Raw genomic sequence first — 115,343 nt, 5'->3', positions numbered from 1 at the left:
TTGATGGCGACGTTGTATGCTGCATTCTCTTTCGAATAAGTACAAGATATTTCCATGACTGTCGGCCATGATTTGAATTTCTATATGACGAGGTGATCCCACATATTTCTCAATAAAAACAGCACCATCACCAAAAGCATTTATTGCTTCACTGATTGCTCTTTTCATTTGGGATTCAAACTCTTCTTCATTCTCGACAACGCGCATCCCTTTTCCACCACCACCGGCAGAAGCTTTAATTAAAATAGGAAAGCCTATTTCTCGAGCAACTCCTTTTGCTTTTTCAATATCGGTGATAGCCTCGTCTAAACCAGGAACCATTGGAATATTATAAGCCTTAACTGCTTCTTTAGCAGCCAACTTACTCCCCATTATGTGTATGGCTTTTGACTTAGGCCCAATAAAAATGATATTATTTTGTTCTGCTTTCTCTGCAAAATCAGCGTTTTCACTCAAAAACCCATACCCTGGGTGAATAGCATCCACGCCCAAGGATTTGGCCACTTCAATAATTTTATCGCCTAACAAATAAGACTGGTTTGAAGGTGATTCGCCTATCCAAACCGCTTCATCTGCAAATTTGACATGTGGGGCGTTTCTATCAACTGTTGAGTAAACAGCCACTGTTTTAATACCCATTTTCTGGGCGGTCTTCATTACTCTAATGGCAATTTCTCCCCTATTGGCAACTAATATTTTTTTCATTATTTTCGTAGATAAAATTGCATATTGATAGAAAGTCTTTTCTCTATATTCTTAGTTCTTTATTCTATTTCTTTTCTCTTACTTTCTTATTCAAACTCAATTAAAAGCTGTCCTTTGTCCACAGCATCTCCTAGCAGTACCGAAATCGATTTGATAATTCCGTCACGTGGAGAAAGAAAACTGTTTTCCATTTTCATAGCTTCCAAAATCAACAGGCTATCGTTTTCTTTTACTGTTTGTCCCACTATCACACTAATTTCCAAAATCAATCCCGGCATAGGTGCTTTGATAGCATTGATTTGTTTAGTCAACCCTACCTCAAATCCCAATTCATGGATAAGTTGGTCTAAATCATTGGAAATAGCAACAGTATAACTGTTATTATTCACTTTGACAGTGTATGTTTTATGATTGAAATCAGCCGAGAGAATCTCCGCTTTGTACGGTTTGTTTTCGTGTAATATATGGAATGTATTAGTATCCATATTTACAGCGTCGAGCCGTGAAACTTGTTCCTTATCAAAATCAAATTGAAAAGAATCATTTACTTTTACTTTATAACTATCACTCATTAAATGGAATTTTTATAGTCGTAAAAATAAGTAAAAGAAAACGTTTTCGTAAGATAAAAAGATAGTTTTATGCTACAAAGATATAGTTGTACCTCGGACACAGCGATATCGAAAAGTATAAATTTGATTCATTCCTTTAAAATTTCGAATTATATCACCACCGCTTTTATATAAGAAGTTAGCATAGTCGTTAAAGAACTAACAACCCAAATTCCCTTAAAGTATTAATTGGTTTTGAGTGCCAAAACAATTCAAAGTCTTCCAAATTACTCTCGAAATCCGACTTAATTTCCTGAAACGTAAAAATCTTAGTGCTGGCGACTGCTATTTTATCAAGTATTGCCACCACCCATTCTCCTTCTTGTTTGTTTGTTTGAATGGTAAAACTATCTTTTTTATCGTGGAAAGTCAAGCTCACCATATCCCAGGAGTTTCCTTTCTTAGATTTTGTAAAATAGTCCACCGATGGCTTTCCGCCTAACCAAACAATTTTAGCCGCCGGTTTTATATTGAAATCATCCGCCACTTCCAAGGCGTTAAAGATATATTCTCTAGAAATTTTAGTCTTCGGAATCTTAAATTCAAACCAGTCTTGCAATTCATAGTCGAAACAGATTCCGTGCATGAAATTAAATAAAGATTTCTTGAGGCCAAAACTAAACTTCTCATGGTCGATTCCTGTCGAATCAATATAGTTAATATCGTTGTTTGCAAAAGTTCCAATGATTTCAGTTTCTTTGACAACACCAAATTTCTCTGGGTGCATTCCTACTGGACTGTGCGCTGTCATAGCAAATTGATGCCAAAATCCCGACTGCAATACTCCTGCTTCAAATAATTGACGCACCATTTCCAGACTGTCCACTGTTTCTTGAACCGTTTGTGTTGGATAGCCGTACATTAAATAAGAATGCACCATAATCCCTGCTTCGGTAAAATTGCGGGTCACTTTGGCTACTTGCTCCACCGTTACTCCCTTGTCTATCAATTTCAACAAACGATCTGAGGCTACTTCGAGACCACCGGAAACAGCAATACAGCCGGAAGCCTTTAATAATAAGCATAGATCTCTAGAGAAACTTTTTTCGAACCGAATATTAGTCCACCACGTTACTGATAATTTTCTTCTCAGTATTTCGAGTGCCAACGCTCGCATCAATGCCGGAGGTGCCGCTTCATCGACATAATGAAACCCATTTTCACCCGTTTGCTCCATCATTTGCTCCATGCGATCACAAAGCAAACTGGCTGCAACCGGTTCATAAATTTTGATGTAATCCAATGATATATCACAAAAGGTGCATTTCCCCCAATAGCACCCGTGAGCCATCGTGAGTTTGTTCCAGCGACCATCACTCCACATACGGTGCATCGGATTCACGATTTCGATAACCGAAATGTATTTGTCCAAAAGCAAATCAGAATAATCGGGTGTTCCAAGTTGCGATTGCTTGTAATCCTGTTTTACCGAATTATTCTTGTACACCACTTTACCATCTTCCAGCAGAAAGGTGCGTTTATAGGAATTGTAATTTGCGTTTTCGATATTGGCAATCAATTCCTCTAAAGGAACTTCACCATCATCCAAAGTGATAAAATCAAAAAACTCAAAAACTCGGGCATCCGAAAGCGAACGTAGTTCCGTATTGGGGAAACCACCTCCCGCTGCAATTTTAATTTCAGGATGGTACTCTTTTATCCATTGGGCCGAACGAAAAGCACTATATAAATTTCCCGGAAAGGGAATCGAAATCAGAAATACTGTAGGCTGAATGGTTTCTATTCGTTCTTTTAGAATCGAAAGAAGAGCATCATCAATATAAGTTGGCTCTTGCTGCAAAGCCTCGTACAGTTCGTCGAAAGAATTGGCCGATCTACCCAAACGTTCCGCATAACGGCTAAAACCAAAGTTGTAATCCACGCATTCCACAATAAAATCAGAGATATCTTCGAGGTACAAAGTAGCTAAATGCTTTCCCTTGTCCTGCGTTCCCATAGTCCCAAAAGCCCAATCCAATTCTTCCAGCTGCGCAAAACGCGAAGCCTCAGGCAAATAACCCTCCTGACAAATTTGCAAAGCCAAGGTTGGGTTTTTCCCCTGTAGAAAACGGATTACCGCATCAATCGTTTTGATATATTCCTCTTGTAAAGCATAAATTCGTTTCGAATTATCTGAAATCGTATTTTTTGAATCTTGAAACTTTAAACCTGAAACTTTAAACAAATTTAAAAGCCCTTCTTTCGAAAATAATTTCAAAATCACTTCAATCCCCAAATCCGCCTGGACGGAATCAATTCCTTTGGTATTCAGAAAACCCTTTATGTAAGCGGTTGCCGGATAAGGTGTATTCAGTTGCGTAAAAGGAGGCGTGATGAGGAATAATTTGGTTTTCAAAAGAAATAAGTTTTGTGCAAAAATAAGGGTTATTTTCACAAATTCCTTTAAAACATCAACTAGAAGTCATAATCCAATTTAGAAATTATTTTTTATTATAAAAAAACTAAAACTTATGTTCCTTTTTACTAATTACCAACAACGAAAACAAAGAGATACAAGCTGCGAAAGTCAAATAAAAGCCTACATAAGTCAAACTATAATGTGTTGCCAACCAAATCGCAATCATAGGTGCAAATGCGGCTCCGATAATTCCTGCCATGTTAAATGCTAACGAAGTCCCTGAATAACGAACATTAGTAGGAAACAATTCAGATAAAAAAGTACCTAATGGCCCATAAGTAAAACCCATTAAAGTCATTCCCACACATAAAAATAGAGTTACTAGAATGGTACTCCCTGAATTCATGAAAAATGAAAATGCAAAACCAAAAATAGCTATAGCAATTGTAGCATAAATAAGTATTTGTCTACGCCCAATACGATCAGCAATTAAAGCTGAAACTGGAATGAAAAACGCAAAAAACAACACCGAAAACAACTGCATTAACAAAAAATCTCTTTTGGAATAACCCAAATCTGATGTTGCCCAGCTCAATGTAAAAACCGTCATTAGATAAAAAACTAAGAAAGTTGTAATGGCAGCAAATGTTCCAAAAATCAACTGGTTTTTATAAAATTTTAGTAAAGTAAAAAACGGAATTTTCACTTCTTCCTGTTCTTTTTTGGAATTTTCAAAAGCGGGAGTTTCAGTAATTTTTAATCGGATATAGAAACCTACCACTACTAATAACGAACTTGCTATAAATGGAATTCTCCATCCATAATCAAGAAAATCTTGGGAACTCATCGTATCTGTTAAAATCAAGAAAGTTCCACCAGAAAGCAACAAACCTATTGGTGCACCTAATTGCGGAAACATTCCGTACCATGCCCGTTTATTTGGAGGAGCATTCTCGATAGCTAACAACACGGCTCCACCCCATTCACCGCCTAAACCAACACCTTGACCAAAGCGACATAGCATTAATAATAAAGGAGCAGCGATTCCGATGCTCGCATAAGTAGGTAAAAAACCAATAGAAACTGTTGAAATACCCATGGTCAACAAAGCGATTACCAACGTAGTTTTACGCCCTAACTTATCACCATAATGGCCAAATACTGCTGAGCCCAAAGGTCGCGACAGAAAGGCAATCGAAAAAGTAGCTAAGGAGAGTAAAACCGAATTGGTACTGTCTGCTGAAGGAAAAAACAATTGAGGAAATACCAACACTGCCGCATTAGCATAAATATAGAAATCAAAAAACTCAATCGTTGTACCAATTAAACTACCAAAAAGAACATGTTTTAATGAATTTTCTTTTTTCGGATTTGAACTCTCTTTCATAGGGAAGGTAAAATATTTCTGTAAAATTGATACAATTTCCCGGAACTAACAAATGTATTTAGTTCCAGTAATTTTTACTATTATTAGATCAAGTAAATTCTCTTCTATCCAATAACTGTATCAGTAATCAAACTTGTTTTAAATCATACCTGTACCTTTAATTCTTTAAATTTAATATAAGAATAGATTACCGGTACAAGTGTAATTATGGCAAGGGTACCTATAAAAATATAAATAAAAACACTTTTATCTATAGTCAAACTTCCCAATACAATTAACAGCCCGCCAATAATCCAGAGTTTCCCAGCCAGTATATGGGTTAATTTCCAAACTTCTTTATTCTCCATAGTCCAAGGTGTTTTGATTCCAATAAAATAATTAGGTTGGATTACTTTGAAATAATTTCCCAGTGCTATCAATAAGACACCAACTGCAATAAAAATCAAATTTGGACTTGATGTGGATTGATTTACCGATATATACAAAATAATAAAAGCCAATGTCGACATGAACAAAACCAATATCTATTTCAATTGATAATACTTCCCTCCCATCTGTTCGATTTTCTTTTTCGGATCAATTTTAGGAATCACTAGCATTAATACATAAGTCAAAACAGGCAATAAAAACAATAGGGCTATCAAGGAGTATTTATCTCCCCATTGATCAACTTCTCCCTTGTAATTCCAATGTGTCGGCACTTTCTCCGGTAACGTATTCCAAATAATCGCCAAATAGACGAAAGGAGCCAATAGAACTCCAATTAAAGGCAGTTCTTTTTTCAAAGTTAATTTCATGATTTTATTTTTTAAAAGTTAATATCCATTGCAATACATCCTCCATTACCGTCGCGTTAAGGGAATAAATGATGAATTGCCCGTTTTTTTCGAAAATGATTAAATCCGCACGTTTCAAAATATCTAAATGATGTGAAATACTCGGTTTTGAAATATTGAAATGGTCTGCAATTTCACCTGCCGATAAATCTTTAACTTTTAAAAGCTCCAGTATCTCCCTCCGTGTCACATCATTTAATGCCTTAAAAATAGCATTCATTTTTTCTTGTATTTATATATTTAGACAAATGTCTAAATATTATTTCAAATGACAAAATTAAATTTGAATTTAGTACATTTACACAAATTAGTAAACTATGCCTACCGACTGTATCAGCTATCAAAATTCAGGGTATTTCTCCTTGTTGATGAATGATTATTTAGACCAAAAAAACGATTTACAATCTTTATACAACCGCTTCCCCACAATTGAAAATTTTGAAGGACAAGTCCTTGAAAAACAAGCCAATTATGATGATTCTAACAGAATCGCTTTAGTTTCTGTATTGCAAAAACAATATGCTGCTATTGAAACGTCTCACTTGACGCAACAAAATATTGAAGCGTTAAAAGTGACCAATACATTTACCGTGACTACGGGACATCAATTAAATTTATTTACGGGTCCTTTATATTTCTTATATAAAATCATCTCCACTATTAATCTTACTAAGGAGTTAAAAGCAAAATACCCTGCCTACAACTTTGTCCCTATTTATTGGATGGCGACGGAAGACCATGATTTTGAAGAAATCAATTATTTCAATTTCAAGGGAAAAAAATTCAGATGGAACAAAGAAAGCACCGGACCTGTCGGGAGATTGTCTACCGAAGGATTGTCCGATGTTTTTGAATTGTATGCTCAAGAACTGGGTTCAAGCACAAATGCCGAAACCTTGAAAGATTTATTTGAGGACGCCTATCTCAAGCACGACAATCTAGCGGACGCCACACGCCATTTAGCAAATTCGCTTTTTGGAACATACGGTCTGGTAATTCTTGATGCTGATGATGCCGATCTGAAACGCGCTTTTATTCCTTTTGCAAAAGAAGAACTACTACACCAAACTTCCCATAAAGCAGTCCTTGAAACAACCGAAAAGTTTAAAAAGTACAACGTACAGGTAAACCCTCGCGAAATCAATTTGTTTTATATCGAAGATAAAATACGGGAACGCATCATTCTGGAAGAGGGGAAGTACAAAATAAACAATACTAAAATTGAATTTTCCGAGGAGGAAATCTTAGTATTATTGGAGAGTAATCCCGAAATGTTTAGCCCTAACGTGATCATGCGTCCTTTATATCAGGAAGTAATTTTACCTAATCTATCTTACATCGGTGGAGGCGGGGAAATCGCCTATTGGTTGGAATTAAAATCTTTTTTTGATGCAGTAAATATTACTTTTCCAATACTTTTAGTTCGGAACTCCGTGCTATTGGCTACTGAAAAGCAGGGTAAAAAAGCAGACAAGTTAGAGTTAAACTGGAATGATTTGTTTTCAAAACAAGCTGATTTAGTGAATACTAAAACAACTCAATTATCGGAATTTCCAATCGATATGTCCACTTTAAAAAATAAGTTGCAGGAACAATTCAAAGCATTATACGAGATTACGGAGCTAACTGACAAGTCATTCGTTGGAGCGGTAAAAGCGCAGGAAGCTAAACAAACGAAAGGATTAGACAATCTCGAAAAACGTTTATTAAAAGCACAGAAAAGAAAGTTGAGTGATATCTTGGAACGCATCACCGATTTACAAAACGAATTATTTCCTAACAAAAGTCTGCAGGAACGTCAAGCTAACTTTTCAGAATTTTATTTAGAAAATGGAAGCAATTTGATTCCGACAATAATGAATACTTTGAAACCTTTAGCACAGAATTTCAACATACTTACACTTTCATAAAAGAACAAAGGCATAAAAAAAAAGCTCGTACTTTTTACTATACTCAGACGAAAATAAATGGCAAAAGAACGCTTAATTTCATTGGATGTATTTAGAGGAGGTACTGTTTTATTAATGACAATAGTCAATAATCCGGGTAACTGGTCCACCATTTATCCACCATTAGAACATGCTGATTGGAATGGTTGTACGCCAACTGATCTGGTTTTCCCATTTTTTATTTTCATCATGGGAGTAGCAATCCCATTTGCATTATATTCCAAAACCTTTGATGGAGCTACTTTCACTAAAATACTAGCGCGCTCGCTTCGGATAATTTGTTTGGGGATTTTTTTCAATTATTTTGGCAAAATCCAACTTTTTGATTTAGAGGGGATCCCTCTACTGACAGGAAGACTGGTCATAACCTTTGGCGTAGGCTACGCCCTTTTGGGTAATTTCAATTCGACAATCAAATTATACCTTGCACTTACCATTCTGGCAGCTTGTCTCTTTTTAGCTTTCGGTGGTATTGAGGCCTATAGGGAAGTACGACTTCCAGGCGTACTGCAGCGCATCGGGATTGTCTATTTTTTCATTTCAATTCTGTATCTGAAATCAAATCAAAAAACACAAATCATAACAGCTATAGCTTTATTGGTAGGCTATTGGACGTTGATGACATTGGTACCCGTCCCTACAATTGGCGAAGCAAACCTTGAAAAAGGAACCAATTTAGCAGCCTGGCTGGACAATATCCTGTTAAAGGACCATCTGTGGGTATATTCAAAAACGTGGGATCCTGAAGGAATTCTCAGTACCCTGCCGGCGATCGCCACTGGCATAATAGGAATACTGATTGGACAATTACTGAGCAGCGACAACAGCAAACTTGCCATTATAAAAAAAATGCTACTCACCGGTGGCGCACTGGTCCTAATTGGATTGGTCTGGAATACCGTTTTCCCAATAAACAAATCGCTTTGGACTAGTTCTTATGTTTTGTTCACCGCTGGTCTGGCCATACTGGTTTTTACCTTGTTTTATTGTATAATTGATATTTTAAACATCAGGAAAGGATTCAAACTATTCTTGATGTGGGGTGTAAACCCCATGATTGTCTTTTCATTTTCCCAGATAATACCACAGGGATTACGAATCATTCAATTTCAAAATCCGAACATTCCATCGGAACAGATTAACCTCCAGCAATATCTTTATAGTTTTTGGATTCTTCCCTATTTCGACAACCCCATGTCGGCATCCTTAGTAGGAGCTCTAATTTACTCGTATATATGGACGTTTATTTTATGGCTATTTTATAAAAACAGTTTGATTTTTAAAGTTTAGGATCAACGAAACAGCCTAATTGGTAAATAAAGCAACCTAAACTGCTGAGTTCCTAATTTAAATTCAAAAAAAAGTCTACTTTTGCACAAAATTTACTAAATACAAAACAAAATGGCTACAAATAGAACATTTACAATGATTAAGCCTGATGCTGTTGCTAACGGACACATCGGAAACATACTTGCAATGATTACAAATGCAGGTTTCAAAATTGTTTCTTTGAAATTAACTCAACTTACTGTAGCAGATGCTCAAGCATTTTACTCAGTACACGCTGCAAGACCTTTCTACGGTGAATTAGTGGAATTTATGTCAAGAGGAGCTATTGTTGCTGCTATTTTAGAAAAAGATAACGCTGTTGAAGATTTTAGAACACTAATCGGTGCTACTAATCCAGCTGATGCTGCTGAAGGTACTATCCGTAAAGCATATGCTACTTCTATTGGAGAAAATGCCGTTCACGGTTCTGACAGTGATGAAAATGCAGCTATCGAAGGTGCTTTTCATTTTGCAGGAAGAGAGCAGTTTTAATTTTCGATTGAAGATTGCTGATTTTTGATTTAAAATTTAAAAATCATCCAAATAAAGAAATCCCGTCCGCTGAAAGCGAGACGGGATTTTCATTTATGCTTGCATTCCAGTTCTGTCTCTCCCGATTCCTATCTGGAGGTGGGGGCTGGAGGGAGGAATTTATCTCAGCACTACATCTTTCACCACATCGCGACGCAGTTCTTCATTTATCATAGTCACAATTTTAGTTTTGCCGTGGCTTAGCTCTTCACGCAATACAGAAGAGCTTAACTCAACATATAGCGTACTTCCTTTTAACACAACATTTTTAGTATAACTGTTCACCCCATTTCCCATCAAGTTGCTCCATGCATCTTTAACGTCTATTTGATCCATTCCAGGTTGCAACTTGTTTACCTGGATAATTTGTTTTAAAACATCTCCTACTGTACTTTGATTATTTAGTCTCTTTGCCATCGCCTGTTAAATTTATTGCTCCTGTTTTCTTGTAATGGTATTCCTTTTTCTCTTCATTTCGCACCACAAGCTCCGTATCTGACAGAGCGAGTACTTCTTCACTCCATTTTGCATAAGGAGTGGAATAATCCAAGAATGCTTTACCTTCCTTAAATCGTAAGGCCACATCCTCGTAAGCGTCATTCACTAGAAAAGTACCATCTAATTGCGGCATTACTTTCTTCCGAATTCCCTTATTATTCTTAGCAATCTCAAAATAATCATAACTTACATTAATACTATAATCCTTGTCATCTCCTTTGTCAAAAACTACTTTTTCTATTTCCCAATAACCATTTAATTTCGCAATATCAGTAGGTTCAATTTTTTGCTGACAACCCACAAAAAATAAAGAAAGCAATAAAATTCTAAATGTATTTTTCATATAATTATTTGTTTGTTTTTTAGGAACCTTATCTTTTTTTTTACTAAAATCTACTTATTTAAAAAACACTAACCAAAAGGATTTTCACCACACATCGAGAAAATCGGCCTACGAATTTTTTATAAACAAGCTCAATTATTTTATACTACAAAGCTAAGCTTATTAAATTCAAAGAAAACAAAAATAGCAAATCACATTAAACTATTTTGATTATTTTCCATCAAAGAAAGACTAATCCCTACAAGATGCCAAAATCCGTACAATGTCTACTAATTCTAATATTATGCCTTGGGCGCATTACAGAGAAAACGGAACCAAGGCCCACATCTTCTGAAGCCAACTACTTCCCCCCATTAACAGGAACGCGATGGGAAACAAATTCTTTTGCCAGTTTGAATTGGAACCAAAGCGCTGTTCAATCCTTATTGGATTATTTAGAACTCAAAAACTCTAAGTCTTTTATCATTTTAATCAATGGTAGAATTGTAATGGAGAACTATTTTAATGGTCATTCAGCAACGACTAATTGATATTGGGCAAGTGCAGCAAAAACACTCACAGCAACAATGATTGGAATTGCAGAACAAGAAGGGTATCTAAACATAAATTATAAAGTTTCAGATTATATTGGTACTGTGTGTACTAACCGAGCTTTGGCAAAAGAAAACTTGATCACCAATAACATTTATTGACTATGACATCCGGTATTGAGGATATCAAAAATGGTGACGTTGTCACTCCTACAAGTTTACAATATAAAGCAGACGCAGGAACACGTTGGGCATATCATAATGCATATGTAAAACTCCAAGAAGTCGTGGCTAAAACAACGAATCAAACCTAGAGCAACTATTTCAACACTAGATTAAGAGACAAAATTACTATGGATGGTGCTTGGTTTGATTCTGGTAATAATTCTGTTTATGGTAGCACGACAGGAAGCATGGCCCTTTTTGGACTGTTAATGCTAAATAAAGGAAGATGGGAGGACAATGTGATTCTAAATAAAAACTATTGTAATGCGGCCACTACAACATCTCAAAATATAAATTTGGGATACGATTATTTATGGTGGTTAAATGGAAAAAATAGCTACCACTTACCGCAATCACAATTGCAATTTTCAGGGATTATCATCACATCCGCGCCTAACTATATGTAAATGGCTTTAGAAAAAATGACCAAAAAATCTATATTATTCCAAGCAAAAAGATGGTCGTGATTAGAATGGGTGAAGCCGCCGATGATACAAATTTAGCGCTATCCGAGTTTGACGCAATGCTATGGAATAAAATAAACAATCTCTATCAGTAAAATTTATTATTTAATTTTTCTTTTGGCGATAAGGCCTATAACAAACAAAACTAAACCAAGTACCAGTAATAGGTAATACAGCCCCATGTTTTCATCCCTAACCAAATTTGCCAAAACAAAGCAAATCACGCTGATTAAATAGAACACGATCGGATTCAAATTCTTGATTGAAAAGAAATTCATAAGGTGGTTTTATTTAAAGAAGGAATCCACAAATTCGAGTTTGTTAAAGACTTGAAGGTCTTCAATTCCTTCGCCTACACCAATATATTTTACGGGGATTTTAAACTGATCTGAAATTCCGATGACAACACCGCCTTTTGCAGTACCGTCTAATTTGGTTACGGCAAGGGAAGTTACCTCAGTGGCTGCTGTAAACTGTTTAGCTTGCTCAAAAGCGTTTTGACCAGTTGAACCATCCAAAACTAATAACACATCGTGAGGAGCGTCAGAAATGACTTTTTGCATCACGCGTTTTACTTTTGTCAACTCGTTCATCAGGTTGACTTTGTTATGCAAACGTCCCGCTGTATCAATAATTACGATATCGGCATCTTGGGCTACCGCTGATTGTAAAGTATCAAATGCCACAGAAGCGGGATCAGACCCCATATTTTGCCTAACAATGGGAACACCTACTCTGTCTGCCCAAATTTGTAATTGATCTATTGCAGCGGCACGAAAGGTATCCCCTGCACCTAAAACTACCTTATAACCCGCTTTTTTAAATTGGAACGCAAGTTTTCCTATGGTAGTCGTTTTACCGACACCATTTACACCCACTACCATTACAACGTATGGTTTTTTATCTTTTGGAATTACAAATTCTGTTGCTTCACCTGCGCCTGTATTGGTTTCAGAAAGCAGCGCTGAAATTTCTTCTTGCAGAATTTTATTGAGTTCTTCAATACCGAGATATTTATCAGCCGCAACACGACTTTCAATGCGGGTAATAATCTTAAGAGTGGTATTAACCCCTACATCGGAGGCAACAAGAATTTCCTCTAAATTATCTAAAACAGCATCGTCAACTTTAGACTTTCCTGCAACAGCTTTACTTAACTTAGAAAAGAAAGTTGTTTTTGATTTTTCAAGACCTTTATCTAAAGTCTCTTTTTTTTCCGATGAAAATATTCTTTTGAAAAAACTCATTGTATTAACAGTGTTAGGAATGAAGCATTAGACACAATGAACTAATACCCTCTTCAGAACGGTAAAGATATAAAATAAAAAAGCTACTTCCGAACGAAAGTAGCTTTTCTATATAATGCTTTTCTTATTTATTTCTTTTTCAAGAACTCATCAACTAATTAGGTGCCATTATAGATTCTACGAATGTATAAGCGCCAGTTTTTGGAGATTTCACCATCTTGATGGCTTTTGATAATCTCTTAGAAGCTGTTTGTAACGATGCTACGGTTTTCTTTGCCATGATTCAAATGTTATTTAAATTTAAATATAATCTTCAAATGTTGCCACCTTAGATTTTTATTAAAATCTCTAATTATTATTTAATTTCTTTGTGAACAGTTACACGTTTCAGGACCGGATTAAATTTCTTAATCTCTAATCTGTCTGGAGTATTTTTCTTGTTCTTCGTTGTGATGTATCTTGAAGTCCCTGCAACACCACTTGTTTTGTGCTCAGTACATTCTAAAATTACCTGGATTCTATTACCTTTCTTTGCCATCTTGCTATTTTTTTTTTAGAATTTAAAGATTATTTAATAAATCCTTGCGCTTGAGCTTTTTTCAAAACTGCAGCAATTCCAAGTTTATTAATTGTTTTTACCGTAGATGCAGCTACTCTAAGAGTAATCCATCTATCTTCTTCTGGAAGATAAAAACGCTTTTTCACTAAGTTCACAGAAAATTTTCTCTTAGTTTTATTCATAGCGTGAGAAACGTTATTTCCTACCATCGCTCTTTTACCTGTAAGGTCACAAACTCTTGACATTATGCTTATCTTTTATCGTTATTCAAAATCAGGGTGCAAAGAAAAGAAAAATAAACCTATAAACCAACAAAATTATAGCACAATTTTAAAAATTTCTTTCTTCAATAATTCTAAACTTTTAATCACTGCGCTATCTATCACTTTATCACGGGGTTGGCCAAAATTATATTTTTCAACTATTACTGTATCCGGCGTAGCCAAGGCTATAAAAACAGTCCCTATTTCGGCGTTTTCATCGCCTTTAGTCGGACCTGCGTTTCCGGTGGTCGCAATCGCATAATCCGTATTCATCATTTGCTTTACACGCACAGCCATCTCCGAAGCCACTGCTGCACTTACCACAGAAAATTCTTTAATCATACCCTCAGAGACCCCTAAAACGTCTGTTTTAGCTTCTGTGGCATATGAAACGACACTTCCCTTAAAATACTCGGAAGCGCCCGGTATTGCAGTTAAAACTGCGGCGATTTTCCCTCCGGTACAACTTTCGGCGGTAGCCAGTGTTTTGTGTTGTTGTTTTAGCATTTCCCCCACCTGGAACTCGATGGTTTCCTCTTCTTCAAAACCAATAATTATATCATTTATAATCACATCTAAGGACCTGATATATTGCTCTAAAGCATTTTCCAATAGCTCTTTGTTCGTCCCTCTCGCCGAAAGACGTAAACGAACTTTTCCGGGACTCGGCAAATAAGCCAACTTCAAAAAATCAGGAAGGCTATTTTCCCAGTCTTCAATCCGTTCCGCAACCAGACTCTCTCCTTGTCCATAAGTAAGAATTGTCTTGTGCAAAATATAAGGACGACTGTACTCTCGTACTACTTTGGGTATTATTTCACTTTCGACCAGATACTTCATTTCGTAAGGAACTCCTGGAAGAGAAATAAAGACAGTGTCTTCTTTTTTCATCCACATTCCCGGAGCGGTTCCTACCGCATTGTACAGCACGGTACATTTTGAAGGAACAAGCGCCTGATCTTTGTTAATTTGCGTAATCGTCCGCTTATAAAAACCTTCTATCATCTCAGTTACATGCACCAAAACAGATTGATTCACAACCAATTCATCTTCGAAATAATCACAAAAAGTCTTTTTAGTTACATCATCTTTTGTTGGCCCAAGACCACCAGTAATAATCACTAAATCGACGGTGTTTTGAAGCTTTTCAAACGTATCTAGTATATGTTGTTTGTCGTCACTAATCGAAATCATTTCGTTGATTTCAACTCCAATTCTATCTAGTGACTTTGCTATAAAAGCCGAATTTGTATCAACAATTTGACCAATTAAAATTTCATCCCCTATAGTAACTATGGTTGCTTTCATTCTTCTGTTATGGATTTAGGATTTGATTTATACACTAAATTCAACATTCAAATAGTTTGAATGTTGAATTTAGTGTATAAAAAATAAGGATTGATCGTGATTTACAAATCAAAATCTTTTTTAATTTCTTTGATCGCATCTTTTACCTGAGTTTTTATACTCTTAAAAGTATGATCGATATCTTTTCTTTTTCCTTCAACTTTTGTCCATGCTTCCACCTGAAGAATTTCTTCAAAAGCAACATTCAACCCAAGCAAGTCCAAGGTTGGTTTTATTTTATGAGCATAAGCATAGGCATGCTTATGATCTTTCTTTTTAATTCCTTCTTTGATTTGCATCAAATCCTCTGGAACTTCAGTAACGAACAACGTTAGAATTTCCTTTACAAATTCCGGGTCATTATCAGAAAGCGCGTACACTTTCGCAAGGTTGTAGTTTAAAGCCATTATTTTACTTGTATTCTAAATAGTTTTTGTCCCTCTAAAAATCCCTCCAATACGTCGTCCGGTTTCACGGCAGCAACCCCTTCAGGAGTTCCCGTAAAAACAATGTCCCCTATTTTCAATGTAAAAAACTGAGATACATACGAAATAAGTTCATCAATTTTCCACAACATATAGCTGGAATCACTGATTTGAACCGTTTTACCGTTATTGGTTAACTCAAATGTAAGATTTTCTAACGAACTAAATTGCTCTTTTGGCAAAAAATCTCCAATTACGGCAGAACCGTCAAATGCTTTGGCTTTTTCCCAAGGTAATCCTTTGGCTTTTAACTTCGCTTGCAAGTCTCTGGCGGTAAAATCGATTCCTACGCTGATTTCCTCATAATATTTATGGGCAAACTTAGGTTCTATGTATTTCCCTACCTTACTTATCTTGACGATAATTTCAATTTCATGATGAATATCTTCCGAAAATTCAGGAATAACAAAGGGATGTTGCTTTAATAAAATCGCCGAATCGGGCTTCATAAAAATAACAGGCTCAGTAGGCCGCTCGTTTTGCAATTCTTCTATGTGGTTAACATAATTTCTACCAATACAGATTATTTTCATTTTTTCATTTTTAGTCCTTAGTTTTTAGTCCTTGGTACCTCGTCCTAGTTTTTAGCGATTCAATACGCTAAGGACTATTTACTTAAGACTAAGTACTAATTTTTAGTATTTAACTTCCTAAGTTTAATCGCCGTTAATACTTTTTTAGTATACAAAGGAAAATCTGCATTTTGTATCCAACTAAAATATCCCGGTTCTGTCTCTAAAATTTTATCGACTTTTACTCCTTTGTGTTTTCCAAAAGAAAAAATCTCTTCTCCGTCTTTGTCAAAAGCAATCATTCCTGCAAAATCAGCAATTTTCTTTCTTGTCGAAAATTCCGATAATGATTTCATGTCATTTTGTAAATCTGGATATCGTTCTAACTGCGCTTTCAATATTTCATAAGTCGCCATAGTATCTGCTTCCGCTGAGTGCGCATTTTCTAAACTTTGCCCACAATAGAATTTTAAAGCAGCACTTAACGTTCGCTCTTCTTTTTTATGAAAAATAGTTTGAACATCTACAGAAACACTGTTTTTCATATCAAAGTCAACTCCTGCACGAAGTAATTCTTCTGCCAACAAAGGAATATCAAAACGATCGGAGTTAAATCCGGCTAAATCACAGTCTTTTATCATAGCATGAACCTGCGAAGCCAACTCGTTAAAAGTGGGTTCATTCGCTACTTTTTCATCCGTGATTCCATGTACCGCCGTTGTTTGCGCCGGAATTGGAATCGTAGGATTCACTAACCATGTTTTACTTTCTTTGTTTCCGTTTGGAAAAACTTTGAATATTGATATTTCTACAATCCTGTCTTTTCCAACATCAATTCCAGTGGTTTCAAGGTCAAAAAAGCAGATTGGTTTATTAAGTTTAAGTTCCATTTTATGTTTTTGTTATCATACAAATGTAAATTTTAAACCTGAATTTTACCAATTATCAGGCATTAATTTCGTCCAAAAAGACAAAGCTTTTTGATACGGCAACCTATTTAAAAAAAAGAAAACCCAACAAATTTAAAAAATCTGTTGGGTTCTTTTAAATGTTTCTCTAAATACTATAAATCTCTGTTCACATCAAATGATTCCAGGTATTCAGCAACTCGTTTTACAAAACCACCTCCCAGCGCTCCATCTACAACACGATGGTCGTAACTGTGAGAAAGGAACATTTTTTGACGAATTCCGATAAAATCACCTTCTGGTGTTTCTATAACTGCTGGCACTTTTCTAATAGCTCCCAGGGCTAAAATCCCAACTTGCGGTTGATTCAATATTGGTGTTCCAAAAACACTTCCAAACGTCCCTACATTGGTAACTGTATACGTCCCGCCTTGTGTATCATCCGGTCTTAACTTTCCTGCCTTCGCACGTCCTCCGAGGTCATTTACGGCTTTTGCCATTCCTACTAAGTTCAGTTGATCTGCATTTTTAATAACGGGTACAATTAAATTACCGTTAGGCAATGATGCAGCCATACCCAAATTAATATTTTTCTTTTTGATGATATAATCACCGTCTACAGAAATATTCAAACCTGGAAAATCTTTTAGTGCTTTAGCCACTGCTTCCATGAATATTGGAGTATAGGTCAATTTCTCCCCTTCTCTCTTTTCGAAAGCATTTTTATTTTTCTCTCTCCATTTCACAATATTAGTCACATCTACCTCGATAAAAGACTGAACGTGTGCTGAAGTTTGTACTGAAGCAACCATATAACCCGCAATAAGCTTACGCATTCTGTCCATTTCAATAATCTCATCACCACCGCTTACCGAAACAGGTGCTGCTTTTTGCGCTACTGGAGGTGCTGCTTGTGCAGCTTCAACAGTTTTTGCCGGAGTGGAAACTGCTTGACTTCCTCTATTTTTAACGTATTCTAAAATATCATTTTTAGTAACTCTACCGTCTTTTCCCGTACCATTAATCTGTTCCAATTCAGCAACAGAAATGCCCTCTGCTGAAGCAATATTTTTCACCAATGGAGAAAAGAATTTATCAGAATCTGAAAAATCAACCAGTCCCGAAGTTGCGAGCGCAACGCTATCTTTAGCGGCATCAACCGTTTTTGTTACTTCTGCAATAGCCTCTGGTGTTGCAGCTGCTTTAACAACCGGAACCATCTCCCCACCTTCGGTTTCAATAATAGCAATGGTTTGCCCCACTTGAACTAAATCATCTTTACCAAATAATTGCTCTACCAAAATACCTGAAACTTCACTTGGCACTTCACTATCAACCTTATCAGTTGCAATTTCAAGTACTGCTTCATCCGCTTCAATTTTGTCACCAACCTCTTTTAACCAATTTGTAATGGTTGCTTCTGCGACGCTTTCTCCCATTTTTGGAAGTTTTAATTCAAATTTTGCCATATTGTTAACCTAAAAGGTGATTTTTGTTTTCAGTTTGCGAAATTACTAAATATTTTATATATAAATTACATTTAATGCAATTTATCATTCTGTTTTTATAATCGCTCCTCTTTCATTAGAGTTATCACTGCCAATAAAAAAAGAAGTGTTTTTGGGTAACACTTTAAAAGTTAACTCCCTGTTTTTAAACAATTTTATAAAACTTATAATTTCTTTAAAAGATATATAATGACTATCCAACAACATTTCTGTCTTGGTTCCGGATAAAATCTTTGACGAAATTACCATTTTTTCTGTTTTCAAATCGTGAAAAAATATTTTTTTTTGAAGTTTTAACGCCATTTTGTTAATCAACTCGTCATTAGAAGAATATAAAATATAGGACTGAGCTGCCTTTTTTTCTTTGGCTTGACCTTGAAACATTTTAACAAAAGAAAAAAACAGGATTCCTGTTTTCATAAAAAACGAAAAGAACAACGAAACCTTAAAGTGCTTTTTATAGAAAAACTGCATGGCCTCCTGAAACCGTTTCATATAAACACTATCCTTGACAGTGCTTTCTCCTTTGTAATGAATCACTGTTGTTTCGTGATAATAATAGTTCGACTTTCCTTTAAGCAGGGCTCTATAGGACAAATCTATATCGTCTGAATACATGAAACAGTTCTCATCAAATCCGCCTAATTCTTGATATAAATCCCGTTTAATTAGCATAAAAGCGCCAACTAGAATATCGACTTTCCCCGTTTCGTTTTCCGATAGCTGTTGCGCATAGTATTTCCCCAGTCCTTGTACTTTTGGAAACAGCTTGTACAACCCCGTCATTTTTGTAAAGGCGACAAAAGGCGTAGGAACCCCCCTTTTGCTTTCAGGAAGGAAATTCCCTGCTCCGTCAATCAGTTTTACCCCCACAATTCCTAAGTTTTTTTGCCTTTCGGCGAAATCCAACACTTTCGTAAAAGTATCCTCGGCAACCACGGTATCAGGGTTTAGAATGCAAACATATTCGCCTTGTGCAATCGCTACACCTGTATTATTACCTTTCGGGAAACCGGAATTATCCTTGTTTTCAATGAGCTTTACATTTGGAAAACGTTGTTTCATCATTTCGACGCTGTCATCTTGCGAATTGTTATCGACAACGATTATTTCGCCATCAATATGTTCTAAAGCACTTTGTACACTTAAAACACATAGTTCTAAGAAATAGCGGACGTTATAGTTGAGAATGATTACAGATAGTTGCAAAGTTGATTTTTTGATTTTTTTATGACGCTGATTTGTATTCTATTTCTGGTCTGCAGAAAGACTACTTCTGATTAACAATAATATCAAGGTATATTTCTCGATCCATATTTCCAAAAACTAATCGCACCGAAAAACATTGTATACCCCAAAAGATTTCGTTAATAAACTAATGTTTGGATTGCGTGCGGCAGAATTATAATTTCAGTCGCTTTTGTTCCAATACACAAATTATATTTTATTGCAGCATCGCTTTCGTTCATAACTACCGTTACCACTTTACCGTCTTCATTTAAAAAAGAGGTGGTCAGCAACTGACTTCTGCTCGCTACACTACTAATTCTTTTGGCACTTTTGCCAATAAATTTAGAGAAATGACCTATGTAATAATAAGAAGGCGTGTAAATTAACCCTCCAGTTCTGGTGTCTCCGTGTATCGGTGAAAAACAAAAGTTCCCTACATGGTTAGGACCTCCATTTTCATCCAAAAGAATATTCCAATCCGTCCAGCCCACCGTTCCGTTATTAAAATCGTGAATCATTGATTTTCCATAACGCTCCCCGTTTGCCCAACGCTGCAATTTGGAATAATCAAATTTCTCTACGCATCCTTCGGTAAAAAGCAAATTTTTATCAGGATACATTTCATGTACTTTCCCAACATTTTCAAACATTGGATCTCCTCCACTCCAACTTTCATACCAGTGAAATCCAATTCCCCAAACATATTTACTGGCTTCCAGATCATCCAGAATTGTGCTTGCTCTCTGAGATAACAAATCTCTGTTATGATCCCAAATGGTAATTTTCTTGTCTCCAAGTCCAGCATTTTTTAGTGTTGGTCCTAAGTAATTTTTTACAAAGTCACGCTCTTCCTCTGCTGTATAAATACACGATTCCCATGTTTGTTTTGCCATTGGTTCATTTTGAACCGTTAACCCCCAAACAGGAATCCCTTCTTTTTCATAACCCTTAATAAACTTCACATAATAATTTGCCCACGCTTGATAGAACTCAGGCAGTAATCTCCCACCATTCAACATGTTTTTGGTATCCTTCATAAATGCGGGTGGGCTCCAAGGACTCACATATAAAGTTGCTTTTCCGCCTGCGGCTGCGATTGCTTTTTTGATTAATGGAATCCTAAATTCTTTATCATGATCAATATTAAACGTTTTTAATGCCGTATCCCCTTCCTCAACATAGGTATAACTTCCTGAACTAAAATCACAGCTATGAATAGTAGTTCTGATTATGGAGTAACCAATTCCTTTTTCTTTACCATAATAAGCATTGAGGAGTTCTTGTTGACTTTCTTTAGTTAATTTTGCAAAAACGGTAGCACTTGCATCCGTGATAGCGCCGCCAATCCCCAAATAGGTTTGAAATGTTTTGCTAGGATTAACAAATACGCATGTTTGAGTCTCAAGAGGCTGCTTTAAATCTGTGAATCGTAAGTTGGTATCTGTTTTTGTCAATCTCAAATCCGTAGTACTTGCCGAGGTATAAACGGTAACAGTTCTGTCTTTTACCGAAAAACTTTTTGCTCTTGCTTCCGCTTTATCTTTTTGCTGTGAAAAAGCAAAAAGAGTAACTAGTAAAAGTGTAGCTGTCGTGATTTTTTTCATTCTACTTCTATTTTTTTTTTATAAATTCCTTGCTAAATACTTATTAATAAAAACTGCAACCGCCTAACTGATGATCACTTTTATATTTTTAAAAGGACATCCTAAAACAACTGATGGACAGTTGACGATACCCACTACTTTTCCTAATCCTCAATATTACAAAAAAAATAGCTAAAATCAGGAACATGTAAAATTGCAGAGTTCCATTAGCTACTATGGTCGTGTAAAAAAACGATACTTTATAAAAATTCAAACGGTTCCCCAAAAAGATCTTTAACCATTAAAGATATAATTGAGTAACACCTGCAAATCCGACGGACGGCGATTGCTCGTTTTTAATCAGAATCCATTACTTTTGGAAAACAAGAAGTCGTAACTAATCTATTCTAAGTCATTGAAAAAAGCATTTTTATTAGTATTACTCTCTTTTATCAGTCAGATTCATTCTCAAATATCGGGATGTACAGACCCGCTGTCGAAAAACTTCAAGCCGTCAGCAACTATAAATGATGGCAGTTGTGCATATCGTAGGGCAAAAGTAAAACCGAAGTACTCGATACAATTGCCTGACGTGCTGCGCGAAACATCTGGTTTAGTATTCAGCGACAATCTGCTGTGGACGACGAACGACGATACAGACACCACTGTTTACGGTGTGGATACAAGCGGTGTAATTCAAAAAGAAATGGCCCTTGAAAAAGTATCCAACAAAGACTGGGAGGAGATTGCACAGGACAGCAGCTATTTTTATATTGGCGATTTTGGAAATAATGCCTCGGGAAACAGAAAAGACCTCCATATTTTAAGGGTTAAAAAAAAATCGCTTGTAGGGAACATTCCTGAAATTGACACCATTTCATTCTCATATTCAAACCAGACTGACTTTACGGCAATGAAATCCAACAGAACTAATTTTGATTGTGAAGCCTTTATTGTCGCAAATGACAGCATATACTTATTTACAAAACAATGGAAACAAAAAGAAACGGCTGTATACGTCATCCCCAAAACCCCTGGGGATTATAGCGCAAGATTGAAAGATACTTTTAACGTAAAAGGCCTGATTACCTCTGCTACGATTGTACCGCATAAAAAATTGCTTGTCCTTAGTGGCTATAGTAAATCGCTGTCTCCATTCGTTTATCTGTTTTATGATTACGACCGTTTGGCTTTCTTTTCCGGCAATAAACGAAAAATAAAAATAGCACTTCCGTTTCATCAAATTGAAGGGATAGCCACCCAAAACGGGTTGCAGTATTATCTGACTAATGAAAATTTTACAAAAAAACCACTATGGGCTGTCCCACAACAGTTACATCAGTTGGATTTGAGTTCTTTTCTGTCTCACTATTTTCAGCGATAGTCCGTGTATCGCTCTTGCCAACTTCAGTTTTATAAATAAAGAACTCCTTTCTCAAGGAAAACAATTCTGGCGAATGAAAATTGTAACCTCCTCTTCTTTATTTCTTCTTAAATTTGCTTCTGCGAAGAATAATCCACAATAATTACTTATATTTCTACAAACCCAAGCCTTTTTCAAACCAATAAAACCCATGAAAAACAACCTCGGACCAATCTCTTTACTTATTGCCTTCGGAGGCCTAGTTTTTTTTGAAGCATTGCTGCGTTTAGATATTCTCTCTCATCAAGGATGGAAAATTGTCACGGCAGGTTTTGAGGCAGCAACCATCGGAGGATTTGCTGATTGGTTCGCGGTCAGTGCTTTGTTCCACGAAATTCCAATTCCCTTTGTCCGCAAGCACACGAACATTATCGCCAAAAACAGAGAAAAACTAACTGAAGGAATAGTCGACTTAGTGACCAACAAATGGCTTTCGCCTGACATTATTGCTGAGAAACTAAACGAAGTTGACTTGGCTAAAACCATTTTGGATTTCATCCAGCAACCCAAACATCAACAGAGTGGAATCCGCTTAGTTCAAAATATAGTATTAAAATTCGTAAACGAATTGGACAACCCCAAACTTGCAGACGCATTGCAAAAAATACTAAGAGAGCAGATTGCCAGTATAGACCTGGCTTCGCCTTTAGGAACTTGGTTAGAGAAAGCCATTAAAAATGGAGACCATCATCAAATATGGCAACTGATTATTGAGGAGGGTTCTACCGCTCTTACTAATCCCGAAATAAAAACTCTGCTTCTTTCCAAGCTTGAAATTGCAGCCGAAGAATACGCCAAAAAAGGTTTTCTAAAAAAAACAGCCTTGTTTTTTGCCGAGAAAAGTGGCGGAATTGATTTAAATCTTATCGCTGATGATCTTCTCAGTAAGACAGAAGAGCTGATCTCAGAAGCCCAATCAGACCCTAATCACCCTATTCGCAATAAGTTTGACGACTGGATGCTTAATTTTGCCAAACAGCTGACTTCGGGAGATGAAAAGTCTCTCGACCTAATCCAGAATCTAAAAGAACGTGTTATGCAGCATGTGGAAGGAGAGAGAGTCATACATGATCTTTTGATACGCTACAAGGAAACCATAGCGGCGCAACTGCAAAACAATGACACGCCACTGATGCAATTCTTGATTTCCAATCTCAATCGCATGTTATCCAATTTGCAGCAAGATGCAGCGGCCCAACAAAAAATCAACCATTGGATTAGGGCAACCGTTTCGGAACTATTGGTTAAATTCCACAGTGAAATTGGGAATATGGTTCGCAACAGCATGATGAAACTCAACAATAAAGAACTGGTAGAGCAAATTGAAGAAAAAGTGGGTAGCGATTTACAATACATCCGATTGAATGGCGCCGTTGTAGGCGGTCTAGTAGGTATTATGATTGCTTTGCTTAAATTGCTTTAAGTTAAACCCCATCACACTCCCTAATAAACTCCCTCGGAGCCGAACTCTCGGGTATTTACCGTAAATTTAATCTGTATGAAAAATAGAAGCAGCGCTTCTAGGAATTAAACCCAAAGAGATTAAAAACAAAAGAAGTACTAAAAAGCTAAGTAGGAAATAAAGTCCACAGTCTACCCTAATAGATACCGGATTCCTAAAATACGTCAGATATTATCTTCGGTTATTTCTTTGGGTACCTTAAAATGGCTGAATTAGAGAAAGTTCTTCTTTCCAAAAAATTTTAACCTAAAAATAATAAACTACCTTTGCACGGTGGTTTTTTTTTGGCAGCTCACAATTAGATAATTAATTAGTTATTGCCCACTAAAGAACACCGTAATCATAACAAATACATCTAGTTACACGCATGAATTACTTATCTGTTGAAAATATCTCGAAATCTTTTGGAGAGAGAACACTTTTTGAAAATATCTCTTTTGGAATTAGCAAAGACCAAAAAATTGCCTTTATAGCCAAAAACGGCTCCGGAAAAACGACCATAATGAGTATCATTAACGGCTTGGACGAATCGGATACCGGGAAAGTAGTTTTGAGAAAAGGAATCAAAATGGCTTTCTTATCGCAAAACAATAATCTGCAGGACGAACTGACCATCGAAGAAAGTATTTTCGCTTCAGATAATGAGATTTTGAAAGTGATTAAAGCTTACGAAAAAGCATTAGAACATCCAGAAGACGAAGACACTTATCAAAAAGCTTTTGACGGAATGGACCAACACAATGCCTGGGACTTCGAAACTCAATACAGACAAATTTTGTTCAAACTGAAGTTGGAAGATTTCAAACTGAAAGTGAAAAATCTTTCGGGTGGACAGCAAAAACGTTTGTCTCTGGCTATCATATTAATCAACCGCCCTGACTTATTGATTCTGGATGAGCCTACAAATCACTTGGATTTAGAGATGATTGAATGGCTAGAAGCTTATTTTGCAAAAGAAAACATTACCTTATTTATGGTGACGCACGACCGTTTCTTCTTAGAGCGTGTTTGTAACGAAATCATCGAACTAGATAATGGTAAACTATATTCCTACAAAGGAAACTACTCTTACTATTTAGAGAAAAAAGAAGAACGCATTGCTTCCGAAAATTCAAGTGTGGACAAGGCTCAAAACCTGTTCGTAAAAGAATTGGAATGGATGCGACGTCAACCGAAAGCGAGAACGACAAAATCAAAATCGCGTCAGGAAGATTTTTACGAAATTAAGGACAAAGCACAAAGTCGCCGAAAGGAGAACAAGGTAGAACTGGAGATCAACATGGAACGTATGGGAAGCAAGATTATTGAGCTTCACAAAATCTCCAAGAAATTCAAGGACCATGTAATAATGGATAATTTCAGTTACGACTTTCAACCGGGAGAACGTATTGGAATCATCGGGAAAAATGGGACAGGAAAATCAACCTTTTTGAACTTATTAACTGGAGCTCTTCCGCTTGATGGAGGAAAAGTGGTAATTGGTGAAACGATAAAAGTTGGATATTATACCCAAAGCGGGATTAATCCGAAACCGGGACAAAGAGTGATTGATGTCATCAAGGAATACGGAGAATTTATTCCGTTGTTGAAAGGAAGAATGATTTCGGCATCGCAATTGCTGGAGCGTTTTCTTTTTGATGCGAAAAAGCAATATGATTTTGTGGATCGATTGAGCGGTGGAGAATTGAAACGTTTGTACTTGTGTACCGTTTTGATTCAGAATCCTAACTTCTTGATTCTGGATGAGCCAACAAACGATTTAGACATTGTGACCTTAAATGTTTTGGAAAGCTTCCTTTTGGACTATCCTGGATGTCTGTTAGTAGTATCGCATGACCGTTATTTTATGGATAAAATTGTTGACCACTTATTCATTTTTAGAGGAAATGGCGAGGTTGAAAATTTCCCAGGAAACTATTCTGATTTCAGAGCTTACGAAGACAGTACGGATGTGGCACAGAAAGAAGAAAACAAAGCAGAGAAGAAAGACTGGAAGCAAAACAACCCGACCGGAAATTTGACTTTTAACGAGCAAAAAGAATATCAAAAAATAGAAAAAGAAATCAAGGATTTTGAAGTTCAAAAAATTGCGCTCGAGCAATTATTCACGGACGGAAAAGTGCCGGATGAAGATATTTCAAAAAAAGCAAAAGAACTCGAAAACATCAATAATAAAATTGAGGATAGAGAAGAGCGCTGGTTTGAGCTTTCGGCTAAGATAGAGGGATAACCGTCTATCTTCCTGAAAGAGATTATAAAATATACAACCCCAATACTTTTAGCACCATTGCTTGAAGTATTGGGGTTTCTTTTTTTACTTAAATAAGAAAATCTATTTAAAAAATATATTCTTTTGATTTTTAGGAATAAAGCAGTAATATCGTGGCAGATTTTGACAACAAACATTTTATGGCTTTTATAAATGAATTGGGCAAATTCATTGAAATAAAGAAAAGTAATAATGGGATAAAGTAATTAGAAGGAGAATTTGCCTATTCTGAAATAAAAAAAGTTGAACAAAAAATGGTAGCAAGTGAAGAAAAATTCAGACAAATGGTATTTCACATGCGTGTTGGTGTGTTATTGCAAGGGCCAAAAGCTGAAATATTGCTGAGTAATCCGGCAGCATTAGAATTGCTTGGTTTAACTGAAGACCAACTTGTTGGCAAAACATCTTTTGACCCTGAATGGAAAGTTATCCATGAAGACGGCTCAACATTTCCCGGAAACACACACCCTGTCCCTACTGTACTTGCTACTTGCAAACCTGTTTATGGCGTGATCATGGGAGTTTATCGACCTGCTTCCAAAGACAATGTTTGGTTATTGGTTGATGCTACACCACAGAAAATAGTTAATAACTCAGTTCAACAAGTTGTATGTACTTTTATAGATATAACGTCAAGAAAAGAAGCTGAATTAGCCTTGGTAGAAAAAGGAAAGCAAATCAAAGAAATTAATTTAACCAAAGATAAACTCTTTTCAATAATTGCTCATGATCTTAGAAGTCCATTCAATACTATTTTGGGTTTTTCAAAACAGTTATTAAAAAAATACAAAAGCGAAAACTTTGAACAAACCGAACTCTTTATAAAAGCAATAGAATCTTCAGCAAAAAGCACCCTTGTTTTATTAGACAATTTATTGAATTGGCAAAAATCTCAAACCGGTCAATTACAGTTTAAACCGGAATTCATAAAACTCAAATCAATCAAAAAGGAAATAGATGATTTATTAAACTCGTCAGCAGTTGTTAAAAACATTTCGTTAAACTATTTCTATTCTGAAGACATAGTTATTCACGCCGATAAGAATATGTTGCTTACAATTTTGCGAAACCTTATTACTAATGCTATAAAATTCACAAATACAGGAGGTGAAATTGCTGTTTCCGCAGTAGCAAGTCCAAACCAAATTGAAATTACAATATCTGACAATGGTATAGGTATGAACGAAGATGTAAAAAGTAAAATATTTAAGATAGGTTATGAAGTAACTCAAAGTGGTACATCAGGTGAAACAGGCACAGGTCTAGGTTTAATTCTATGTAAAGAATTTGTTGAAAAACACGATGGGGAAATATGGGTCGAAAGTGAACTGGGAAAAGGTTGTCTTGTTAAATTTACACTACCTTTATAATAATAAACGTAGCAAATCTAGTGCGAACTTCTAGATCTTATTGCCAAACCAAAACTATTTACACTTAAAAAAACTATGAAACAAACCTTTAAATTGAATACGAACTGGAAAAACTTTATAGTCAAAATACTGTTATCGATGACCATAATGACTTTAGGTTTCACACTGATTTCCTTATATATTCCTCTGAAAGGATTAATCTCGGGGAAAAGTTATACGCTAGTCGAATTTCTTTCCTATTTAGAATTAAGAAAGTATCTAGCAATCATTATTGCAGTATCCATTGCGATGAGTGTTAGAGAATTGAGAAAAAAAACAACACTAATTTCTCCCAATAACGAGAACGTGTAATTAAAAGAGCGCTTGAAAACACGCATGAGGTACAAACCCACACCCTGTAAAAGCTTCTGCGCCATACCTGCAGACAATGGCAAAGCTTTTTATACTTGAAAAGAATTGAACCGAAAACACAAAAAACTAGAACAGCATGTAATAGCGTTACAATTTTTAATTTATAAAATTCCACAATTATAAAATGCCTTTGTATCTTCGTGCTTCCTTCGTGAAAATCCGTGTAATAAACGCTATGCTATTCCAAATCAAATCCTACCTGAAATTCCTTTGGCACTCTAAGAATGAGCATGCTGTACATTCCCCTTTTGTATTCACTTTGATTACTAAATGTTTTTATGACCGCAAACCAAAACCGGAATACCTAGTGTTAAAAGAATATCGACAGACGCTTTTAGAAAATAGAAACACCATTGAGGTCACTGATTTTGGAGCGGGTTCCAAAGTCTTCAAGTCCAACAAAAGAGAAATCTCCAGGATTGCCAAAACCGCTGGAATTACGCAAAACCGCGCTGAATTATTGTTCCGCGTCACCGCTTATTTTCAACCTGACACAATTTTAGAAATTGGTACGTCTTTAGGGCTGGCAACTGCTTCTTTGGCACTAGGATCCCAAAACGCCGGGAGCAAGGCACAAATAACGACACTTGAAGGCTGTCCGGAAACAACAAAAATTGCCCAAGAGCAATTAGAAAAATTTGGTTTAACCAATGTTAATTCGGTAGTAACTGAATTCAGCATTTATTTAGAAAAAGAGGATGCATCACGCAACAGGGAACACTTCTCCTTAATCTACTTCGACGGTAACCATCAAAAGCAGGCGACATTAGGCTATTTTGATCTATTATTGCCCACAATAACAAATGATAGCGTGTGGGTTTTTGATGATATTCATTGGTCTCCGGCAATGGAGGATGCTTGGGAAACGATAAAAAAACATCCCAAAGTTACGGTAACCATTGATACGTTTCAGTGGGGATTTGTTTTCTTCAGACAGGAACAACCAAAAGAACATTTTATAATCCGAGTTTAATCCATAAAAAAAAGACAGCCATCCCTGACCGTCTTTTTTTTAATATAAATTAGTGAAAATTTATTGTTTTGCTTCTTTCATTTCTTCAGATTTAGCACCCATTCTGTTAACTTTTAACATCGGACCAAATTTGAATTTTAAACCTGCAATTTCTTTGTTGTCTGATGACGAAAGACCTTCTTTTTCAACAGTGTTTTTTCTACTGTCTAATGCTTCATACATCAATTTTATTTCATCCCAATCTTCACGAGAATAGTTGTCTTTATTATCTTCAGCAGTATGAATAAATTGTCTGTATACGCTAAGGATATTATCTTTATTTACCCAGTCAAAATTCATATCATCACCAATTTTTCCTTCACCAAACAGTGAATTTCTCATTTGTTGTTTAGGATTTGGCGCTGCAGCTTGCATTCTAGCTTGCATTCTAGCTTGCAATGCAGCATATTTTGCTTTACTTGCTTCTATTTTTGCTTTAACTTCTTCACTTTCTTTTAAATCTGAAAGTGCAGTTTCAGCTTGACTACTTCTTACTTCATACGTAGCTTCTATTGAAGACCAATTTGCTTTAGCATCTTCTGGAGCTACATTTTCTAATGAGTCAACATAAACAACATAAGATTCAACTGTTTTGTTGGCTTCTTCTGTCTTTTCGTCTTTACAAGATGTAAATCCTAAGGCGATAACCGCCATTCCTAATACTAAATTTGTACTTTTCATAATTTTGATTTATTAAATATTACTAAGCAAATGTAGCAGGCATTCAACTGTATTAAATATAAATCCAATAATTATGTAAATAATCGGATTAATTATGAAATAAAATGCAAACAACTAATTTATAATGACTTATACGCCTAAAGACTGCCCATCCCCGCAGCTCCTTTTGCGGTGTCCTCCACCATTAAATTACTTTCCAGACCGCTTCCCGTAAACAGCAAGATGCAAGATAGACTACAATTGTAAGGTACAATTTACCAAACGGGCTGTGTACATTAGATCACTTTTTTAAATAACACAAAGAGGGGCATCCCAACTAAACAACAAGAGGATCACTGTATTTGTGTAACAAAAATGTATTTTAAGCAACTTACCTTTAATTCAAAAGTGTTTTGTACTTTTAAAATCCAAAAACCATAATTTATCAATTAAAATAACAATGTCAAATCCATTAATAAAAATAACCAATATCAAAAGAGATTTTGTCCTGGGTAACGAGATTATTTATGTACTGAAAGGTATTGATTTAGAAATTAATAAAGGAGAATATGTAGCTCTGATGGGACCTTCGGGCTCCGGAAAGTCTACCTTAATGAATCTTTTAGGTTGTTTGGACACACCTACATCCGGAACATATATTCTTAATGGTCAAGATGTCAGTAAGCAAAAAGATGATGAATTAGCCGAAATCCGAAATAAAGAGATTGGTTTTGTTTTTCAGACTTTTAATCTGCTGCCTCGTACCACGGCACTGGCGAATGTTGCTTTGCCTATGATTTATGCAGGATATTCAAAATCAGAAAGAACTGCGCGCGCTGCCGAAGTGTTAGAGCAAGTCAACCTTGGCGACAGAATGGACCACCAGCCTAATCAATTATCAGGTGGGCAGCGCCAGCGTGTTGCCATTGCTAGAGCCTTAGTCAACAAGCCTTCTATCATTCTCGCAGATGAACCAACAGGAAACTTAGACAGTAAAACCTCTGAAGAGATCATGAAGCTTTTTAATGACATTCACGCAGAGGGTAATACCGTTATTTTAGTGACCCATGAAGAGGAAGTTGCTGCTTACGCACATCGAATAATTCGTTTGCGCGACGGTATGGTTGAAAGCGACATCACAAAATAGTTATAGAAGGAGCTTTTTCCGGCTATCCATTACAATCTTTTTTATCCTGACTTCAGGATAAAAAAGGATTTCTATTTCTATCCGGGCTAGGAGACTCTTTTCCAAAATAAACTCTACTAATTCATTACACTTTTAAAAATGAAAATAGCCTTACTAACCTGCGAAAAACTTCCAGACTTAACCCCACAAGACCGACCTTTAATTACAGAATTGGCCAAACATGATATTACTGCAAGTGCTGTAATTTGGGATGACCCAAGCATTAACTGGAGTGATTTTGACTATTTAATTTTTCGAAATACCTGGGATTATTTCGAAAAAGAAACCGAATTCAACCTTTGGCTTGACCAAATAGAAAAATTGGGGATTAAGACACTCAATCCTATTGCCATCATAAAAAAAAATAAACACAAGTTTTATTTGCAGGAAATGGAACAGCAGGGAATCAAAATACTCCCTACCCTATTTATAGATAAAACAACTAATTTAAACCTAAAAGAATTGATGCCGTCCCATTGGAAAAAAGCGGTATTAAAACCCGCCTTTTCTGCCGGATCCTATCTGACGGAAGTTTTCGAAGCAGCCGATGTTGAAAAAACAAATACCCAATATAAAATTATAGCTTCCGAAAAAGATTTGTTATTACAACAGTTTATGCCGGCAATTCAAACAGTAGGCGAAACCTCGTTTATATTCTTTAATAAAAAATTCTCCCATGCGATCAATAAAAAACCTGTACCAGGTGATTTTAGGATTCAAGTGCAATTTGGCGGCATATATAGACTAACACACCCTGACGACGAGCTGATAGCCAAAGCACAAAAAATTGTCGATACATTTACGGGAAAATTATTATATGCCAGAGTAGACGGAATTGTAATAGACAATGAATTGCATCTAATGGAAGTGGAATGTATCGAACCTGATTTGTATTTTAACGTAAGTGAAGGTTCCTTAGAACGATTTGTTAATGCCATAGTGGAATTAATAAAGTAAATTTGTGGCTACTTGGTAAACCAAGTAAGTCAACGAACAAACAAATAAACAGCATATGAAAGTATATACTAAAACTGGCGATACAGGAACAACTTCACTTTTTGGAGGGACACGCGTTCCTAAAGACCATATTAGAATTGAAAGTTATGGAACTGTAGACGAATTAAACTCCAATATAGGCCTAGTTCGTGACCAAGATATGAATGCGCATTACAAAGATACCCTAGCGGAAATCCAAGATCGCTTATTTACCATTGGAGCCATACTGGCGACACCCCAAGAAAAAGAAGTGAAGAAAAATGGAGAACTTCGCTTAAAAAAGTTGGGAATCGTAGAGACTGATATTGAATTGTTAGAAAATGAAATTGACAGCATGGAAAGCGAACTGCCTGAGATGACTCATTTTGTCTTACCAGGAGGCCATACTACTGTGTCATATTGTCATATTGCACGATGCGTATGCCGCCGCGCAGAACGCCTTGCAGTACATTTAAGCCATAATGAGCCGGTCGCTGAAATTGCTATAAAATACTTGAACCGTCTTTCTGACTATCTTTTTGTATTGGCACGAAAATTGTCCCATGACCTGAAAGCTGAGGAAGTTAAATGGATTCCGAGGAAATAGTAATCAGTATTTAAGTCTTCAGTGCACAGTTAAAAAAATCTAACAAGACGCTATTTTTTCAGCTTAAACTGAACACTAAAAACTGGCTACTGAACACTAAAACAAAAACGTTCTTAACTTTTTTTAAAAATAAATAGATTTTTACTTGTCTTTTTCGGTAAAATTTTTATTTTTGCACAAAACTAAACCGACAAAAAATGTATTGGACATTAGAACTAGCATCCTACCTAAGTGATGCACCGTGGCCCGCTAACAAAGACGAACTTATTGACTACGCTATACGTGCAGGAGCTCCGTTAGAAGTAGTAGAAAACCTACAGTCTATTGAAGACGAAGGAGAGATATATGAGTCGATGGAAGAGATTTGGCCGGATTACCCTACAGACGAAGACTATCTTTGGAATGAGGATGAATATTAAATACATAATCAAAGAAAAAGTCTCACAAGAGGCTTTTTTTTTGGTTAAATTTACATTTTAAATTAATTAGAAATACAAACATATTATGAGTTTCATAAATAGCATAATTAAAGCCTTTGTCGGAGACAAGTCCGAAAAAGATGTTAAAGCTTTACAACCTTATCTTGAAAAAATCAAGACTTTTGAAAGCAGTCTTATCGCCCTGACAAATGATGAATTAAGAGAGCGCACCGTTTTTTTTAAGGAAAAAATAAAACTGAACCGTGCGGGAATCGACGCTAAAATTGCAGCTCTTAAAGTTGAAGTTGAAGGGATTGAAGATTTTGATAAGAGAGAGGACATATATGTTGAAATCGATACTTTAGAAAAAGATGCTTATGAGTTATCTGAAAAAACGTTATTGGAAATTCTTCCTGAAGCCTTTGCGGTAGTAAAGGAAACAGCAAGGCGTTTCAAAGACAACTCAGAAATTTCAGTAACTGCGACAGCCATGGACAGAGAGTTCTCTGGAAATAAAGCGTATGTAAGCCTTAACGGAGACCAATCAATCTGGCAAAATAAATGGAATGCTGCCGGAAAAGAAATTACTTGGGACATGATTCACTATGATGTTCAATTAATTGGTGGAATGGTACTTCATGAAGGAAAAATTGCAGAGATGCAAACGGGTGAAGGAAAAACATTAGTGGCTACTTTGCCACTATATCTCAATGCGTTAACTGGAAACGGAGTGCATTTAGTAACGGTGAATGATTATTTGGCTAAACGTGATAGCACGTGGAAAGCGCCTTTATTCGAATTTCACGGTATGACTGTTGACTGTATTGACAACCACCAACCAAGTTCTGAAGGAAGAAAAAAAGCATACAATTCTGATATCACATACGGAACAAATAACGAATTTGGTTTTGATTATCTAAGAGATAACATGACACATTCTCCAGAGGACTTAGTGCAAAGAAAACACAATTACGCCATTGTCGATGAAGTCGATTCTGTATTGATTGATGACGCAAGAACTCCTTTGATTATATCCGGTCCAGTACCACAGGGAGATCGTCATGAATTCAATGAATTGAAGCCAAAAATTGAAAATCTAGTAGCTTTACAGCGTCAATTAGCAAATGGTTTTTTATCTGAAGCAAAAAAATTACTTAAAGAAGGAAAAACTAAAGAAGGCGGAGTCCTGCTTCTAAGAGCCTACAGAAGCTTACCTAAAAACAAAGCTTTAATTAAGTTTTTAAGTGAAGAAGGAATCAGACAATTACTTCAAAAAACGGAAAACCAATACATGGCAGATAACAATCGCGAAATGCATAAGATTGATGAAGCATTGTATTTTGTAATTGAAGAAAAAAATAATCAAGTAGAATTAACAGATCACGGAATTAAATTCCTTTCAGGAGATACTGATTCTGACTTTTTTGTTCTTCCAGACATCGGGACTGAAATTGCCGCTATCGAAAAGAAAAAATTAGACAAAGACGCCGAAGCAGAAGAAAAAGAAAAATTATTCCAGGATTTTGGTGTTAAAAGTGAACGTATTCACACTTTGACTCAACTTTTGAAAGCATACAGCCTTTTTGAAAAAGATGTCGAGTATGTAATCATGGACAATAAAATCATGATTGTTGACGAGCAAACGGGTCGTATCATGGACGGACGTCGTTATTCTGATGGATTACACCAAGCGATCGAAGCCAAAGAAAATGTAAAAATCGAGGCTGCAACTCAAACTTTTGCTACCGTTACTTTACAAAATTACTTTAGAATGTACAACAAACTTGCGGGTATGACTGGTACTGCCGTTACTGAAGCAGGTGAGTTATGGACAATATACAAATTGGATGTGGTAGAAATACCTACTAACAGACCAATGGCAAGACAAGATAAAGAGGATTTTATTTATAAAACAACTCGTGAAAAGTTCAATGCCGTTATTGAAGATGTAACCCAATTATCGAATGCAGGAAGACCGGTTCTTATTGGTACTACTTCTGTTGAGATCTCTGAATTATTAAGCCGTATGCTTAAAATGAGAGGTGTTGGGCACAATGTCTTGAATGCAAAAATGCACAAACAAGAAGCGCAAATCGTAGAAGAAGCAGGGAAAGCTGGAGTGGTTACCATTGCAACTAATATGGCGGGTCGTGGAACCGATATTAAATTAAGTGCTGAAGTAAAAGCAGCTGGTGGACTTGCGATTGTAGGCACAGAGCGTCACGATTCGCGTCGTGTTGACAGACAGTTGCGAGGTCGTGCAGGTCGTCAGGGAGATCCAGGTAGTTCACAATTTTATGTTTCTCTTGAAGATAACCTAATGCGTTTGTTTGGTTCTGAAAAAGTAGCCAAAGTAATGGACAGAATGGGACTTGAAGAAGGTGAAGTGATTCAGCATTCTATGATGACAAAATCTATCGAGCGAGCACAGAAAAAAGTGGAAGAAAACAACTTTGGTGTTCGTAAACGTTTGTTGGAATATGATGATGTTATGAATGCGCAACGTGAAGTAGTATACAAACGTCGTCGTCATGCTTTATTTGGAGAACGCTTGAAACTAGATATAGCTAACATGTTATACGATACTTGTGAGTTAATTATCCAAGACACTAAAAGATCCAATGATTTCAAAAATTTTGAGTTTGACCTGATTCGTTACTTCTCTATCACTTCTCCGGTTACTGAGTCGGACTTCATTAGACTGACTGAAATGGAATTGACAGGGAAAGTATATAAAGAAGCTTTAAAATACTATCAAGAGAAAACAGAACGTAGCGCAAGAGAAGCATTCCCTATTATCAAGAATGTATACGAAGATAAAAACAACCAGTTTGAACGTATAGTAGTACCATTTACAGACGGTGTAAAATCATTGAACGTGGTTACTGATCTGAAAAAAGCATATACTTCTGAAGGGAAACAACTTATTGCAGATTTCGAGAAAAACATCACTTTATCTATCGTTGATGAAGCTTGGAAAAAGCACTTACGTAAAATGGATGAATTGAAACAATCAGTTCAACTTGCCGTTCACGAACAAAAAGATCCTTTGCTTATCTATAAATTCGAAGCCTTCAATTTATTCAACAGTATGTTGAATGGAGTTAATAAAGAAGTGATTTCCTTCTTGTTCAAAGGGGATTTGCCACAACAAAGTGCTCCAGAAATTCAAGAAGCTAGAGAAGAAGTTCGTCCAAAAGAAAATTTACAATTAAGTAAAGACGAAATTCCAAATAGTGAAAGTGCAAATCGTGAAGCCGGTGAAACGCAACAACGACAAGTTACTGAAACTATTAAGAGAGATATGCCCAAAATTAATCGTAATGATACCGTTACGATTCAAAACGTGGATAATGGCCAAACTCAAGAAATGAAATTCAAAAAAGCTGAGAGCTTAGTAGCCTCAGGTAAATGGGTTATCGTGAACTAATAATAGTTTAAATACCAACTTCTACTCCCCAATTACTTTCGTAATTGGGGAGTTTTTTTAAAGCTAATCCAATCATTCGTTTTAATCTAGTGGAGCAAAACTTGGTATTAAAGATATTGCAGTATCAAGAAAATTTATCGAATCTAATAAAGAACTACTACTAGAGTTTAAACACTATGGTATAAAAACATATGCTTATCATGTTAATTCTGAACGTGGAATTGACGAAGACCATGTAACGAAATATGAAATGGATTATATCTATATATGGAATATATGCAGATGAATGGCATTTTGAATAAACGTGCTTAACAAAGCCCCAAATGACTCTCGTTTGTCCACTCCGTTTGGTCCTTATCTGCGAGGAGTACCTACTTTAATTAGAAAATGAATTGAAACGTTAGCTCCCCCCTTATTAAACTAAAATTTACTTGCTCGTAACTTCCGACAAAAATGCTTTTTCCGAATTCTGACCTTTTACTTAATTTTAAGTTAGTTTTGTACATAAACTAAAAGTGATTCTTAATAAGAAAAGTCCTAACTTGTCCCCGAGAACAATGGGCTATAGCAACCACTCGGTACAATTGAAGTAAAGCTGGATCTCGTTAACAAAAAAATACAACACTATAGTAACCATTTCCTATGAAAAAAACAATCCTTATCTTATTATTTCTTACGCTTGCTTGTGCGCGAAAACCCCAAACTACAATAGCGCCCTGGGTTCCTTACGATGAATCCAAAGAGTTAGCAGAAACTGCAGGTAATGAGTCCATAAAATTGCGCTTCAAACTTATTCAATCAAGAGTTTTGGATAAAAACGCAATTTGGAAAAACGTTGCCGACCAGATAAGGAATTTTTCAGAAGAGGATTATCAAAAGTTAAAGCCTTTAATTCAGGAACAAAACATCCCTACTATCCAATCACATATCCAAGATGGCAGCCTTACTTACGAAACACTCACACAATGGTATTTGTACCGAATTGTAAAATACGAGAATAACAAAAATGAATACCTGAACAATATAATAGCTATTAATCCAGAAGCTGTTAATGAAGCTCGCAAAAGAGATAAGAACAAATCAAGTCAAGATCACCCTATCTATGGCATGCCAATTCTCTTAAAAGACAACATCAATTTTGAGGGATTACCCACCACAGCGGGAACTGAACTATTAAGAAATAATGAAGCTGCAGATGCATTTATAGTCAAACGGATAAAGGAAAAAGGCGGCATCATCTTAGGTAAAGCTAATCTAAGTGAATGGGCAAATTTTCTTTGCCTAGAGTGCCCTAATGGCTATAGTGCAGTGGGTGGCCAAACACTAAACCCCTATGGGCGAAAAAAATTCGACACTGGAGGATCAAGCTCTGGTAGCGCTTCTTCTATAGCTGCTAACTATGCAGCAGCAGCAGTAGGAACTGAAACTTCGGGATCCATCCTTTCTCCTTCAAGTTCAAATTCTATTGTGGGTCTGAAGCCAACAACTGGTTTGCTAAGCCGTTCCGGTATTGTACCCCTGTCTAGCACATTAGATGCCCCAGGACCAATGACAAAAAACGTTATCGACAGCGCCATATTAGTTTCAGTCATGACTGGTGAGGACAGTGCCGATATAGTCACTAAAAACAGTCCTAAAAACAATAAAAGATATTGGGAAGAACTACAAACTGGAAGTCTAAAAGGCGTAAGATTTGGTGTAAACAAAACCTTTTTAGAGGATTCCATTTATAAGCTCAATGTAGAAAAGATAGTGTCTTTAGGAGGTATTGCAATCGAATTTGAGCCTGCAAAAATAGATTTGGAAGGATTTGGCACTTTACTTAATGCTGACATGAGAATTGATCTTCCAAATTATTTAAAACAGTATTCATCTAAAGAATTGACTTTACGAACCGTCTCTGATATTGTCGCTTACAATAAGCAAGATAGTTTAAATAAAATCCCTTACGGTCAAGGTCGTTTTGAAAAAATTATTGACACTAATCTTAGCGTGAAAGAGTTAGATCAATTGAGAGTAAAATTACATGATGCAGGCGTCGCGCTTTTTGAAAAGACTATGACAGAGCACCAACTTGATATCATCTTATCTATCAATAATTGGAATGCAGGCGAGGCAGCAGCTGCTAACTATCCATGTCTAACTGTTCCAATGGGATATACCGCAACCGGGCAACCTATTGGTATTACATTCATAAGTAGACCATTTCAAGAAGAGATGCTACTGAAAATTGGATATGCATTTGAACAAGAGACTAAAGCCAGAAAGTTACCTACCGATTATAAGTAATATTAAGGTTAAACAGCATACAATAAATGCTAAAAAAGGGCTAGACGATCCTTCAAAAAAAATACTTTTTTTGAAGGATCGTTTTTAGGAATATCGCTATTAATCTCCAAGACACCAAAAGTACTTAATATGATCGCTCCCGGCACTGCGAAGAGTTTGGCCCTAGGAATCAATCCAATAAAAAAATAAATTATATTGGATTTTCTTCAAAATATCGCGCTTCAATTCGTTTGATATCTTTAATGGAATTCTTGGCCCAAGCCAAACGTTTTTCTAGCATTTCTTCTTCAGATAAATGCCAGTCAATGTTGGAGTGCCGCAATCTATTTGTTAGGTTTTGAATGATAATTGCTGCAGAAACAGAGATATTCAAACTCTCCGTAAAACCTACCATGGGAATTTTAAGAAAACCATCCGCACGCTGTAAAATTTCTTCAGACAATCCATCTCTCTCCGTCCCAAAAAATAAGGCAGTAGGTTTTGAAATATCAAAATCTTCTAATAAGCAATCATTATCATGGGGTGTTGTAGCGATGATTTGGTATCCTTTAGTTTTCAAAGTATCGACACAGTCCGTTATACTATCATAGGTATTGATATCAACCCACTTCTGAGCGCCCATGGCTATTTCCTTATCGATACTTTTCCCATAACGTTGCTCGATAACATTAAGTTCTTGGATTCCAAAAACTTCACAACTGCGCATCACCGCACTGGTATTGTGCATTTGAAAAATGTCTTCGACAGCAATAGTGAAATGATTTGTCCTGTTTTCCAATACTTTCAGGAATTTCTCTTTGCGGTTGTCAGTCAGGATATTTTCAAGGAAATTAAGGTAATCTAAATCAATCATTGAGAAATTTTTTTTGCAAAAATAGTAAAAACAAGAGGTTTTACTGGTCAAAAACTGAATCAATAATTCTCGAAAAAATAGCTTCGCCTAAAGTTTCTTTTTTAACTTCTGGGAAGACGGGATCTTTCTTAATATTCTTCATTTCGTTACCTAATAATCGCTTTGTATTGTCCATAGAATAGTAATTCCGCGAATTGATGTTGAAAACATTTAATCCAGGCATCGGATTATAAAGAGAAAACGGAGTTTCTAGTTTCGAAAAATTAAACGATATTTTATTTGCTTCAAAATGGCTGAAATTTAAATCTAAAGAATCGTCCTCAAATTTTACCCTATTCAAAGAAGAATTAGTATTTTGGGAATATGAAACCCCAGTAATTATAAATAGGAAAAGGAAATATATTTTATTCATTTAGCTTCTTTTAAAAAAGTAATTTTAATCCAAATTTAGAAAATACATTTCAACAAAATCATAAATTCGTAAATAAGAAGATAATTCAAGTAATAAAATGAAAAAGATATTAGTTGTATTGACCGGAGCGGGAATCAGTGCTGAAAGTGGTATAAAAACTTTTCGCGACAGCGATGGCCTTTGGGAAGGACATAATGTTCAAGATGTAGCCACTCCCGAGGGATGGTATAAAAACCCCGCTTTGATTCTTGATTTTTACAATCAAAGGCGAAAACAACTTAAAGAGGTTCAACCCAATTTAGCACATCAGATTTTGGTTGAATTAGAAGCTCATTTTGACGTTTTTGTGATTACACAAAATGTAGATGATTTACACGAACGCGCAGGAAGTAAAAATGTACTGCATTTGCATGGCGAATTATTGAAAGTACGTAGTACAAAAAACATCAATTATATTTTGGATTGGACAGAAGACCTGAATTTTGGTCATTTGGATAATAATCAAAATCAATTGCGTCCGCATATTGTTTGGTTTGGTGAAGAAGTTCCTGCACTAGAAGAAGCTGTTTCTATCACAGAAACTGCCGATTATTTTGCCGTTATCGGCACCTCTCTACAGGTCTATCCTGCGGCTGGATTAATCGATTTCACAAATGCTAAAACGCCCATTTACTATATTGATCCAAAGCCTATAAAAATTCCAAATTTGAGAAATCAACTCCATGTAATTCCAGAAGTCGCCTCTGAAGGAATGAAACTATTGAAAAAGGAGCTTATGGAGCTTATTTAAAAAACATATAGTTGACAAGACTAAAAATCAAACACCCATTGCACTAATTTTCACAATTTAAATTCTGTTTTAATTATTTTATGCTGGAAAAAACGCTGAGACAGTAAAGCGATAAACACTAAAACGCATCGTTTTAAATATAGCGCCAATAACGTTAATACTGACGCTGTGAATTACTGCCTAGAAAAATCACCCTTTAAATTGCAAAAAACTTCTAACTTGTAACCCCTAACTTCTAACTTCTCTTTATATTTGTGCCTTTCGAACAAACAACACTAAAATGACTACTTTAAACGAATTGAATGCTATTTCTCCAATTGACGGAAGATATAGAAACAAGACTCTTTCTTTGGCTCCTTTTTTCTCGGAAGAAGCGTTAATCAAGTACCGCGTACTAGTTGAAATTGAATATTTCATTGCTTTGTGCGAAGTGCCGTTGCCACAATTAAAAGGAGTAAATCCTACTCTTTTTGATACCTTAAGAAATATCTATAAAAACTTCTCGACTGAAGACGCACTTTGGATCAAAGAAACGGAGAAAGTGACCAACCACGATGTAAAAGCCGTAGAGTACTTTATCAAGGATGCCTTCGAAAAATTAGGCTTGTCTCAGTATAAAGAATTCATCCATTTTGGATTGACTTCCCAAGACATCAATAATACGGCAATTCCTCTTTCTACAAAAGAAGCGTTCGAGAAAGTATATATGCCTTCACTAATTACTTTGACTTCAAAATTGAAAGATTTAAGTATCGAATGGGCCGCCATTCCGATGCTGGCACGTACACACGGACAACCGGCCTCTCCTACCCGTTTGGGTAAAGAAATTGGCGTTTTTGTGGAACGTTTAGAAGAGCAAATGCGTTTGTTGTTCAATATCCCTTTCGCCGCTAAATTTGGTGGTGCAACTGGTAATTACAATGCACACCATGTAGCGTATCCACAAATCGACTGGAGAAAATTTGGCGGTACCTTTGTAGAAGAAAACCTAGGATTACACCACTCTTTCCCAACTACACAAATCGAGCATTACGATCATTTTGCAGCATTTTTTGATGCTTTAAAAAGAATCAATACCATCATCATAGATTTAGACAGAGACATATGGACTTATGTTTCTATGGAATATTTCAAACAAAAAATCAAAGCGGGAGAAATAGGATCATCGGCTATGCCACACAAGGTAAACCCGATTGACTTTGAAAACTCTGAAGGAAATTTAGGAATAGCGAATGCTATTTTCGAACATCTTTCGGCTAAACTGCCATTGTCAAGATTACAACGTGATTTGACTGACAGTACGGTGTTAAGAAACATAGGAGTTCCCATGGGCCATACTTTAATCGGTTTTGAATCTACTTTGAAAGGACTAAATAAATTGTTATTGAACGAGCCAAAATTCCACGAAGATTTAGAAAAAAATTGGGCTGTAGTTGCTGAAGCGATTCAAACAATTTTACGTCGCGAAGCCTATCCTAATCCTTATGAAGCATTAAAAGGCTTAACCAGAACGAATGAAGCGATTGATAAAAAAGCGATCCATGGTTTTATTGCCACATTAGAAGTGTCTGAAGAAGTGAGAGCAGAATTAATGCAAATCACACCCAGTAATTTCGTAGGAATTTAATAGCAATACAAGAGAATAGTAAATTCTTACTTTATATTTCTTTCAATATCATAAAAATAAATCGGCGATCTGCTATTTTAAAGCAAATAACTATAAAAAAAGCTATCTTTAACGGTAGCTTTTTTTTTGCCAATTCTTTTATTTAAACTGATTGACATGAAAAATTGGGAAAGTCTAGCCCAAACTGCAATGGAAAGCCTTGCAGGAGAAAAATTATCTTTATGGCAAATTGTAGAGCGACCAAAGGAAGCTCGTGCAAATGCTACACATAAAAAAGATTTTTAGACTACAGCTTGAAATGGAAGGCTGGAAATAGCTCCTAAAAAAATAAAATATGAGTACTGTAGCAACAGTTGCTGAAGCATCACAACATTTAGAACCCTTAATAAGTGACTTAGGATTAATTCTAATGACTGCTGGTATTGCTGTATTAATCTTTAAAAAACTAAAACAACCCTTAGTTTTAGGGTATTTGATAGCTGGTTTTCTAGCTGGAACACATTTTGATTTCTTTCCGTCCGTAAAAGACGTTAAGAGTGTTGAAGTCTGGGCAGAAATTGGGGTTATCATTTTACTATTTAGCCTCGGACTTGAATTTAGTTTTAAGAAACTGATGAAAGTGGGCGGCACCGCCTCCATAACCGCTATTACCCAGATTATCACCATGGTATTGATGGGTTTTTTAGTTGGGCAATGGATGGGCTGGAAACAAATGGACAGCATTTTTTTAGGAGTAATCCTCTCAATTTCCTCCACTACAATTATTCTTAAGACCTTTGAAGAACTGGGCGTAAAGGCTCAAAAATTTGCGGGAATAGTGATCGGTTCCCTCATTGTTCAGGATATTGTAGCCATCTTAATGATGGTTCTATTATCTACCGTGGCAGTAAGTCAGCAATTTTCAGGGACTGAGTTAGTGCTGTCCGTACTGAAACTGATTTTCTTCCTAACAATTTGGTTTGTCAGCGGGATATTTTTCATTCCTACCCTACTCAAAAAAGCTAAACATTTACTAACGGATGAGATGATGTTAATTATCTCACTTGCACTCTGTCTGATGATGGTAATTTTAGCCTCTAATGTTGGATTCTCTCCTGCCCTAGGTGCCTTTATCATGGGGTCTATCATTGCCGAAACTACGCAGGCGGAACATATTGAACATTTAATCAAGCCCGTAAAAGACTTATTTGGAGCCATCTTTTTCGTATCAGTCGGAATGTTAATCGATCCGGCCACGCTATATGAATATGCGTTTCCTGTCCTTATTTTAACTTTAATCACCATCTTCGGACAGTCCATCAGCTCCACTATTGGTGCTTTAATTTCAGGACAGCCTTTAAAACAATCCATACAAACGGGAATGAGTTTAGCGCAAATTGGAGAATTCTCCTTTATTATTGCCACTTTAGGAATGACCATGAATGTCACCAGTAATTTCCTATATCCTGTTATCGTGGCGGTATCTGCAATTACGACCTTCACCACCCCTTTCATGGTAAAAATGGCTACTCCTTTTTCAGAGTTTTTAGAACGAAAGTTACCCCGAAAATGGTTAAAAAAAATAGCACGCTACAGCACGAACACGCAAGCCATTAAATCAGCGACTACGTGGCAAGTTGTGTTACGCACCACTATGTTACAAATAGTAATACATACCATAATCATAACCGCAATTATCCTGCTGTCATCCAAATTTGTTTTGCCGTTAGTGGAAAGCTCAAAATTTGGGAATGCTACTGCAGCGCTAATTACCATTATTATTATTTCCCCGTTTTTATGGGCACTCGCCTTACGCCGTGTTGCCGTCAAAGAAGTGGAAATCCTACGTCAGGAGCGTAAATACAGAGGACCTATCATGATGATGGTTTTATTTAGAATAGGATTAGCGACATTTTATATTGGTTTCTTACTGAACATCTTCTTCTCTCCGCTGGTCGCTTTCTTCGCTTTAATTATTGCCGTTTCTGTTTATATCTTTTTCCCAAAGAAATTACACCGTCAATATATTAGAATTGAAAATCATTTTCTGCAGAATTTCAACAATCGGGAAATTCTAAAAACAAATAGAAGGTATGCAAATTTAACCCCATGGGATGGTCACATGAGTACCTTTAGTATTGCCAAAGAGTCAAACATCGCAGGTAGTACCTTGAAAGAATTGCGTTTACGGGAGGAGATGGGAATTAATATTGCCTTTATAAAAAGAGGAGAGATAATGGTGAAAATCCCTACCAAAAATGAGCGCTTGTTTCCTGGCGATGAAATTTGCGTCATCGGTACGGATGCACAGGTAAAAGAATTCAAGACCTATCTACATCAACACGAATTTGAAGCGCCTAAAAATATTGAAAAAACGGAAATTACCCTACAACAACTGGAATTAAATAAAGAAGAATTGATAGGGAAAAGCATCAGCGAATCCCGTATTAGAGAAAAAGCGAACGGTATGGTCGTGGGTATCGAAAGAAACGGGAAACGACTGTTGAACCCGGAATCTGATTTAATATTACAGAAAAATGATATTTTATGGGTGGTGGGTGATAAAAAGAGAATGAGCAAATTCTTTAAAGATTAAGTTTCGGGAAATGAGTTTCGGCAATAATGAATAGTATTCCTGACTCCTAATTCAGTTATTACCTTATACTTAATCCATGGCGCCTCAAACTTCCACTGCGTTAATGGCATAAAATTATATAGTTTTTCTATAATTACTTCGTGCTTTGCACTACTAACAATCAGCTACAGACAAATAAAGCGAACCGGGACGGTAGCCCCCTCTTTAAAATTAACAAGTAGATGTTTATAAATTGACTCTGGAAAATTAAAAAAGTTGTATATATTTGATGTTATCTACTAGTTATACAATATATTAAGAAATGAGAAGTAAAAAAGCAATATCGATTTTAACAGAACAATCAGAAAAATTAAAAACATTAGAGCTATTTACAACTCATAATTGGACAGTTGAAACTAGAACTTACTTAACAGAATTTTTCGGCAAAGAAAGTTATCAATCGGAACATTTTAGAATGAATCTAACTGATATTAAATCTGAACAAAAAAAAGAGCAAATAATTAGTTTCTTAAAAGATTGCGTTAATATTATTTCAAATAAAGGTCTGTACAAACAGCCTACCGAAAATTGGTTTTCTAAATTACCAGATTGGACAATTAATTTAGGATTACCAGCTTTATGCTTTATTTCATTTGGAGTTGGAATATTATTTACTAATAATAACAACTATGAATTAAGAAAAGAAAATAAAGAACTGACAGAAAAGTTACTTCTTATATCTTCCGACGCCCTAACCAATAATAAAAACTTGAGCAATAGCCCAAAAAAATAATATTTGTTTCATATTATAATAAATTAAAATACATTGTATAACAGCCATTTAGCAAGCTTGTGGTTTTAGTGGAATTGCCGTTTCTAAAGAACTTTTCCGTTAAACAGAAAATATAATTTTCATAACTCCACAACCTAGCTAAGTGGCAAACCGTTGTGTGTAATTTAAAGAAAAGTAAAAAATAATAATAGAAAAATGGAAAAGTGCAAAAAATGTAAAACAACTGTTTCTTCAAAATTAATTTTCAAATCCTTTTGGAAAGGATACAAAAACTTTTCCTGTTCGAATTGTCAAACACAGTATGAATTTACTGATAAGGATAGATTGATTGGTGGAGTTGTAATTGGAATTTCGATTTTCTTTTCTGGTTTAATCATGAGTTTCTCTGAATTAGAAATTGTATCGAAATTAACGTTAGGATTATTTTCAATGGCATTTGCATGTATCGCATTGAGTGCTTTGAGTATATCATTTTTTACATTTCAATTGAATAAAAAATAAACTACACACAACAAGTACTATACATGAAAAGATATTTAAAAATAGTAACTGAATCAATAACTGCACACAACCGCCATTTTGAGCTAGCTGGAATTTAGTGGGATTGACTTCTCGCTTCACGTTTTCATTCAACCTAAAAATTAGTAGTTACGAAGTTCGCCACTTCGTATAGCGCCCTAGCATTGTACAAAAAATCAAATAACAAATAACTACGTACTACCAATTACGTTTTGCTTGTCGTGAAAATTCAACCATTAAACGTACGCAAAATAAACAAAAAAAAGCTGTCTAAAGTGGTAACACTTTAGACAGCTTTTATATTCTACTCTATTCTCTTACTTATCTCGAGTAATTTGGAGATTCTTTTGTAATCGTTACGTTATGCGGGTGACTTTCGTTGATACCACTTGCAGTGATACGAACAAAACGTCCCGTTTCTTGTAAGGTTGGAATGTCTTTAGAACCACAGTATCCCATTCCTGCGCGAAGGCCTCCAATGAACTGAAGCATACTTTCGTTTAATTCTCCTTTGTAAGGCACACGTCCCACAATTCCTTCAGGAACTAGTTTCTTTACATCATCTTCTACATCTTGGAAATAACGGTCTTTAGAACCACCTTCCATTGCTTCCACAGATCCCATTCCGCGGTAGGACTTAAATTTTCTTCCTTCAAAAATAATAGTTTCTCCAGGAGATTCTTTAGTACCTGCAAGAAGCGATCCTAGCATAACACAATCAGCACCTGCAGCAATTGCTTTAGGAATGTCTCCTGTGTAGCGAATTCCTCCATCAGCAATTACCGGAACTCCAGTCCCTTTTAATGCTGCTGCAACTTCAAGAACTGCAGAAAATTGAGGGAAACCAACACCAGCAACGATACGTGTAGTACAAATTGAACCAGGTCCAATTCCTACTTTTACACCATCGGCACCGTTTTCAACAAGGAACAGTGCGGCTTCAGGAGTCGCAATATTGCCTACAATCACATCTATTTGAGGGAATTTATTTTTTACTTCTTTCAACGTATTTACCACACCTTGCGTATGCCCGTGAGCCGTATCAATAATTATAGCATCAACACCCGCATTTACTAAAGCTGTCGCTCTTTCTAATGCGTCACCCGTCACGCCTATAGCTGCTGCTACGCGCAAACGTCCGTAAACGTCTTTATTACCATTTGGTTTTTGCGTTAATTTAGTGATATCTCTGAACGTGATTAAACCCACTAATTTGCCTTCTTTATTTATAACCGGAAGTTTCTCGATTTTATGCCCTTGTAAAACTACTTCGGCCTGTTCTAATGAAGTTCCTTCGGCAACGGTAACTAAATTTACACTTGTCATCACCTCAATAATAGGTCTTGCATTGTTTTTCTCAAAACGCAAATCTCTATTGGTTACAATTCCTTTTAATCGGTGCTCTTCATCGATGATTGGAATACCGCCAATTCCGTATTCTTTCATTGCGTTTTTAGCATCCGCCACTTTAGCAGTAAGCGGCAAAGTAACAGGGTCGATAATCATACCTGACTCCGCACGTTTTACTTTACGTACTTTGGCAGCTTGTTGCTCGATTGTCATATTTTTATGCAAAACACCTATCCCACCTTCTTGAGCCATAGCAATTGCCATAGCACTTTCAGTAACGGTATCCATAGCAGCGGATACAATAGGAACGTTAAGCGTTATATTTCTTGAAAATTTTGTTTGGATACTTACCTCTCGAGGAAGCACATTGGAATAATTAGGTACTAATAATACATCATCGTACGTTAAACCTTCGCCGATAATCTTGGAGTTATGTGCTATCATGTTGCAATTGTAGTTGAATTGCGTGCAAATATAGCAAATTATTTTGATTTAAAAAAGTGAAAGACCAAGGTTGTAAAAACAGACAACAATACAAGAAAACGATCCTGCAAATTTCAACCGATCTTCCTTAAAACCAATTCCTTCTACACTATGAAAAGGCTGCATTGAATTGGCAGATTAGGCCCTGAAGAAAAAACCCGCTTAGTAGGGCGAATCACTGTCTTTGAAAATAAAGTTAAATCCAAATTGAAAGGACAAGCTGTTGGCTTTCGCCAAATCTCGGTATTCTAAAAGATTGTCTGCCATTACATATAGATTGAATTTCCCTAACGTACTTGACAGCCCTAAACCTATATTTTTATACGAATAGGAATCTACGGTATAGGTTGCCTTCATCTGTAGTTTATCGAGAATATTCCTTCTATAATATCCAGTCAATGCCATTATGGGCGCTCTGGGGGTGGTCATTACAAACAGCTGTGCCCCCACTGCATTTTTATAATCCGATTCCGTTCCGATGCAATTACAGTCTCCTCCCCCTCTTGAATCATTGAAAGAATACTGATACGAACTGTTGATTTTCATAGGCCTCCAAGTCGTATATCCGTTGTAAACGGTATCTAACGGAATTGCGTTCTTAAACTGCTCATAGGCGTTGTCTGGGGCGTCAGTACTATTAAAATTGGGGTTTATGCCCTCATATTTATAATAGCCTTTGTACGTAAATGTTTCAACATCTTTGCTGTGCTTAATAAATCCGACATCAAGGATACTGGCTGTAATCTGAATGTTCTTTTTAGGATAATAGGTTAGTCCCAAATCAAATCCAAGTCCCAAATCCCCGCCAAATAAAGCCTTCTTTCTGATATCGCCGGCTGCATCTCCTTCATAACCTTCGGCAATATATTCTGAAATTCCGGAGGTGTTCAATTGCATATCAGAATAAATGGCTTGGTCGTACACTGTAGTTGCGGCAGGAATAGTATAGACATACCCTGAGTTTTTAGTCGAAGTCGCATTAAAAGGACTCCTATAAATTTTGGCTCTGCCCCCAAGAACAAGTCTATCGGTTACATTTTTGTGGAAACCCACATGCAGTACAGAAAGCATCTCAGCCCTTAAACTCAAATCTCCTAAATTAAATGATTTGCCCAAGTAATCCCTGTTCCCGTCCAATGCAAGTATCGCTATGTCCTTAGGCATATACATCAGGAAGTCAAATTCCTGATACATTCCAAACGAAAGGTACCCTTTATTTTCCAACCAGTCCCCCAATTTAAAACCGCCACTAAATAGTTCTATTTGCTCATTGATAGCCAAATTATCCTGTCGCGAAGAGCGGTATACCACATCACGCAGTTTTGTATTAAAATCCACTCCATTATCTGCAAATAAATCATAAGCTGAAAAACTGCTCGATCCGGCACTAACAGAAATACCCGACAATAATGGAACACCAAAATAAAATTTATAACTGATATCAGCACCCGGATTAGTCATTAAAGACTGGGGTACTGCCGTGAAATTGTATAAGATTTGTTTGTTTTGGGACAGGCAACTAATCGACAGCAGCAGTAAAAATAAATATGTTTTTCTCATTCTATCACGAGATAAGCAGTTGCACTTGAGCGCAATTTTAAACTTCCGGGGTTAGTTGTGTTTAAAGCTGGACCAGCTCCCATTCTTATAACAAACATCATTCTCCTTGCTCTTTTCAACAAATCGAGATTAGTATTCTTAAAACTTTCTGTTTGCATTACTAAATCTTCAGTTCCTGAAAAAGCAGGAACATCAAAACGATTAGCGTACACCGGTTGGTCATTTACATCCAATAATCGGATATCGACAGTAAAAGACCTATTAATGGTATTATTGATTTCAAAGAAGAAGTCGGCTCGTCTTAAATTCTTTCGAAAAAAAGAATCCCGAAAAACATCAAAATCTTGCGCGTCAAAAATGACATTCTGCTCCGTTCCGTTCTCAATAAATTCATTAGCGGGGATGTCAAAATAAGTCAGATTTGCAATGAAAACGGGATCTGCTTTGATGTCGTTAACTTGATTAAAATCCAAATCACTGCTACATGAAAAAGAGAGCAGTGCAAGTAGAAGTAGTACTAAAATTTTATTTGGGTGGTATTGATTCATAATAAAATTATAAGCGTCAAAAATAAAGCATTGATTTTAATAATAACGTTGTAGCCGTAAACTTATTATCACTTTTATATAGTGATCCTGTGCTTTTATCCTTTATCGTCTTTAATGAAACTCTCCAAACAAGTTAGAAGCCTCATTGTAAGCACTTTCAAAGCTTAATGGATTTAAATTGGTGTTTTCTTTATTGGCAGTAAAATAAGACAGTAACTTTTCTGTCGGCATATTTCCAGTTAAATCATCTTTAGCCATAGGACAGCCTCCAAATCCCTGAATAGCGCCATCAAATCTTCGGCAACCCGCATGATAAGCAGCATCTATTTTCTCGAACCATTTATCTGGCGTGGTATGCAAGTGAGCTCCAAACTCAATTTCGGGGTATTGTGGAATCAAATTGGAGAACAAATAACTGATTACGTCAGGAGTAGAATTGCCGACAGTATCAGAAAGTGACAAAGTTTTCACTCCCATGTTTGATAATTTTTCGGTCCAATCTGCCACAATTTCTACATTCCAAGGATCACCATATGGATTTCCAAAGCCCATCGACAAATAAGCAACTACTTCCTTATTTGTTTTATCGGCAATTTCAAGGATTTCTTGCAAGGTAACCAGGGACTCCGCAATGGTTTTGTGGGTATTCCGCATCTGAAAATTTTCAGAAATCGAAAAAGGATATCCTAAATATTGAATTTCAGCATGCTCCGAAGCCGTTTTCGCTCCTCTGGTATTGGCAATAATAGCCAATAGTTTGCTTTTTGTTTGCGACAAATCTAATTGCGCAAGTACAGCAGCGGTATCCTGCATCTGCGGAATCGCTTTAGGCGAGACAAAACTCCCAAAATCGATGGAGTCAAAGCCTACCCTCAATAAAGATTGAATGTATGCAACTTTCCTTTCAGTTGGGATGAATGGCTTAATGCCTTGCATGGCATCACGTGGACATTCTATAATTTTTATTGGCTCCATAGATTTTCAAAGATAAGAAAACTTGCAAAGTAGCAAAGGGTATGATTATAAAATTTTATAGTAAATAAAAATGCGTAATTCTCAGTGAAGAATTACGCATTTTGATAATAATGTAAACTAATCACGATTACATGCGGCTTAGAATCTTTTGATTTATGGCTTTCACCAAAGCTGGTCCTTCATAGATGAAACCGGTATATAATTGTACCAAACTGGCACCTGCCTCGAGTTTCTCTATCGCATCATCTGCAGAATGGATTCCTCCCACACCAATAATCGGAAAAGCTTTATTGCTTTTTACAGATAGAAAACGAATCACTTCAGTAGAACGACTTGTTAATGGCTTCCCTGACAACCCACCCATTTCTGTTTTATTTTGAGACTGCAAGCCTTCACGAGAAATAGTCGTATTAGTGGCTATAACTCCTGCAATTTCTGTTTGCTTCACTATATCTATAATATCTAGTAATTGATCATCGGTCAAATCAGGAGCAATTTTAAGCAGTATAGGTTTCTGTTTTGGCTTTGCCAAATTCTTGTTTTGTAAAGTTTGCAGCAATTGAGTCAGTGGTTCTTTGTCTTGTAAAGCGCGAAGATTAGGGGTGTTAGGTGAACTCACATTCACCGCAAAATAATCGACATAATCAAACAAGGCATCAAAACAAATTTCATAATCCAAAGTGGCATCTTCGTTTGACGTCAGTTTGTTTTTACCAATATTGCCTCCAATTAAAACTCCTGTATTTTTTTTCAATCGTTCCACTACCTCCAATACACCTCCGTTATTAAAGCCCATTCGGTTAATAATAGCTGAATCTTCTTTAAGACGGAACAAGCGCTTTTTTGGATTTCCTTCTTGCCCTTTTGGCGTAAGCGTACCTATCTCAATGAACCCAAAACCAAAGTTGGACAATTCTTTATACAACTTAGCGTCTTTATCAAAACCAGCGGCAAGTCCTACCGGATTTTTAAACTTTAGCCCAAACACCTCGGTCTCTAATCTCCTGTCTTTGACCTTATAAAGCGATTTAAATATTAAAGAGACCCCTGGTATTTTGGACAAAATCCGAATCAAGGAAAAAGTAAAATAATGCACTTTTTCTGGGTCAAACCAAAAAAGGATGCGACGAATAAGTAATTTATACATAAGTGTTTTGTTGTGTACTGCAAAAATACCACTATCCCGCCGATAAATAAATATTTGGAAACTATAATTTATAAATCATTTCATTTGACAAGCCGACTATTGTAAAACCTAAATTTTATTTAAATTTGCTTTTCACACAGAAACACAAGCAACGAACTGTTCTCTTTACTTGATGCTTTAGCAAGTTTTCAATCTGACGGTCAGTTTTGACGGAATATCTTTAAATAAAAAATAATAGAATTGGGCCAATGAAGGTTAACGTTATTTACAAAACTATTTCTTATTTTTTCATCGCCGCCATAATTGTAGCTCTGTCCAGATATTGATTCACCACATCGATTTTATCATTTTTATCAAAATGAAAAACGGTATGAATCCCTTGCGTCATAGATTTCCCTCCTTTGTACTTAACCGTGGTTTTGTACCAACCCAATAAAAAATTCCCATGGTTTTTTATATTTTCCGCCTTATTTACTTTTACCGCCAACCAAATTTCATTCTCAAAAGTGATAGTTTCAAAAACGTTGGCTCTTCTATCTCTCCAATATTTATCGATAGCAGGCTTACCTACTAAGCTGTCACCACTGTTCCAATAATATATAGCATTGTCAGCAAACTCGGCCATCCATGCATCCATATCTCCCTTTCTCAAATCGTCTAAGGCTTTTTTACCTCTTTCGGCATATTTAGCATCTGCAAATTCAACATCTTGCACTTTCGCCGCAGCGGTAGTTAAAACAGAAGTACCTTCCTTCGTTTCCTCTTTCGTTTCCTCTTTCATTTCCTCTTTCTTACACCCTACAAATAGAGTAAAACACAAAGCAACTAATAATACCTTTTTCATAATCTAAAATTTTAAGTTAGAATTTATCAAGTTTTTAAAAATACACAACGCAGTAAACAATTGGAAAATTGATATTTAAATTTAATCATAATAAATGGTATCTACAAACAAGAAACATTATAGATACAGAAAAAATCATTATTTATTTATAAATTAGCCACTGCAATTAATCTACAAACACATGAAAAATCACTTCACCTTCCTCCTTCTATTTCTGACAGTTAGCCTTTTTGCACAAGCAGAACTACCAACCATGATTTATTTAGTTCGTCATGCCGAAAAAATCACGAGTGACCCAAAAGACAGTAACCCTTCACTTACAGAGAATGGAAATAAAAGAGCTATTGCTCTTGCCGAAAGATTAAAACAAAAACCATTAAACACCATTTACAGCACGAATTACAAACGCACCAGAAGTACCGCAATACCCACAGCCGAAAATCAGAAAAAGAAAGTTAACCTATATGATGCCAAAAACTTAAAGTTAGCAGCTTCAATTATACTAAAAGAAAACAAAGGAAAACAGGCCTTAGTCGTAGGCCATTCCAATACGATTTTAGAAACGATTGAAGCCTTGGGAGGCCAAAGACCAATACCTACTATTGAAGATCAAGAATACGATTATCTTTTTCTAGTCACTATCTCTACCCGCGGAAAAATAAAAGTCAAAGTCATGCATTACGGCCAAGCCAATTCCCATAAAGAGGGGGCACAAATGATGCACTAAAACAATTGCTTTTTATTACTGCAATTAAGACTCAAAGTCAGAGTTTTGAACTCTAATTTCTAAATAAACCTTATCTTTGCGCTTCATTAAAAAAGACTTTTATGCAACATATAATAGATCGTTTTATCAGTTATGTTACTGTTGATACGGAATCAGATCCCAACTCAGAAACAACACCAAGCACAGCAAAACAATGGGACTTAGCCAACCAATTGGTTGAAGAACTAAAAAAAATAGGAATGCAGGACGTGACCATAGATGACAAATCTTATATCATGGCCACATTACCGAGCAATGTAGATCATGAAGTTCCGACAATAGGCTTTGTATCACACTTTGACACCACTCCTGATTTTACAGGAGCCAATGTAAAACCTCAAATTATTCCAAATTACGACGGAAAAGACATTGTCCTAAATGCGGAGCAAAACATTATTTTATCCCCTGATTATTTCAAAGAGTTATTACAATATAAAGGACAAACCCTAATCACAACTGACGGAACTACACTTCTTGGTGCCGACGATAAAGCCGGAATTACGGAAATCGTCACAGCAATGGAGTTTCTTATTAACAATCCGGAAATAAAACACGGAAAAATCAGGGTTGGTTTCACACCTGATGAAGAAATTGGTCGCGGAGCACACCATTTTGATGTAGAAAAATTTGGGGCTGACTGGGCCTACACCATGGACGGAAGTCAAGTGGGAGAATTGGAATATGAGAATTTTAACGCGGCTGGGGCCAAAATTACTTTCAAAGGAAAAAGTGTGCATCCTGGTTATGCCAAAGGAAAGATGATTAACTCCATGTTAATTGCCAATGAGTTCATTAATGCATTGCCTTCAGATGAAACACCTGAGGAAACAAAAGGATATGAAGGCTTTTACCACGTTCATCACTTAACCGGAAGCATTGAAGAAACTGTTTTGGAATTGATAATCAGAGACCACAACAAGATTAAATTCGAAAAACGTAAAGAGCAAGTAGCAAAGATTGTCCGTAAAATCAATAAGAAATTTGCGAAACAATTTGGTGAAGATATTGCTATAGCTGAGATCAACGATCAGTATTACAACATGAAAGAAAAGGTCGTTCCTGTAAAATATATTGTTGACATTGCCGAAAAAGCGATGAAGGAAGTAAATATTAAACCGCTAATTAAGCCCATTCGTGGTGGAACTGACGGCTGTCAATTATCTTATAAAGGATTGCCTTGTCCAAATATTTTTGCGGGCGGACATAACTTTCACGGTAAATACGAGTACGTTCCTGTTGAAAGCATGCTAAAAGCAGTTAAAGTTATTGTGAAGATAGCCGAACTGACAACAATGCCGAACTTTGGATTGGATAAAAGCAAACCAAAAAAGAAAAAATAAAACCCTTTATTCGCGAAAATAAGGGTTTGAATCATCAATACTGTTAAAAAAAGATACAAATAAAAAATTCCAAACTCCAATCACTACGATTGGAATTTGGAATTTTTTTATTGGGATTTATTTAAAATTTTAGACTTTAAATATACCGTTTCTTGTAAAATTATTTTTTAGCAACTGTCGCGCTCATTTCCATAGAAATTGCAGAACGCTCCATTTTTAATTTTCCAGACATTGTTTCAATTACAACTGTAGTATCTGCAAGCTCCGAAACTTTACCGTGAAGTCCACTTTTAGTGATGATTTTATCTCCTACTTTTAAAGTGCTTTCAAATTCTTTTTCGTTCTTAGCTTTTTTCTGTTGTGGTCTAATCATAAAGAAATAGATCACTACAAACATTAATAAGAAAGGTGCAAATTGAGTTAATTGTTCCATAATTTTTAATTCTTTTTTTTTATTATTAGTGTTACATTAAACCGCGACCGGTTTTATTTAATTTTTTACTGACTTCTAGTTCTTTAACTAAGTTATCCAGAATTCCGTTGATAAAAATACTACTTTTTGGTGTAGAATACTCCTTAGCAAGTTCTAAATATTCATTTAGCGTCACTTTTACGGGAATTGAAGGGAATTTCAAAAACTCACAAATAGCCATTTTAAGGATAATAGTGTCTACCTCAGCAATCCTGTCACTATCCCAGTTTGGTGTTTTGTCAACAAACTCCTTTGCCAGCTCTGCCTCGTTCAAAATTGTTTTTCTAAATAAATCTTTAACGAAAGCTTTATCCTCACTATCTTTATATACTTTAGGCACGCTAAAATTATCATCCATGATAGGCTTCATCGCTTTTAATTGCTTAATAATTTGAGTGTTTACCAAGGGTATGTCATCAATCCAAGTCAGTTTATCGTCTTCTAGGAACTCGTACAATTTTTCATTAGGTACAATTACCTCCAAAAACAAATCTGCAATAAGCTGTCTGTCTTCTTCGAAAGAGGTTGTTGGCTCACTCATGTAATCAATGTAGAACTTGCTTGCTTTTATAGCGTTAAGCAACAACAAAATATAATCATCATTCAGAGTCCAAGCATCCACTTTACGTGTTTCCATAGCAATGCTAAGAGAGTTGTTTTCAGCAAGAATTTGAAAGATACTGTTTTTAATAAATTTTTCGTTGGGTTTACGTTCCTCAGGCGTAGCGAGATGTTTTAAGCTTGATTTATGTAAAAAGACGGTCTCTCGTTTACATATTTCCATTAAGGAAGAAATCATTGTAAGGTATAAATCTTGAATATTGTCGATACTGTGAAAAAGGAATTTTTCTTCCTTCTCCAAATTATCAGAGCCGTTTTGATGCATCGCATAAATGGATTGCATTACTTTAACGCGAATGTGTCTTCTATTTACCACCTTGTAAGAACTTTTATTAAATTAGTCTGCAAAATTAGGCATTTCCTTTTTTAAAATAAAATTAAAACATCAAATAAAGGTTTTGCTACTAATTTTGTTTCCGCTATACTAAAAAAGTCACAGCTCCCAATACTCTGATGGAAGATCTGAACCTGTCTTAAAAAATAAATTACTTTTTACCCTTCTCTACTTTTCTGTGATCAATACGGTTTTGCGCAATGGTAAGCGGCGGATGATGCGTCGTAATTCCATTAGCAACAGTATAATCGATAATTTCTAATGTTATATTGTGGGTATTCTCTGTTTTGCGCATGATTTCCTCTTTACAATAATGCGCTAATTCAGCATAAACATTAATGAAGCCACCGGCGTTGATCAAGAAATATGGAGCATATGAAATACCGCGCTCTTGCAAAATCGCGCCATATAACTCTTCATTTGCCAATTGACTGTTAGCGGCACCGGCAATTACTTTCGCTTTATTTTGTGAACCATAGCGTCATTAATACTTGCTCACATCGCGGGAGGCGCATAAATATCTAGATCTGCCGTTTATAAATCAGTTCCCTTAAAAATCACTACCTTAAATTAAGACCCTACCTAATAACCCCTATCTTCATTACTATCGGCAATGATGACAATGGCTACTTCTTTAGTCAGGTAATCCACTAAAATTTCCTCAACGTGACCTATTCCCTGAACCAATACTTTTTTACCGGTAAGCACATCACATCGTAATTTATGCTTAGAAGCTACTTTCACCCGCATATACACCCCGTACGCAGTAACTCGTGATGGAATTCCCGCTCCCCCCCCTTTTTTCCTCGGAAATTCCAGTAACGTAAGGCGTAACATCGCGCACAATAACCATATCCCTGACCTCCATCCCTAACTCTTCCGCTTAAACCATTTACAAACTCACAAAACTTGCGCATCAATTCAGGAGTTTTCTGAGATTTGGCATCACCTATAATAACCGCTTTTCCTCCTCCAATGTTCAGACCCGTAATCGCTGCTTTATAGGTCATTCCACGAGAAAGACCCGACACATCATTTAATAATTCCCACTCATTGGCATAATTATACATTCGGGCCCCTCCTTAAACTGGTCCCATAAATGAATTATGAATACCAATAATTGCTATTAAACCTGTATCTTTGCAGTTGCAAAATACAATCTGTTGGTGGTCATCAAATGATAATTGTCCAAAAACAGAATCGATTTTCTGAAGTTACTTTCCTGTTGTGAAAGTTGCATCAATAGTGTTAATTTTTATAGTGATGAAATTGCGAATTTGTCGAGAAGACAAATCGGAATTTCATCAAAAATAAATCTCTATCAATAATATTTAATGAAAATTACGAATTCGATAGTTTAGGTGTATAAAACAAGTTTTTCAATTGTTAAAAATTTAAAAATTATCACAAAAACAAAACGAATTCAATACCGACTATCTTAAAAAAAATGAAAGAATTACTTTATTTAAACAAATATTTCGTCAAATACAAATACAGTTTTTCACTGGGGATTATATTTACAATTATCGCACAAATTTTCATGCTGTTCACGCCTAAATTGATCAGCAGTTCTTTTAAGGCAATTGAAGCATTTTCTAAAGACAAAAATATTGCGGCATCCGTTATTCGGGAAGAGTTAATTTCAAACATACTATTGATCATTGCCACTACCATTATTGCCGGTTTTCTGACTTTTCTGATGAGACAAACCTTAATCGTTATGTCCCGCCATATCGAATTTGATTTAAAAAATGAAGTTTTCAGGCAGTATGAGAACTTAACCCAAAATTTCTATAAAAAGAATCGTACGGGTGATTTGATGAATCGTATCAGCGAGGATGTTTCAAAAGTGAGAATGTATGTTGGTCCCGCTGTGATGTACTCCATAAATACAGTGATCCGTTTTACAATTGTTATTGTATACATGTACAACGTCTCCCCTCGTTTGACATTATACACAATCCTTCCATTGCCTCTTCTTTCGTATGGCATCTTCAAGTTAAGTTCAGAAATAAACAAGAGAAGTACCGTTTTTCAGCAATATTTATCGAAAGTCTCCAGTTTCTCGCAGGAAATATTTTCCGGCATACGAGTAATAAAAGCTTATTCACTTGAAGATCAACATCAAAAGAACATGGTGTCCCTAGCCAAAGAAAGCAAAAATAAAAGTTTGAGTTTAGCCAAAGTGCAGTCGTTATTCGGGCCGTTAATGTTGGCTCTTATTGGAATCAGTAACCTGGTTGTAATCTACTTTGGTGGCTTGATGTACATTGAAGGTACAATTAAAAGTATCGGTACGATAGCTGAATTTATTTTGTATGTCAATATGCTCACGTGGCCCGTAGCCTCATTAGGGTGGGTTTCATCAATGGTTCAAGAAGCGGAAGCTTCCCAAAAACGTCTGAATGAATTCCTCAAAATCGAACCCGAAATAAAAAATAAAAACCCAAATAAATCAATCATAAACGGCTCGATTTCATTCGAAAATGTGAGCTACACTTATGAAGACACACATATAAAGGCACTTAAGGACATCTCTTTCACCGTGAAGAAAGGGGAGACATTAGCAATTCTCGGAAAAACAGGGTCTGGAAAATCAACCATTTTAGCCTTGATTTCACGCCTTTATGACGTGACCGACGGAAAAATCACTATCGACAATGAGGAAATAAGTACCTTAAATCTGGACGACTTGCGAAACAGCATAGGAATCGTGCCACAAGATGCTTTTCTCTTTTCTGATTCTATTAAGAACAACATCAAGTTTGGTAAAGAAGACGCCACTGATGCAGAGGTAATCGCTGCTGCAAAAAGTGCCGTGGTACATGACAATATCGTAGGATTCAATAAGCAATACGATACCGTCCTTGGTGAACGAGGGATTACACTTTCTGGAGGGCAAAAACAAAGGGTTTCCATTGCACGAGCTATAATTAAAAACCCGCCAATTTTACTTTTTGACGACTGTTTATCGGCTGTTGACACGGAAACCGAAGAAACAATCTTGAATAATCTAAACGAAATCTGTAAAGACAAAACGACCATTATTGTAAGTCACAGAGTTTCCTCTGCTAAAAATGCCCACAAGATTATTATTATAGATGATGGTAAAATCATTCAACAAGGATCTCATAACCAGTTAGTAAATCAAGAGGGGTATTATGCCTCATTATATTTAAAACAACTTTCAGAAAAAGAATTGCAGTAATTGTTGTTTAATACATATATTTTTATGATTTTTGATTGCGATTTAACAACCATAAATTGAGAGAAAGGATTATGAGAGAAAATGACATGCTAGAAAAAGAAGAGATATTTTCTAAAGTTTTACGTGCTGGAAGAAGAACCTATTTCTTTGATGTAAGAGCGACAAAAGCAGACGATTATTACATTACAATTACTGAGAGTAAAAAATTTACTGAAGAAGACGGATCGTTTCACTTCAAAAAACATAAAATATATTTGTACAAAGAAGATTTCTCTGCTTTCGCAGAAATTCTGGGAGATATGACCGCTTATGTTTTAAACCACAAAGGAGAGGAAGTAATCTCAGAAAGACATCAGAAAGATTTCAAAAAAGAATATGTTGCTGAAAAAGTAACCACAGAAGAAGCTTTGCCAAATATATCTACTTTTACAGATATTGATTTTGACGACATTTAATTTATATTTCTAAATTGAAAACTTTACTTACTTAAGCAAAAAGTCCAAAAGTCAAATGATTTTTGGACTTTTTACATATAAATAAATAAACATCTTCTCGTAACTAAAAATTATACAACACATGCAGGAAATCTTACTAAAATACACGGACAAATACGCTGAATTTATTATTCCATGGCTATTAACCAGCGGACTTAAAATAGTTTTCATCATTATCGGTTCTTTAATTCTAAACAAGGTAATTATAACCTTTATCGATAAAGCGGTTAGAATTGCAGTAAGACCTGATGGAATTTCTTCTAAAGATGCCGAAGAAAAAAGAGAAAATACGCTAATCCAAATCTTTACCACTACTTCTAAAATTGGATTACTAACCATCGCTGGTTTGATGGTACTTCAGGAATTTGGGGTAGAGATCGCCCCTATCTTAGCAGCAGCCGGAATTGTGGGGTTGGCATTTGGTTTTGGAGGTCAATATCTTATCCGAGATATTATTTCCGGTCTTTTTATCATCCTTGAAAATCAATACCGCGTTGGTGATATCGTGAAGTTTGACAACGCAGGCGGTACCGTTGAGGAGATTAGCTTAAGAAAAACAACTTTAAGAGACTTAGACGGAACCGTCCACCATATACCTCATGGCGAAATAAAGAAAGTATCAAATCTTTCCAAGGATTTCAGCCGTATAAACTTAGATATCGGAGTGGGATACGGATCTAACCTGGAACACGTTATTGGAGTTATCAACAGCGTGGGAACTGAACTGGCCACTGATCCTTTATGGGAAAATTACATCATCCTTTCCCCTCAATTTTTACGCGTTAATGATTTTGCAGATTCTTCCATTATGCTAAAAATATTAGGGGAAACATTACCAAGTAAACAATGGGAAGTAACTGGGGAGCTTCGAAAAAGGTTGAAAATTGCCTTTGACAATGAAGGAATAGAAATTCCATTCCCGCAAGTGGTTGTGCACCGACCATTAGGTATTGAAGAAGCCACAGTAAAAAAGGATACAAACGAAATTCAAAAACAGTAATCACATTCCTTGAGCGAATTAATTTATTCCATTGCAAGTATTATTTTAAAAGTCTGAAAGTCGTCTGATTTTCAGGCTTTTTATTTACATTTATAATGAATAACTTCAACCGTCCTATTTTGAAAAACATCAGTCGCACCGTCTGGATTTTGTCTTTAATAAGCTTGTTTACGGATACAGCAAGTGAGATGTTATACCCCATCATGCCCATTTATTTAAAGTCAATTGGTTTCTCCATTGTGCTTATCGGAATTCTTGAAGGGGTTGCAGAAGCTACTGCTGGATTAAGTAAAGGCTATTTCGGAAAGCGCTCGGATGTGACGGGAAAGAGAGTCCCATTTGTCCAACTGGGATATACTTTTAGTGCTATTTCAAAACCCATGATGGCGGTGTTCATTTTTCCGCTTTGGATTTTCTTTGCTCGCACCATTGACCGTTTTGGAAAAGGACTTCGAACCGGAGCAAGAGACGCCATGCTTTCTGACGAAGCAACGCCACAAACCAAAGGAAAAATATACGGTTTTCATCGTTCCATGGATACAATGGGCGCTGTATTAGGTCCGTCATTAGCCCTACTCTACCTCTACTTCTATCCTGAGGAATATACTACCTTGTTTTACATTGCGTTCATTCCCGGACTTTTTGCTATCGCTGCTACCCTTTTGTTAAAAGATAAAAAAAGAACGGTTCCAACAGAAAAGAAAGCAACTCCCTTCTTCTCGTTTTTGGGCTATTGGAAAGTAAGCCCCCCCATGTACCGCAAAGTCGTTATCGGTCTTTTAGCTTTCACTTTATTTAACAGCTCCGATGTTTTCCTACTGCTTAAAGCCAAAGAATCCGGATTAAGTGATACGCTTGTTATTGGTCTTTATATCTTTTACAATCTCGTTTATGCTTTATTTGCTTTCCCGATAGGGATATTGGCCGATAAAATCGGGCTAAAGAAAATGCTAATTTTCGGAATAGGTATTTTCTCTATTGTCTATTTCGGTATGGCGTTCAACCACAACCGCTATGTTTTCTTGGGGCTCTTTGCTCTTTACGGAATCTATGCCGCAGCAAGTGAAGGAATCTCCAAAGCATGGATAAGTAATATTTCAAAAGAAAAAGATACCGCGACCGCTATCGGCAGCTATTCCGCTTTTCAAAGCTTTTTCACCATGCTGGCCAATTCCTTAGCGGGACTTATTTGGTATCAATTTGGAGCGGATGCCACTTTTATAGTGACCGCGGTTGCCAGTCTTCTTATTGGTTTCTATTTTATATTCATGACCACTGAAAAAGCATAATTTTGATATCGACGCACTCATTATATTCTTTTGTTTCATAAACCACTGCATATCCTACTTATACTGAAACTAAAAATCTTATATTTGAGTAGCATTATTCATTCTGTAAACTATGTCAATAAAAATCAATATTCCCGAAAACATCATAGGCTTGACTGATCCAGAAGTACAGGTCTCAAGGGGAAAATTTGGTCAGAACGAACAAATTCACAAACAAAAACACAAATGGTGGTTAGCCCTTTTTGATCTGTTCAAAGAGCCCATGTTACTGTTATTGATAGCCGTAGCAATCATTTATTTTATCTTGGGGCAAAACAACGAAGCTTATTTTATGCTGGCCGCAATAGTAGCGGTCTCCGGAATTTCCTTTTATCAGGACAATCGCAGTCGGATCGCGATGGAAGGCTTAGAAAAATTAAATGAGCCTTTGAGTACCGTCTTACGAAATGGAGAACCAACAACAATTCCCACTGCAGAAATTGTTATCGATGATCTGGTAATAACTGAGGAAGGAAGCACAATTAATGCAGATGGAGAAATTGTTCACAGTAATGATTTTTCCGTTAATGAGTCCCTACTGACCGGCGAACCGTATGCTATCTTTAAATCAGAAAAAACGGAGCTGAAATCTGTTTTCAGCGGTACACTGGTTGCCTCTGGTTTAGCGGTTTATCGGGTAACAAAAATTGGCTCTGATACAGAGGTTGGTAAATTAGGTAGTTCCTTACAAAACATCAAAGACACGCCTACTCCATTACAAGTTCAGATTCAAAAATTTGTAAAAGTGATGGCCATTATGGGCATTGCTGTTTTCTTATTGGTTTGGGGCGTTTATTTTTGGAAAACACATAACGTATTAACCAGTTTATTAAAAGGATTGACCCTCGCAATGTCTATTCTTCCCGAAGAAATACCTGTAGCATTTACTACTTTCATGGCCTTGGGATCTTGGCGACTAATGAAAGAAGGTGTAATAGTCAAAAAAATCAGAACGGTAGAAACCTTAGGAAGTGCCACCATCATTTGTACCGACAAAACTGGAACGCTGACAGAAAACAGAATGAGCTTGAAATCTGTGTACGCTTTTAGCAGCGACAAATTATACGAAAGAGAGCAATGGGATACAGAAGAGGCTAGAAAAGTCATTGAAATCGCAATGTGGGCGAGCGAACCTGTACCTTTTGACCCAATGGAAAAAACCTTGCATAAGGAGTATGAGAAAATAACAACCATCGATACCCGAAGACAGTTTTCAATGGTACATGAGTACCCGCTTGACGGAACTCCCCCCATGATGACGCACGTGTTCCAAAATGAGGAAGGCAAACGAATCATTGCTGCCAAAGGCGGTCCAGAAACGATTATAAAAGTATCCAACCTCAACACGGAGCAACAGCAACAAATTAATGATACGATAATTACATTGACATCCGAGGGATATCGCATACTTGGTGTCGGCTATTCTGATTATGCAGAAACCAGTTACCCGAAAAACCAACAGGACTTACCTTTCCATTTCGTAGGATTGGTGGTGTTTTACGACCCTCCTAAACCGAACATAAACAGTGTCATTCAAAAATTCTATGAAGCGGGTATCCAAGTAAAAGTCATAACAGGAGATAACAGCTTAACCACAAAAGCCATTGCTGTAAAAGCGGGAATTAAAAATACGGAAAGTGTTATGGAAGGCGAGCAGTTCATGAAGCTGAATGAAGTCGAAAAGCTAAAAGCCATTCACGCTACAACTCTTTTGACCCGCATGTTTCCGGAAGCCAAACTGGCCGTTATGAATGCCTTAAAAAAGGACAAACAAATAGTAACTATGGTGGGCGACGGTGTAAATGACGGACCCGCATTGAAAGCTGCAAATATAGGTGTCGCCATGGGAAAAAAGGGAACTGAAATTGCAAAGGAAGCCGCAGACCTTATTTTGATAGATGATGATTTATCAAAAATGATTTTCGCGGTAGCCGCAGGACGTCGCATATATTCCAATCTTAAAAAAGCAATACGATATATCGTTTCCATTCATATTCCTATCATATTGACCGTATCCTTACCCTTATTTTTAGGTTGGATTTATCCTGATATTTTCACGCCCGTCCACGTCATTTTCTTAGAATTAGTTATGGGTCCAATGTGTTCCATCGTTTATGAAAATGAACCCGCTGAAAAAAACAGTATGCAAAAATCACCAAGACCAATAGGCAGTACCTTCCTGTCCCTAAAAGAATTAGGAATAAGCATCGTGCAAGGAATCGGGATTACCGTAGGGATTTTATTTGTATACCAATGGACCATACAAAATGGAGGTAACGAACAACTGACACGAACAATGGTGTTTACCACTTTAGTTTTTTCGAATGTGATTCTGTCATTGGTAAACCGTTCCTTTTACTATTCTGTTTTTGCCTCCTTGAAGAATAAAAATAACATGATGGTGATTGCAAATTCGTTGACCCTGCTTTTTCTAGCCCTAATTGTATACATAAGTCCAATTGCCCGTTTCTTTGATGTTCTTCCGTTACAGATGTATCAAATTGCTATTTGCCTTGCCGTGAGTGGAATTTCAGTGCTTTGGATTGAGATTTGGAAATGGAATAAGCGAAAAAATAACACACAACCCAACGAAATATAAAAATGATGAAAAATCCAATAGTATCGGTAGCCTGGCTTCATGAACATCTTCAAGACCCTGAATTAATTATTTTAGATGCTATTTTGGAAATGCCGTCTGAGGATATACAAATAAAAGGAGCCAGAACTTTTGACATTAAAAACAAGTTTAGCGATACCAATAGTCCGCTACCCAATACAGTACCAAACCCAGATGCCTTTGCTACAGCCTGTCGCAAAATAGGCATTCAAAACAGCAGTAAAATTGTGGTGTATGACACCAAAGGAATTTATTTGAGCCCAAGAGCGTGGTGGCTTTTTAAAGTCATGGGACACGAAAAGGTTTGGGTTCTCGATGGCGGTTTGCCTGCTTGGATAAAGGAAGGCTATCCCACTGAAAAAAGACAGGAACAATCGTATGAAAAAGGAAATTTTACTGCAAATTTCCAACCTCAGCTGTTTAAAACCAAAGAGCAAATTTTAGAAAATATACAGTCTGAAGAAGCCTTGCTTGTCGATGCCCGATCTGCAGACCGCTTTCTTGCCGAAACAGAAGAACCAAGAGCAGGATTGAGAAGCGGACACATTCCCGGTTCGCTAAACATCCCCTATACCCAAGTACTAAAAGACGGGAAATATTTGCCCAAAGAAGAATTAAAAAAAATTCTCCCATTGCAGGACAAACCGCTATTGTTCACTTGTGGATCTGGTGTAACGGCTTGCATAAATTTGATCGCCTACGAACTGGTTTCAGATAACCCCAAGGCAATCTATGATGGTTCTTGGACCGAATGGGGACAAGAAGAAAGTTTACCGATTGAGAAATAGAGAGTTAGAATTATGAGTAAAAAAGGCAGTAACAAATTAGACAATCCCGTTTGGCATTCGTTATCAGAAAGTCACAAAGAATATGCAATAGCCTATGATGACACTCTGTTTTATGACCCTGAGTATTGCCCTTTTGGAGCTGCACTAAATACTAAAAAGAGTTCCAACGCGATTGCACAATATTCTACTTTATCAGATAACTTTTTTATTGTTGGCGAAAAACCAGAAATCCCCACTAATTTGAAAATAGCGAATGAATTAGTTTGCCTACAAATGATTATCAGTGAACTAATAGACATTCCGATTATCGACACGATCATAAAACTGAAAGAAAGTCACAGAGAAGATCTTCTGGAATTAGTCAAAATAGTCTATCCTGAGTATTTTAAATCTAAAACAGCAACTTTAGGCAACTATTATGGTATTTACAAAGACGAGCAACTAGTTGCTGTTACTGGTGAGAGAATGCAAATGATTGATTTTATTGAGGTGAGTGCAGTAATCACACATCCCGATTACCTTGGAAAAGGATATGCAAAACAGTTGGTAGCACATACCGCAAATACAATTTTAAATCAAAATAAAACCGCTTTCTTACATGTATATGAAAAAAACTTTGGCGCTATTAAATTATACGAAAAGTTAGGGTTTAAGACGAGACGAAAAATCAGTTTTTGGAATTTTACCAAAAAGTAGTAACATAACAGATGATACTCATTAGCAATTGGTTGACCTTAACTTTATTTAAAATTACTTTTCTTTTTTTGTATTCAGTGCTCCCAAAATGTATCAATCATTAAATGCTTAGAAGTTATGAAAAGCATAAAGTACTGAACTGCAATTACAAAGGTAACTAGCCTGCATTAATAACAAAAAAAGCTGCCTTAGTAAAAGACAGCTTTTTTTGTTATTAATCAGTTTACTTTTCATACAAACCTAAAAGTTCTCCTGAGCTAATAATATTTGGTCCCATTGCTGCCATCAATTCTTTTTCATTGGTACTTGGAGGCAACGTATCCAATTTAATGTCTAGGGCATAGACCTTAAAATGATATTGATGTATCCCGCTTGGAGGGCAAGGACCTATATATTTATTTTCTCCCATGGAATTTCTGCCTTGGATGCCGGGAACGCTATCTTCTTGTATAATTCTTTCGGGAAGAATATCCCATACGAGCCAATGGCAATAACATCCAGAAGGTGCATCCGAATCATCCACAATAATAGCGAGACTTTTTGTATTTGCAGGAATATCCTCGATCGTCAATTCTGGATTAATGTTCAATCCGTTACAAGTATACATTGGAGGGATCATTTCGTTACTCTTAAAAGCTGAACTTTTTACAACTAAGGTTTTAATTGCTGTTGTTATCATAATAATTAGTTTAATATGGTTTATAGTTGGTTTTCTTATAATTGGTTTTCTATTCGCAATACTGAGCTACCTTTACAAAATTAGATTTTGCTACTCTCTATTCGCCATTTCGTGTTCATGGCACATTTCTGCACATTTACGACAGGCCTCTCCACATTTTTTGCAATGCTCCATTTGTGGATATTTTTCGCACTCAGACGCACACCTTTCACACATCACTAAAGCTGTCTTTAAAAAGATATCGGCATTATCTGATTTTCGTTCTAGTAATTGCGATGTCAAACGACATAAATCAGCACAATCTTGATTGTACATTATCACGGTACTCATATCCATTTTCTTTTCTAAATGGCAAGCATCATAACAATGTGTGCATTGTGCAGCACAAAATTGCAATACCTCAATCATTTTTTGCTTTTCCATTGTAATTGGTTTTTAGATTTATATTCTTGTTTTTATTTTATACTCCAAATGGGAACGTTTCCGGTATTTGATTTCCATCGGGCTTTATGTGAAGTGGGTGCAATGACGAAGTTTCGTCCAAATAAATGAAGGCATTATAGCGATAGGGAATCCTACTTGGAATATAATTCCCAAAATGTTCGTGTTTAGGGCGATACACAACCCCTATCGCCCGATGCCCAAATTCCTGCCCTCCCAGATGCTCTTTCATTACTTCAGTCATAAATACGACCCTATCTTTAGCGTCGAGTTTGTGCAATTCATATTCCCAACTGTACTTTACCGCTTCAGGAACCTGCATCACCTGCATTATATCACCCCACTCACGTCCAGCAATAACCGTCCCCTTATAGGAACCAAAGCCTACAGAAAATACCTCCTCCGGTTTGTGCCCTTCATTTATGATTTGCCCCACATTTACAGTTCCATCATCACACATATCCGTGGCCCGCGCATCTCCAATATGAGTATTGTGTTCCCAGATAATTCCTTTAGCATCGGCACCATGAAACTCCATTAAATTTTCTAAAGTATGAACCATATGGCGGTCCCGAATATTCCAAGATGCTGGCCCTGCTATTATCATCGCACGATAGTATCGCTCTGCGTTAACAATTACATGTGCATTTTGTCTGACGTTCATAGTATCTTCTGGATCGCTATTGCGAGTGGGAATATGCTCACTTATTTTAGTCAGCAGATTCACTACTTCATCTTCGCAGGACAACGAAACCGCTCGCGCCGCCAGTGCATACTGCTGTCCTTTTCCTCTGTTGTAGGGTTCAAAACAATTAAAGGCATCTAAGGCGGCCTTTTTAATTGTCAGATCTTTATTTTCTGAATATTTAAGAACCTCATCCAAAGACTCCCAGAGGCTGTAGACATCCAGACCGTAAAATCCAACTTTATCCTCCTTTACATGCCTATCATTATGCTCCCGAAGCCATTCTGCCAAAGCAACCGTTTCCCAGTTGGCCCACATCCAGGTCGGCCACCTGCTGAAAGAATGAAGAATGTCTAAAGCACAATCCCCTGAGTCCGGATAATTTTTCACATACCGGTTGAGTTTATAGCAATCTGGCCAGTCCCCTTCTACGGCAATAAATGAAAATCCTTTTTTCTCTATTAATTTTTTGCTGATCTTCATCCGCCAAGTATAGTATTCATGAGTCCCATGAGAGGCTTCTCCCAATAGTACATATTTAGCATCCGCAATTTTTTCAATCAGTTTATCAAGATCGCGCTCTTCGTCCAATTCTATCGAATTATCAAGAATTAACTTTCTCAAATCTAGAGTTTCAGGTGGCTTATGTTTTGAGTCAGATATTCCCATACTATTATAAATATTTAAGTCCTTAATTACGATAGTTGCAGATCAATTTCAGTAACTCAAAAAATTCTAGTTCCCCTAAACTATCAATAATCATTAATAGCAAAGTGTAAATACACTAGCTAATTAACCGCTATTCCAGTACATAGAAATGACTCCCTATCAGCTACTATTTAATAAAGCCCATAGTGAAGTTACGATAAATTTTGATTCAAAATATTGATTAATAGTATATTAACATTTTTATAATTGAAGTATTAATTATAAAACGATATAGCTCAATAGAAGAAGTAAGTACGAGGTTGGAGAGGTATTTTAAAAAAGTGTGTCTTTATTAACCGATTCGGAGTCCGTTTTCAATTTTAAAATCGGGGGCTAGTAGAACAACATCCTCTTCCTCCCCCACAGCTCCTAGTAGGAGACATTCGCTCATGAAATTAGCAATTTGCTTTTTGGGAAAATTCACGACGGCAACAATCTGCCGTTGGAGCAAATCAGCCTTAGAGTAGCGTTTGGTAATTTGTGCTGAAGTTTTTCTGATTCCAATAGTTTCTCCAAAATCTATGGTGAGTTGGTAAGCTGATTTTCGGGCCTCTAAAAAATCATTGACTTCCACAATGGTGCCCACGTGCATTGACACTCTTTCAAATTCTTGCCAAGTTAAATTATTCTCCATCTCAAATTTTGGTTTTATTCCAGTGAATTTTAAAAACTAAAATAATCATTTCGGTCTAAAAACAATCCTTTTTTCTTAACTTTAACCTGAAAGTTAAAACAAAATCATCAATGTCACGAACCCCATCAAATATGACCGCCCTGGGAACAAAAGCTCCCGAATTTCATCTGAAAGACATGAAATCCGGAACGGAATGGTTTTCTTTTACCGATTTAAAAGGAGAAAAGGGAACGTTAATCCTATTCATATGCAATCATTGCCCGTTTGTGCTTCATGTGATTGAAGAGGTCGTGATGATCGCTAATGACTATCGGATACAAGGACTTGGTGTTGTCGCCATTTCGAGTAACGATATAGTGAATTATCCACAGGATGCCCCGGAACTCATGACGGAATTTGCTTTCGAAAATAATTTTGAATTCCCTTATTTGTATGATGAAACACAGGAAGTGGCTAAAGCGTACCATGCTGCCTGTACCCCTGACTTCTTTTTATATGACAGCCAGGACAAATTAGTCTATCGCGGCCAACTTGATGATAGTAGACCCGGAAACGGTATTCACGTTAGCGGTAACGATTTACGAGGGGCGATTGACAGCATTATTTACAACCGTACGATGAATCCCAATCAGAAACCGAGTATTGGGTGTAATATCAAGTGGAAATAAGATTAGAGTAAATTAAAAAAGCAATAGTCTCTTCTACTATTTTTAGCATGAAAATTTTAAAAAAACAGATCTTATTTAGCTAAAGTAGATTGAGAAGCTTCGTCCTAAAAAATGGTTCTCAATATTTCACAACAGCGTTCTACCTCGAACCGCTGCTCAGCAAAAACTACCGAATAAAATCATTTTATTGTATAAAAAAATCCCAACTATCTAAAATGATAATTGGGATTTTATATGAAGTACAAAATTAAAAATTTAAGCTTCTAACTTCGTAAATAGTATCTTACTTAACCTCCATTAATTCTACGTCGAAAATCAAAGTGGCGTTTGGTGGAATTGCTCCTCCAGCACCGCGAGATCCGTATCCTAAATGAGATGGAATCACGAAACGTGCTTTATCCCCTACGCGCAATAAAGCGATACCTTCGTCCCATCCTTCAATTACATTTCCTTGTCCTAATGGAAATTCGATTGGTTTTTTTCTTGGATATGAACTATCAAAAACTTTTCCCGATTCTAAAGACCCTTCATAGTGTACCGAAACTGTTTTACCAGCTACAGCTTGTTTTCCTTCGCCTCTTTGGATGAATTGGTAACGCAAACCGCTTTCTGTTTTTTCAAATCCAGCAGCTAATTTTTCCATTGCTGCTTCAGCATCTGCTTTCAAAGCGATATCACGTTTGTTACGCGCTCCCTTGAAAGTGATAAAAGCTTCGATAGCATTCCACTTTTCAGCTTCTTCTCCTACTCTTACAATTTCAACACTTTCCAGAAGATCTCCTTGAGCAATAGCATCAACAACATCTTGTCCTTCTACCACATGTCCAAAAACAGTATGTTTACCGTCCAACCATGAAGTAGGAACGTGTGTAATATAAAATTGAGAACCATTTGTTCCAGGACCTGAATTAGCCATAGCTAATATTCCCGGTTTATCATGTTTTAAACTTGGGTGAAATTCATCATCAAATTTATATCCCGGATCTCCAGTTCCAGTTCCTTGTGGACATCCACCTTGGACCATAAAATCAGGAATCACTCTGTGGAATTTCAATCCGTTATAAAATTTTGTCCCTTGTGGTTTTACTTTATTTTCTAAATCTCCTTCAGCTAATCCTACGAAGTTACCAACAGTTCCTGGTGTTAATTCGTGCTCTAATTTTACTAAAACCGACCCTTTTGCGGTGTTGAATTTAGCATATATTCCATTTTCCATTGTTGTATAATTTTTATTGAAGTGCAAATTTACGAATTAATTTGTTACCCATTGATGCTTTCTACTGCTTTACGTTTGGATTTATAGGTTAAAGCATACACAGAGAAAGCTAATGCTGATAATACTAAACAACCTAAGGTCACAGATTGCCAACCGCCAAATCGCCATAAAAACAAGCCAAAGGCAGAGCCTGCAGCTGTTCCTAAAAAGCTAAAAGACATGAAAACGGTATTCATACGGTTTCTTGCATCCGGTAGTATCGAATAAACACGAGTTTGATTTGATATATGCACCCCTTGCATACCAATATCTATAAAAATTATCCCAAAAACGATTCCAATAACACTCGATCCTGAGAAATAGAAAATCATAAAACTAAAAGCGATTAACATACAGCCGTATCCCACCGCAATTCTAGAACTCCCCTTATCACTTAATTTCCCAACTAAAGGAGCTGCCAATGCACCCGAGGCACCTATGATGCCGAAAAGTCCTATTGTGGTACTAGTAAAATTGAACGGTTCTTCTGAAAGTAATAAAACCATGGTAGTCCAGAAAGCGCCAAATTGAGCAAAACTGAATACATTAATTAAAGTCGCTTCACGTAATAAAGGTTGCTCCTTGATTAAGGTGAAAAGTGATCCAATCAGTTGTTTGTAAGAGCCCTCAAAAACAGGTTTATTATAAGGAAATTGTTTTTTGATAATAAAAAACAATACCAGACATAATCCTGAGGCAATCCAAAACATAGCACGCCAACCAAAAACATCTCCTATAAAACCACTTAAGGTTCTGGACAACAGAATTCCTACTAAAAGTCCGCTCATAATTGTTCCTACCACCTTACCTCGCTCTTCTGGTGCGCTCAATGAAGCTGCCAATGGCAAAATAAGTTGAGGCACAATAGAAGTAATTCCTATTAAGAGTGAGGCAATCTCTAAGACAAAGTAACTTTGCGCAGTGGCTGCAATAATTAAAGCAATTACAGAAGCAAAAGTGGTGTACATTATCTGACTTTTACGTTCAATTTTGTCCCCTAGCGGAACCATTAAAAACAAACCAATAGCATAACCAGCTTGCGTTAGATAAGTTATTGTTCCTGCATCTGCATTAGGAATATTAAATTCCTTTGCTATCAATATAATTAACGGCTGGCAATAATATAAGTTAGCTACAATCAGTCCAGTAGCAGCTGCCATAAACAAGACGTTCTTTTTTGATAAATTCATGGCGCAAAAGTACGTCGTGTTTTTAGATTATTGTTCTAAATAAACGATAAACTTTGAGGCCAAAGTAGGAGTACGCTACTTAAAAACACAGCAAAAAAAAATTCTATTTTTGGGATGTTAAAAAATATAACCTATTATAATTTATTACTTTATTGAATCGAGAGCTGCCAAGATATCTCTAGCCTCAGCCCTATTTGTATATTCAGCATCTAAAAACGTATAGACAATTGCTCCATTTTGATCAATTACATAAGTCGCTGCTAGAGGTAGTACATCTGATTCGTCACCATTAAAACCATGTAAATCGAATCCTTTTTGATATATATCGGCCACCGCATCAGTCAATTTAAAAACGATGCCATATTGCTTCGCCACTTTGTTTCCTACATCACTCAATACTTCAAATTGTAGTTGGTGCTTTTCAGTGGTGGATATCGATTTGTCCGGCAACTCAGGTGTTAAAGCTAATAAATTAGCTCCTTTTAATTGGATATTAGGCAGCTGTTCCTGCAAGTATAGCAAAGTCATGTTGCAATAAGGACACCAACCGCCACGATACCAAGTCAAAACTACAGGTCCCTTTTTTAAGTACTCGTTCAATTGTACTTCCTTTCCTATAGCATTTGTCAGTGTGAAGTTTGGTGCATTATCCCCATTATTTTTTGCATTGACAACAACATTTTGCCGTACTACATCATCAATTCCTTCAGCGAATGTTTTCTTTATTTGCTCTGGTGCTTTCGCTTCCCAAGTCTTTTTTGCGTTATCTAAGGTAGATTGCAAACCGTTTCTTGTATTTTCTGTACTCATAATTTATTGTTTTAGTATAAGGACAAATTTACGGTTATCCCTGTAATTTTTGGCAGTCAATGGCGGTTTGTCCTGATTCAAGTTTTTTTATACAATCACAATACTTGTCAGTAAAAGTTGGTGGAGAAATATTCGATGTTCATTGTTCAAAAGATTGGATTGAAATTACTGAAAAAAGAAATATTATTTTTTTTATTACATTTTTTTTTCAGCGTGATACAAAACTTACTCAAAACATTCTGGGACTACAGCAGGTTTGGGACTAAATTAAATCCTATTTTCATATTTGCCAAATCATCCCCAATACAAAACCATTTTCCCATTAAGCCTATTGCCCACATCCGTTGTAGTAGCTGTGCTTGTTATTTACAATAATTGCTTCTAAATTTATCCTTTTTATACTCGACTATTACTTTTTTGCAATTATGGATTATTATTAGGGCATAATTAATTCCGATTTCTCGACCTCTGCAGTTGTACAGCCATTATAACTCAGGATTTTTAAAAATATTCAACAATAAAAAAATAAAATAATACCCAGATTCCTATAAAAAATAGTCCAAGGTATAGACTGTTTAAATTTTCACTTAAGTCTCTTTTAATTAAAAGGGGATACAAAATCCAACCTACAAAAACAATTGCTAAACCTATTGCCATCCATATTCCCATAATTAATTCCATTGTTTATTAAAAATCCCGTGTCACTTTTTGCATAGCCGCTAACTTGTATATAGGTCTGATAAAACCAGACCTATCACCCCACTTTAGGGCAGCTTGGCCTAACAAACGTTAGGCATTATTATTTCTTAAAGATATAGAAAAATGATTTCAGATCGTTAAATCGACTTACTATTTTAGTCCAATTTTTGTGTTACTTTAGTTGTTCAAAAACACAATATGACCAACGCATAACCCAGGTTGAAACGGCATCCTTTTCTTGCTTTCTTTAAGCAATAAAAGATACAGTAAAAGCTGGAAATTGCTCCTAAAAAAAATGGCATCCCGTACGGAATGCCATTTTAATTGGTGAATGAAAATAAGATTATTTATCAGAAAGTCCTGCATTTCTTAAATAAGGTTCGATTTCCATATCGTGCCCTATGAATTGCTTAAAAGCTTCGTTTAAATCTACGCTGTTCCCTACAGATAAAATGTATTTTCTAAAACGCTCACTATTTTTTCTTGTCAGACCACCGTTTGCTTTCATCCAGTCGTACACATTATAATCTAATGTTTTAGACCAAGTATAAGCATAGTATCCTGCAGAATAGCCTCCACTCCAAATATGTGCAAAATAAGGCGTGTGGTATCTTGTAGGCACTTCGTTTACTAAGAGTCCGTATTTTTTAAGCGCTTCGTCTTCAAAAACTAAAGTGGGTTTAAAATTAGCTTCATTCTCAACACTATGCCAGTTCATATCTAATGTTGATGCCGCCAAAAGTTCAGTTACATCATAGCCTTTATTAAATGTTTCGGCTTTTTTAATTTTATCAATTAACTCTTGAGGAATTACCTCTTTAGTTTTATAATGAATCGCATAATTTTTTAATACTTCAGGATCTAAAGCCGCGTGCTCATTGATTTGAGAAGGAAATTCTACAAAGTCACGTGGCACAGCTGTTCCAGAAAGACTAATGTAATTTTGATTTGCAAATAAACCGTGTAATGTATGACCAAATTCATGAAACATAGTGGTCACATCATCAAAACTAATCAAAGAAGGGTTGTCGTTTACTGGCTTTGCAAAATTATAAACATTTACAATTACTGGTTTTTGGTTTAAATAATGAGATTGATCCACAAAGTTGCTCATCCAAGCACCACCATTTTTATTGTCTCTCGTATAGAAATCTAAATAATAAATTGCCATTGATTTTCCGTCATTATCGAAAACCTCATACGCCACGACATCTGGGTGATACACTGGTAAATCTTTACGTTGTTTAAACGTTATTCCATACATTTTTTCAGCTGCAAAAAAGACTCCTTTTTCTAATACAGTTGTTAATTCAAAATACGGTTTTACTTGACTTTGGTCTAAATCGTATTTGGCCTTACGAACTTGTTCCGAATAAAAATTCCAATCCCACGGTTCTAATTTAAAGCCACCATTTTGACCGTCAATTAAATCTTGTATTTCTTTTGCCTCTACTTTTGCTTTTGCAACCGCTGGTCCAGCGATTTTTGCTAATAAATTCATTGCTCGCTCTGGAGTTTGCGCCATTTGGTCTTGCAATTTCCACTCAGCAAAATTCTTTTTGCCCATCAAATTGGCTTTTTGCAAACGCAACTTTGCCATTTTTTCCAATACCTCACGGGTATCGCCATCATCATTCTTTTGGGCACGCGTCCAAGACGATTTGAATATTTTTTCTCTTGTTACTCTGTTAGTAAGACTTTGCAATAAGGGTTGTTGGGTTGTATTTTGTAATCCTATTAAATACTGCCCAGCATGACCAGCTTCCGTCGCTTTTGCTTTTGCAGCAGCAAGGTCATTAGCGCTTAAACCATCTAAATCAGCTGCATTAGCAAAAATAATAGCACCGTTTTTACGGGCAGTTAGTAATTTATTTCCAAAGAGAGTCCCTAAACTAGCTAACTCCTCATTGATTTTTTTCATTTTGTCTTTATCGCCCTCGGATAAATTAGCACCAGCCAATTCGAACTCTTGCAAATAATACGTTGTTAATTTTTTATCCTCCCCCTTTAAAGTAGTAAGATCAATCGCTTTAAAACGTTTGTATAACTTACTATTTAAATAGGTTTCATCACTATGTGCTGAGAAGATCGGAGCATACTCCGCTTGTAAAGCTTGTAAAACTGGATTGGTATTAGAACCTGTTAAATTATAAAAAACGCCTGTAGCTCTTTTTAAATCAACTCCTGAAATTTCTAAAGCTAGTACCGTGTTTTTGAAAGTAGGGTTAGCAGGATTATTAGCTATTGCCATCACTTCTTTCTCGTGAACTCCCAGACCGTATTCAAAGGCAGGTTTAAAATCCTTGTCTTTTATTAAATTAAAAGGTGGCGCTTGATACTGCAACGTACTTTTTTGTAAAAGAGGGTTAGTCATTTTAACCGAATTATTTTGCGCATGAAGCACGTTCGTTGTTAGTGAAGCTGCAAAAACTAATAGTGCGCTTGCTAGATTTATTTTTAAAAAGATTTTCATAAAGTAACGTTGTTTAATTTTATTGGTATAAAAATACTGACAAAAATGATACCGCACCTATAGTTTATTATTAAAATTCAATAGTAGTCCTTGTAATAACTTCGAAAGAGTATCTAAAGGAATACCCTATATTTAATTTTCATAGAAACTATGAATCCTTCGTTTTAGGAAAAATGACGCCCGAAGGCAGGGATAGGTTGATGTGCAATCCTGTAAATCACCATTTGAAGCAAATTGGCGTCTAGTAAAAATAAGATACCGGAAAAGCACGGTAAAAAGTTTAACAAATCACCCTAGTGTCTTTCTTATTGCCTCTTGGCTCTTGTTTTGTACCTTTGCAACCTAAATCACTTATATGCGCATCGATATTGTTACCGTTTTACCTGAATTACTAAGAAGTCCGTTTGAGGCCTCAATTATGAAACGTGCTATTGAAAAAGGGTTAGTGGAGGTTCACTTTCACAATTTACGAGACTACACAACCAACAGACAGAAAAGTGTTGATGATTACCCTTATGGCGGTGGCGCCGGAATGGTAATGACAGTGCAGCCGATTGATGCTTGTATCACGCATTTAAAAAGTGAAAGAACCTACGACGAGATTATTTATATGTCACCTGACGGGGAAACTCTAAACCAGAAAATGGCAAACACCATGTCCATGTATGAGAATATTATCATCTTGTGTGGTCATTATAAAGGAGTGGATCAACGCGTGCGTGACCATTTCATCACTAAAGAAATTTCTATTGGCGATTATGTGCTATCCGGAGGGGAATTAGGTGCATTAGTGCTATCAGATGCCTTAATCCGATTGATTCCAGGTGTTTTGAGTGATGAGACTTCAGCATTGTCAGACAGTTTTCAGGATGGCTTATTGTCGGGCCCCATCTATACAAGACCTGCAGACTATAAAGGATGGAAGGTCCCTGAGGTTCTAACCAGTGGGAATTTTGCCAAAATCGACAAATGGCGTGACGATATGGCCTATGAGCACACTAAGAATCGTCGTCCGGACTTATTGGAAGAGTAGTTTTCAGTTTGCAATCTTTGAATAAATATTTGAAACAGCAATATGTATTCTGTTATTCAGTTTTAATACAATCGCAAGCCGAGACTGTTAACTGATACTAAATACACGGACTGAAAACTAAAACAAAAATTTGTAGTTTAAAACAAATAATGTATCTTCGCGCCCACTTTAGACTAACCTCTGGCGAGATCCGCGTATGTTGCTCTAATTCAAAACCATAATTAAAAATATCATGGCAGATTTAATGAAATTCGTTAAAGACGAATTCGTAACTAAAAAAGAATTTCCTGTATTCGGAGCTGGTGATACTATCACTGTGTACTACGAAATTAAAGAGGGTGAAAAAACTAGAACACAGTTTTTCAAAGGAGTTGTTATCCAAAGAAGAGGTTCTGGTAACACAGAAACTTTTACTATCCGTAAAATGTCAGGTGCTGTAGGTGTTGAGCGTATCTTCCCTGTAAACTTGCCAGCTTTACAAAAAGTTGAAATCAACAAAAAAGGTGCAGTTCGTAGAGCTAGAATTTTCTACTTCAGAGAACTTACTGGTAAAAAAGCAAAAATTAAAGACAAAAGAAGATAGTCAAATGTCTCTTTATCATAAAAGTCCCGACAATGTCGGGACTTTTTTTTGCTTTTTTCTTATCTTAAATACTATTGAACTCACTAATAAAAACAACATTTTCAGCCGCACGTGTGAGTTCTCAGGCGAATCATATATTTCTGTGTTAAACCGAGACTGTTTTTGGTCTGATTTCATTATATTTGCTTCGCTTAATTTTAAGCAGAACATACATTTGACATCCTAGTTAATAGGGATACTATTATAAAAATAAAAAAATGACACAAAAATCAAAGATTGTTTACACCATGACTGATGAGGCGCCTTTGTTGGCAACTTATTCTTTTTTACCAATTGTACAAGCATTTACTGCAACAGCAGGTATTGAAATGGAAACTAAAGACATTTCACTGGCCGCGAGGATTTTATCCAACTTCCCTGAGTTTTTAAATGAAGATCAAAAAGTGGAAGATGCTTTATCTGAACTTGGAAATCTAGCCAATTCTGCTGAAGCAAACATCATAAAATTACCAAATATTTCTGCATCAGTCCCTCAATTAAAGGAGGCAATTGCTGAATTACAAAAACATGGTTATAAAATACCTAATTTCCCTGAAGACCCGAAAAACGAAGCAGAAAAGGAAATTAAGGCTAAATATTCAAAAGTTTTAGGCTCGGCAGTAAACCCAGTTTTACGTGAAGGAAATTCTGACCGTAGAGCACCTAAAGCTGTTAAAAACTTTGCAAAAGCACATCCGCATTCGATGGGTGCCTGGTCTGCTGATTCAAAGACAAAAGTAGAGGCAATGAAAAATGGTGATTTTTACGGAAGTGAAAAATCCATAACGATTGCAGACGCTACTGATATAAAAATTGAATTCGTAGGAAAAGATGGGAATACCACTGTTTTAAAAGCAAGCACGCCGCTTAAGTCAGGCGAAATAATCGATAGTTCAGTGATGAGCTTAAAAGCGTTAAAAAGCTTTGTAGCCAAGGCAATTGAAGAGGCTAAAAAAGAAAACGTATTGCTTTCAGTACACTTGAAAGCAACCATGATGAAAATCTCAGATCCAATTATTTTTGGTGCTATCGTCGAAGTTTTCTTTGCAACTGTATTCGAAAAATATAGCACATTATTTGCTGAATTGAATATTGATACTAGAAATGGATTAGGTGACGTTTATGCAAAAATTGCAGGTCACCCTCAACAAACTGAAGTAGAAGCAGCCATTACTCAAGCAATTGAAAATGGTCCTGGTTTAGCTATGGTCAATTCAGATAAAGGAATTACAAACCTTCACGTTCCTTCGGACGTTATTGTAGATGCTTCCATGCCAGCGATGATTCGTACTTCAGGACAAATGTGGAACGCAGACAACAAACTACAAGACACGATCGCGTTGATTCCGGATCGCAGTTACTCTGGTGTTTATGAAGCTACTATTGAATTTTGTAAAAAGAATGGTGCTTTTGACCCAACAACAATGGGAAGTGTTCCAAACGTAGGTTTGATGGCACAAAAAGCAGAAGAATACGGATCACATGACAAGACCTTCCAAATGACTGCAGACGGCGTTGTTCGTGTTACAGATACTGAAGGAAACGTTTTAATGGAACAGCCCGTTGAAGAAAAAGACATTTTCAGAATGTGTCAGGCCAAAGACGCTCCAATTCAAGACTGGGTAAAACTAGCCGTAAACAGAGCGCGTGCTACAAACGTACCTACCATATTCTGGTTAGACGAAAACAGAGCACATGACAGAAAAGTAATTGAAAAAGTAACAAAATACTTAAAAGATCACGATACAACTGGATTAGACATTCGCATTTTAAATCCAATTGAAGCTACTAATTTCACTTTAGAAAGAGCGAAAGCAGGACAAGATACCATCTCTGTCACTGGAAACGTATTGCGTGATTATCTAACAGATTTATTCCCTATCCTTGAACTGGGAACTTCAGCTAAGATGTTATCCATCGTTCCATTAATGCAAGGTGGAGGTTTATTTGAAACCGGTGCTGGTGGATCTGCTCCTAAACACGTTGAACAATTTACTAATGAAGGATACTTACGTTGGGACTCCCTTGGAGAATTCTTAGCCTTGGCGGTTTCATTGGAACATTTGGGATCTGTTTATAATAATCCAAAAGCATTAGTGTTAGCAGAAGCCTTAGATCAAGCTACAGATAAGTTTTTACAAAACGATAAATCTCCAGCTCGTAGAATTGGACAAATAGACAACCGCGGTTCTCATTTCTATCTAGCGATGTACTGGGCAGAAGCTTTAGCAGCTCAAACTAAAGATAAGGGATTGCAAGCTATATTTGCTCCTATTGCAAAAGAACTGGAAGAGAACGAAGCAACAATTAATTCAGAATTAATTGCAACGCAAGGAAAATCTCAAGAGATTGGTGGTTATTACCAACCCAACTTTGAATTGACAAGCAAAGCAATGAGACCTAGCGCAACATTTAATGCTATTCTTGCTGAAATATCTTAATTAATTTGCTTTAATTATCAGGCCTTAAGAGACAACCAGAAATGGCTGTCTTTTTTTTTATTTTATTTTAACACTTGTTTAATAGAATCTTGCGCATGGTTATACCAAATTTGCAAATCTAAATATAAAGTATGTATTTCAAGAAAATTATTATCTTAATTGTTGGATTCCTATTTACACTTTCCTGCTATTCCCAAGATAAATTTACACTTAGCGGCACGATTACCGACATAAAAACTAATGAAACACTAATTGGTGTTAATGTTTATATTGCTGAAACTAAATCAATCACCAAGACAAACGAGTATGGCTTTTATTCCATAACACTCCCTAAAGCCAATTATACGTTTTTAGTAAGCTATATCGGCTTTCAAACACTATCTAAAAAAATAGAATTATCTGAAGATAAAAAAATGAACTTCAGCCTCTCCGAGAGCGGTGAAGTACTTCAGGAAGTACTTATTACAAATATTAACCCTCGTAGTGCTATTCGTTCACCGGAAATGAGCCTCAACAAGCTTTCCATTTCTGCAATCAAAAAAATGCCTGTTGTTCTAGGTGAAGTAGATGTTATCAAATCACTTTTACTGCTACCCGGAGTGACAAACGCAGGCGAAGGAGCTTCTGGCTTCAACGTTCGTGGCGGTGGTGCTGATCAAAACCTGATCCTGTTAGATGAAGCTACTATATTTAATTCCTCTCATGTTTTTGGTTTTTTCTCCATTTTCAACCCTGATGCTATAAAGGATTTAAAATTGTACAAAGGAGGTATTCCCGCTAATTTTGGAGGTCGCGTTTCTTCTGTTTTGGACATTTACCAAAAAGACGGGAGCAGCAAAGGATTCCACATGAATGGAGGTATAGGATTAATTTCCAGTAGACTACTACTGGAAGGTCCACTAGTAAAAGACAAAGGTTCCTTCCTGATAGGAGGTCGAAGCTCTTATGGTCATTTATTTTTAAAACTTTCTGAAGAGCAAAAGAACAATTCTGTCTATTTTTATGATTTGAATGCCAAACTGAGCTACAAATTGGATCCCAACAACAATTTATTTCTATCGGGATATTTCGGTAGAGATGTATTCTCATTAAACAAGAGTTTTACCAATATTTATGGTAATTCTATTTTGAATTTAAGGTGGAATCATCTTTTCTCAGACAAGTTATTTTCAAATCTCTCCCTTATCTACAGTGACTATTACTATGGGCTAGATTTAGATTTTGTTGGTTTTAAATGGGATTCCGGTATTAAAAACTACAACATCAAATATGATTTCAAAAATTATATCTCTGATAAATTTAAATTAAACTATGGCGTAAATGCTATTTACTATGATTTTAATCCAGGAACTATAAGACCTTCTAATAGCGAATCAGGTATCAATTTCGATCAATTGGATAAAAAATATGCTTTTGAACCCTCTTTATACATGAGCGCAACGCAAGAAGTTTCAAAAAGACTTTCCCTTACTTATGGATTAAGATACAGTATGTTCTATCGATTAGGCAGTTCGACGGTAAACATTTATGAAAATAATAGTCCTATCACCTTCAATACAGATTTACAGATTTACGAAAAGGCAGTACCTATAGGAACCAAATTCTATGATAAGAATGAAGTAATTCAAAGTTATAACAACCTGGAACCAAGATTCTCGGCTTCCTATCAGTTAAACGATGCGCAATCAATAAAAGCAAGTTATAACAGAATGACTCAATACTTGCAATTAATCTCAAATACAGCATCCCCTACTCCACTAGACGTATGGCTGCCAAGTGATAATTTCATAAAACCACAAATTGCAGACCAAGTGGCCTTGGGTTATTTTAGGAATTTCAAAAATGACAACTACTCTCTCGAAGTAGAAAGTTATTACAAAAAAGTAAAAAACAGATTGGATTATATTGACGGTGCTGATTTAATCGCAAATAACGCCATCGAACAAATCATTTTAAACGGACAGTTAAGATCTTACGGATTAGAAGTTATGCTTCGTAAAAACAAAGGAAAACTAAACGGATGGATATCGTATACCTTATCAAAATCAGAGCAACAAACTCCAGGACGCAATGCAGAAGAATCAGGAATAAATAGCGGCAACTGGTACAATTCTAATTTTGACAAACTACACAACGTTGCTGTTACCGGTTCGTATAACCTAAATGAGAAATGGTCTTTTGGAGCCAACTTTGCACTGCAAACAGGACAACCGACAAGCTTTCCAAATGGCCAGTATGAGTACCTAGGAATTAACGTCCCAAGTTATGGGCTACGCAATGAAAACCGACTTCCAACCTACCACCATCTTGACATCTCAGCAACCTTGACGCCGCGAAAAAATAAAGATAGAAACTGGAAAGGAGAATGGGTTTTTAGTGTTTACAATCTATACAATAGGAAAAATGCAGCTTCCATTAACTTTAGGCAAAATGCGGATTCAGGAAATAATGAGGCAATAAAAACCTCGATCTTCGGAATAGTTCCCGCAGTCAGCTACAATTTTAAATTTTAAGTCCTAAAATGGAAATTAAAACAAATAATATGAAAAAAGCAATTCAAATTACGGTTCTCTTACTTTCCTTTCTATTCGTAAGTTGTGAGGAAGTTATCGACGTAAATTTAAATACCGGACCACCAAAACTAGTTATAGAAGCCTCGATAAACTGGCTTAAAGGAACGTCAGGAAATGTGCAAAAAATAAAATTAACGACAACAACGGGGTATTTCAGTACTGTAATTCCGGCAGTATCTGGCGCAACAATATTTATTACAAACAGTTCCAACACTCAATTTAAATTTATTGAAAGCCCTAAAGCAGGAGAATACATTAGCAGCAATTTCATTCCTGTCATAAACGAAGTCTATGTATTAACGGTAGTGCACAACGGAGCCACTTATACCGCTACAGAAAGATTAAAATCAGTTTCACCGATCACTAAAATCATCCAAAATGATGAAGGAGGATTTACAGGTAAAAATATTGAGATCAAAACGTTTTATAATGACCCAGCAGACGAGTCTAATTATTATCTGTATAAATACAGTGATTCAAGTCAGCCAATAATAAGATATTACGCCGATGAAGATACTTTCTATCAAGGAAACGAATTTTTTAGTATCTCACAAAATGACGATTTGAAAATCGGAGATAATGTCACCGTGAGCCACTACGGTATTTCTAAGGAATATTATAATTATATTAATATACTAGTCAGTATTTCTGGAGGAAATGGCGGTGGTCCTTTTCAATCTCCTCCTGCTACCGTTAGAGGAAATATAATTAATACCACTAACACAGGTAATTACCCGTTAGGCTATTTCTCGTTGAGTGAAGTGGACACTAGAAGCTACATAATACAATAGTGACCTTTATCAGATTTTGATTAACTTTGCAACCTTAAATTCGTTTGTATTTCAATCAAACTTATAAGTTAAAAAAAACAATCGAAAAACATACTATCTAAAATGTCCTCACATCATATCGTTCGCGACGACCAAGAAACCGCATTAATAATAGCCAATGGCGCTTCCTGCGATCCGGAATTACTCGGGCAATTATTAGAGTGTGCACCATTAGTTATTGTACTGGACTCCGCCATGGAAAGAGTAATGAAACTGGATATCAAAGTAGATGTCTTGTTGGGTGATTTTGATCGTAATTTTGACGCTGATTATTACAAAAAGAATCAATATGCAATTGAAATAGTCCATAGACCAGACCAAAGCAAAACGGATCTAGAAAAAGCCTTTGACTACTTGTACGAGAGAAAAATCCCTGCGGTAAATGTTATTTGGGCTACCGGAAAACGTACGGATCATACAATAACAAATCTTACTAATATCGTTCGCTATCGCGAAAAGTTAAAAATTGTAATTCTAGACGACCATTCAAAAGTTTTTTTACTCTCTAAAAAATTCGAAAAATGGTATACGGCAAATACCCCTATTTCACTCATTCCCATCGGACACGTAACCGGAATTCATTCTGAAAATTTATTTTACGCTTTACAAAATGACAGTTTAACCATTGGTTATCGCTCAGGCAGTAGCAACCATGTGGTAAATGACGGGATTGTAATTATAGAACATGATGCCGGCGATTTATTGATGATGGAATGCACCGATTGATTTTAATTACAAAAAACCAAAAACAAATCTTTAGTAAATCACTAAAGCATTACTTTTTTACATAACTTGCTACAGATCTTTATTTTAAAAGAAATCTCCATAGTTGCCTTGAAAGAAAAAAAATGACACCTAAAACGAATACCGAGAAAACAAATTTACACCCAAGGAATCAACACCGATTTCGATACGATTTCAAACTTTTAATAGAAAACTGCCCTGAATTAAAAGCACATGTTTCTATAAATGAACACCGTATTGAAACAATCGATTTTAGTGACCCCGAAGCTGTAAAGTCTTTAAATAGGGCATTGTTAATTAGCTATTACGACATCCAAAATTGGGATATTCCCACAAATTATCTTTGCCCCCCCATCCCTGGAAGAGCGGACTATATTCATTATATAGCAGATTTACTGGCCAGCAGCAATAATGGCATTGTCCCACAAGGCAATGCGGTTCAAGGCTTGGATATTGGTATTGGCGCTAATTGTATTTATCCAATAATTGGAAATGCAGAATACGGCTGGAGTTTTGTAGGAACAGATATTGACGAAAAAGCGATCGAAAATTGCAGTAAGATAGTTGAATTCAACCCAAAACTAGTTGATTTTATAAGCCTGCAACAACAAACCGAAGCTCGTTTTATTTTTAAAAATATAATTACAACAGAAGATAAATTCGCCTTCACTATTTGCAACCCGCCTTTTCACAAATCGCAAGAAGAAGCGACAAAAGGCTCCTTACGTAAAATTAATAATTTGGAATCTCGGAATTTCGCGGATAAAGCAACAAAGCCCGTTTTAAATTTTGGGGGACATAATGCGGAATTATGGTGTGAAGGAGGTGAACTCGGATTCATTACTCAAATGATATTTGAAAGCGCTAAATATCCGATGCAGTGTTTTTGGTTTACAACCTTAGTATCAAAACAATCTCATCTTTCCAGCATCTATAAAACATTAAGTAAAGTCAATGCTGTAGAAATAAAAACCATTGATATGGCTCAAGGCCAAAAAACAAGCCGAATAATTGCTTGGACTTTCTTGAGCGAAACCCAACAAAAACAATGGAAGTTTGAGTAGTTAAATTATGCACATCGGATTCAAAGACAACACGGTAAAGTAAAAAAATTAGTTTAAAACGATAAAAAACCCTTTTTTGTAATTTCAAAAAAAGGGGTTTTTCTTATAAAAACATAAGAAACAATCGTAGCTCATTAAAAGTAGGCTCAAATAAATTTAATTTTAAAACAAAAATAAATCAGCATAAAAATAGCCTGAAACTGATAATTACTCAACCCACGAACATAAAAAGAACATAAAACTACATTTTTGTTATTAATTAACATTTAAATAACATCTTCTTTTTTTTAATTGTAATTTTGACGCAATAAATCAAACAAACCAAACCATGAAAAAACTATTATTTATTTTAACCTTAATTTTTTCGGCAGGATTAACTGCACAAGAGATTAAAGTTTCAGGAGTCGTAACTGACGACACAAAAGGACCTTTACCAGGCACATCAATTCTGGTTAAGGGAACCACAAAGGGAACTTCAGCCGACGCTGACGGAAAATATTCAATATTTGCTGCTGTCGGAGATGTTTTACAATTCACTTTTATAGGATTTGAAACTAAAAACATAACCGTTTCCGGTAGTACGGTAAATGCCCGCTTATCTGAAAGTGGTCAAACACTTGAAAACGTAGTTATCATTGGTTCTCGTAACCCAGCAAGAACTGTAACAGAATCTGCTGTTCCAATTGATGTGATAAGCATGAAAGATATTGCTTCACAAGGCCCACAAGTGAATTTAAATCAAATTTTGAACATGGTAGCACCATCGTTCACATCAAACACAACTACAGTTGCTGATGGAACGGATCATATTGACCCTGCACAATTAAGAGGCTTAGGACCAGACCAAGTATTGGTATTGGTAAATGGAAAAAGAAGACATACTTCTTCTTTAGTTAATATCAACGGATCCCCAGGGAGAGGATCAGTGGGAACGGATTTAAACTCCATTCCGGCTTTTGCAATCGAAAGAATTGAGGTTTTAAGAGACGGTGCTTCTGCACAGTACGGTTCTGATGCGATCGCAGGTGTTATTAATATCAACGTCAAAAAAGCTACCAATAAATTTGATATCGCGCTTTTTGCGGGTAGCAACTTTTCAAAAGGAGCGAATGACCATAGAGGCGGTAATGATGGAAATAATGCTCAAATAGACATGAACTACGGTACAAGTCTTGGTAAAGAAAAAAGTTTTATTAATGCAACTGCAAGTTTTCAATTAAGAGCACAAACAGGCAGAGCTAAAGATGTTACTGGAGGTTTATTCAGTGCTTTTAACGCGGTTGAACAGAGAGCGACTGAAGCAGCAACTAATATCAATTCTTTATGGGGAAATATCGGTAATGCCGCCAATCCTACCGCTAATGCATCTCAAATTATATCTGAAATAAAAACATATGCGCCAGGAGTTGGTTATTTCACATCAGCACAGCAATCTGCTATTGCAGGTGCAACTTCATTGTATGGAACTAATGGTTTGCAGACTATTTTAAACTTTGATGCTACAGAAGGAGAATTAGCTTATAGAAAACTAGAAAGAAGAAACTTCAATATGAAAGTGGGACAATCTTCTTTAGAAAGCGCACAATTCTTTTTGAATGGTGCTTATCCTATTACTGAAAACATTGAGATATATGCCTTTGGTGGAGGAAGTTTTAGAAATGGTCAAGCGGCAGGTTTTTATAGAAAACCAAATCAATCAAGAGCGTATACTGCTTTGTATCCAAATGGTTTCTTACCTGAAATTCACTCTACTATTAATGACATTTCTGCAGCAGCAGGGATTAGAGGAAAAATATTCGAAACTTGGAATTTTGATTTAAGTAATACGTATGGTAAAAACACATTCGATTACACTATTGAAAACACATTAAATGCTACCTTAAGAGAAAATTCTCCTACTGAGTTTGATGCTGGTGGATTAGGTTTTGCTCAAAACACTACCAATTTTGACATGAGCAAAAAATTCAACACTTTAAACGTTGCTTTTGGTGCAGAATATAGAGATGAAAACTATACGATTACTGCAGGTGTTCCTGATTCTTACAATCAGTATGACATCAATGGTAATGTTGCTTCAGGTAAACCATCAGAAGCTAATCTTTTACCGACTGACTTCTATGGTTCTACTAGACCAGGTGGAGCGCAAGTATTCCCAGGTTTCAGACCTGCTAATGCAATTGACAACGGGCGTAATAGTGTTGCTTTATATGCTGATTTAGAATATGATGTTACTGAAAAATGGTTATTAAACGGAGCTATTCGTTTTGAAAACTATTCTGATTTTGGAAACACGACTAACTACAAATTAGCTTCTCGTTATAAATTAACAGACAACGTCAATATACGTGGTGCAGTTTCTACAGGGTTTAGAGCGCCTTCATTACACCAAATTTATTTTAACTCTACTTCTACTCTATTCACAAATGGAATTCCATCAGAAGTGGGTATATTTAGTAATGATTCTCCAGTTGCAAAAATATTGGGAATTCCTCAATTGAAACAAGAAGAATCTACAAGTGCAAGTATTGGTTTCACAGCCAAAATTCCTGATGCTAAACTTACTTTAACTGCAGATGCTTACATCGTAAGAATTGATGACAGAGTGGTACTTACTGATCAGTTTATTGCAAATACGGATGAATTAAAAACTCTTTTTAACCAAGCCGGTGCCAATAAAGCAGGTTTCTTTGCTAACGCAATTGATACTGAATCAAAAGGAATTGATATTGTTATTAGCCATAAAGCTAACGTAGGAAATGGTCTTACACTTAAAACTGATTTATCTGGTACAATATCAAGTACAAAAAGAGTAGGTGATATTCATGCTTCTCAAATACTAAAAGAGGCGGGTCAAATAAACAGTTACTACTCTGAATCCAGTAGAGTATACTTACAAGAAGCTGTACCAAGAGTTAAAGCTAATTTAACGAATTCATTAACTGTAAATAAATTTGATTTCTTCTTGAGAAATGTATATTTCGGTGAAGTAACAGACCCTAACACTGGAGATGCAAACGGAGATGGAAAGGTAGACACGGCTCTTATTAATGGTCAAACAGTTAATGTTGAGCACCCGGTTTGGGGAGGAAAAGTAATCACAGATCTATCTGTTGGTTATAATTTCACTACATCAGCTAAAATCGTAGTTGGAGCCAATAACCTTTTTGATGTATATCCAGATGAAAATTTAGAGTCATTAAAAAGTTCAAACCAATTTACTTATTCAAGAAATACTTCTCAATTTGGACAAAACGGAAGATTCCTTTTTGCTCGTTTGAGCTTTAGCTTCTAAACCAAGTATTTTATTATTAGAAAAACCACCATGCTAAGCATGGTGGTTTTTTTTGCTTTTAACTTTCTATTAGAATGGTTATAAACTTTGTAACTTTGCAGTTCTAAAACAGTACCCCTTTATACAAATGAATTTCCAAGTAGTATCCGATTACCAACCCAAAGGCGACCAGCCGCAAGCCATTGAAAAATTAACTCAAGGTATCATTGATGGCGAACAATTCCAAACTTTACTAGGAGTTACTGGTTCTGGTAAAACGTTTACTGTGGCTAATGTTATCGAGGAAGTACAAAGACCTACATTAGTTCTGGCACATAATAAAACTTTGGCCGCTCAATTGTACTCTGAGTTCAAACAATTCTTTCCAAACAATGCGGTAGAATATTTTGTTTCTTATTACGATTACTATCAACCCGAAGCCTTTATGCCCGTTACGGGAGTTTTTATTGAGAAGGATTTATCCATAAATGAAGAACTAGAAAAAATGCGAATGTCAACAACTGCCTCGTTGCTTTCTGGTAGAAGAGATATTTTAGTAGTTGCATCGGTTTCTTGTTTATACGGTATTGGAAACCCTGTAGAATTTCAGAAAAATTTAATTCCAATTGAGAAAGGACAAATCATTTCCCGAACTAAATTATTGCATCAACTGGTGCAAAGTTTATATTCCAGAACAGAAGCCGATTTTAATCCTGGAAATTTCAGAATAAAAGGCGATACAGTAGATATCTATCCCAGTTATGCGGATGAAGCCTATCGCGTCCATTTCTTTGGTGATGAAATCGAGGAAATTGAAAGTTTCGACACAAAGGACTCTAAAGTCCTTGAAAAGTTCGAAAAACTGACTATCTATCCCGCCAACATGTTTGTGACATCACCTGATGTATTGCAAGGTGCCATTTGGCAAATTCAACAAGATTTAGTCAAACAAGTCGATTATTTTAAAGAAATAGGCAAACACCTGGAAGCAAAACGATTGGAAGAGCGCACCAATTTTGATTTAGAAATGATTCGGGAACTGGGTTATTGCTCCGGAATTGAAAATTATTCGCGTTATCTCGATGGACGACTAGCCGGAACAAGACCTTTTTGCTTGTTGGATTATTTCCCTAAAGATTATTTAATGGTCGTGGACGAAAGTCACGTGACACTTTCTCAAGTTAGCGCCATGTATGGCGGAGACAGAAGCCGTAAAGAAAACTTAGTAGATTATGGTTTCAGACTTCCTGCAGCGATGGACAATCGACCTTTGAAGTTTGATGAATTTGAAGCCATGCAAAATCAAGTAATTTATGTGTCAGCAACTCCTGCAGATTACGAATTACAAAAAACGGAAGGCGTTGTTGTCGAGCAAGTTATTAGACCAACAGGATTATTAGATCCCGTAATTGAAATTCGACCAAGTTTAAATCAAATAGATGATTTAATCGAGGAGATTCAAATTAGGGCAGAAATTGATGAACGCGTTTTAGTGACTACTTTAACTAAAAGAATGGCAGAGGAATTAGCAAAATACTTGACAAAAGTCAATATTCGTTGTCGTTACATTCACTCGGATATTGATACTTTAGAGCGGATTGAAATCATGCAAGACTTACGAAAAGGATTGTTTGATGTCTTGATAGGAGTAAACTTACTGCGTGAAGGGCTAGATTTACCGGAAGTATCACTTGTGGCAATCTTGGATGCCGACAAAGAGGGGTTTTTACGTAGCCATCGTTCGCTAACACAAACTATTGGTCGAGCAGCTAGAAACCTTAACGGAAAAGCGATTATGTATGCAGATAAAATCACTGGCAGCATGCAAAAAACAATTGACGAAACCGATTATCGTAGAACCAAGCAAATTAATTTTAATACGCAGAACAACCAAGTCCCTCAAGCACTGAACAAAAAAATAGAGAGCGCTTTTACTAAGAATCCTTTAGCAGATTATGAATTAGGACTTACTTTAAACGCGGCTGCGGAATCAGAAACAGAATATTTATCGAAAGCAGAAATAGAAAAGCGCATTCGTGAAAAGCGAAAATCAATGGAGAAATCGGCCAAAGAACTCGACTTTATGCAAGCGGCAAAACTTCGTGATGACATCAAAAAATTACAAGAACAGTTAACTTAGTTGCGCTCTTCTCTAAAAATATTCAATAATACGTCTGATGAAATAATTGCTTTTGGAGCTTTTTCCATTTTTATCAATACTCGTTTAGTGGCTTCTGGATTCAGACCCATACGAATCGCAATTTGTTTAATGGCTTCCGCTTCTTTTGCATGCAGAATGCCGTCGATATGCATTAATAGTGCCAACCTATAAAATTGTTGAATCCTTTGAAACTCATTTTTTATAGGTAATTTTGGTAATTCTTGATGAAACAAATCATTAAACCCTCCTTTTTCGATATTCAATTGATTGGCAATCAGAAATAAAAATTCATATTCTTTTTTATGAAGATGACCGTCAACTGTTGAAAAGGCAATCATCTCTAAAAGTAAGCTCTTTTTTTCTTCGTACATATTCATCAAATTATTTTTTTTAGCTAAAATATAGCTTTTAAAATTAAAACCCTAAAACAAGCAGTGATTCAACAATTTGCTGTAATTCTCATATTTATTGTTAAATGACAACTAAGAAAAATTTCTTTAGGATAGGTGCTGTCAAAACTAACAATCTAAACTCCCCTTTAAAAATATAAAAGTCTAAATAATAATACTAAAGTTTATTTTTGAGTTTAATGACTTGAATCCATTTTAGAACGACGATATAAAAGGAGAATGGAATAAACAAAAAAAAGAGAGCCAAAATTGGTTCTCTTTTTTTTATTTACATGAAACAGGTATTAATCATCATCCCTATCGTCATGATCTCTCCCTTCATAACTTCTTCCTTTATATTTTTTACCATCATGCCATTTACCATGATTTTTTTTCCCTTCGTACCTTCTTTCATTTTCCCATCTTTCCTCATCATAATCTCTATTGTCTACATAACTGACACGTTCCTGTTGATACTCAACAGTCCTCCTTTGTGGTTCGTATCCCCGCTCGTAGTGACCTGATATAACTATTGAGGGCAGTCCGATGTTTACAGCTACCGCTACTTGTGCATTTATTGTGCTTGACGCAAAAAAGACGATTCCTAGTATTGCGAGTAGTTTTATATTTTTCATGTTTTATAAATTTTAATTAATAACTATTATCGCTAAAGCCAATAACTGTGCCACTAAATAATCACACAACTAATGAGGTTTACTAAAACGAACAATAAAATGAACTTTAATTCATTCAATTAACTTACTATCACCTACATAATACTAAATAGAACTAAGTCCGAAAAAAAGGACCTAAATTTAGTACTGATATAAAAACACCATTCAAAGTGCGATAAACTATCAAACTGGCTATATAATGTAAATTGACTGAATTTTATTTTTAGAGTCAGGTCATTGCTTTATCAAAAAGACTCCTGAATATTATTGTATTCAAATATCAAACCACTAAAATAATCATTATTTTTAGCTACAAAATTGTTTCTAAATCAAAACACAAATTAATGATTAAACGACTCCTCCTTCTTCTTGTATTATTTTTTGTCCTAACAAATACAACAGCTCAAGAAAGTACTGCCTCAAAACAAGTTTCAACTTTTACGATTGAGGCCCCACAATTACATACCACAAAAAAAATATGGGTTTACCTTCCAAAGAATTATAAAAATTCGCAGAAGAAATATTCTGTTCTTTATATGCACGACGCCCAGAATCTATTTGATTCAAAAACTTCCTACGTAGGGGAATGGAATGTTGACGAAAAACTGGACAGTATTAATGCACAGCTAATCGTTATTGGAATCGAACATGGCAACGATAAACGCATGGAAGAATTAACGCCCTTTCAAAATGATAAATATGGTGGAGGAAATGCCAATGCCTACCTTAAGTTTATTGTCAAAACATTAAAGCCTCAGATTGACAAAAAATACAGAACTAAGGTAAAAAAGAAAAACACCCTAATAATGGGTAGCTCTCTTGGTGGATTAGTTTCGTATTACGCTATTTTGAAATACCCTCAAGTGTTCGGAAAAGCGGGAGTCTTCAGCCCTTCCTTTTGGTTCTCAGATAAAATATTCGATTTAGTAGAAAATACAAAAAAAATAAAAAGCAAAATTTATTTCTTGTGTGGCGATAATGAAAGTGAAGATATGGTGACAGACCTGAACAAAATGGAACGCCTATTAAATACAAAGCGCTGTTATTGTTTGAATTTGAATGAGAAAAAGATTGTAAAAGGGGGACAACATAATGAAAAATTATGGCGTGATGGATTTACAAATGCTATTCTTTGGTTGGGGTATTAACTTATTCATTACATTTATATATCGTTTTCACAACTGATTTACATATAATTATATAGCTACAACCAATTATGGAATTAATAATAAGAGCATACGACCTTAAGTTAAAACATACGTTCACCATTTCAAGAGAATCAATAGATTTCCAACCTTCTTTAATTGTGGAATTAAAAAGTGAAGGGGTTTCTGGTTTTGGTGAAGCAACTTCAAATCCGTATTACAATATGACTGTACCGGTAATGGCAGAAGATCTAAACAAAATTAGAAGCATCATTGAAGCTAGTGATGGCGAAACACCCGAAGATTTTTGGAAAAAGATGCATTTCTATTTAAAAGAGGATATGTTTGCGCTATGCGCTTTGGACATGGCATACAATGATTTGTATGCACGTCAAAAAGGAAAAAAGTTATATGAATATTGGAACTATACTGTAGAGAACAATCCATTAACTGATTACACAATCGGGATTGCTTCCATAGAAAAAATGGTTTCTAAAATGAAGGAATTGCCCTGGCCCATTTATAAAATTAAATTAGGAACGGACGAAGACATTGCCATCGTAACAGAACTTCGAAAACATACCGATGCTATTTTCAGAATTGATGCTAACTGCGGATGGGGAGTTGAGGAGACAATCAGCAACGCTATTGAATTGAAGAAACTAGGTGTAGAATTCCTCGAACAACCCATGAAAGCTGATAATTGGGATGGACATAAGGAAGTTTTTAAACATTCGGTTTTACCTATAATAGCAGATGAAAGTTGCATCATCGAAGAAGATGTTGCTAAATGCCATAACCATTTTCATGGAGTAAATATTAAACTAGTAAAATGTGGTGGATTAACTCCGGCTAGACGAATGATTCAAGAAGCAAAAAAACTAGGGTTAAAAACAATGGTAGGATGCATGACAGAATCGTCAGTAGGAATTTCGGCCATTGCACATTTATTGCCACAATTGGATTATGTCGACATGGACGGCGCTTTGCTATTGGCGGAAGACATAGCCAATGGAGTGACCATAAAAAATGGAAAAGTCAGCTATTCTGAACTAAACGGAACGGGAGTTGTTTTAAAATAATTACGAATGAAAATCAATCAGTTTCCAGACAGAATAATTGAGGTTAAAGGGGAAAGTTATTTATATTTTGGAGGAACAGCCTATTTGGGAATGCCAACCAACTCTGAATTTCAGCAACTGATTATAAAAAACATACTGCGTTGGGGCTCTGCATACGGAAGTTCCAGAAATTCAAACATAAAACTTACGGCATACGAAAAAGGAGAACAATTTCTGACGGATTATATTGGTGCAGATGCTGTTGTCACAGTTTCCTCGGGGATGCTTGCTGCAAAATTAGTAATAGAAGAACTCGCCCCTCATACAGATGCCTTCTTTCACTTTCCTAATACTCATGCAGCCCTAAAAGCACCTAATAGTTTACCGTTTTTTATAGAAAGCGGAATAAATCCCCGCTTGTTAGACAGCACAAATGAAAGGATAACAATTCTGACCGACGCTGTCCCCAGCTTTCACATAAAAGCCATTGATTTAACAATTATAGAGTTAATTGCATCAAACAAGGAAATTACTTTGGTTGTTGATGAATCCCATTCTTTGGGTGTTTTAGGAATTAACGGCTGCGGAATTTTCTCTGCTATCCATTATAAAAATATCAAACGAAAAATCATGGTCGCTTCGCTGGGAAAAGCAATGGGAGTTACCGGCGGTGTCGTTGCATCTGATCAATCCTTTATTAATCAAATAATGAACAATGCCTCATTTGTTTCAAGTGCGGGAATGAGTCCCGCTGTGATTGAAGCATTGGGAGAAGCAGAAGCTATTTATAAAAGCCAACACATAAAGTTAAAAAACAATCTTAAATATATTGACGGTCTATTGGCCAAAAATAAAGCATTTGCATTCAACCCTGACTATCCTGTCATCTATCCAGACATACCTATAATCAATACAGTGCTTAACGCCAATAAAATAATCGTCACTAACTTTAAATACCCTACAGGCGGTAAAGAATTAAACAGAATCATATTTACAGCTAATCATACGGAGGACGATTTAAATAAAATAATTCGTATTCTAAACCAGTACCAATTCTGAACCTAAAATTACGACCACTTACTTTTTAAACGTACCTTTGTAAAAAATTAGAATATGATGACAAATAACGATATCTTCAAAAAACTGCGCGTTGCCTTAATGTTACGTGATGACCAAATAGTTGAAATATTGGAATTAGTAGACTTTAGAATTACTAAATCAGAATTAGGTGCTTTTTTTCGCGATGAAAAACATGAAAATTATATGGAATGTGGCGACCAAGTGTTGCGTAATTTCCTGAATGCTTTAGTTATTCATTTACGTGGAACAAAAGAAAACCCAAAAAGTCCAACTGACGTTTTAGCAAAACATAAAGCACAAATACCTGCAAAGGAAGGATCTAAAGACAGACCCGAATTTAAAGCGAAGCAAAAAGATGAAGAAGGAGCTAGAGGTGATAAACCGGGTGGGAAAGCAACAGCTAAAGCGGATTACAAGAAAAAGCCTTCGTTTAAAAAAGGACCGGCCAAAACTCCAGTGGTAGAAAAAGTGAAATACAATTTCGGAAAGAACAAAAAATAATTTGATTATGAAAACTGCTTTAATTATAGGAAGTACTGGATTAATAGGTTCTCAATTATTAGAAATCCTTTTAGAAAGCGCAGCCTATGATAAAGTAATTGCTTTTGTAAAAAGAGATGCCGGAAAGACACACGCCAAATTAACACAGCATATTATAGATTTCGACAAGCCTGAAAGCTATCAGAGTTTAGTTGTTGGCGATGATTTTTTCTGCACCATTGGTACGACTATCAAAAAAGCAGGAAGTAAAGAAGCATTTAGAAAAGTCGATTTTGGCTATCCACAGCAGTTTGCCACTTTCGCTTTAAAAAATAACATAAAGCAATTTTTGATTATCTCATCTATCGGCGCCGATAAAGCAGCTGGGAGTTTCTATCTAAAAACAAAAGGAGAAATAGAAGACTTTCTAAAACAATCTAGCTTTGCAAGTATTTCTATTTTAAGACCTTCGATACTTTTAGGAAACCGAACAGAGTTCAGAATGGGAGAGAAAATAGGCGCATTTTTTATGACAATACTTTCTTTTTTACTTGTCGGAAGACTTAAAAAATACAAACCCATAGAAAGTGAAAGCGTTGCAAAAGCACTTTTTAGGATTGCTCAAAAAAATAAAAACGGTTTTAGCATATATGAATCCGATGAAGTGCAGCAAATCGGAAACTAATAAAGAATACAAAAACCTGTTCGCCACGGCGTACAGGTTTTTTTTGTACATTTAATTTATTGTAATATATGATAACTGTCCAAAAATGAAACTATTTTTATCCCTCTTATTACTATTTGTTACAACGCTGTTTTTTAGCCAAAATAGTAAAAACACACAACCAGCACTATTTCTTGATTCAGTTTCAATTTCTTCGAACACAATGAAATATATCAATCCTGACGATATAAAGTCAATAAATAGCATTAAAAAGGATACGGTAGTTAATAACAGCCTCTATTCAGTACAGATACATATCCGTTCTAAAAACCCCAAGAAATATATTTTTTTAAGCTTAGAACAAATTAAATATGTTTACACTACAGTCGAGAAAAACGCTGTCATCTATATGATAAATGGAGAATTTATTAAGGAGGATATTGACACTTTCAAATTAGACCAGAACTATATTCTTAAGGTTGAAGTTACCAATTCAAATGATTTTTATAATTTAAGAAAAAGTGAGAGCAAGTTTGATATAATTAATATCTTGGGGAAAACCAAACAAAACTTAGACCCAAAAAATAGGACTAGCTTAAAAGGCTATGAGGCAATTGGTATTAAATAGATAATGTAAAAAGAAAAAATCCTGTTCGCAATGGCAAACAGGATTTTTTTTATATCTAATACTTTTCTAATTAAGAAAGAGCCGCTTTTACTTGGTCCGCTGCTTCTTGAAATTCAACAGCAGATAATATTGGCATTCCTGAATTATCAATTAATTCTTTTGCAATCGCTGCGTTAGTACCTTGTAAACGAACAATAATCGGCACTTTAATAGCGTCTCCCATATTCTTGTAGGCATCAACAACTCCTTGTGCCACACGGTCACAACGAACAATTCCACCAAAAATATTAATCAAAATCGCTTTTACGTTTGGATCTTTTAAGATGATACGGAAAGCCGTTTCAACACGTTTTGCATCAGCAGTTCCACCTACGTCAAGGAAGTTTGCAGGCTCAAAACCAGCATACTTAATTAAATCCATAGTAGCCATTGCTAATCCAGCACCGTTAACCATACACCCAACTGTACCGTCAAGATCTACATAGTTTAATCCTACTTCTTTAGCTTCTACTTCGATTGGATTCTCTTCAAGAATATCGCGCATCTCAGCATAAGCTTTTTGTCTGTACAAAGCATTATCATCAATATTAACCTTAGCATCTACAGCTAAAATTTTATTATCAGATGTTTTTAAAACTGGGTTAATTTCAAACATTGATGCATCAGAACCGATATATGCTTTATATAAAGCATCGATGAATTTCACCATTTCTTTAAAAGCATTCCCAGAAAGACCTAAGTTAAAAGCAATTGTTCTTGCTTGAAAACCTTGAAGTCCTACAGAAGGATCAATTTCTTCGGTGAAAATTAAATGAGGTGTATGTTCTGCTACTTCTTCGATATCCATTCCACCTTCGGTAGAATACATGATCATATTGCGACCTGTCGCTCTATTCAATAAAACAGATACGTAAAATTCTGAAGTTTCACTTTCACCAGGGTAATAAACATCTTCAGCAACTAAAACTTTGTGTACTTTTTTACCTTCTGCAGAAGTTTGAGGCGTCACCAATTGCATTCCAATAATCTGACCTGCTACCTCTTCTACTTGTTGTAAGTTTTTGGCAAGTTTTACTCCTCCACCTTTTCCACGTCCACCTGCATGAACTTGCGCTTTGATTACAAACCAGCTTGTTCCTGTTTCAGTAGTTAATTGTTTTGCAGCAGCAACAGCTTCAACTGCATTATTAGCAACGATACCACGCTGAATGCGCACTCCGTAACTAGCTAAAATCTCTTTTCCTTGATATTCGTGTATGTTCATAATATAGCATTTGTCTGGATTCTGAATTTATTTCAGAATATAAGTGCCACAAAAATAGCAAAATTCATGGTAACAGAAAAATCTTTTCCCTATTTAAAATTTCTTATCTTCTAAGTTCGACAATAAATTCATAATAACAGACGATTTTAAGTCTTAACAATAGTAAACCCCCATAAAACTAGTGCTGAAATAGTCACTATATCGTTTGAAATTAAAACCATAAATTTGATAGTGTCTACTATAGAGCCCGATATATAGTAGATACTATTAAATCAGGTTGCCGATTTTGTAATTCGCGCGCGCCTAAATATGATTATCATCATTTATTAATCGTTATTCTAATTTTACTGTAAAAATATTTATTTTTAATCATTTTCGATACATTATATATAATCAAATCGCTATTTTTATATAAAAAAATTATAAAGCATGAAAGTTAAAGAACAAGGCCTTTATTTGCCTGAATTTGAACATGACAACTGTGGCGCAGGATTTATTTGTAATTTAAACGGAATTAAATCTAACGATATTATTCATAAAGCACTCGATATCTTAATAAAATTAGAGCATCGAGGTGCAGTAAGTGCTGATGGAAGAACTGGAGATGGAGCAGGAATTCTTTTTGACATTCCTCATGATTTTTTTAAAAAAGTATGCGACTTTACTATTCCTGAAACAAGAGAGTATGCAGTGGGAATGGTTTTTTTACCCAAAAAGAAAAATCAAGCTGAATTTTGCAAGACTACCCTTGAAACTGCTGTTCGCAATCAAAACCTGAATATAATCGGATGGAGAGATGTTCCTGTCGATGTTTCAAATCTTGGACAAATCGCAGCCGAAAAAGAACCAACAGTAAAACAAGTATTTATTGGTAAGAACGGATTGGAGTTAACCGAACAACAATTCAACGCCAAATTATTTGCCGCCAGAAAAATAGCAGAGCATACTATTCTGAGTTCAAAGACTTCAGAAAGTCATATGTTCTATTTCTCTAGTTTATCTACCACCACTATCATATATAAAGGGCTATTGATGCCGGAAGACATCAGCAGATACTATACGGATTTAACAGACGATGATTTAGTAACGAGACTAGCTTTGGTTCATCAACGCTTTTCTACTAATACATTCCCTTCATGGGAACTCGCTCAACCGTTCCGATACATGTGTCACAATGGCGAAATAAATACCCTTCGTGGAAATGTAAGCAGAATGCGTGCCCGTGAAGAATTAATGGAAAGTGATATATTTGGCGATGACATCAAAAAATTGTTCCCCATAATATTAGACGGAAAATCAGACTCCGCTTCTATGGATATGGTTATCGAATTGTTATTAATGACTGGACGTTCGTTACCGGAAGTTATGATGATGGTCGTACCTGAAGCATGGGAAAAACACCAAACCATGTCTGATGACAAAAAAGCATTTTACGAGTACAATGCCTGTATAATGGAGCCTTGGGATGGCCCTGCCTCTATTCCTTTTACGGATGGAAATGTGATAGGCGCACTTCTTGACAGAAATGGTTTGCGTCCGTCACGTTACACACTTACAAAAGATGGGTTTGTAATTATGGCATCTGAAATAGGTGTTCTCGACATAAAACCCGAGAATGTAATACAGCATGGCCGATTAGAGCCCGGAAAAATGTTCCTCGTTGACATGAATGAAGGGCGTATTATTGAAGATGACGAGATTAAGGATGCGATAGTAACAAAACGCCCTTATAGAAAATGGTTAGACGACAATTTATTGCACCTAGCAAAAGTACCATATACCAATAATACGACGCCAACTGAGAATATCGATTTTGAAACTCGATTGCGTTTATTTGGATATACTATTGAAGATTTAAAGACAATTATAAATCCAATGAGTACAAAGGGGACTGAAGTACTTAGTTCAATGGGTAATGACACTCCATTGGCTGTATTATCGGATAGACCGCAACTTTTGTATAATTATTTTAAACAATTATTTGCTCAAGTTACCAATCCGCCTTTAGATGGAATTCGCGAAGAAATTATTACGGATATCAGTTTAGCAATTGGTGGAGATTACAATATCTTTGATATTGTTCCAAAACATTGTAAAAAGTTGAAAATTCAGAATCCAGTAATCTCAAAAGAAGACCTGGATAAAATAAGAAATATTGACCATCCAGATTTCAAGTCACAAACTATTTCTACTTTATATGAAATAGAAAAAGGAGTAAATGGTCTGGAACGTGCATTAGAGAAATGTGTAAAAGCAACTTTTAAGGCAATACAAGGAGGATACAATATCATCATACTTTCAGATAGAGGTGTTAGTGATAAAATGGCTCCAATACCAATGTTGTTGGCTTGCTCTTACGTCCATCATTCGATGAATATTCTAAAAGTTCGTTCGAAATTTGGAATTATCATTGAATCCGCCGAACCGCGTGAACCACATCATTTTGCTTTGTTATTTGGATATGGTGCAAGTGCCATAAATCCATACTTGGTGAATGAAATCATCCGTGATCAGGTAGATAAAAGTTTTATTACCGGTATGACAGCTGATTATGCTATCACAAATTACAACAAAGCTATTGCAAAAGGGATTCTGAAAATTATGAATAAAATTGGTATCTCCACTTTACATTCGTATCGCGCAGCCCAAATTTTTGAAATTTTAGGTTTAAACAAAAATTTTACTTCTAAATATTTTCCATATACCCCTTCTAGAATAGAGGGAATCGGTTTAATAGAAGTCGAAAAAGAAATTAAAGAAAGATATCAGAAAGCATTTCCAAACTCGAGTGTCGCCAGCCTTTTATCTCTAGAAATTGGTGGTATTTACAGATGGAGAAGAACAGGCGAGAAGCATATGTTTAATCCTACCACAATTTCTAAATTACAACAAGCCGTTCGCTTGAATAGTCCAGAAAGTTATAAAGAATACGCCACAATGGTCAACGATCAAAGTAAAAACCTAATGACAATTAGAGGGCTATTTGAATTCAACAACTTAGATCCAATCTCAATTGACGAAGTAGAACCTTGGACAGAAATTGTTAAAAAATTTAAAACTGGTGCCATGTCACTTGGTTCTCTCAGTCAGGAAGCTCATGAAAACTTAGCAATTGCCATGAACAGAATAGGGGGTAAAAGTAATTCAGGAGAAGGTGGTGAAGATCCAAAACGTTTCCAAAAAGAAATCAACGGTGACTCTAGAAATAGTGCTATAAAACAGGTAGCTTCTGGAAGATTTGGAGTATCAATTAACTACTTAACAAATGCTAAAGAAATTCAGATAAAGATGGCGCAAGGTGCAAAACCTGGCGAAGGTGGGCAACTACCTGGTGCAAAAGTACTTCCTTGGATTGCAGAAATAAGAAACTCAACTCCATATGTTGGATTAATTTCTCCTCCTCCGCATCATGACATTTATTCTATTGAGGATTTATCACAATTGATATTTGATTTAAAAAATGCCAATCGTGAAGCCCGCATCAATGTTAAGTTAGTATCTGAAGTAGGTGTTGGGACCATTGCAGCCGGTGTTGCGAAAGCGAAAGCGGATGTGATTTTGATTTCAGGCTTTGATGGAGGAACAGGTGCTGCACCATTAACTTCATTGCAGCATACAGGAATCCCATGGGAACTAGGTCTTGCTGAGGCACAGCAAACTTTAATTCTAAATGACCTCCGAAGTCGTGTCGTCTTAGAATGCGACGGACAATTAAAGACAGGTCGTGATGTTGCTGTTGCAGCATTACTTGGAGCAGAGGAATTTGGTTTTGCTACCGCACCTCTAGTAGCGTCAGGTTGTATTATGATGAGAGCATGTCATTTAAACACATGCCCAGTTGGTATTGCCACTCAAGATCCGGAGTTGAGAAAGAATTTCAAAGGAACTCCAGAACACATTATTAATTTCATGTACTTTATTGCTGAAGAATTGAGAGAAATCATGGCTCAATTAGGCTTTAGAACGCTAAAAGAAATGGTGGGACAATCACAAAAATTGAATGTAAACAAAGCCATTAAACATTATAAAGCAAGCGGTTTAGATTTGTCTACTATTTTATACAAACCTGAAAAAGCAAAAACAGTACCGAATCACAATACAACAACACAAGATCACGGATTAGAAAACGTTTTGGATTTCCAAATCATAAAGGAGGCGATTCCTTCTATTTATAGAAAAGAGAAAACACGAGTTAACTTTAAGATTAAAAATACAGACCGTTCTGTGGGAGCTATTTTAAGTAATGAAATCTCAAAAATATATGGTGCCCAAGGTTTACCGGAAGATACCATTCTTGTTGATTTTGAAGGCTCTGCTGGACAAAGTTTTGGCGCTTTCGCCACTAATGGATTGTCATTTAAAATTCATGGAAATTGTAATGATTATTTAGGGAAAGGACTCTCAGGAGCTAAATTAATTATCAAAGTCCCTCCTACTGCAACATTTAAACCAGAAGAAAACATAATTATTGGAAACGTAGCTCTTTATGGTGCAATTACTGGTGAAGCATACATTAATGGTATGGCTGGTGAACGTTTCGGTGTAAGAAATTCTGGAGCAACAGCAGTTGTGGAAGGAATCGGAGATCACGGATGTGAATATATGACTGGCGGAATTGTGGTCGTTTTAGGAAAAACCGGAAGAAATTTTGCTGCTGGTATGAGTGGCGGAATTGCTTATATTTTTGATGTTAAAAAACAATTCGAAAATGGTTTGTGCAATATGGAAATGGTAGCCTTAGAAGAATTGGAAAATGACGACTTGAAAAAACTAAGACGTTTAATTAAAAATCACTCCATGTATACTAACAGCCCATTGGCAGGAAGAATCTTAGAAGATTGGGAAAACCAACAAAAACATTTCATCAAAGTAATGCCAAAGGATTATAAAATAGCATTACAACGATTAGCAGAAGAGAAAAAAATTGAAGAACTAATAGCATAGTCATGGGAAAGATAGGTGGATTTAAAGAATACGATAGAACTGACGAAAGTAATGTAGTAATAGCGGAACGTGTCTCAAATTATAATGAGTTTACAATTCCATTAGATAAAAATAAAATTAAAGAACAAGGATCAAGATGCATGGACTGTGGCATTCCGTTTTGCCATAGTGCTTGTCCATTAGGAAATTTGATTCCTGACTTTAATGATATGGTACATCAAGAGGAATGGCAAGGCGCCTTAGAAATTTTACAAGCAACAAATAACTTTCCAGAATTTACGGGACGCTTATGCCCTGCACCATGTGAAAAATCGTGTGTGTTAGGTATTATTGAAGAGCCTGTCGCAATCGAGAATATTGAAAAAAATATAATAGAGAGAGGTTTTGCAGAAGGATGGATTAAACCCCAAATTCCTTTACAAAGAACCGGTAAAACAGTAGCAGTTATAGGTTCCGGTCCTGCCGGATTAGCCGCTGCTCAACAATTAAATAGAGCTGGACATACTGTAACGGTCTTTGAGCGAGATAATGCTATCGGTGGCTTATTGCGATATGGAATTCCAAATTTTAAATTAGAAAAAGCAATTATAGACCGTCGTGTTCTAATTCTAGAAGCAGAAGGAATAACTTTTAAAACTAATGTAAATGTTGGCGTAAACTACAGCACAGAAGAATTGAATGCATTCGATTCGATCGTATTATGCGGGGGCTCTACATCAAGTAGAAGCTTACCTACAAAAGGGATTGAAAGCAAAGGAGTGGTTCAAGCGATGACTTTCTTGACACAACAAACAAAATCGTTGTACGGAGAAGTGATTCCTAATCAAATACTTGCAACTGGTAAGGATGTTATTGTTATTGGTGGTGGAGATACGGGATCTGACTGTGTAGGGACTTCCAACAGACAGGGAGCAAAATCAGTTACCAATTTCGAGATCATGCCTAAACCACCTGTTGGACGAAGTGAAACTACGCCATGGCCTTTCTGGCCATTACAATTAAAAACATCTTCTTCACATGAGGAAGGTTGCGATAGAAATTGGTTAATCAATACTAAAGAATTCCTTTCTAATGAAAAAGGAGAATTGATAGGCTTGAAAACCGTAGAAGTAGCATGGAAAATGACACCAGGACAAAGACCTGAATTAGTCGAAAAAGAAGGTTCTGAGAAAACATGGCCTTGTGATTTAGCTCTCTTGGCTCTTGGATTTTCGGGTCCTGAAAAAACATTAAGCGACCAACTAGGTTTAGAGACGGACATGCGCACTAATTACAAAGCGACCAATTATCAAACAAATGTACCCCACATCTTCACCGCTGGTGATATGAGAAGAGGGCAATCTTTAATCGTTTGGGCAATCTCAGAAGGTCGTGAAGCAGCAAGGGAAGTTGATTTATATTTGATGGGATCTACCAACTTGCCTACAAAAGGAAATGGTGATTTGCCAAGTCTATAGTAAACATAAAAAAGGATATAAAAAGGCTGTCAAAAAGTAATTTATGACAGCCTTTTATGTTTTTGGGGTGGCCAGACATTCACTACCGCTCTTGCCTGGTACGCTATCCGATTAAAGTTCTCGTCCTTTTCGTTCGCGCTCCAGTGACCGTGGCTTTTCGCTACTATCACTCACCCGAATATTGGGTACAAACCCATCGTTTGTTGATTTTATAACATTTTGTTACAAATTGTTAGAATTTAGATATCCGCTTGCCATATCCATAAAAGAGTAATAAATTTGCTAAAAATTAATAACAATGCAACCAAAAGACTTACTTCAGTTAACAGAACAATTTGGCAGTCCAATATATGTTTATGATGCCGAAAAAATAAAATCCCAGTACAATAGATTAACGAAAGCTTTTTCTAAGGTGGACAACTTGCGCATCAACTATGCAATGAAGGCATTGTCAAATGTGGCCATACTTCAACTACTAAAAGAAATGGGATCCGGTTTAGATACCGTTTCTATTCAGGAAGTACTTTTAGGGCTTCATGCAGGATACGCACCAGAAAAAATATTCTATACCCCTAACGGAGTATCTCTTGAAGAAATCGAAGAGGTCAACGCAATGGGAGTTCAAATAAACATTGACAACCTGTCCATATTAGAGCAATTTGGCACAAAACATCCAGATGTTCCCGTATGTATCCGTATCAACCCCCACGTGATGGCAGGTGGAAATACGAATATTTCAGTAGGTCATATCGACAGTAAATTTGGTATCTCAATTCACCAATTGCCTCATTTAGTTCGTATTGTTCAAAACACTAAAATGAACATCGTAGGTATTCACATGCATACGGGTTCAGATATCCTTGATATTGAAGTATTTTTATATGCTGCGGAAATATTATTTGATGCTGCCAAAAATTTCAAAAACCTTGAATTCCTAGATTTTGGAAGCGGATTTAAAGTCCCTTACAAAAAAGATGATATCGAAACTGATATTGAAGAGTTAGGTAAAAAATTGTCTAAAAGATTCAACGCTTTTTGCAAAGAATACGGAAAAGAATTGACGCTAATATTCGAACCAGGAAAATTCTTGGTAAGCGAGGCAGGACAATTTTTAGTAAAAGTAAACGTAATCAAACAAACAACGTCAACTGTGTTCGCCGGTATAGACAGTGGCTTCAATCACTTGATCCGACCGATGCTTTATGGCTCGCAACATCAAATTGACAACATCTCGAATCCAAAAGGAAAAGAGCGTTTCTATTCAGTAGTGGGATATATTTGCGAAACGGACACTTTTGCCAACAACAGAAGGATTCCTGAAATCAAGGAAGGTGATATTTTAAGTTTTAGAAACGCAGGAGCGTATTGCTATTCTATGGCATCTAACTATAATTCAAGATACAGACCGGCCGAAGTTTTATGGATGAATGGAAAAGGACATTTAATCCGTGCCCATGAAACCTTTGAGGACTTATTGAAAAATCAAATTCCGTTGCCAATAGAAGCTACAGTTTAGAAAAAAATATCCATAAAAAAAAGCTGTGTTTTAAAAAACACAGCTTTTTTTACGGCCATAAACTAAATTAGTCCTTCAAAACTTCCTCAAGAACATGAGCTTCAGTTCCGTTAGGAAATGAAATTTTTATCTTCTGGGCAATCGTTGGTGCAATTTGAGTGATCTCTTTTTTATTAAAAGACTCCCCTTTTTTAATGTGCCAGCCATAAAAAATAGCAGGAACATGCGTGTCATAAGAATAAGTTGTTCCGTGCGACGTTCCGGTACCTTGATATTCTATATAACCTGGCTTATCTAAGATAACCAAATCTCCGTTTTGCGTTACATCATACCCTTTTGCAATGAAATTTAAAAAATAATCATTACCGGTTGAATTTAAAATATCCTCTTCGCTATAGACTCTCTTTACGTAATCTTGTGTCATCAAATAACTCTTAAATGCATCTTTAACTTTAACCAACTCCAATCCTTTACTTTTGATTACTTCTCTATTGAAAAATAAATTAAAACTGGAATAATTCAATACTAAATCAACACCAAAAGTCTTTATGGAAAAATCCTTCAGGTTATTTCTAATAACTGCAGGACTAATACTATTTACATTGTATTTATGGTCTTTTAAATAATTTACATTTTCAGCGCCGGCATGATCAGCGGTCAAAAACAATAAATAATTATCCTTACCAACAGTTTTGTCCAGATAATTCAAAAACTCAGCTATGGTTTGATCTAATCGCAAGTAAGTATCTTGTAATTCCATTGATCTTGGTCCCATTAAATGACCTACATAATCTGTAGAAGAAAAACTAACCGTTAAAAAGTCAGTAACGTTATCTTTTCCTAACTCCTCTTTCTCTATCGCTTTCATCGCAAACTCAGCTAATAGATTATTCCCAAACGGAGTTGCACGCAATACACCCGCATCATTCTTAGCATACATATCCTTTAAATCATAAGGGAAAATTGGAGCGGTACTATTGTACAATTTACCTTCATATGGATTATTATCCTCTAGGCTTTCATTATACGTACTTTTAGCCTTCAATAAATCCCATCCATTATTGATATAAGGCATATAATGTTTTTCGTCATTGAATTTCTGAACCCAATTTGGAAGTTTTTCGCCATAAAAAGTACTGGAAATAAAAGAACCCGTTTTGCTGTACCAAAATGCCCAATTTGCAAAATGCCCCGCTGGTAAAATGGCACCCCGATCTTTAAGACTCATACCAATAACTTTTCCCTTAAAGTTAGTTCCCATTCGCAACTCATCAGTAATAGTTGTCGTTAGTAGATTCTTAGGAGACATTTCTCCCTCTTCCTTCGTTCCATCACCTACCGTACTTACACTAGCATCATCTGTACAATACATCTCTTTCCCTAATGTTCTACTAAACCACTCATTACCTACGATACCGTGAGTATCTGGCGTGGTTCCTGTATAAATTGAAGCGTGTCCAGGTCCCGTATAAGTTGGCATATAATTAAAATGCATATTTTGAAACGTATACCCGTTATCCATTAATCTTTTAAATCCATTAGGGGAAAAATCATTGGAAAAACGATACAAATATTCCATTTTCATTTGATCAACAACGATACCTACGACCAATTTAGGTCGGTCTTGTGCTTGTAAATTTGACATAATAATAACAGCCAAAAACAAAATCAGTTTTTTCATCTTTAAAAATATTTTTGTGTACAAAAATACACATTAAAGAACAAACAAATTTAAATCATCCATAAGAAAAGTAAACAACTAATTTGATTTAACATTATCGTAACCCGCTGTATGTAATTATTTAAAACTTCAGTTCGAATGTTTTTTGTGTAGTAAAAAGTAACAGAAAATCTATCGAAATCCGTTTTTAATGCGCTTTTCCTAGTTATCGATACAATTTACCCACTGGTATTCGTTTGTCCACGTTCTCTGGTGCTCGATTGCATCGAGTGCCTACCTAAATTAAAAGGCATATTATAGCATTTGCAACGTGGATAACTAAAACCGAGATGACTTAACTCCTGTTTTTTTTACTAGTACTCATTTGTCTACGTTCTCTGGTGGTCGATTGCATCGAGTGCTTACTTAAATTAAAAGGCATATTATAGCGTTTGCCACGTGGTTACTCCGCTATGACAGACAAACTACTTGCGCCATCGCGTTACTTTATTTTTTAGAACAAATTTAGCCACACCCACTGGTACTCGTTTGTCCACGTTCTCTGGTACTCGATTGCATCGAGTGCCTACCTAAATTAAAAGGGATATTAGAGCGTTTGCAACGCGGCTAACTAAAACTGGGATGAATTAACTCCTGTTTTTTTAATATGATCCCAATGGTTTTACCTACTTAAATCAAAAGACATATTATAGCGTTTGCAACGCGGCTAACTAAAACTGGGATGACCTAACTCCTCTTTTTTTTAATATGATCCCAATGGTTTTATCTGGTGCTCGTCTGCGACGAGTACCTACTTAAATTAATAGACAAATCGTAGCGTTTGCAACGGGGATAACTAAAACCGAGATGACTTAACTTTATCTGGTGCTCGTCTGCGACGAGTACCTACTTACTTGTCTGAACTAAATAAAGCATTTGCAATGCGGCTTTTATAATTAACTTCTTCCTCTGGTGCTCGATTGCATCGAGTACCTACTTAAATTAAAAGACAAATCGTAGCGCTTGCAACGCGGCTAACTAAAACAGAAGTAATAATGAAGCTACTGTTTTTTATATCATCGTTTTCTTAAAATTAATACATTTGATAGAAAACGATGTCTGAGAAATACAAAGTTATTGATAGTACAGTACCAACATTTATTACTATAACAGTCGTAGACTGGGTAGATTTATTTACTAGACCTGTTTATTGTAATATCTTGGATGAATCCTTAAATTATTGTATCAAAGAAAAAGGATTGAGTGTACATGCTTATGTTTATATGACGAGTCATATACATTTAATTGTAACGGCTTTCGATAGTGAATTGCAAAATATTATTCGGGATTTTAAAAAATTCACATCAAAAAAACTAATAGAAGCGATCAAAGAACATACTGAGAGTCGACGAGAATGGCTATTACGGAAATTTAGTTTTGAGGCGCAAAAAACAGGGAGGACGAAAAATTATAAATTATGGCAAGATGGTTTTCATCCTTTTATTTTAGATACTTTAGAAAAAATAGAACAACGTGTAAACTATATACATTATAATCCTGTTGATGCCGAAATTGTTTTCTATGAAAGAGATTATGTAAATAGTAGTCATAGGAATTATGAAGAAGATAATACTGTTTTTTATAATGTAAATGTAGAGCCTTTGTGATGATTTTTGTTGGAGCAGCGTTAAAAACCCTTTACTCAGTTTACAAAGCTAAGTAAGTACTCGTCGCAGAAGAGCAAGAGATGGGATTGTCCCGATAAAATGGGGTTATTACTATCGATTTGAAGTATTTTAATGCTTTCTGGTTTCAACATTTTTTTCTCATGATTTAATATTGCTCAAAGTTACAAATTTGATTTGGAAACAAGACTCCCCTTAATGATGAAAGCAATATCCCAACTCATTGCGCGGTTGCAGCTGTTCGCGTGGTCGAAACCAATCTCCGCATTATAACAGAGAGCTCTCCGCCAATAAAAAAGGGTCTTATCAACCTTATGCTGATAAGACCCTTTGTTAATGAAGGCAAGTCAAAATTTAGTGTAGCCCTTGATTTGTTTTAATAAAGTTTTAATCCTGCGTTGCAAACGCTACGACTCTTCTTTCAGTTCAAGAAGCTACTCTTCACAGACGAGCACCTACTAACGTTTTGTTTTGAAAATAAAATGCAGTAATGAGCAATGCATTTTTATAAAAAAAGGGGCTAATGCCCCTTCTATTTTTCTAAGGGTCAAAGTATTAATCCCTGACGAAACGAACTGAGTGACCAAAGGTCTTAAGTTCAATGAGTCTTCCTACAATACTCTCGTTACTCAGGTGACGGGAATCGGCGTTTAGTGGACGGGACTCCGTAGAACTCCACCAGCTACCAAAATTGCCAATGCCATAGAATTGATCGTCGATGAATGTCCCAAAATCGCCCCCCCGTATACTTCCTGGAAGACCTGTAAAACCACTGCTATTAGTAGCTCCTTCATTAGGACTTAACCAGTGCGTTGTTCCCGTTTCTTTCATCTGGTATGCTGTGTTACCACTAAGAGGATCTTGTTGATTTAAAAAATTGGTTAATGTGCTCCAATCCTCATTTGTGGGAACATGCCAGCCTGTTGGGGCTAATTGCTTTCTTGCAGCTATTTGTACATCAGTTGGTGTTGCGTCCTCTGCAGCAGTTATGCCCTTTACCGCATACCAATTATATAATTTACCGTAAGTTGTGCCGTTTGCTGAGTCGTTGCGATAATAACACCAAGCCCCTGTCTTTAATGCTGCCCAAGCGGCTGCACCCGTTACTTCAGGTATTGGAGTACCGTCTCTATAAGTAGGTACATCCACGTTCCTGCTTTGCCATACTTGGGTACCAATGGTTACACTAGATAGTGAACCTGCTTCCGATCCTGTTACCGTATTACTAGCTGTGCTTGCTGCACTTTCTCCTTCAGCATTTGTAGCGGTTACTGTGAAAGTATAAGTGATTCCCAAGGCGAGACCGGTAACTTCTATTATGCCACTTCCTGCCTGTGTTAGAGTACCTGTAATATTATCTGGTGATGAAGTCGCCGTATATATGGTTATTGGTGAACCGCCATTAAATGCAGGAGCAGTATATGTTACACTCGCCTGACTACCCCCCTCTATAGCTGTCCCTATGATTGGTGCATTAGGAACTTGTGGCGCAATAGCTGTTCCTAAATCCCTGAGGCAACGCACTGATAAACCAGCAGTTGGATTTAGATTGTTGCTGAATACATCGCCACTAGTGTTTATTAGGCGAAGGCCGTAGGCAGTATTAAAACTCCACCAGGCACCATTCTCGCCAATGGGGCTAAATAAGCCGCTGCGGCCACCGCGTAAACCTCCTGCAAGAGCCGTAAAATCACTACTATTAGTAGCGCCCGTATTAGGACTTAACCAGGTACCATCAGGACTTATTCCCGTTTCTTTCATCTTGCCTCCTAAGTTACCTGTATTATCTCGTAGATCTAAAAAAGTGGTTAATGTGGTCCACTCCACATCTGTAGGAACGTGCCAGCCTGTTGGGGCTAATTGCTTTCTTAAGGATATATCAGTTAACGAGGCAGCATCATGTATTCCTGCTACCGCATACCAATTATATAATTTACCATAAGTTGTGCCATTTGAGCTTTCATTTTCGTTATAACACCAAGCCCCTGTGGTTAATGCTGCCCAAGCGGCTGCATCCGTTACTTCAGGTATTGGAGTACCGTCTCTATAAGCCGTCACATCCAAGTTCCTGGTTTGCCATCCTTGGGTACCAATACTTACACTAGATAATGAACTTGGTAGTAATCCTTTTATTTGGGATTGTAAAGTGGCGACTTGAGCTTGCAAATCGGTAATAGCTGCTGCCTGTGCATCAATGCTGCCTGTTTTTACCGTATTTAATTCAATAGCACTATTCTGAGCTACTTGTTCAGTTTCTAATGCTAAAATACCTGCTGCATTTGTTTCTTCTGCTGCTTTTGCTCTTGTTACTTCCTCTGAAATTGCTGCCGCATTTGTCTTAATGCCATCCGTTACTTCTTTCGTTGGCGGATGTGGCATGTAAGTCAAATTTTGCTCACTTAAAAAGCTGAAGTTACTGCCTCCTGAAAAATCAATCTCTACTTTTAATTTCTTTGTCTCACCATCCCAAAAAATAGCTCCGAAATCACCTCTGCTTGTTGTTGGATCGCTTCCTATTAAAAGATTGACCATACCATATCTGTCCGTATCTGTAGTATGTGTTTCTATGTACTCATTAGTCCCAGATGCATTTACAACTGTAAATTGTATGGAAACCTGGGTGTTGGCCAATACATTATTTTGTCCATTTGCATTCCCTTTAGGATTTAATATCACCGCTTGGTAACTGATTCCTTTGGTTTGGGAAAAACCTTGAAATGCCGTCACTAATAATAGCAATAAGAGTAATAATTTTTTCATAATCGTTTGTTTTCTGTTTTGGTTTGTATTTTTTAATTATCTCTATTTAAACCAGACTAAATCCTAAAAAGGAAATGCTGCCCACTTATTTTTTGAGTATTTTATTTATGAATTGTTTGTTGTTGGCCCTTACCTTTAAAATATAATTAGCACCCGGAAGAGGGTTAAACTGCGCTATTACCACTTGATTGGCTGTATAGCTTTTTGAAAACACCAATCGCCCAACCATATCAAAAACAGCCACTTCTACCTCTCCAATAATTTGTTCTGTAAAGGATATGCTGACACTCTCTACAAAAGGATTTGGATAAACAGATGCTTCCAGATTTAACGGGACGGCTAAGTCTACGATTTTTGCCATTAAATTGGGCTGTATAAAGCCTTGGCGCACGGGGTAAGCACTACCCTCAAATGTACCTACAACACTGCCTTGTCCTATACTTTGCTGTACAACATATTGCTTGTTGTTTGCCGTGATATTTTCTGAAGACCCTGAAGTTCCCATCGTAGCTCTTACCAAATAATCCCTCGAGCTGTTTTGGGCTTGAGTAACTTGACTAACGAACATTAAAAATAAGGCAATCACAAAAAGTAGTTTTTGTTTCATATGGAATTTATTTAATAGCTAGGATAAAGTCGACTCAAATGAATTGAGGGTTGATGATGCTAACATTGGTTTATTACTATTTTTCTTGAATAAAAATACAATAAAACCATAAATTATTTCATATTAAAAAATCTATTAACAAATAAAACGTTACAAAACAAAAAAACCCGTTTAAATACAAGTTTCGCTAAATTGTCACTGTTTTTTATTACAAATAAGAGTGACACAACAGCTCGTAAATAAACCACAGCATATAATTTATATTTAAAAAATGAAAAAAATAAACGTAGTTCCGTTGCAACAATAAAAAAAGACCCACCATCAAGAAAATGATCAGAGTGTTAAAGAATGCAATTATTGACGTGTCGCGCGACAGCTATTGCGATTTTTCTGTGCAAGCGTAACAAGAAATTGACATCAAAAGCCGCTAGCAAGACATTAATTTGGAAAATCTAGCATTAGAAAAAGCCAAAAAATTTTAAACCGATACTGTTGACAAATAATGATACCGCTAAACAATTGTTAGTTAAGAATAGTAGTTTCCTGTACAAAAACAAATCAAAGCAATCTAAAAAACAAACAGAATGCGCCGTAGTATTATTTGAATTGTATCCTGATTTAAAAAGCCTATGATTTAGCTCAGGATTTGAAAAACATCTTTTGAGAAAACAACAGATAAAAATATTGTACTTGCAACATTGGCTAGATGGCATGAAAAAATAAATCAATCAGGATTTAAGTCTTTCAATACAATCTCAAGATCGCTGATGAATCATTATAAAACCATATTAAACTATTTTGATAATAGAAGCACAAATTCTTCAGATAAATGAAAATCATAAACTCCTTAAAAAATTCAATAACTACTTAGCAAAAAATATTTCAATGCTAGTCTGCCTGCCGCAGGCAGAAATGAAAGCTTTTAGATCTCAATTTAGAGGACAAAGAAATGTGGAATTTTTCCTGTTTAGATTGACTAATTTTTATCGCTTCACAGGTTTTTGCCCTGATCCAATAGCAGCTTCTGTATTTCCGCTGATTAGCCACCAAAAATTATTAAACAAAAAAAACTTCAGTCGGCCTTAGCCAACTGAAGTTTTTTTGTACTCAGAGCGGGACTTGAACCCGCACGAACATTGCTGTTCACTGGATTTTAAGTCCAGCGTGTCTACCAATTTCACCATCCGAGCATTAATTGTGGTACCTCCAGGGATCGAACCAGGGACACATGGATTTTCAGTCCATTGCTCTACCATCTGAGCTAAGGTACCATACTACTTTATGCGTACTAAAGCAGAATTTGATAA

Annotated in this window: 99 protein-coding genes, 2 tRNA genes and 2 pseudogenes (1 of these 103 running past the window's edge); 55 read left to right on the top strand and 48 right to left on the bottom strand. The window is 36.1% G+C overall.

The genetic code is table 11. The annotated features are described in order from the left end of the window. From CXF59_RS08210 to CXF59_RS08185, 7 genes are all read right to left on the bottom strand, one after another. Positions 1-705, bottom strand: partial view of an acetyl/propionyl/methylcrotonyl-CoA carboxylase subunit alpha gene (locus CXF59_RS08210; RefSeq protein WP_101137337.1) — the beginning only. The gene continues 735 nt to the left of window position 1, outside the view; the window shows 705 of its 1,440 coding nt (coding positions 1-705); it begins with the start codon at positions 703-705; its stop codon lies beyond the left edge, outside the window. An 86-nt stretch (positions 706-791) separates the two neighbouring features. Further along, positions 792-1,277 (bottom strand): acetyl-CoA carboxylase biotin carboxyl carrier protein subunit, encoded by a 486-nt coding sequence (locus tag CXF59_RS08205; protein WP_101137336.1) that lies wholly within the window; start codon positions 1,275-1,277, stop codon positions 792-794. 190 nt (positions 1,278-1,467) lie between these two features. Continuing rightward, positions 1,468-3,672, bottom strand: coding sequence for a radical SAM protein (locus CXF59_RS08200; protein ID WP_101137335.1), 2,205 nt, complete (start codon positions 3,670-3,672; stop codon positions 1,468-1,470). Positions 3,673-3,778: 106 nt separating this feature from the next. Beyond that, positions 3,779-5,062 (bottom strand): MFS transporter, encoded by a 1,284-nt coding sequence (locus tag CXF59_RS08195; protein WP_101137334.1) that lies wholly within the window; start codon positions 5,060-5,062, stop codon positions 3,779-3,781. 143 nt (positions 5,063-5,205) lie between these two features. Continuing rightward, positions 5,206-5,571: an SdpI family protein gene (locus tag CXF59_RS15740; protein WP_369828548.1), complete on the bottom strand. Its 366-nt coding sequence runs from the start codon at positions 5,569-5,571 to the stop codon at positions 5,206-5,208. 15 nt (positions 5,572-5,586) lie between these two features. Then, positions 5,587-5,859 (bottom strand): DUF1648 domain-containing protein, encoded by a 273-nt coding sequence (locus tag CXF59_RS15735; protein WP_369828547.1) that lies wholly within the window; start codon positions 5,857-5,859, stop codon positions 5,587-5,589. Positions 5,860-5,863: 4 nt separating this feature from the next. Next, positions 5,864-6,118: an autorepressor SdpR family transcription factor gene (locus CXF59_RS08185; protein WP_101137333.1), complete on the bottom strand. Its 255-nt coding sequence runs from the start codon at positions 6,116-6,118 to the stop codon at positions 5,864-5,866. Positions 6,119-6,215: 97 nt separating this feature from the next. On the opposite strand from CXF59_RS08185, the gene bshC reads away from it, so the two are divergent. The 3 genes from bshC (at position 6,216) to CXF59_RS08170 (ending at position 9,668) form a co-directional block, all read left to right on the top strand. Then, a complete protein-coding gene (gene bshC / locus CXF59_RS08180; RefSeq protein WP_101137332.1) occupies positions 6,216-7,808 on the top strand; it encodes a bacillithiol biosynthesis cysteine-adding enzyme BshC in 1,593 nt (530 codons plus the stop codon). 57 nt (positions 7,809-7,865) lie between these two features. Further along, positions 7,866-9,137, top strand: coding sequence for an acyltransferase family protein (locus CXF59_RS08175; RefSeq protein ID WP_101137331.1), 1,272 nt, complete (start codon positions 7,866-7,868; stop codon positions 9,135-9,137). Between the two features lie 111 nt (positions 9,138-9,248). Then, complete coding sequence (locus tag CXF59_RS08170; protein ID WP_091090396.1) at positions 9,249-9,668, top strand: nucleoside-diphosphate kinase; 420 nt, start codon at positions 9,249-9,251, stop codon at positions 9,666-9,668. A gap of 159 nt (positions 9,669-9,827) precedes the next feature. Here CXF59_RS08170 and CXF59_RS08165 read toward each other — a convergent pair whose 3' ends face one another. Continuing rightward, complete coding sequence (locus CXF59_RS08165; RefSeq protein WP_101137330.1) at positions 9,828-10,124, bottom strand: DUF721 domain-containing protein; 297 nt, start codon at positions 10,122-10,124, stop codon at positions 9,828-9,830. Further along, a complete protein-coding gene (locus tag CXF59_RS08160; protein WP_101137329.1) occupies positions 10,105-10,548 on the bottom strand; it encodes a hypothetical protein in 444 nt (147 codons plus the stop codon). The genes CXF59_RS08165 and CXF59_RS08160 overlap by 20 nt, the downstream gene beginning before the upstream one ends. A 245-nt stretch (positions 10,549-10,793) precedes the next feature. Between CXF59_RS08160 and CXF59_RS15730 the strand changes: the two genes are divergently transcribed. From CXF59_RS15730 to CXF59_RS15720, 3 genes are all read left to right on the top strand, one after another. Next, positions 10,794-11,078 carry a hypothetical protein gene (locus CXF59_RS15730; protein ID WP_369828546.1) on the top strand — a complete coding sequence of 95 codons (285 nt, stop codon included), beginning with the start codon at positions 10,794-10,796 and terminating at the stop codon, positions 11,076-11,078. Positions 11,079-11,242: 164 nt separating this feature from the next. Then, positions 11,243-11,392, top strand: a complete 150-nt coding sequence (locus tag CXF59_RS15725; protein WP_369828545.1) for a hypothetical protein — start codon at positions 11,243-11,245, stop codon at positions 11,390-11,392. 39 nt (positions 11,393-11,431) lie between these two features. Then, positions 11,432-11,710: a hypothetical protein gene (locus CXF59_RS15720; protein ID WP_369828544.1), complete on the top strand. Its 279-nt coding sequence runs from the start codon at positions 11,432-11,434 to the stop codon at positions 11,708-11,710. A gap of 344 nt (positions 11,711-12,054) precedes the next feature. Here CXF59_RS15720 and ftsY read toward each other — a convergent pair whose 3' ends face one another. From ftsY to CXF59_RS08100, 11 genes and pseudogenes are all read right to left on the bottom strand, one after another. Next, a complete protein-coding gene (gene ftsY, locus CXF59_RS08150) occupies positions 12,055-13,014 on the bottom strand; it encodes a signal recognition particle-docking protein FtsY (protein WP_101137328.1) in 960 nt (319 codons plus the stop codon). A gap of 128 nt (positions 13,015-13,142) precedes the next feature. Then, positions 13,143-13,294, bottom strand: a pseudogene (locus tag CXF59_RS08145) (DUF4295 domain-containing protein). Positions 13,295-13,369: 75 nt separating this feature from the next. Further along, on the bottom strand, positions 13,370-13,552 hold the full coding sequence (gene rpmG, locus CXF59_RS08140; protein ID WP_016988713.1) for a 50S ribosomal protein L33: 183 nt from the start codon (positions 13,550-13,552) through the stop codon (positions 13,370-13,372). Between the two features lie 29 nt (positions 13,553-13,581). After that, a complete protein-coding gene (rpmB, locus tag CXF59_RS08135) occupies positions 13,582-13,818 on the bottom strand; it encodes a 50S ribosomal protein L28 (RefSeq protein ID WP_101137326.1) in 237 nt (78 codons plus the stop codon). A gap of 72 nt (positions 13,819-13,890) precedes the next feature. After that, a complete protein-coding gene (locus CXF59_RS08130; protein ID WP_101137325.1) occupies positions 13,891-15,144 on the bottom strand; it encodes a CinA family nicotinamide mononucleotide deamidase-related protein in 1,254 nt (417 codons plus the stop codon). 101 nt (positions 15,145-15,245) lie between these two features. Continuing rightward, entirely contained in the window at positions 15,246-15,590 is a 345-nt protein-coding gene (locus tag CXF59_RS08125; RefSeq protein ID WP_101137324.1) for an Hpt domain-containing protein, read from the bottom strand. Continuing rightward, entirely contained in the window at positions 15,590-16,201 is a 612-nt protein-coding gene (locus CXF59_RS08120; RefSeq protein ID WP_101137323.1) for a fumarylacetoacetate hydrolase family protein, read from the bottom strand. The genes CXF59_RS08125 and CXF59_RS08120 overlap by 1 nt, the downstream gene beginning before the upstream one ends. A gap of 95 nt (positions 16,202-16,296) precedes the next feature. Then, positions 16,297-17,070, bottom strand: a complete 774-nt coding sequence (locus CXF59_RS08115; RefSeq protein ID WP_101137322.1) for a 3'-5' exonuclease — start codon at positions 17,068-17,070, stop codon at positions 16,297-16,299. 173 nt (positions 17,071-17,243) lie between these two features. Then, positions 17,244-18,557: a dihydrolipoamide acetyltransferase family protein gene (locus CXF59_RS08110; RefSeq protein ID WP_101137321.1), complete on the bottom strand. Its 1,314-nt coding sequence runs from the start codon at positions 18,555-18,557 to the stop codon at positions 17,244-17,246. Positions 18,558-18,641: 84 nt separating this feature from the next. Further along, positions 18,642-19,805 carry a glycosyltransferase family 2 protein gene (locus CXF59_RS08105; protein ID WP_101137320.1) on the bottom strand — a complete coding sequence of 388 codons (1,164 nt, stop codon included), beginning with the start codon at positions 19,803-19,805 and terminating at the stop codon, positions 18,642-18,644. Between the two features lie 158 nt (positions 19,806-19,963). Continuing rightward, positions 19,964-21,430, bottom strand: a complete 1,467-nt coding sequence (locus CXF59_RS08100) for a glycoside hydrolase family 30 beta sandwich domain-containing protein (protein ID WP_101137319.1) — start codon at positions 21,428-21,430, stop codon at positions 19,964-19,966. 394 nt (positions 21,431-21,824) lie between these two features. Here CXF59_RS08100 and CXF59_RS08095 point away from each other — a divergent pair, with 394 nt between their 5' ends. From CXF59_RS08095 to CXF59_RS08070, 6 genes are all read left to right on the top strand, one after another. Beyond that, a complete protein-coding gene (locus tag CXF59_RS08095) occupies positions 21,825-22,793 on the top strand; it encodes a T9SS C-terminal target domain-containing protein (protein WP_232758772.1) in 969 nt (322 codons plus the stop codon). Between the two features lie 190 nt (positions 22,794-22,983). Continuing rightward, on the top strand, positions 22,984-24,255 hold the full coding sequence (locus tag CXF59_RS08090; RefSeq protein ID WP_101137318.1) for a DUF445 domain-containing protein: 1,272 nt from the start codon (positions 22,984-22,986) through the stop codon (positions 24,253-24,255). Positions 24,256-24,661: 406 nt separating this feature from the next. Next, positions 24,662-26,524, top strand: a complete 1,863-nt coding sequence (locus CXF59_RS08085; protein WP_101137317.1) for an ABC-F family ATP-binding cassette domain-containing protein — start codon at positions 24,662-24,664, stop codon at positions 26,522-26,524. Between the two features lie 293 nt (positions 26,525-26,817). Further along, positions 26,818-27,933: a PAS domain-containing sensor histidine kinase gene (locus CXF59_RS08080; protein ID WP_101137316.1), complete on the top strand. Its 1,116-nt coding sequence runs from the start codon at positions 26,818-26,820 to the stop codon at positions 27,931-27,933. Positions 27,934-28,008: 75 nt separating this feature from the next. Further along, on the top strand, positions 28,009-28,284 hold the full coding sequence (locus tag CXF59_RS08075; RefSeq protein ID WP_101137315.1) for a hypothetical protein: 276 nt from the start codon (positions 28,009-28,011) through the stop codon (positions 28,282-28,284). Between the two features lie 235 nt (positions 28,285-28,519). After that, complete coding sequence (locus CXF59_RS08070) at positions 28,520-29,317, top strand: O-methyltransferase (RefSeq protein ID WP_101137426.1); 798 nt, start codon at positions 28,520-28,522, stop codon at positions 29,315-29,317. Positions 29,318-29,377: 60 nt separating this feature from the next. Here the strand turns inward: CXF59_RS08070 and CXF59_RS08065 are convergent, their stop codons facing one another. Beyond that, entirely contained in the window at positions 29,378-30,037 is a 660-nt protein-coding gene (locus CXF59_RS08065; protein ID WP_101137314.1) for a hypothetical protein, read from the bottom strand. Positions 30,038-30,476: 439 nt separating this feature from the next. Between CXF59_RS08065 and CXF59_RS08060 the strand changes: the two genes are divergently transcribed. The 6 genes from CXF59_RS08060 (at position 30,477) to CXF59_RS08035 (ending at position 38,922) form a co-directional block, all read left to right on the top strand. Further along, positions 30,477-31,163: an ABC transporter ATP-binding protein gene (locus CXF59_RS08060; protein ID WP_101137313.1), complete on the top strand. Its 687-nt coding sequence runs from the start codon at positions 30,477-30,479 to the stop codon at positions 31,161-31,163. A 138-nt stretch (positions 31,164-31,301) separates the two neighbouring features. Continuing rightward, positions 31,302-32,159: a RimK family alpha-L-glutamate ligase gene (locus CXF59_RS08055; protein WP_101137312.1), complete on the top strand. Its 858-nt coding sequence runs from the start codon at positions 31,302-31,304 to the stop codon at positions 32,157-32,159. A 55-nt stretch (positions 32,160-32,214) separates the two neighbouring features. Continuing rightward, positions 32,215-32,784, top strand: coding sequence for a cob(I)yrinic acid a,c-diamide adenosyltransferase (locus CXF59_RS08050; protein WP_101137311.1), 570 nt, complete (start codon positions 32,215-32,217; stop codon positions 32,782-32,784). 197 nt (positions 32,785-32,981) lie between these two features. Further along, on the top strand, positions 32,982-33,203 hold the full coding sequence (locus CXF59_RS08045) for a DUF2795 domain-containing protein (RefSeq protein ID WP_007138072.1): 222 nt from the start codon (positions 32,982-32,984) through the stop codon (positions 33,201-33,203). 85 nt (positions 33,204-33,288) lie between these two features. Further along, positions 33,289-36,633: a preprotein translocase subunit SecA gene (gene secA / locus CXF59_RS08040; RefSeq protein WP_101137310.1), complete on the top strand. Its 3,345-nt coding sequence runs from the start codon at positions 33,289-33,291 to the stop codon at positions 36,631-36,633. A 642-nt stretch (positions 36,634-37,275) separates the two neighbouring features. Then, positions 37,276-38,922 (top strand): amidase family protein, encoded by a 1,647-nt coding sequence (locus CXF59_RS08035; RefSeq protein ID WP_101137309.1) that lies wholly within the window; start codon positions 37,276-37,278, stop codon positions 38,920-38,922. Between the two features lie 190 nt (positions 38,923-39,112). Here CXF59_RS08035 and CXF59_RS08030 read toward each other — a convergent pair whose 3' ends face one another. Together CXF59_RS08030 and CXF59_RS08025 are read right to left on the bottom strand one after the other, a co-directional pair. Continuing rightward, the gene (locus CXF59_RS08030) at positions 39,113-39,775 is read right to left on the bottom strand and encodes an RNA methyltransferase (protein WP_101137308.1); all 663 of its coding nucleotides are present in this window, start codon (positions 39,773-39,775) and stop codon (positions 39,113-39,115) included. A 40-nt stretch (positions 39,776-39,815) separates the two neighbouring features. Next, positions 39,816-40,187, bottom strand: a complete 372-nt coding sequence (locus CXF59_RS08025; RefSeq protein WP_101137307.1) for a hypothetical protein — start codon at positions 40,185-40,187, stop codon at positions 39,816-39,818. Positions 40,188-40,284: 97 nt separating this feature from the next. Between CXF59_RS08025 and CXF59_RS08020 the strand changes: the two genes are divergently transcribed. The 6 genes from CXF59_RS08020 (at position 40,285) to CXF59_RS08000 (ending at position 46,452) form a co-directional block, all read left to right on the top strand. Next, entirely contained in the window at positions 40,285-40,977 is a 693-nt protein-coding gene (locus CXF59_RS08020; protein WP_101137306.1) for an NAD-dependent deacylase, read from the top strand. Between the two features lie 280 nt (positions 40,978-41,257). Next, the gene (purB, locus tag CXF59_RS08015) at positions 41,258-42,604 is read left to right on the top strand and encodes an adenylosuccinate lyase (protein WP_101137305.1); all 1,347 of its coding nucleotides are present in this window, start codon (positions 41,258-41,260) and stop codon (positions 42,602-42,604) included. Positions 42,605-42,760: 156 nt separating this feature from the next. After that, complete coding sequence (locus CXF59_RS15565) at positions 42,761-42,889, top strand: hypothetical protein (RefSeq protein ID WP_255416306.1); 129 nt, start codon at positions 42,761-42,763, stop codon at positions 42,887-42,889. Positions 42,890-42,938: 49 nt separating this feature from the next. Then, the gene (locus CXF59_RS08010) at positions 42,939-45,179 is read left to right on the top strand and encodes a cation:proton antiporter (RefSeq protein ID WP_101137304.1); all 2,241 of its coding nucleotides are present in this window, start codon (positions 42,939-42,941) and stop codon (positions 45,177-45,179) included. A 301-nt stretch (positions 45,180-45,480) separates the two neighbouring features. Then, positions 45,481-45,951 carry a hypothetical protein gene (locus CXF59_RS08005; RefSeq protein WP_101137303.1) on the top strand — a complete coding sequence of 157 codons (471 nt, stop codon included), beginning with the start codon at positions 45,481-45,483 and terminating at the stop codon, positions 45,949-45,951. 195 nt (positions 45,952-46,146) lie between these two features. Next, on the top strand, positions 46,147-46,452 hold the full coding sequence (locus tag CXF59_RS08000; RefSeq protein ID WP_101137302.1) for a TIGR04104 family putative zinc finger protein: 306 nt from the start codon (positions 46,147-46,149) through the stop codon (positions 46,450-46,452). 339 nt (positions 46,453-46,791) lie between these two features. Here CXF59_RS08000 and guaB read toward each other — a convergent pair whose 3' ends face one another. The 6 genes from guaB to CXF59_RS07970 all read right to left on the bottom strand — a co-directional run bounded on the left by guaB (position 46,792) and on the right by CXF59_RS07970 (position 53,377). Next, complete coding sequence (gene guaB, locus CXF59_RS07995) at positions 46,792-48,264, bottom strand: IMP dehydrogenase (protein WP_101137301.1); 1,473 nt, start codon at positions 48,262-48,264, stop codon at positions 46,792-46,794. 201 nt (positions 48,265-48,465) lie between these two features. Continuing rightward, entirely contained in the window at positions 48,466-49,863 is a 1,398-nt protein-coding gene (locus CXF59_RS07990) for a DUF5723 family protein (protein WP_101137300.1), read from the bottom strand. Continuing rightward, complete coding sequence (locus CXF59_RS07985; protein WP_101137299.1) at positions 49,860-50,411, bottom strand: hypothetical protein; 552 nt, start codon at positions 50,409-50,411, stop codon at positions 49,860-49,862. Before CXF59_RS07985 ends, CXF59_RS07990 begins: the two co-directional genes overlap by 4 nt. Positions 50,412-50,522: 111 nt before the next feature. After that, positions 50,523-51,386 carry a hydroxymethylglutaryl-CoA lyase gene (locus CXF59_RS07980; RefSeq protein ID WP_101137298.1) on the bottom strand — a complete coding sequence of 288 codons (864 nt, stop codon included), beginning with the start codon at positions 51,384-51,386 and terminating at the stop codon, positions 50,523-50,525. Positions 51,387-51,513: 127 nt separating this feature from the next. After that, positions 51,514-52,533: a quinone-dependent dihydroorotate dehydrogenase gene (locus tag CXF59_RS07975; RefSeq protein ID WP_101137297.1), complete on the bottom strand. Its 1,020-nt coding sequence runs from the start codon at positions 52,531-52,533 to the stop codon at positions 51,514-51,516. Between the two features lie 280 nt (positions 52,534-52,813). Continuing rightward, entirely contained in the window at positions 52,814-53,377 is a 564-nt protein-coding gene (locus tag CXF59_RS07970; RefSeq protein ID WP_101137296.1) for a nuclear transport factor 2 family protein, read from the bottom strand. Between the two features lie 181 nt (positions 53,378-53,558). On the opposite strand from CXF59_RS07970, the gene CXF59_RS07965 reads away from it, so the two are divergent. Then, positions 53,559-54,104 carry a histidine phosphatase family protein gene (locus CXF59_RS07965; protein WP_101137295.1) on the top strand — a complete coding sequence of 182 codons (546 nt, stop codon included), beginning with the start codon at positions 53,559-53,561 and terminating at the stop codon, positions 54,102-54,104. A gap of 101 nt (positions 54,105-54,205) precedes the next feature. Next, entirely contained in the window at positions 54,206-55,483 is a 1,278-nt protein-coding gene (gene pepT, locus CXF59_RS07960) for a peptidase T (RefSeq protein ID WP_101137294.1), read from the top strand. 160 nt (positions 55,484-55,643) lie between these two features. Here pepT and yajC read toward each other — a convergent pair whose 3' ends face one another. From yajC to CXF59_RS07945, 3 genes and pseudogenes are all read right to left on the bottom strand, one after another. After that, positions 55,644-55,916, bottom strand: a complete 273-nt coding sequence (gene yajC, locus CXF59_RS07955) for a preprotein translocase subunit YajC (protein ID WP_101137293.1) — start codon at positions 55,914-55,916, stop codon at positions 55,644-55,646. Positions 55,917-55,947: 31 nt separating this feature from the next. Next, positions 55,948-56,859 carry a transcription antitermination factor NusB gene (gene nusB, locus CXF59_RS07950; RefSeq protein ID WP_101137425.1) on the bottom strand — a complete coding sequence of 304 codons (912 nt, stop codon included), beginning with the start codon at positions 56,857-56,859 and terminating at the stop codon, positions 55,948-55,950. A 202-nt stretch (positions 56,860-57,061) separates the two neighbouring features. After that, positions 57,062-58,115: pseudogene (locus CXF59_RS07945) on the bottom strand (Leu/Phe/Val dehydrogenase). 242 nt (positions 58,116-58,357) lie between these two features. On the opposite strand from CXF59_RS07945, the gene CXF59_RS07940 reads away from it, so the two are divergent. From CXF59_RS07940 to CXF59_RS07910, 7 genes are all read left to right on the top strand, one after another. After that, positions 58,358-60,118: an ABC transporter ATP-binding protein gene (locus CXF59_RS07940; protein WP_101137292.1), complete on the top strand. Its 1,761-nt coding sequence runs from the start codon at positions 58,358-58,360 to the stop codon at positions 60,116-60,118. Between the two features lie 71 nt (positions 60,119-60,189). Beyond that, positions 60,190-60,573: a PUR family DNA/RNA-binding protein gene (locus tag CXF59_RS07935; protein ID WP_101137291.1), complete on the top strand. Its 384-nt coding sequence runs from the start codon at positions 60,190-60,192 to the stop codon at positions 60,571-60,573. A gap of 121 nt (positions 60,574-60,694) precedes the next feature. Next, entirely contained in the window at positions 60,695-61,612 is a 918-nt protein-coding gene (locus CXF59_RS07930) for a mechanosensitive ion channel family protein (protein ID WP_101137290.1), read from the top strand. A gap of 95 nt (positions 61,613-61,707) precedes the next feature. Then, positions 61,708-62,901 carry an MFS transporter gene (locus CXF59_RS07925; protein ID WP_198554654.1) on the top strand — a complete coding sequence of 398 codons (1,194 nt, stop codon included), beginning with the start codon at positions 61,708-61,710 and terminating at the stop codon, positions 62,899-62,901. 112 nt (positions 62,902-63,013) lie between these two features. Further along, positions 63,014-65,539, top strand: a complete 2,526-nt coding sequence (locus CXF59_RS07920; RefSeq protein WP_101137289.1) for a cation-translocating P-type ATPase — start codon at positions 63,014-63,016, stop codon at positions 65,537-65,539. A gap of 2 nt (positions 65,540-65,541) precedes the next feature. Beyond that, positions 65,542-66,345: a sulfurtransferase gene (locus tag CXF59_RS07915; protein WP_232758769.1), complete on the top strand. Its 804-nt coding sequence runs from the start codon at positions 65,542-65,544 to the stop codon at positions 66,343-66,345. Between the two features lie 12 nt (positions 66,346-66,357). Beyond that, on the top strand, positions 66,358-67,041 hold the full coding sequence (locus tag CXF59_RS07910) for a GNAT family N-acetyltransferase (RefSeq protein WP_101137288.1): 684 nt from the start codon (positions 66,358-66,360) through the stop codon (positions 67,039-67,041). A gap of 223 nt (positions 67,042-67,264) precedes the next feature. Here CXF59_RS07910 and CXF59_RS07905 read toward each other — a convergent pair whose 3' ends face one another. The 4 genes from CXF59_RS07905 to CXF59_RS07890 form a co-directional block, all read right to left on the bottom strand. Then, positions 67,265-67,720 carry a YbhB/YbcL family Raf kinase inhibitor-like protein gene (locus CXF59_RS07905; protein WP_101137287.1) on the bottom strand — a complete coding sequence of 152 codons (456 nt, stop codon included), beginning with the start codon at positions 67,718-67,720 and terminating at the stop codon, positions 67,265-67,267. A gap of 90 nt (positions 67,721-67,810) precedes the next feature. After that, entirely contained in the window at positions 67,811-68,143 is a 333-nt protein-coding gene (locus tag CXF59_RS07900) for a four-helix bundle copper-binding protein (RefSeq protein ID WP_101137286.1), read from the bottom strand. Positions 68,144-68,180: 37 nt separating this feature from the next. Further along, positions 68,181-69,515: an erythromycin esterase family protein gene (locus tag CXF59_RS07895; RefSeq protein WP_101137285.1), complete on the bottom strand. Its 1,335-nt coding sequence runs from the start codon at positions 69,513-69,515 to the stop codon at positions 68,181-68,183. Between the two features lie 331 nt (positions 69,516-69,846). Continuing rightward, positions 69,847-70,188, bottom strand: coding sequence for a tRNA-binding protein (locus CXF59_RS07890; protein WP_101137284.1), 342 nt, complete (start codon positions 70,186-70,188; stop codon positions 69,847-69,849). 110 nt (positions 70,189-70,298) lie between these two features. On the opposite strand from CXF59_RS07890, the gene CXF59_RS07885 reads away from it, so the two are divergent. Then, a complete protein-coding gene (locus tag CXF59_RS07885; RefSeq protein ID WP_101137283.1) occupies positions 70,299-70,856 on the top strand; it encodes a thioredoxin family protein in 558 nt (185 codons plus the stop codon). A gap of 283 nt (positions 70,857-71,139) precedes the next feature. Here CXF59_RS07885 and CXF59_RS07880 read toward each other — a convergent pair whose 3' ends face one another. From CXF59_RS07880 to CXF59_RS07855, 4 genes are all read right to left on the bottom strand, one after another. Continuing rightward, positions 71,140-72,072, bottom strand: coding sequence for a peptidylprolyl isomerase (locus CXF59_RS07880; RefSeq protein WP_101137282.1), 933 nt, complete (start codon positions 72,070-72,072; stop codon positions 71,140-71,142). A gap of 44 nt (positions 72,073-72,116) precedes the next feature. Beyond that, positions 72,117-73,301, bottom strand: a complete 1,185-nt coding sequence (locus CXF59_RS07875) for an MFS transporter (RefSeq protein ID WP_101137281.1) — start codon at positions 73,299-73,301, stop codon at positions 72,117-72,119. A gap of 144 nt (positions 73,302-73,445) precedes the next feature. Continuing rightward, on the bottom strand, positions 73,446-74,111 hold the full coding sequence (locus tag CXF59_RS07870) for a peroxiredoxin-like family protein (protein WP_101137280.1): 666 nt from the start codon (positions 74,109-74,111) through the stop codon (positions 73,446-73,448). 1,042 nt (positions 74,112-75,153) lie between these two features. Continuing rightward, entirely contained in the window at positions 75,154-77,283 is a 2,130-nt protein-coding gene (locus CXF59_RS07855) for a M3 family metallopeptidase (RefSeq protein WP_101137277.1), read from the bottom strand. A 355-nt stretch (positions 77,284-77,638) separates the two neighbouring features. Between CXF59_RS07855 and trmD the strand changes: the two genes are divergently transcribed. The 9 genes from trmD (at position 77,639) to uvrB (ending at position 92,001) form a co-directional block, all read left to right on the top strand. After that, positions 77,639-78,316 carry a tRNA (guanosine(37)-N1)-methyltransferase TrmD gene (gene trmD / locus CXF59_RS07850; RefSeq protein ID WP_101137276.1) on the top strand — a complete coding sequence of 226 codons (678 nt, stop codon included), beginning with the start codon at positions 77,639-77,641 and terminating at the stop codon, positions 78,314-78,316. A 232-nt stretch (positions 78,317-78,548) separates the two neighbouring features. Further along, positions 78,549-78,899 (top strand): 50S ribosomal protein L19, encoded by a 351-nt coding sequence (gene rplS, locus CXF59_RS07845; protein WP_101137275.1) that lies wholly within the window; start codon positions 78,549-78,551, stop codon positions 78,897-78,899. A 257-nt stretch (positions 78,900-79,156) separates the two neighbouring features. After that, positions 79,157-81,379, top strand: a complete 2,223-nt coding sequence (locus CXF59_RS07840) for an NADP-dependent isocitrate dehydrogenase (RefSeq protein ID WP_101137274.1) — start codon at positions 79,157-79,159, stop codon at positions 81,377-81,379. Positions 81,380-81,510: 131 nt separating this feature from the next. Next, a complete protein-coding gene (locus CXF59_RS07835) occupies positions 81,511-83,892 on the top strand; it encodes a TonB-dependent receptor (protein WP_101137273.1) in 2,382 nt (793 codons plus the stop codon). Between the two features lie 29 nt (positions 83,893-83,921). Beyond that, entirely contained in the window at positions 83,922-84,743 is an 822-nt protein-coding gene (locus tag CXF59_RS07830) for a DUF4249 family protein (RefSeq protein WP_198554653.1), read from the top strand. A gap of 102 nt (positions 84,744-84,845) precedes the next feature. Beyond that, a complete protein-coding gene (locus CXF59_RS07825) occupies positions 84,846-85,508 on the top strand; it encodes a thiamine diphosphokinase (protein WP_101137271.1) in 663 nt (220 codons plus the stop codon). Positions 85,509-85,630: 122 nt separating this feature from the next. Further along, the gene (gene rlmF / locus CXF59_RS07820) at positions 85,631-86,590 is read left to right on the top strand and encodes a 23S rRNA (adenine(1618)-N(6))-methyltransferase RlmF (protein WP_101137270.1); all 960 of its coding nucleotides are present in this window, start codon (positions 85,631-85,633) and stop codon (positions 86,588-86,590) included. 328 nt (positions 86,591-86,918) lie between these two features. Further along, positions 86,919-89,882, top strand: coding sequence for a TonB-dependent receptor (locus tag CXF59_RS07815; protein WP_101137269.1), 2,964 nt, complete (start codon positions 86,919-86,921; stop codon positions 89,880-89,882). 127 nt (positions 89,883-90,009) lie between these two features. After that, positions 90,010-92,001 (top strand): excinuclease ABC subunit UvrB, encoded by a 1,992-nt coding sequence (gene uvrB / locus CXF59_RS07810; protein ID WP_101137268.1) that lies wholly within the window; start codon positions 90,010-90,012, stop codon positions 91,999-92,001. Here the strand turns inward: uvrB and CXF59_RS07805 are convergent. Further along, positions 91,998-92,399: an excinuclease ABC subunit B gene (locus CXF59_RS07805; RefSeq protein WP_101137267.1), complete on the bottom strand. Its 402-nt coding sequence runs from the start codon at positions 92,397-92,399 to the stop codon at positions 91,998-92,000. The two genes, uvrB and CXF59_RS07805, sit on opposite strands and share 4 nt — an antisense overlap. A 317-nt stretch (positions 92,400-92,716) precedes the next feature. Next, a complete protein-coding gene (locus CXF59_RS07800) occupies positions 92,717-93,046 on the bottom strand; it encodes a hypothetical protein (RefSeq protein WP_101137266.1) in 330 nt (109 codons plus the stop codon). A gap of 383 nt (positions 93,047-93,429) precedes the next feature. Here CXF59_RS07800 and CXF59_RS07795 point away from each other — a divergent pair, with 383 nt between their 5' ends. The 6 genes from CXF59_RS07795 (at position 93,430) to CXF59_RS07770 (ending at position 98,143) form a co-directional block, all read left to right on the top strand. Beyond that, a complete protein-coding gene (locus CXF59_RS07795) occupies positions 93,430-94,233 on the top strand; it encodes an alpha/beta hydrolase (protein ID WP_101137265.1) in 804 nt (267 codons plus the stop codon). 68 nt (positions 94,234-94,301) lie between these two features. After that, positions 94,302-95,312, top strand: coding sequence for a dipeptide epimerase (locus CXF59_RS07790; protein ID WP_101137264.1), 1,011 nt, complete (start codon positions 94,302-94,304; stop codon positions 95,310-95,312). A 6-nt stretch (positions 95,313-95,318) separates the two neighbouring features. Then, positions 95,319-96,350 carry an aminotransferase class I/II-fold pyridoxal phosphate-dependent enzyme gene (locus CXF59_RS07785; RefSeq protein WP_101137263.1) on the top strand — a complete coding sequence of 344 codons (1,032 nt, stop codon included), beginning with the start codon at positions 95,319-95,321 and terminating at the stop codon, positions 96,348-96,350. A gap of 57 nt (positions 96,351-96,407) precedes the next feature. Next, complete coding sequence (locus CXF59_RS07780; protein WP_101137262.1) at positions 96,408-96,872, top strand: DUF1456 family protein; 465 nt, start codon at positions 96,408-96,410, stop codon at positions 96,870-96,872. A gap of 7 nt (positions 96,873-96,879) precedes the next feature. After that, positions 96,880-97,536 (top strand): NAD(P)H-binding protein, encoded by a 657-nt coding sequence (locus CXF59_RS07775; protein WP_198554652.1) that lies wholly within the window; start codon positions 96,880-96,882, stop codon positions 97,534-97,536. An 85-nt stretch (positions 97,537-97,621) separates the two neighbouring features. Then, positions 97,622-98,143, top strand: coding sequence for a hypothetical protein (locus CXF59_RS07770; RefSeq protein WP_101137261.1), 522 nt, complete (start codon positions 97,622-97,624; stop codon positions 98,141-98,143). A gap of 70 nt (positions 98,144-98,213) precedes the next feature. On the opposite strand, the gene sucC is transcribed toward CXF59_RS07770, so the two are convergent. Next, the gene (gene sucC, locus CXF59_RS07765) at positions 98,214-99,407 is read right to left on the bottom strand and encodes an ADP-forming succinate--CoA ligase subunit beta (protein WP_101137260.1); all 1,194 of its coding nucleotides are present in this window, start codon (positions 99,405-99,407) and stop codon (positions 98,214-98,216) included. A 429-nt stretch (positions 99,408-99,836) separates the two neighbouring features. Between sucC and gltB the strand changes: the two genes are divergently transcribed. From gltB to lysA, 3 genes are all read left to right on the top strand, one after another. Beyond that, positions 99,837-104,351 (top strand): glutamate synthase large subunit, encoded by a 4,515-nt coding sequence (gltB, locus tag CXF59_RS07760; RefSeq protein ID WP_101137259.1) that lies wholly within the window; start codon positions 99,837-99,839, stop codon positions 104,349-104,351. Between the two features lie 2 nt (positions 104,352-104,353). Then, entirely contained in the window at positions 104,354-105,808 is a 1,455-nt protein-coding gene (locus CXF59_RS07755) for a glutamate synthase subunit beta (RefSeq protein ID WP_101137258.1), read from the top strand. Between the two features lie 298 nt (positions 105,809-106,106). After that, positions 106,107-107,324 (top strand): diaminopimelate decarboxylase, encoded by a 1,218-nt coding sequence (lysA, locus tag CXF59_RS07750; RefSeq protein WP_101137257.1) that lies wholly within the window; start codon positions 106,107-106,109, stop codon positions 107,322-107,324. A 67-nt stretch (positions 107,325-107,391) separates the two neighbouring features. Here the strand turns inward: lysA and pafA are convergent, their stop codons facing one another. Continuing rightward, complete coding sequence (pafA, locus tag CXF59_RS07745) at positions 107,392-109,005, bottom strand: alkaline phosphatase PafA (RefSeq protein ID WP_101137256.1); 1,614 nt, start codon at positions 109,003-109,005, stop codon at positions 107,392-107,394. A 1,094-nt stretch (positions 109,006-110,099) separates the two neighbouring features. Between pafA and CXF59_RS07740 the strand changes: the two genes are divergently transcribed. Further along, the gene (locus CXF59_RS07740) at positions 110,100-110,651 is read left to right on the top strand and encodes a transposase (RefSeq protein ID WP_101137255.1); all 552 of its coding nucleotides are present in this window, start codon (positions 110,100-110,102) and stop codon (positions 110,649-110,651) included. Between the two features lie 573 nt (positions 110,652-111,224). On the opposite strand, the gene CXF59_RS15340 is transcribed toward CXF59_RS07740, so the two are convergent. Continuing rightward, positions 111,225-113,429, bottom strand: a complete 2,205-nt coding sequence (locus tag CXF59_RS15340) for an FISUMP domain-containing protein (protein WP_101137254.1) — start codon at positions 113,427-113,429, stop codon at positions 111,225-111,227. Between the two features lie 85 nt (positions 113,430-113,514). Beyond that, positions 113,515-114,036, bottom strand: coding sequence for a T9SS type A sorting domain-containing protein (locus tag CXF59_RS07730; RefSeq protein WP_101137253.1), 522 nt, complete (start codon positions 114,034-114,036; stop codon positions 113,515-113,517). Between the two features lie 698 nt (positions 114,037-114,734). Here CXF59_RS07730 and CXF59_RS15335 point away from each other — a divergent pair. Both CXF59_RS15335 and CXF59_RS15330 read left to right on the top strand, forming a co-directional pair. Further along, positions 114,735-114,869, top strand: coding sequence for a transposase (locus tag CXF59_RS15335; RefSeq protein WP_232758767.1), 135 nt, complete (start codon positions 114,735-114,737; stop codon positions 114,867-114,869). Then, entirely contained in the window at positions 114,835-115,122 is a 288-nt protein-coding gene (locus CXF59_RS15330; protein ID WP_157824549.1) for a hypothetical protein, read from the top strand. The genes CXF59_RS15335 and CXF59_RS15330 overlap by 35 nt, the downstream gene beginning before the upstream one ends. Positions 115,123-115,140: 18 nt before the next feature. On the opposite strand, the gene CXF59_RS07720 is transcribed toward CXF59_RS15330, so the two are convergent. Both CXF59_RS07720 and CXF59_RS07715 read right to left on the bottom strand, forming a co-directional pair. Further along, positions 115,141-115,226, bottom strand: a tRNA-Leu gene (locus CXF59_RS07720). 8 nt (positions 115,227-115,234) lie between these two features. Beyond that, positions 115,235-115,307, bottom strand: a tRNA-Phe gene (locus tag CXF59_RS07715). Between the last annotated feature and the right edge of the window lie 36 nt (positions 115,308-115,343).

It is taken from the genome of Flavobacterium sp. ALD4 (assembly GCF_002836475.1).
Classification (GTDB): Bacteria; Bacteroidota; Bacteroidia; order Flavobacteriales; family Flavobacteriaceae; genus Flavobacterium.
Note: the sequence above shows the minus strand (reverse complement) of the source record. Positions and strands in the feature narration are given on the sequence as shown.

Bases quoted from the DNA above. Each gene is read 5' to 3' on its own strand.
- CXF59_RS08110 (WP_101137321.1), bottom strand. From the start codon at position 18,557: ATGGCAAAATTTGAATTAAAACTTCCAAAAATGGGAGAAAGCGTCGCA.
- CXF59_RS07755 (WP_101137258.1), top strand. From the start codon at position 104,354: ATGGGAAAGATAGGTGGATTTAAAGAATACGATAGAACTGACGAAAGT.
- CXF59_RS07790 (WP_101137264.1), top strand. From the start codon at position 94,302: ATGGAATTAATAATAAGAGCATACGACCTTAAGTTAAAACATACGTTC.
- CXF59_RS07935 (WP_101137291.1), top strand. From the start codon at position 60,190: ATGAGAGAAAATGACATGCTAGAAAAAGAAGAGATATTTTCTAAAGTT.
- CXF59_RS08170 (WP_091090396.1), top strand. From the start codon at position 9,249: ATGGCTACAAATAGAACATTTACAATGATTAAGCCTGATGCTGTTGCT.
- CXF59_RS08065 (WP_101137314.1), bottom strand. From the start codon at position 30,037: ATGAAAAGTACAAATTTAGTATTAGGAATGGCGGTTATCGCCTTAGGA.
- CXF59_RS08005 (WP_101137303.1), top strand. From the start codon at position 45,481: ATGAGAAGTAAAAAAGCAATATCGATTTTAACAGAACAATCAGAAAAA.
- CXF59_RS07920 (WP_101137289.1), top strand. From the start codon at position 63,014: ATGTCAATAAAAATCAATATTCCCGAAAACATCATAGGCTTGACTGAT.
- CXF59_RS08055 (WP_101137312.1), top strand. From the start codon at position 31,302: ATGAAAATAGCCTTACTAACCTGCGAAAAACTTCCAGACTTAACCCCA.
- rplS (WP_101137275.1), top strand. From the start codon at position 78,549: ATGGCAGATTTAATGAAATTCGTTAAAGACGAATTCGTAACTAAAAAA.
- CXF59_RS07890 (WP_101137284.1), bottom strand. From the start codon at position 70,188: ATGGAGAATAATTTAACTTGGCAAGAATTTGAAAGAGTGTCAATGCAC.
- gltB (WP_101137259.1), top strand. From the start codon at position 99,837: ATGAAAGTTAAAGAACAAGGCCTTTATTTGCCTGAATTTGAACATGAC.
- CXF59_RS08020 (WP_101137306.1), top strand. From the start codon at position 40,285: ATGAAAAAGATATTAGTTGTATTGACCGGAGCGGGAATCAGTGCTGAA.
- CXF59_RS07965 (WP_101137295.1), top strand. From the start codon at position 53,559: ATGAAAAATCACTTCACCTTCCTCCTTCTATTTCTGACAGTTAGCCTT.
- CXF59_RS08125 (WP_101137324.1), bottom strand. From the start codon at position 15,590: ATGGCTTTAAACTACAACCTTGCGAAAGTGTACGCGCTTTCTGATAAT.
- CXF59_RS07825 (WP_101137271.1), top strand. From the start codon at position 84,846: ATGTCCTCACATCATATCGTTCGCGACGACCAAGAAACCGCATTAATA.
- CXF59_RS07775 (WP_198554652.1), top strand. From the start codon at position 96,880: ATGAAAACTGCTTTAATTATAGGAAGTACTGGATTAATAGGTTCTCAA.
- lysA (WP_101137257.1), top strand. From the start codon at position 106,107: ATGCAACCAAAAGACTTACTTCAGTTAACAGAACAATTTGGCAGTCCA.
- uvrB (WP_101137268.1), top strand. From the start codon at position 90,010: ATGAATTTCCAAGTAGTATCCGATTACCAACCCAAAGGCGACCAGCCG.
- CXF59_RS07875 (WP_101137281.1), bottom strand. From the start codon at position 73,301: ATGAATTTATCAAAAAAGAACGTCTTGTTTATGGCAGCTGCTACTGGA.
- CXF59_RS07835 (WP_101137273.1), top strand. From the start codon at position 81,511: ATGTATTTCAAGAAAATTATTATCTTAATTGTTGGATTCCTATTTACA.
- CXF59_RS15740 (WP_369828548.1), bottom strand. From the start codon at position 5,571: ATGTCGACATTGGCTTTTATTATTTTGTATATATCGGTAAATCAATCC.
- nusB (WP_101137425.1), bottom strand. From the start codon at position 56,859: ATGCAATCCATTTATGCGATGCATCAAAACGGCTCTGATAATTTGGAG.
- CXF59_RS08085 (WP_101137317.1), top strand. From the start codon at position 24,662: ATGAATTACTTATCTGTTGAAAATATCTCGAAATCTTTTGGAGAGAGA.
- CXF59_RS07970 (WP_101137296.1), bottom strand. From the start codon at position 53,377: ATGAAAAAGGTATTATTAGTTGCTTTGTGTTTTACTCTATTTGTAGGG.
- CXF59_RS07905 (WP_101137287.1), bottom strand. From the start codon at position 67,720: ATGATAACAACAGCAATTAAAACCTTAGTTGTAAAAAGTTCAGCTTTT.
- CXF59_RS07880 (WP_101137282.1), bottom strand. From the start codon at position 72,072: ATGGAAAATGGAATATATGCTAAATTCAACACCGCAAAAGGGTCGGTT.
- trmD (WP_101137276.1), top strand. From the start codon at position 77,639: ATGCGCATCGATATTGTTACCGTTTTACCTGAATTACTAAGAAGTCCG.
- pafA (WP_101137256.1), bottom strand. From the start codon at position 109,005: ATGAAAAAACTGATTTTGTTTTTGGCTGTTATTATTATGTCAAATTTA.
- CXF59_RS07885 (WP_101137283.1), top strand. From the start codon at position 70,299: ATGTCACGAACCCCATCAAATATGACCGCCCTGGGAACAAAAGCTCCC.
- ftsY (WP_101137328.1), bottom strand. From the start codon at position 13,014: ATGAGTTTTTTCAAAAGAATATTTTCATCGGAAAAAAAAGAGACTTTA.
- CXF59_RS08000 (WP_101137302.1), top strand. From the start codon at position 46,147: ATGGAAAAGTGCAAAAAATGTAAAACAACTGTTTCTTCAAAATTAATT.
- CXF59_RS08185 (WP_101137333.1), bottom strand. From the start codon at position 6,118: ATGAATGCTATTTTTAAGGCATTAAATGATGTGACACGGAGGGAGATA.
- CXF59_RS08090 (WP_101137318.1), top strand. From the start codon at position 22,984: ATGAAAAACAACCTCGGACCAATCTCTTTACTTATTGCCTTCGGAGGC.
- CXF59_RS07930 (WP_101137290.1), top strand. From the start codon at position 60,695: ATGCAGGAAATCTTACTAAAATACACGGACAAATACGCTGAATTTATT.
- CXF59_RS08035 (WP_101137309.1), top strand. From the start codon at position 37,276: ATGAAAAAAACAATCCTTATCTTATTATTTCTTACGCTTGCTTGTGCG.
- bshC (WP_101137332.1), top strand. From the start codon at position 6,216: ATGCCTACCGACTGTATCAGCTATCAAAATTCAGGGTATTTCTCCTTG.
- CXF59_RS07780 (WP_101137262.1), top strand. From the start codon at position 96,408: ATGACAAATAACGATATCTTCAAAAAACTGCGCGTTGCCTTAATGTTA.
- CXF59_RS07980 (WP_101137298.1), bottom strand. From the start codon at position 51,386: ATGGAGCCAATAAAAATTATAGAATGTCCACGTGATGCCATGCAAGGC.
- CXF59_RS07730 (WP_101137253.1), bottom strand. From the start codon at position 114,036: ATGAAACAAAAACTACTTTTTGTGATTGCCTTATTTTTAATGTTCGTT.
- rpmG (WP_016988713.1), bottom strand. From the start codon at position 13,552: ATGGCAAAGAAAGGTAATAGAATCCAGGTAATTTTAGAATGTACTGAG.
- CXF59_RS08010 (WP_101137304.1), top strand. From the start codon at position 42,939: ATGAGTACTGTAGCAACAGTTGCTGAAGCATCACAACATTTAGAACCC.
- CXF59_RS07910 (WP_101137288.1), top strand. From the start codon at position 66,358: ATGAGTAAAAAAGGCAGTAACAAATTAGACAATCCCGTTTGGCATTCG.
- CXF59_RS08100 (WP_101137319.1), bottom strand. From the start codon at position 21,430: ATGAAAAAAATCACGACAGCTACACTTTTACTAGTTACTCTTTTTGCT.
- CXF59_RS08060 (WP_101137313.1), top strand. From the start codon at position 30,477: ATGTCAAATCCATTAATAAAAATAACCAATATCAAAAGAGATTTTGTC.
- CXF59_RS07940 (WP_101137292.1), top strand. From the start codon at position 58,358: ATGAAAGAATTACTTTATTTAAACAAATATTTCGTCAAATACAAATAC.
- CXF59_RS08175 (WP_101137331.1), top strand. From the start codon at position 7,866: ATGGCAAAAGAACGCTTAATTTCATTGGATGTATTTAGAGGAGGTACT.
- CXF59_RS08195 (WP_101137334.1), bottom strand. From the start codon at position 5,062: ATGAAAGAGAGTTCAAATCCGAAAAAAGAAAATTCATTAAAACATGTT.
- CXF59_RS15735 (WP_369828547.1), bottom strand. From the start codon at position 5,859: ATGAAATTAACTTTGAAAAAAGAACTGCCTTTAATTGGAGTTCTATTG.
- CXF59_RS08030 (WP_101137308.1), bottom strand. From the start codon at position 39,775: ATGATTGATTTAGATTACCTTAATTTCCTTGAAAATATCCTGACTGAC.
- guaB (WP_101137301.1), bottom strand. From the start codon at position 48,264: ATGATAGCACATAACTCCAAGATTATCGGCGAAGGTTTAACGTACGAT.
- CXF59_RS08160 (WP_101137329.1), bottom strand. From the start codon at position 10,548: ATGAAAAATACATTTAGAATTTTATTGCTTTCTTTATTTTTTGTGGGT.
- CXF59_RS08130 (WP_101137325.1), bottom strand. From the start codon at position 15,144: ATGAAAGCAACCATAGTTACTATAGGGGATGAAATTTTAATTGGTCAA.
- CXF59_RS15565 (WP_255416306.1), top strand. From the start codon at position 42,761: ATGAAAAATTGGGAAAGTCTAGCCCAAACTGCAATGGAAAGCCTTGCA.
- CXF59_RS07925 (WP_198554654.1), top strand. From the start codon at position 61,708: ATGAATAACTTCAACCGTCCTATTTTGAAAAACATCAGTCGCACCGTC.
- CXF59_RS07900 (WP_101137286.1), bottom strand. From the start codon at position 68,143: ATGGAAAAGCAAAAAATGATTGAGGTATTGCAATTTTGTGCTGCACAA.
- CXF59_RS07815 (WP_101137269.1), top strand. From the start codon at position 86,919: ATGAAAAAACTATTATTTATTTTAACCTTAATTTTTTCGGCAGGATTA.
- CXF59_RS08165 (WP_101137330.1), bottom strand. From the start codon at position 10,124: ATGGCAAAGAGACTAAATAATCAAAGTACAGTAGGAGATGTTTTAAAA.
- pepT (WP_101137294.1), top strand. From the start codon at position 54,206: ATGCAACATATAATAGATCGTTTTATCAGTTATGTTACTGTTGATACG.
- yajC (WP_101137293.1), bottom strand. From the start codon at position 55,916: ATGGAACAATTAACTCAATTTGCACCTTTCTTATTAATGTTTGTAGTG.
- CXF59_RS07915 (WP_232758769.1), top strand. From the start codon at position 65,542: ATGATGAAAAATCCAATAGTATCGGTAGCCTGGCTTCATGAACATCTT.
- CXF59_RS07895 (WP_101137285.1), bottom strand. From the start codon at position 69,515: ATGGGAATATCTGACTCAAAACATAAGCCACCTGAAACTCTAGATTTG.
- CXF59_RS15340 (WP_101137254.1), bottom strand. From the start codon at position 113,429: ATGAAAAAATTATTACTCTTATTGCTATTATTAGTGACGGCATTTCAA.
- CXF59_RS07795 (WP_101137265.1), top strand. From the start codon at position 93,430: ATGATTAAACGACTCCTCCTTCTTCTTGTATTATTTTTTGTCCTAACA.
- CXF59_RS07990 (WP_101137300.1), bottom strand. From the start codon at position 49,863: ATGAGAAAAACATATTTATTTTTACTGCTGCTGTCGATTAGTTGCCTG.
- CXF59_RS07805 (WP_101137267.1), bottom strand. From the start codon at position 92,399: ATGAATATGTACGAAGAAAAAAAGAGCTTACTTTTAGAGATGATTGCC.
- CXF59_RS07975 (WP_101137297.1), bottom strand. From the start codon at position 52,533: ATGTATAAATTACTTATTCGTCGCATCCTTTTTTGGTTTGACCCAGAA.
- CXF59_RS08045 (WP_007138072.1), top strand. From the start codon at position 32,982: ATGTATTGGACATTAGAACTAGCATCCTACCTAAGTGATGCACCGTGG.
- CXF59_RS07855 (WP_101137277.1), bottom strand. From the start codon at position 77,283: ATGAAAATCTTTTTAAAAATAAATCTAGCAAGCGCACTATTAGTTTTT.
- CXF59_RS07870 (WP_101137280.1), bottom strand. From the start codon at position 74,111: ATGAGTACAGAAAATACAAGAAACGGTTTGCAATCTACCTTAGATAAC.
- CXF59_RS08075 (WP_101137315.1), top strand. From the start codon at position 28,009: ATGAAACAAACCTTTAAATTGAATACGAACTGGAAAAACTTTATAGTC.
- CXF59_RS08050 (WP_101137311.1), top strand. From the start codon at position 32,215: ATGAAAGTATATACTAAAACTGGCGATACAGGAACAACTTCACTTTTT.
- CXF59_RS08120 (WP_101137323.1), bottom strand. From the start codon at position 16,201: ATGAAAATAATCTGTATTGGTAGAAATTATGTTAACCACATAGAAGAA.
- secA (WP_101137310.1), top strand. From the start codon at position 33,289: ATGAGTTTCATAAATAGCATAATTAAAGCCTTTGTCGGAGACAAGTCC.
- CXF59_RS08205 (WP_101137336.1), bottom strand. From the start codon at position 1,277: ATGAGTGATAGTTATAAAGTAAAAGTAAATGATTCTTTTCAATTTGAT.
- CXF59_RS08070 (WP_101137426.1), top strand. From the start codon at position 28,520: ATGCTATTCCAAATCAAATCCTACCTGAAATTCCTTTGGCACTCTAAG.
- CXF59_RS08080 (WP_101137316.1), top strand. From the start codon at position 26,818: ATGGTAGCAAGTGAAGAAAAATTCAGACAAATGGTATTTCACATGCGT.
- CXF59_RS07770 (WP_101137261.1), top strand. From the start codon at position 97,622: ATGAAACTATTTTTATCCCTCTTATTACTATTTGTTACAACGCTGTTT.
- rlmF (WP_101137270.1), top strand. From the start codon at position 85,631: ATGACACCTAAAACGAATACCGAGAAAACAAATTTACACCCAAGGAAT.
- CXF59_RS15725 (WP_369828545.1), top strand. From the start codon at position 11,243: ATGACATCCGGTATTGAGGATATCAAAAATGGTGACGTTGTCACTCCT.
- sucC (WP_101137260.1), bottom strand. From the start codon at position 99,407: ATGAACATACACGAATATCAAGGAAAAGAGATTTTAGCTAGTTACGGA.
- CXF59_RS08025 (WP_101137307.1), bottom strand. From the start codon at position 40,187: ATGAATAAAATATATTTCCTTTTCCTATTTATAATTACTGGGGTTTCA.
- CXF59_RS15730 (WP_369828546.1), top strand. From the start codon at position 10,794: ATGCCAAAATCCGTACAATGTCTACTAATTCTAATATTATGCCTTGGG.
- CXF59_RS07800 (WP_101137266.1), bottom strand. From the start codon at position 93,046: ATGAAAAATATAAAACTACTCGCAATACTAGGAATCGTCTTTTTTGCG.
- CXF59_RS07740 (WP_101137255.1), top strand. From the start codon at position 110,100: ATGTCTGAGAAATACAAAGTTATTGATAGTACAGTACCAACATTTATT.
- rpmB (WP_101137326.1), bottom strand. From the start codon at position 13,818: ATGTCAAGAGTTTGTGACCTTACAGGTAAAAGAGCGATGGTAGGAAAT.
- CXF59_RS15720 (WP_369828544.1), top strand. From the start codon at position 11,432: ATGGATGGTGCTTGGTTTGATTCTGGTAATAATTCTGTTTATGGTAGC.
- CXF59_RS08115 (WP_101137322.1), bottom strand. From the start codon at position 17,070: ATGGAACTTAAACTTAATAAACCAATCTGCTTTTTTGACCTTGAAACC.
- purB (WP_101137305.1), top strand. From the start codon at position 41,258: ATGACTACTTTAAACGAATTGAATGCTATTTCTCCAATTGACGGAAGA.
- CXF59_RS07785 (WP_101137263.1), top strand. From the start codon at position 95,319: ATGAAAATCAATCAGTTTCCAGACAGAATAATTGAGGTTAAAGGGGAA.
- CXF59_RS07985 (WP_101137299.1), bottom strand. From the start codon at position 50,411: ATGAATCAATACCACCCAAATAAAATTTTAGTACTACTTCTACTTGCA.
- CXF59_RS07840 (WP_101137274.1), top strand. From the start codon at position 79,157: ATGACACAAAAATCAAAGATTGTTTACACCATGACTGATGAGGCGCCT.
- CXF59_RS07830 (WP_198554653.1), top strand. From the start codon at position 83,922: ATGAAAAAAGCAATTCAAATTACGGTTCTCTTACTTTCCTTTCTATTC.